At 54.2% G+C, this 90,315-nt stretch carries 93 protein-coding genes (1 of these 93 cut by a window edge); 33 read left to right on the top strand and 60 right to left on the bottom strand.

Going from position 1 to position 90,315, the window contains the following annotated elements; all coding sequences use genetic code 11:
• Window positions 1-61: 61 nt before the first annotated feature.
• The 4 genes from uvsE to MYS68_RS32470 all read right to left on the bottom strand — a co-directional run bounded on the left by uvsE (window position 62) and on the right by MYS68_RS32470 (window position 3,722).
• Window positions 62-1,039, bottom strand: a complete 978-nt coding sequence (gene uvsE / locus MYS68_RS32485) for a UV DNA damage repair endonuclease UvsE (protein ID WP_248929758.1) — start codon at window positions 1,037-1,039, stop codon at window positions 62-64.
• Between the two features lie 96 nt (window positions 1,040-1,135).
• Entirely contained in the window at window positions 1,136-1,456 is a 321-nt protein-coding gene (locus MYS68_RS32480) for a hypothetical protein (protein ID WP_248929757.1), read from the bottom strand.
• A gap of 34 nt (window positions 1,457-1,490) precedes the next feature.
• Window positions 1,491-2,612: a D-alanine--D-alanine ligase gene (locus MYS68_RS32475; RefSeq protein WP_248929756.1), complete on the bottom strand. Its 1,122-nt coding sequence runs from the start codon at window positions 2,610-2,612 to the stop codon at window positions 1,491-1,493.
• A 102-nt stretch (window positions 2,613-2,714) separates the two neighbouring features.
• A complete protein-coding gene (locus MYS68_RS32470) occupies window positions 2,715-3,722 on the bottom strand; it encodes an amidase domain-containing protein (RefSeq protein ID WP_248929755.1) in 1,008 nt (335 codons plus the stop codon).
• Window positions 3,723-3,955: 233 nt separating this feature from the next.
• On the opposite strand from MYS68_RS32470, the gene acnA reads away from it, so the two are divergent.
• The 4 genes from acnA to MYS68_RS38710 all read left to right on the top strand — a co-directional run bounded on the left by acnA (window position 3,956) and on the right by MYS68_RS38710 (window position 7,459).
• Window positions 3,956-6,664, top strand: a complete 2,709-nt coding sequence (acnA, locus tag MYS68_RS32465; protein WP_248929754.1) for an aconitate hydratase AcnA — start codon at window positions 3,956-3,958, stop codon at window positions 6,662-6,664.
• Window positions 6,665-6,811: 147 nt separating this feature from the next.
• Complete coding sequence (locus MYS68_RS32460; RefSeq protein ID WP_248929753.1) at window positions 6,812-7,027, top strand: hypothetical protein; 216 nt, start codon at window positions 6,812-6,814, stop codon at window positions 7,025-7,027.
• Between the two features lie 27 nt (window positions 7,028-7,054).
• Window positions 7,055-7,282, top strand: coding sequence for a hypothetical protein (locus MYS68_RS32455; RefSeq protein WP_248929752.1), 228 nt, complete (start codon window positions 7,055-7,057; stop codon window positions 7,280-7,282).
• A gap of 42 nt (window positions 7,283-7,324) precedes the next feature.
• Complete coding sequence (locus MYS68_RS38710) at window positions 7,325-7,459, top strand: hypothetical protein (RefSeq protein WP_275983587.1); 135 nt, start codon at window positions 7,325-7,327, stop codon at window positions 7,457-7,459.
• 114 nt (window positions 7,460-7,573) lie between these two features.
• Here MYS68_RS38710 and MYS68_RS32450 read toward each other — a convergent pair whose 3' ends face one another.
• Window positions 7,574-8,308 (bottom strand): IclR family transcriptional regulator, encoded by a 735-nt coding sequence (locus MYS68_RS32450; RefSeq protein WP_248929751.1) that lies wholly within the window; start codon window positions 8,306-8,308, stop codon window positions 7,574-7,576.
• 448 nt (window positions 8,309-8,756) lie between these two features.
• Between MYS68_RS32450 and MYS68_RS32445 the strand changes: the two genes are divergently transcribed.
• Both MYS68_RS32445 and MYS68_RS32440 read left to right on the top strand, forming a co-directional pair.
• Window positions 8,757-9,749, top strand: coding sequence for an alpha/beta hydrolase (locus MYS68_RS32445; protein WP_248931084.1), 993 nt, complete (start codon window positions 8,757-8,759; stop codon window positions 9,747-9,749).
• Between the two features lie 100 nt (window positions 9,750-9,849).
• Entirely contained in the window at window positions 9,850-11,091 is a 1,242-nt protein-coding gene (locus MYS68_RS32440) for a Fe-Mn family superoxide dismutase (RefSeq protein WP_248929750.1), read from the top strand.
• Between the two features lie 14 nt (window positions 11,092-11,105).
• On the opposite strand, the gene MYS68_RS32435 is transcribed toward MYS68_RS32440, so the two are convergent.
• The 10 genes from MYS68_RS32435 to MYS68_RS32390 all read right to left on the bottom strand — a co-directional run bounded on the left by MYS68_RS32435 (window position 11,106) and on the right by MYS68_RS32390 (window position 21,441).
• Window positions 11,106-13,631: a LamG domain-containing protein gene (locus tag MYS68_RS32435; protein ID WP_248929749.1), complete on the bottom strand. Its 2,526-nt coding sequence runs from the start codon at window positions 13,629-13,631 to the stop codon at window positions 11,106-11,108.
• Between the two features lie 27 nt (window positions 13,632-13,658).
• Window positions 13,659-15,350 (bottom strand): RNA polymerase sigma factor, encoded by a 1,692-nt coding sequence (locus tag MYS68_RS32430; RefSeq protein WP_248929748.1) that lies wholly within the window; start codon window positions 15,348-15,350, stop codon window positions 13,659-13,661.
• A gap of 618 nt (window positions 15,351-15,968) precedes the next feature.
• On the bottom strand, window positions 15,969-16,559 hold the full coding sequence (folE, locus tag MYS68_RS32425; protein ID WP_248929747.1) for a GTP cyclohydrolase I FolE: 591 nt from the start codon (window positions 16,557-16,559) through the stop codon (window positions 15,969-15,971).
• A gap of 14 nt (window positions 16,560-16,573) precedes the next feature.
• Window positions 16,574-16,786, bottom strand: a complete 213-nt coding sequence (locus MYS68_RS32420; protein ID WP_248929746.1) for a YneF family protein — start codon at window positions 16,784-16,786, stop codon at window positions 16,574-16,576.
• Window positions 16,787-16,875: 89 nt separating this feature from the next.
• Window positions 16,876-17,907: an HD-GYP domain-containing protein gene (locus MYS68_RS32415; RefSeq protein ID WP_248929745.1), complete on the bottom strand. Its 1,032-nt coding sequence runs from the start codon at window positions 17,905-17,907 to the stop codon at window positions 16,876-16,878.
• Between the two features lie 13 nt (window positions 17,908-17,920).
• A complete protein-coding gene (locus MYS68_RS32410) occupies window positions 17,921-18,469 on the bottom strand; it encodes a methylated-DNA--[protein]-cysteine S-methyltransferase (RefSeq protein ID WP_248929744.1) in 549 nt (182 codons plus the stop codon).
• On the bottom strand, window positions 18,444-19,613 hold the full coding sequence (gene queG, locus MYS68_RS32405; RefSeq protein WP_248931083.1) for a tRNA epoxyqueuosine(34) reductase QueG: 1,170 nt from the start codon (window positions 19,611-19,613) through the stop codon (window positions 18,444-18,446). Before queG ends, MYS68_RS32410 begins: the two co-directional genes overlap by 26 nt.
• A gap of 117 nt (window positions 19,614-19,730) precedes the next feature.
• Window positions 19,731-20,318: a signal peptidase I gene (gene lepB, locus MYS68_RS32400; RefSeq protein WP_248929743.1), complete on the bottom strand. Its 588-nt coding sequence runs from the start codon at window positions 20,316-20,318 to the stop codon at window positions 19,731-19,733.
• 3 nt (window positions 20,319-20,321) lie between these two features.
• Window positions 20,322-20,876, bottom strand: coding sequence for a DUF402 domain-containing protein (locus MYS68_RS32395; protein WP_248929742.1), 555 nt, complete (start codon window positions 20,874-20,876; stop codon window positions 20,322-20,324).
• A 142-nt stretch (window positions 20,877-21,018) separates the two neighbouring features.
• Window positions 21,019-21,441, bottom strand: coding sequence for a GNAT family N-acetyltransferase (locus tag MYS68_RS32390; protein WP_248929741.1), 423 nt, complete (start codon window positions 21,439-21,441; stop codon window positions 21,019-21,021).
• A gap of 376 nt (window positions 21,442-21,817) precedes the next feature.
• Here MYS68_RS32390 and MYS68_RS32385 point away from each other — a divergent pair, with 376 nt between their 5' ends.
• The 5 genes from MYS68_RS32385 to MYS68_RS32365 all read left to right on the top strand — a co-directional run bounded on the left by MYS68_RS32385 (window position 21,818) and on the right by MYS68_RS32365 (window position 25,389).
• Window positions 21,818-22,312 carry a hypothetical protein gene (locus MYS68_RS32385; RefSeq protein ID WP_248929740.1) on the top strand — a complete coding sequence of 165 codons (495 nt, stop codon included), beginning with the start codon at window positions 21,818-21,820 and terminating at the stop codon, window positions 22,310-22,312.
• Window positions 22,313-22,455: 143 nt separating this feature from the next.
• The gene (locus MYS68_RS32380) at window positions 22,456-22,629 is read left to right on the top strand and encodes a hypothetical protein (protein WP_248929739.1); all 174 of its coding nucleotides are present in this window, start codon (window positions 22,456-22,458) and stop codon (window positions 22,627-22,629) included.
• 102 nt (window positions 22,630-22,731) lie between these two features.
• Window positions 22,732-23,346: a superoxide dismutase gene (locus tag MYS68_RS32375; protein ID WP_248929738.1), complete on the top strand. Its 615-nt coding sequence runs from the start codon at window positions 22,732-22,734 to the stop codon at window positions 23,344-23,346.
• A gap of 202 nt (window positions 23,347-23,548) precedes the next feature.
• Window positions 23,549-24,670 carry an HD-GYP domain-containing protein gene (locus MYS68_RS32370; protein ID WP_248929737.1) on the top strand — a complete coding sequence of 374 codons (1,122 nt, stop codon included), beginning with the start codon at window positions 23,549-23,551 and terminating at the stop codon, window positions 24,668-24,670.
• A 32-nt stretch (window positions 24,671-24,702) separates the two neighbouring features.
• Window positions 24,703-25,389 carry a Crp/Fnr family transcriptional regulator gene (locus tag MYS68_RS32365; RefSeq protein WP_248929736.1) on the top strand — a complete coding sequence of 229 codons (687 nt, stop codon included), beginning with the start codon at window positions 24,703-24,705 and terminating at the stop codon, window positions 25,387-25,389.
• A gap of 113 nt (window positions 25,390-25,502) precedes the next feature.
• Here the strand turns inward: MYS68_RS32365 and MYS68_RS32360 are convergent, their stop codons facing one another.
• Both MYS68_RS32360 and mutY read right to left on the bottom strand, forming a co-directional pair.
• Window positions 25,503-26,234: a metallophosphoesterase family protein gene (locus tag MYS68_RS32360; RefSeq protein ID WP_248929735.1), complete on the bottom strand. Its 732-nt coding sequence runs from the start codon at window positions 26,232-26,234 to the stop codon at window positions 25,503-25,505.
• A 239-nt stretch (window positions 26,235-26,473) separates the two neighbouring features.
• Window positions 26,474-27,766 carry an A/G-specific adenine glycosylase gene (mutY, locus tag MYS68_RS32355; protein WP_248929734.1) on the bottom strand — a complete coding sequence of 431 codons (1,293 nt, stop codon included), beginning with the start codon at window positions 27,764-27,766 and terminating at the stop codon, window positions 26,474-26,476.
• Window positions 27,767-27,861: 95 nt separating this feature from the next.
• Between mutY and MYS68_RS32350 the strand changes: the two genes are divergently transcribed.
• The 3 genes from MYS68_RS32350 (at window position 27,862) to MYS68_RS32340 (ending at window position 29,797) form a co-directional block, all read left to right on the top strand.
• Window positions 27,862-28,719 carry an AraC family transcriptional regulator gene (locus tag MYS68_RS32350; protein ID WP_248929733.1) on the top strand — a complete coding sequence of 286 codons (858 nt, stop codon included), beginning with the start codon at window positions 27,862-27,864 and terminating at the stop codon, window positions 28,717-28,719.
• An 87-nt stretch (window positions 28,720-28,806) separates the two neighbouring features.
• Window positions 28,807-29,406 (top strand): hypothetical protein, encoded by a 600-nt coding sequence (locus MYS68_RS32345; RefSeq protein WP_248929732.1) that lies wholly within the window; start codon window positions 28,807-28,809, stop codon window positions 29,404-29,406.
• A gap of 28 nt (window positions 29,407-29,434) precedes the next feature.
• Entirely contained in the window at window positions 29,435-29,797 is a 363-nt protein-coding gene (locus tag MYS68_RS32340; protein ID WP_248929731.1) for a c-type cytochrome, read from the top strand.
• A gap of 78 nt (window positions 29,798-29,875) precedes the next feature.
• On the opposite strand, the gene csaA is transcribed toward MYS68_RS32340, so the two are convergent.
• The 3 genes from csaA to nadE form a co-directional block, all read right to left on the bottom strand.
• A complete protein-coding gene (csaA, locus tag MYS68_RS32335; RefSeq protein WP_248929730.1) occupies window positions 29,876-30,205 on the bottom strand; it encodes a chaperone CsaA in 330 nt (109 codons plus the stop codon).
• A gap of 398 nt (window positions 30,206-30,603) precedes the next feature.
• On the bottom strand, window positions 30,604-30,996 hold the full coding sequence (acpS, locus tag MYS68_RS32330) for a holo-ACP synthase (protein ID WP_248929729.1): 393 nt from the start codon (window positions 30,994-30,996) through the stop codon (window positions 30,604-30,606).
• A gap of 404 nt (window positions 30,997-31,400) precedes the next feature.
• A complete protein-coding gene (gene nadE / locus MYS68_RS32325) occupies window positions 31,401-32,210 on the bottom strand; it encodes an ammonia-dependent NAD(+) synthetase (RefSeq protein WP_248929728.1) in 810 nt (269 codons plus the stop codon).
• A 225-nt stretch (window positions 32,211-32,435) separates the two neighbouring features.
• Here nadE and MYS68_RS32320 point away from each other — a divergent pair, with 225 nt between their 5' ends.
• Together MYS68_RS32320 and MYS68_RS32315 are read left to right on the top strand one after the other, a co-directional pair.
• Entirely contained in the window at window positions 32,436-33,143 is a 708-nt protein-coding gene (locus MYS68_RS32320; RefSeq protein ID WP_248929727.1) for a tyrosine-protein phosphatase, read from the top strand.
• Between the two features lie 14 nt (window positions 33,144-33,157).
• Window positions 33,158-33,595, top strand: coding sequence for a hypothetical protein (locus tag MYS68_RS32315; protein ID WP_248929726.1), 438 nt, complete (start codon window positions 33,158-33,160; stop codon window positions 33,593-33,595).
• A gap of 69 nt (window positions 33,596-33,664) precedes the next feature.
• Here MYS68_RS32315 and MYS68_RS32310 read toward each other — a convergent pair whose 3' ends face one another.
• From MYS68_RS32310 to MYS68_RS32280, 8 genes are all read right to left on the bottom strand, one after another.
• The gene (locus MYS68_RS32310; RefSeq protein ID WP_248929725.1) at window positions 33,665-34,108 is read right to left on the bottom strand and encodes a BrxA/BrxB family bacilliredoxin; all 444 of its coding nucleotides are present in this window, start codon (window positions 34,106-34,108) and stop codon (window positions 33,665-33,667) included.
• A 97-nt stretch (window positions 34,109-34,205) separates the two neighbouring features.
• The gene (locus tag MYS68_RS32305) at window positions 34,206-34,610 is read right to left on the bottom strand and encodes a DUF3905 domain-containing protein (protein WP_248929724.1); all 405 of its coding nucleotides are present in this window, start codon (window positions 34,608-34,610) and stop codon (window positions 34,206-34,208) included.
• A 149-nt stretch (window positions 34,611-34,759) separates the two neighbouring features.
• Window positions 34,760-34,894, bottom strand: a complete 135-nt coding sequence (locus MYS68_RS38705; RefSeq protein WP_275983586.1) for a hypothetical protein — start codon at window positions 34,892-34,894, stop codon at window positions 34,760-34,762.
• A gap of 27 nt (window positions 34,895-34,921) precedes the next feature.
• Window positions 34,922-36,004, bottom strand: a complete 1,083-nt coding sequence (locus MYS68_RS32300) for a polysaccharide deacetylase family protein (RefSeq protein WP_248929723.1) — start codon at window positions 36,002-36,004, stop codon at window positions 34,922-34,924.
• Between the two features lie 165 nt (window positions 36,005-36,169).
• Complete coding sequence (locus MYS68_RS32295; RefSeq protein WP_248929722.1) at window positions 36,170-36,835, bottom strand: PspA/IM30 family protein; 666 nt, start codon at window positions 36,833-36,835, stop codon at window positions 36,170-36,172.
• 4 nt (window positions 36,836-36,839) lie between these two features.
• Window positions 36,840-37,334 carry a PspC domain-containing protein gene (locus MYS68_RS32290; protein WP_248929721.1) on the bottom strand — a complete coding sequence of 165 codons (495 nt, stop codon included), beginning with the start codon at window positions 37,332-37,334 and terminating at the stop codon, window positions 36,840-36,842.
• On the bottom strand, window positions 37,331-38,014 hold the full coding sequence (locus MYS68_RS32285; RefSeq protein ID WP_248929720.1) for a PspA/IM30 family protein: 684 nt from the start codon (window positions 38,012-38,014) through the stop codon (window positions 37,331-37,333). The genes MYS68_RS32290 and MYS68_RS32285 overlap by 4 nt, the downstream gene beginning before the upstream one ends.
• A gap of 39 nt (window positions 38,015-38,053) precedes the next feature.
• Entirely contained in the window at window positions 38,054-38,353 is a 300-nt protein-coding gene (locus tag MYS68_RS32280) for a LiaF transmembrane domain-containing protein (protein ID WP_248929719.1), read from the bottom strand.
• A 304-nt stretch (window positions 38,354-38,657) separates the two neighbouring features.
• Here MYS68_RS32280 and MYS68_RS32275 point away from each other — a divergent pair, with 304 nt between their 5' ends.
• Both MYS68_RS32275 and MYS68_RS32270 read left to right on the top strand, forming a co-directional pair.
• Window positions 38,658-39,134, top strand: a complete 477-nt coding sequence (locus tag MYS68_RS32275; protein ID WP_248929718.1) for a hypothetical protein — start codon at window positions 38,658-38,660, stop codon at window positions 39,132-39,134.
• The gene (locus tag MYS68_RS32270; protein WP_248929717.1) at window positions 39,131-39,652 is read left to right on the top strand and encodes a hypothetical protein; all 522 of its coding nucleotides are present in this window, start codon (window positions 39,131-39,133) and stop codon (window positions 39,650-39,652) included. The genes MYS68_RS32275 and MYS68_RS32270 overlap by 4 nt, the downstream gene beginning before the upstream one ends.
• 400 nt (window positions 39,653-40,052) lie before the next feature.
• Here MYS68_RS32270 and MYS68_RS32265 read toward each other — a convergent pair whose 3' ends face one another.
• The 3 genes from MYS68_RS32265 to MYS68_RS32255 form a co-directional block, all read right to left on the bottom strand.
• Window positions 40,053-40,766, bottom strand: a complete 714-nt coding sequence (locus MYS68_RS32265) for a class I SAM-dependent methyltransferase (protein ID WP_248929716.1) — start codon at window positions 40,764-40,766, stop codon at window positions 40,053-40,055.
• 82 nt (window positions 40,767-40,848) lie between these two features.
• Window positions 40,849-41,925 carry a MerR family transcriptional regulator gene (locus MYS68_RS32260; RefSeq protein ID WP_248929715.1) on the bottom strand — a complete coding sequence of 359 codons (1,077 nt, stop codon included), beginning with the start codon at window positions 41,923-41,925 and terminating at the stop codon, window positions 40,849-40,851.
• A gap of 42 nt (window positions 41,926-41,967) precedes the next feature.
• Window positions 41,968-43,050, bottom strand: coding sequence for a cation diffusion facilitator family transporter (locus MYS68_RS32255; RefSeq protein WP_248929714.1), 1,083 nt, complete (start codon window positions 43,048-43,050; stop codon window positions 41,968-41,970).
• Between the two features lie 315 nt (window positions 43,051-43,365).
• Between MYS68_RS32255 and MYS68_RS32250 the strand changes: the two genes are divergently transcribed.
• On the top strand, window positions 43,366-44,604 hold the full coding sequence (locus tag MYS68_RS32250; RefSeq protein ID WP_248929713.1) for an MFS transporter: 1,239 nt from the start codon (window positions 43,366-43,368) through the stop codon (window positions 44,602-44,604).
• 275 nt (window positions 44,605-44,879) lie between these two features.
• Entirely contained in the window at window positions 44,880-46,163 is a 1,284-nt protein-coding gene (locus MYS68_RS32245; protein ID WP_275983585.1) for a hemolysin family protein, read from the top strand.
• A gap of 59 nt (window positions 46,164-46,222) precedes the next feature.
• Here MYS68_RS32245 and MYS68_RS32240 read toward each other — a convergent pair whose 3' ends face one another.
• The 7 genes from MYS68_RS32240 to MYS68_RS32210 all read right to left on the bottom strand — a co-directional run bounded on the left by MYS68_RS32240 (window position 46,223) and on the right by MYS68_RS32210 (window position 54,960).
• Window positions 46,223-46,654: a DUF2243 domain-containing protein gene (locus tag MYS68_RS32240; RefSeq protein WP_248929712.1), complete on the bottom strand. Its 432-nt coding sequence runs from the start codon at window positions 46,652-46,654 to the stop codon at window positions 46,223-46,225.
• 42 nt (window positions 46,655-46,696) lie between these two features.
• Window positions 46,697-47,395 carry a response regulator transcription factor gene (locus tag MYS68_RS32235; RefSeq protein WP_248929711.1) on the bottom strand — a complete coding sequence of 233 codons (699 nt, stop codon included), beginning with the start codon at window positions 47,393-47,395 and terminating at the stop codon, window positions 46,697-46,699.
• 17 nt (window positions 47,396-47,412) lie between these two features.
• Window positions 47,413-48,846 carry a sensor histidine kinase gene (locus MYS68_RS32230; protein ID WP_248929710.1) on the bottom strand — a complete coding sequence of 478 codons (1,434 nt, stop codon included), beginning with the start codon at window positions 48,844-48,846 and terminating at the stop codon, window positions 47,413-47,415.
• A gap of 21 nt (window positions 48,847-48,867) precedes the next feature.
• Complete coding sequence (locus tag MYS68_RS32225; RefSeq protein WP_248929709.1) at window positions 48,868-49,620, bottom strand: ABC transporter permease; 753 nt, start codon at window positions 49,618-49,620, stop codon at window positions 48,868-48,870.
• On the bottom strand, window positions 49,607-50,344 hold the full coding sequence (locus tag MYS68_RS32220) for an ABC transporter ATP-binding protein (protein WP_248929708.1): 738 nt from the start codon (window positions 50,342-50,344) through the stop codon (window positions 49,607-49,609). The genes MYS68_RS32225 and MYS68_RS32220 overlap by 14 nt, the downstream gene beginning before the upstream one ends.
• Window positions 50,345-50,417: 73 nt before the next feature.
• Complete coding sequence (locus tag MYS68_RS32215; RefSeq protein ID WP_248929707.1) at window positions 50,418-51,689, bottom strand: hypothetical protein; 1,272 nt, start codon at window positions 51,687-51,689, stop codon at window positions 50,418-50,420.
• Between the two features lie 172 nt (window positions 51,690-51,861).
• Entirely contained in the window at window positions 51,862-54,960 is a 3,099-nt protein-coding gene (locus MYS68_RS32210) for an efflux RND transporter permease subunit (protein WP_248929706.1), read from the bottom strand.
• A gap of 328 nt (window positions 54,961-55,288) precedes the next feature.
• Here MYS68_RS32210 and MYS68_RS32205 point away from each other — a divergent pair, with 328 nt between their 5' ends.
• Window positions 55,289-56,569, top strand: a complete 1,281-nt coding sequence (locus MYS68_RS32205; RefSeq protein ID WP_248929705.1) for a BaiN/RdsA family NAD(P)/FAD-dependent oxidoreductase — start codon at window positions 55,289-55,291, stop codon at window positions 56,567-56,569.
• Window positions 56,570-56,606: 37 nt separating this feature from the next.
• Window positions 56,607-57,485 carry a TIM barrel protein gene (locus MYS68_RS32200; protein WP_248929704.1) on the top strand — a complete coding sequence of 293 codons (879 nt, stop codon included), beginning with the start codon at window positions 56,607-56,609 and terminating at the stop codon, window positions 57,483-57,485.
• A 64-nt stretch (window positions 57,486-57,549) separates the two neighbouring features.
• On the opposite strand, the gene MYS68_RS32195 is transcribed toward MYS68_RS32200, so the two are convergent.
• The gene (locus tag MYS68_RS32195) at window positions 57,550-58,785 is read right to left on the bottom strand and encodes an MFS transporter (protein WP_248929703.1); all 1,236 of its coding nucleotides are present in this window, start codon (window positions 58,783-58,785) and stop codon (window positions 57,550-57,552) included.
• Window positions 58,786-58,809: 24 nt separating this feature from the next.
• Window positions 58,810-59,265, bottom strand: coding sequence for a CBS domain-containing protein (locus MYS68_RS32190; RefSeq protein WP_248929702.1), 456 nt, complete (start codon window positions 59,263-59,265; stop codon window positions 58,810-58,812).
• 192 nt (window positions 59,266-59,457) lie between these two features.
• Between MYS68_RS32190 and MYS68_RS32185 the strand changes: the two genes are divergently transcribed.
• The gene (locus tag MYS68_RS32185; protein WP_248929701.1) at window positions 59,458-59,880 is read left to right on the top strand and encodes a MarR family winged helix-turn-helix transcriptional regulator; all 423 of its coding nucleotides are present in this window, start codon (window positions 59,458-59,460) and stop codon (window positions 59,878-59,880) included.
• A 653-nt stretch (window positions 59,881-60,533) separates the two neighbouring features.
• Here the strand turns inward: MYS68_RS32185 and MYS68_RS32180 are convergent.
• The 5 genes from MYS68_RS32180 to MYS68_RS32160 form a co-directional block, all read right to left on the bottom strand.
• Window positions 60,534-61,409, bottom strand: a complete 876-nt coding sequence (locus MYS68_RS32180) for a cation diffusion facilitator family transporter (RefSeq protein WP_248929700.1) — start codon at window positions 61,407-61,409, stop codon at window positions 60,534-60,536.
• A 193-nt stretch (window positions 61,410-61,602) separates the two neighbouring features.
• Window positions 61,603-62,022, bottom strand: coding sequence for a hypothetical protein (locus MYS68_RS32175; protein ID WP_248929699.1), 420 nt, complete (start codon window positions 62,020-62,022; stop codon window positions 61,603-61,605).
• A 740-nt stretch (window positions 62,023-62,762) separates the two neighbouring features.
• Window positions 62,763-63,524 (bottom strand): hypothetical protein, encoded by a 762-nt coding sequence (locus MYS68_RS32170; protein WP_248929698.1) that lies wholly within the window; start codon window positions 63,522-63,524, stop codon window positions 62,763-62,765.
• 16 nt (window positions 63,525-63,540) lie between these two features.
• Window positions 63,541-64,029: a golvesin C-terminal-like domain-containing protein gene (locus MYS68_RS32165; protein ID WP_248929697.1), complete on the bottom strand. Its 489-nt coding sequence runs from the start codon at window positions 64,027-64,029 to the stop codon at window positions 63,541-63,543.
• A gap of 402 nt (window positions 64,030-64,431) precedes the next feature.
• Window positions 64,432-64,896, bottom strand: coding sequence for an NUDIX hydrolase (locus MYS68_RS32160; protein WP_248929696.1), 465 nt, complete (start codon window positions 64,894-64,896; stop codon window positions 64,432-64,434).
• Between the two features lie 580 nt (window positions 64,897-65,476).
• On the opposite strand from MYS68_RS32160, the gene MYS68_RS32155 reads away from it, so the two are divergent.
• A complete protein-coding gene (locus MYS68_RS32155; protein WP_248929695.1) occupies window positions 65,477-66,442 on the top strand; it encodes an aldolase catalytic domain-containing protein in 966 nt (321 codons plus the stop codon).
• A 70-nt stretch (window positions 66,443-66,512) separates the two neighbouring features.
• Here the strand turns inward: MYS68_RS32155 and MYS68_RS32150 are convergent, their stop codons facing one another.
• Both MYS68_RS32150 and MYS68_RS32145 read right to left on the bottom strand, forming a co-directional pair.
• Window positions 66,513-66,833, bottom strand: coding sequence for a thioredoxin family protein (locus MYS68_RS32150; protein ID WP_248929694.1), 321 nt, complete (start codon window positions 66,831-66,833; stop codon window positions 66,513-66,515).
• Between the two features lie 13 nt (window positions 66,834-66,846).
• Entirely contained in the window at window positions 66,847-67,212 is a 366-nt protein-coding gene (locus MYS68_RS32145) for a MerR family transcriptional regulator (RefSeq protein WP_248929693.1), read from the bottom strand.
• Between the two features lie 173 nt (window positions 67,213-67,385).
• On the opposite strand from MYS68_RS32145, the gene MYS68_RS32140 reads away from it, so the two are divergent.
• The 3 genes from MYS68_RS32140 to MYS68_RS32130 are packed head-to-tail and all read left to right on the top strand — an operon-like array spanning window position 67,386 to window position 69,252.
• Window positions 67,386-67,841 carry an NUDIX hydrolase gene (locus tag MYS68_RS32140; RefSeq protein WP_248929692.1) on the top strand — a complete coding sequence of 152 codons (456 nt, stop codon included), beginning with the start codon at window positions 67,386-67,388 and terminating at the stop codon, window positions 67,839-67,841.
• 55 nt (window positions 67,842-67,896) lie between these two features.
• Window positions 67,897-68,388, top strand: coding sequence for a hypothetical protein (locus MYS68_RS32135; protein WP_248929691.1), 492 nt, complete (start codon window positions 67,897-67,899; stop codon window positions 68,386-68,388).
• A 48-nt stretch (window positions 68,389-68,436) separates the two neighbouring features.
• Entirely contained in the window at window positions 68,437-69,252 is an 816-nt protein-coding gene (locus MYS68_RS32130; protein WP_248929690.1) for an SPL family radical SAM protein, read from the top strand.
• A gap of 368 nt (window positions 69,253-69,620) precedes the next feature.
• Here MYS68_RS32130 and MYS68_RS32125 read toward each other — a convergent pair whose 3' ends face one another.
• From MYS68_RS32125 to coxB, 7 genes are all read right to left on the bottom strand, one after another.
• Window positions 69,621-70,130, bottom strand: a complete 510-nt coding sequence (locus MYS68_RS32125; RefSeq protein WP_248929689.1) for a Uma2 family endonuclease — start codon at window positions 70,128-70,130, stop codon at window positions 69,621-69,623.
• Between the two features lie 145 nt (window positions 70,131-70,275).
• Window positions 70,276-70,731, bottom strand: coding sequence for a DUF420 domain-containing protein (locus tag MYS68_RS32120; RefSeq protein WP_248929688.1), 456 nt, complete (start codon window positions 70,729-70,731; stop codon window positions 70,276-70,278).
• 24 nt (window positions 70,732-70,755) lie between these two features.
• Window positions 70,756-71,649 (bottom strand): cytochrome c oxidase assembly protein, encoded by an 894-nt coding sequence (locus MYS68_RS32115; protein ID WP_248929687.1) that lies wholly within the window; start codon window positions 71,647-71,649, stop codon window positions 70,756-70,758.
• A 184-nt stretch (window positions 71,650-71,833) separates the two neighbouring features.
• On the bottom strand, window positions 71,834-72,148 hold the full coding sequence (locus MYS68_RS32110; protein WP_248929686.1) for a cytochrome C oxidase subunit IV family protein: 315 nt from the start codon (window positions 72,146-72,148) through the stop codon (window positions 71,834-71,836).
• 1 nt (window position 72,149) lies between these two features.
• The gene (locus MYS68_RS32105; protein WP_248929685.1) at window positions 72,150-72,764 is read right to left on the bottom strand and encodes a cytochrome (ubi)quinol oxidase subunit III; all 615 of its coding nucleotides are present in this window, start codon (window positions 72,762-72,764) and stop codon (window positions 72,150-72,152) included.
• Window positions 72,764-74,575: a cytochrome c oxidase subunit I gene (ctaD, locus tag MYS68_RS32100; RefSeq protein ID WP_248931081.1), complete on the bottom strand. Its 1,812-nt coding sequence runs from the start codon at window positions 74,573-74,575 to the stop codon at window positions 72,764-72,766. The genes MYS68_RS32105 and ctaD overlap by 1 nt, the downstream gene beginning before the upstream one ends.
• Window positions 74,576-74,644: 69 nt before the next feature.
• Window positions 74,645-75,652: a cytochrome c oxidase subunit II gene (gene coxB, locus MYS68_RS32095; protein WP_248929684.1), complete on the bottom strand. Its 1,008-nt coding sequence runs from the start codon at window positions 75,650-75,652 to the stop codon at window positions 74,645-74,647.
• A gap of 325 nt (window positions 75,653-75,977) precedes the next feature.
• Between coxB and MYS68_RS32090 the strand changes: the two genes are divergently transcribed.
• From MYS68_RS32090 to MYS68_RS32075, 4 genes are all read left to right on the top strand, one after another.
• Complete coding sequence (locus MYS68_RS32090; protein WP_248929683.1) at window positions 75,978-76,712, top strand: YhcN/YlaJ family sporulation lipoprotein; 735 nt, start codon at window positions 75,978-75,980, stop codon at window positions 76,710-76,712.
• A gap of 148 nt (window positions 76,713-76,860) precedes the next feature.
• Window positions 76,861-78,375, top strand: coding sequence for a DEAD/DEAH box helicase (locus MYS68_RS32085; protein ID WP_248929682.1), 1,515 nt, complete (start codon window positions 76,861-76,863; stop codon window positions 78,373-78,375).
• Window positions 78,376-78,937: 562 nt separating this feature from the next.
• Window positions 78,938-79,525 (top strand): guanylate kinase, encoded by a 588-nt coding sequence (locus MYS68_RS32080; RefSeq protein WP_248929681.1) that lies wholly within the window; start codon window positions 78,938-78,940, stop codon window positions 79,523-79,525.
• A 224-nt stretch (window positions 79,526-79,749) separates the two neighbouring features.
• Window positions 79,750-80,904 carry a conserved virulence factor C family protein gene (locus MYS68_RS32075; RefSeq protein WP_248929680.1) on the top strand — a complete coding sequence of 385 codons (1,155 nt, stop codon included), beginning with the start codon at window positions 79,750-79,752 and terminating at the stop codon, window positions 80,902-80,904.
• A gap of 176 nt (window positions 80,905-81,080) precedes the next feature.
• Here the strand turns inward: MYS68_RS32075 and MYS68_RS32070 are convergent, their stop codons facing one another.
• From MYS68_RS32070 to MYS68_RS32060, 3 genes are all read right to left on the bottom strand, one after another.
• A complete protein-coding gene (locus MYS68_RS32070) occupies window positions 81,081-82,070 on the bottom strand; it encodes an MBL fold metallo-hydrolase (RefSeq protein WP_420852176.1) in 990 nt (329 codons plus the stop codon).
• Window positions 82,071-82,241: 171 nt separating this feature from the next.
• The gene (locus MYS68_RS32065) at window positions 82,242-84,320 is read right to left on the bottom strand and encodes an ABC transporter ATP-binding protein (RefSeq protein ID WP_248929678.1); all 2,079 of its coding nucleotides are present in this window, start codon (window positions 84,318-84,320) and stop codon (window positions 82,242-82,244) included.
• A gap of 39 nt (window positions 84,321-84,359) precedes the next feature.
• Window positions 84,360-86,102, bottom strand: coding sequence for an ABC transporter ATP-binding protein (locus tag MYS68_RS32060; RefSeq protein WP_248929677.1), 1,743 nt, complete (start codon window positions 86,100-86,102; stop codon window positions 84,360-84,362).
• 262 nt (window positions 86,103-86,364) lie between these two features.
• Here MYS68_RS32060 and MYS68_RS32055 point away from each other — a divergent pair, with 262 nt between their 5' ends.
• Complete coding sequence (locus MYS68_RS32055) at window positions 86,365-86,628, top strand: hypothetical protein (protein WP_248929676.1); 264 nt, start codon at window positions 86,365-86,367, stop codon at window positions 86,626-86,628.
• Window positions 86,629-86,795: 167 nt separating this feature from the next.
• Here the strand turns inward: MYS68_RS32055 and MYS68_RS32050 are convergent, their stop codons facing one another.
• Together MYS68_RS32050 and MYS68_RS32045 are read right to left on the bottom strand one after the other, a co-directional pair.
• Entirely contained in the window at window positions 86,796-87,626 is an 831-nt protein-coding gene (locus MYS68_RS32050) for a sugar phosphate isomerase/epimerase family protein (protein ID WP_248929675.1), read from the bottom strand.
• 31 nt (window positions 87,627-87,657) lie between these two features.
• The gene (locus MYS68_RS32045) at window positions 87,658-88,974 is read right to left on the bottom strand and encodes an anaerobic C4-dicarboxylate transporter family protein (RefSeq protein ID WP_248929674.1); all 1,317 of its coding nucleotides are present in this window, start codon (window positions 88,972-88,974) and stop codon (window positions 87,658-87,660) included.
• Window positions 88,975-89,347: 373 nt separating this feature from the next.
• On the opposite strand from MYS68_RS32045, the gene MYS68_RS32040 reads away from it, so the two are divergent.
• Window positions 89,348-90,058, top strand: a complete 711-nt coding sequence (locus MYS68_RS32040; RefSeq protein WP_248929673.1) for a GntR family transcriptional regulator — start codon at window positions 89,348-89,350, stop codon at window positions 90,056-90,058.
• A 120-nt stretch (window positions 90,059-90,178) separates the two neighbouring features.
• Here MYS68_RS32040 and MYS68_RS32035 read toward each other — a convergent pair whose 3' ends face one another.
• Window positions 90,179-90,315: the 3' end of a DUF3231 family protein gene (locus tag MYS68_RS32035; protein WP_248929672.1), read on the bottom strand. It continues 871 nt past the right edge of the window; only the last 137 of its 1,008 coding nucleotides appear in the window; its start codon lies off the right edge, out of view; it ends in the stop codon at window positions 90,179-90,181.

Raw genomic sequence — 90,315 nt, 5'->3', positions numbered from 1 at the left:
AAAAATGGTACCACGATCAGAGGTGGCTCCATTCTCAAGGTACCCGATTTCACCGCTTATTTCAAGTCGCCAGCTCAAATGTCGCCTGATCCAAAATGCGGACCCCGGGCTCGGACTCCATCTCCTTCATGAGGGCGAAAAGCGCTTCGTCTTTCATTTTGGCTTCGATCATGATATCCAGCTTCGGGGTAATTCCGGCAATCGACCGCAAAAACGCCAAAAACGGCGGAACATCGATATAATCGGCATGGCTGCGGACGTCCTTTTCATTTTTGGGGCTGGAGACGTGAATTTTCGGCGGCAGGTCCGGGAATCCGGCGAAAATCTCCCACGTTTTCAAAATGCGCGGCCACAGCTCGTGTGCCGGTTCTCCATTGTTGTTGACCTCGTGGTGGTGGATATCCAGCACCATCGGAGTCCGGGCTTCTTCGCAAATGGCGAGCGTTTCGGCGGCGGTAAACGTTTTGTCGTCGTTTTCGAGGGTAATTCGGCGGCGGATTCGCTCGGGAAGATCTCCGAACTGACGAATAAACCGTCGGCCCGCCGCTTCTTTGTTGCCATAGATCCCGCCCACGTGAATGTTGCATTTGGCGGTTTCGTCCAGTCCCATCGCTTCAAGCATTCGAACGTGCCGATCAAGATCGGCGGCGGAGCTGGCCAAAACCTCGGCGCGGGGAGTGCTGAGCACGGTGTAATGGTCGGGATGAAAGCTGACGCGCATGCCGTGCTGTTTGGCGTAATCGCCGATTTCGGCGAACTGCGGCGTCAAAGCGGGAATCGGGTCCCAATCCTGCAGCAGCTCATGTCCGATAAGCGGGATGAGCCGCGAGGAAAACCGGTATAAATGGATATCGTGGGCGCGGTTATGCCGCAGCAGGCGAAGCGTGTTTTGCAAATTTTCCCCCGCAATCCTCTCCAGCTTGCGTATGGCCGCTTCCCGGTCCTCCAGCTTCGCAAAGGCGGTGGCGGTCATCGTTTTGGAGGGGGAAGCGTTTTTTACGACGGTGGACATCGCCACGTAGCCGAGACGCACGATCAATGGGCTCACCTTCCGTTTCACGAAATGCTGCGGTTAGTGTCCCCCAAAACAGGAAAAAACCCTTCGCCGGATGGCAAAGGGCTCAACACCGATTTTTCATTTGTGAGGTTCGCCGAAAAACATCTCGTGCGCCAGCGCGGTCTGAACGGCCGCTTCCTGCTCGGTCAGCTTGCGGACGAGCTCCATCTCGACCTGCGTAACCTCTTCTCCCTGAAAGTTGATTTCAGCGATGGAGGCCAAGATTTTGACGATCGCCACCGCCTTGTTGTCCGGCGTGTAGGCAATCACCTTTTGCCCGGTGGGGTAGACACGGAAGCCGCTTTTGACCATCTTGCCCCGCCCGTATTCGAGCAATTCGTACAGTTCCTGCTCCGACTTGAATTTGCAGACGGAATTGAATTCGGTTTGAAAGCCCATGCTGAACACCTCCCGATAGAATGCAGAAGTTAGTTTACAGGTCAAACGTATATTGAATCGACTGCTTGGCCGCATGGCGTTCGACCGCGAGCCGGATCAAATCGTCGAGCAGCTCGGCATAAGATTTGCCGCTTTCCTTCCACAGCAGCGGATACATGCTGAAAGGAGTAAAGCCGGGCATCGTGTTGATTTCGTTAATGTAGATTTTACCGCTGTCCCGGGTCAAAAAGAAATCGACACGCGACAGGCCGGAGCCGTCAATCGCCTGAAAAGCGCGAACGGCCAGTTCACGAAATTGCGCGGCGAGCTCACTCGGGATATCCGCAGGGATGATCATGGCCGATTTGCCGTCGATATATTTTGCCTTATAATCGTAAAATTCATTGGAAGAAACGATTTCGCCCGGCACGGAAGCGATCGGATCGTCGTTGCCGAGCACGCTGACTTCGATCTCGCGGGCGTCGATGTTTTCCTCGACGATGACCTTCCGATCATATTGGAAGGCTACTTCGATCGCTTTTATCAGCTCGTCGCGGTTATGGGCTTTCGTGATGCCCACGCTGGAGCCGAGGTTGGCGGGCTTGACAAAGCATGGGTAACCGATCGCAACCTCGATTTCCATCAGGAAATACGGGTGGTCCTTCTCCCATTGGTTGCGGGTAAAATGACGGAACACGCACTGCGGAAGCCCTTCTTGGGCGAATATTTTCTTCATCATGACTTTATCCATACCGACGGCGGAAGCCAAGACGCCGGCGCCTACATAAGGGATGTTCGCCATCTCCAGCAAGCCCTGGATCGTGCCGTCTTCGCCGAACGTCCCGTGAAGAAGCGGCAGCACCACATCGATAGGACCGGCCGCGCTGCCTGAGGATCTGGAGCCGGATGCCGTCACAGCGGAGCCGAAAAATGGCTGCAGCGCAGCGGTGCCGCCTTCCTCGAGTGCCGGCTGAAACGTCAGCTGCTCCACCCTTTCAAGCGGTCCGGCGAGCTGCGGCCCGGAGCGCCATTCGCCTTGTTTGGTAATATAAAAAGGGAGAATGTCGTATTTGGAAAAATCAAACGCCTTGATGACGGCCAGCGCCGTCTGCAAAGAAACGTCGTGTTCTCCCGATCTCCCCCCGTAAATGAGACCTACGCGTATTTTTTCGCTCATGGTAACCCTCCAAGTAAGTAATGCATGCGGGCCTGCGGCAAGTATCCGCATATTCCGTGATGGTTGAAGCATCCTAATAATTAGGCATGCAAAAGCCTTCGTTTAACCGTCGACGATATGTAAAAAACGATAACGAGTGCGCGGTGTCCAGGCATGCGAATCCTGATACGACCAATAGCGGTGCTGGCTGCTGATGGTATGTGCGTTGACGAGCGGCATGCCGAGCGGGTCGAATGCGGTCACAATCGTATTGTGCCCGAAGCGGCCGGTTCCGTCCCAGTCATAGCAGAGCACATCTCCGAGCCGGAGCAAGTTCGGGGCTTCCACTTCGACAGCGCGTTTGCTTGAAGTCAAATACGATTGCAGGCTGTGGGCCACCGCCCAGCTGAAGCTCCACAGCTCCTGCCCTTGGCTTCTGCCCTTATACCACCAGCCCGAATCTCTTTTCCCAGTATAGTGCATCGGCGCCCCCCCTGCAAAGAGGCACTGGGATACAAAATTCGTGCAGTCAACCTCAATGGCGGCGTAGGCAGGGTTATAGCCGTTCCACCACGTATCCGCGTACTGCGCCGCTTTGCCCCGGTCGTAACGGAAGCGCCGGTGGGAAGGTTCGGGCTGGCCAAGCACCTCGTAGTTCAAATAAGGAACGGAGGGTATATATTCCGTCCTGATTTTGGAAGATTCCTGCACCGGAAGCAAGTCGGGAAAAACGCCGGCATCAGGCAAGAAGGATCGCTCGCCCGCCAAGTTCTGCACCTGAACGATATGCCAGCGTTCGCCCCGGCGGTGCAAAAGCAGCCTTTCATACTCGATCCGGCGTTCGGTTTGCTGCTCGTCACGAATCTGCGAGACGATCGTTCTTTTCAAGGCAACGTCGGCAATTACTTCTTCGGCTTGGACCTGAGTCCGGACGATCGAGAGCCGGGTCTCGTTTTGCACCGGCCGCAGTTGCCTTTGCCAGGCCAGTTCGCGCATGCGGGCGAGGCGGTCGATCTGGGCATGCAAAAAAGCGTCGTCCTCGACCAATGTCAGCAGCGGTTCAATTGAGTAATCGATATCCATTTGGTTTCGATGGTGGACGTAGTCGTAAACGAGCGTTTTCCAATTCATCCGATCATGACCTCCCCAAAAAGGCGCAAGAAGGCCACCCCGCCCTGGCGCTGCCGCAGACTGGCTGGCTCTTTCGTCAAAGTAAAATTCGTTATAATATATGAAATTCGGCGGGTAAAAATGATTGAAAATCTCTTTACGCCCCGTCGATCAACATGTATACTTAAGTTGCGGTGGAATTATGAAATCATGTTTCACTATATGAAACAAGAAAATGTTAGGAGGCATCAAGCATGTCCAAGAACGATCAGTACAAAGCTCGCAAAAGCTTGAGCGTGAGCGGCAAAACGTACGCGTACTACAGCTTGCAGGCGCTCGAGGAGCAGGGCTTCAGCGACGTTTCCCGGCTGCCTTTTTCGATCAAGGTGCTGCTCGAAGCGGCAGTTCGCCAATTCGACGGCCGTGCAATCACGCCGGAGCACGTAAAACAAATCGCTAACTGGGCGAAAGAGCGCGACGATAACAAGGAGATTCCGTTCATCCCTGCACGTATCGTGCTGCAGGACTTCACCGGCGTTCCCGTTGTCGTCGACCTTGCGGCCATGAGAGATACGATGAAAAAAGCCGGCGGAGATCCGAAGCGCATCAACCCGCTCGTTCCGGTCGACCTCGTTATCGACCACTCCGTCATGGTTGACGCGTTCGGTTCGAAGGACGCTTTGGATTACAACATCAACGTGGAATTCGAGCGCAACGAAGAGCGCTATCGCTTCCTGCGCTGGGCGCAAACGGCGTTCGACAACTTCCGTGCGGTTCCTCCGTCAACGGGTATCGTGCACCAGGTTAACCTGGAGTACCTCGCTTCCGTTGCGGCAACGAAGCAAGTGGACGGCGAAACCGTCGTTTATCCGGACTCCCTCGTCGGTACGGACTCCCATACCACGATGATCAACGGCCTCGGCGTCGTCGGTTGGGGCGTCGGCGGTATCGAAGCGGAAGCGGGCATGCTCGGCCAGCCGCTTTATTTCGTAGCTCCGGAAGTCATCGGCTTCAAGCTGACCGGCAACCTGCCGGAAGGCGCAACGGCTACCGACCTGGCGCTGACCGTTACGCAAATGCTGCGTAAAAAAGGCGTTGTCGGCAAGTTTGTGGAATTCTACGGCCCGGGCCTCAGCAACATCAGCCTCGCCGACCGGGCGACGGTGGCCAACATGGCTCCGGAATACGGCGCGACGATCGGTTTCTTCCCGGTCGACAGCGAAACGCTGAACTACCTGAGAAGCACCGGACGCGAAGAAGAGCAAATCGCGCTCGTCGAAGCTTACTACAAAGAGCAAGGCATGTTCCGTACGGACGCAACTCCGGATCCGATTTTCACCGATAAAATCGAGCTGGACCTGTCCACCGTCGTTCCGAGCTTGGCCGGACCTAAACGTCCGCAAGACCGCGTCGAGCTGACGAACATGAAGGAGTCGTTCAACTCCATCATCCGCACGCCGATCGACAAAGGCGGATACGGCTTGTCCGAAGACAAGATCAACGAAGTGGTAGATGTAAAGTATCCGAACGGCGAAACCGTGAAAATGGGTACCGGCGCCGTCGTTATCGCCGCGATCACTTCCTGTACGAACACTTCGAACCCGAGCGTTATGCTGGGTGCGGGTCTCGTTGCGAAAAAAGCGGTCGAGCGCGGTCTCGTGAAGCCGGCTTACGTGAAGAGCTCCCTGACTCCGGGTTCCCTGGTCGTTACCGAATACCTGAAAAAAGCAGGTCTGATCGAGCCGCTCGAAGCTCTTGGCTTCCACGTTGCCGGATATGGCTGCGCGACATGTATCGGTAACTCCGGTCCGCTGCCGGATGAAGTCAGCCAAGCGATCGCCGACAACGACATGACGGTCGCCGCCGTATTGTCCGGCAACCGGAACTTCGAAGGCCGCGTGCACGCGCAGGTTAAAGCGAATTACCTGGCTTCGCCGCCGCTCGTCGTCGCTTATGCTTTGGCCGGCACGGTGAATATCGACCTGACCAAAGATCCGATCGGCTACGACAAAAACAACCAGCCTGTATACCTGAAGGACATTTGGCCGTCCAACGCCGAAGTTCAAGCAGCCGTACAAACGGCCCTGACTCCGGATATGTTCCGCGCCAAGTATTCCAATGTGTTCCGCGCCAACGAGCGTTGGAATGCGATCGACGTTCCGGAAGGCGAGCTGTACGAATGGGATCCGAAGTCCACGTACATCGCAAACCCGCCGTTCTTCGAAAACATCCAAAACGGCATCGGCGACATCGCGGACATCCGCGGCGCCAAAACGCTGGCTCTCTTGGGCGACTCCGTTACGACGGACCATATCTCCCCTGCGGGCAACATCAAGGTTGACAGCCCTGCCGGCAAATATTTGATCGAGCATGGCGTGAAGAAGGAAGACTTCAACTCTTATGGCTCCCGCCGCGGCAACCACGACGTGATGATGCGCGGTACGTTCGCGAACATCCGCATCCGCAACCAAGTGGCTCCGGGCACCGAAGGCGGCGTAACGACTTACCTGCCGACCGGCGAAGTCGAGTCGATCTACGACGCTTCGATGAAATACCAAGCAAACGGCACGAACCTCGTCGTTATCGCAGGCAAAGAATACGGTACCGGTTCTTCCCGCGACTGGGCGGCTAAAGGTACGTTCCTGCTCGGCGTGAAAGCCGTTATCGCCGAGAGCTTCGAGCGGATCCACCGCTCCAACCTGGTAGGCATGGGCGTGCTGCCGCTGCAGTTCAAAGCGGGCGACAGCTGGAAATCGCTCGGCATTACCGGCCGCGAAACGTTCGACATCGTCGGCCTGAGCAACGATGTGCGTCCGGGCCAATCCGTCACGGTGAACGCTACGCGCGAAGACGGCTCCACGTTCTCGTTCGAAGCGATCGTCCGTCTGGACAGCCTGGTCGACGTCGACTACTACCGCAACGGCGGCATCCTGCAAACGGTGCTGCGTCAAATCATGAAATAAGTTCGTAATAAAAAGCGAGTGCTCCATAAGGGGCGCTCGCTTTTTTGTGCTTATTTTTAAATGGGATAGTTCCAGTCACTTGGGTTTAGCCGTTTGTATGCAGAACAGGCGGAATGAAGACACTATGTGCGAAAGGAGGGGACTTTTGTGCCATTCGACGTTTCTTTGGTACATCGCACGGCGGATGAAATCGAAGAGTGCGCCCGCCGGCTGCAGCAGCACGTTAATTCGCCCCAGGAGCTGCAAATGGAGCTGCTAAAAATCCAAAGCTGCATCGACAGCCTCGGGTCGCTTACCCGAAATGAGTCGGCCGGAGCAAACGCCAAAACGGCTCAGCTTACGCCGAACCAAAATCAAAGCTAGCTTCAGGAAGGGGGCAGGAAACCGCACATGGCAAGCGAAAACTCCAATGATGCCGTCGTAAGCGAGAAACGACAGGGCTTGAAAGCAAGCTGGGAGCTGCCGAACGACCGGGCTTCCGCCGACGCGACGACGCAGGACAAGCCACTTGGCGCCGATCAGGTCGGGGACATTCCGACGAATTACGAGAACAAGCATGTCAGCTATCCGGATGCGACCAGCTTCGAAGTTAAAAAATCGCCCGGACGTTTGGGGTAAACCGGGACAAAATTCGCCATACTATACAAGGAGGAGTCATCCATGGCTAAGACGACAGGCAAAGGACTGGAAAATACGGTCCAAATCAATAAAGAGGAAATTCAGGCAGGTAAGGTACAGGCGAAGGAAAATTATAAAATGGACAATTCTAAAGTCGACGCGGACCATATCAAGTAAACGGCAAGTCCCCACCGGGACACACGGTGGGGACTTGGTTTTGGTATGCCTGCCGGGAGGTGCCGGCCCGGCAAAAAGGCACGATGGCCCGGCGGGGGCGGGAGGTGCCGTCCCCTACTTCACCATCGTGCCCATGCGCCGCGCCGCTTCCATCAGCAGCGGCGCGTGCGCTTTCATCATGTCCGGCGTCAGGCGGTTCGCCGGACCCGATACGGCAAGCGCGGCCACGAGCCGATGCGCGCGGTTCAGGATCGGCGCGGCGACGGCGGCGGCGCCAGGCTCGCGCTCTTCGACGCTCGTCGCGTAGCCGAGCTCGCGCGCTTCGTCAAGCTGCGCCTGAAACGCAGCCCGGTCAAGACCCGGCGCCTCGCGGAACAGCTGCTGCTGCACCTCGGGCTCCGCGAAGGCGACCAAAATCTTGCTCGAGGCGCCGACGTACAGAGGCAGCCTCGCCCCGATCGGCGCAACCCGGCGGATCGCCTGGTTGCTCTGCACCGCCTGCACGCGCACGCGTTCCATGCCGTCGCGGACGTACAGGCTGACCGTCTCGCCCACCTGGTCGCGCAGCCGTTCCATTTCCGGCAGCAGGATGAGCGCCGGATCGTCGTTTTGCGTCAGGTTCGCCGACAGCTCCCAGACGCGGAAGCCGAGCCGGTATTTTTCCGAAGCCGGGTCCCGCAAAATAAACCCTTTGCCCTCGAGCGAGGCGAGCAAACGGTGGACCGTGCTCTTATGCAGGCCGACCCGCTGGGATATTTCCGTAAGGCTCAAATCCGAAGAATCCGTAAAGCAAAGCAATATGTCCAAAGCGCGTTCGACCGCGCGTACGGTAAGTTTGGAATCGTCCATGCCGATAAATCCTCCTGCCTGACCGGCCGACAGTTTCACTCAATGAAACCAAGTTTACATACAGTATAGCCCATCGGGAGGCTTCCGTAAAGAACCGATTGCGGCCAGGGAGCACGTTAAATCTCACCAATGCACGCCATTGCCGCCTTTGCGGCGACAATCGGCATTCCCAGGCTCGTTCCGGCCCATTTGACCCAGCAGGGGGACCGGTAAAGGTTCGTTAAATTCAGGTCCGATCGGTCCTCAGACAGCGGGAGGATCTCCGTTTATTACAGCCGGATTACAGCGAGTTTACAATTTCACAAAACCATTGACGCATGGAGGACCGCCATTTTACTATACATATACAAGAGAATTATCCGGAATATTCCGACAACTCGTTCGTCGGCCGCAGACTCTCTTTTTCCCAAGAAGTGACGCTCCAACTTACCAGCGAGGAGGGATCATGATGGACAGCACTTCTTATCAGCCTGCTTCCCTTTCCCCCGCCACAGCGGAAGTCGTCGTCGCCAGGCCCGCTTCGGCCAAGAGACGGTGGCTGCTTATCGTCATTATGTCCCTGCTTTTGCTCATGACGAGTCTGATCCTGGCGTTTCACGCCTATATCGCCTGGACGCTCGCGCGGCCTCACGTCGATCCGCTCAAATCGAATCCGCTGAAAGCGATCGGCACTCCTTACGAGGACGTCGTTTTCCCGAGCGCCAACGGCAAAACCGAGGTCAGCGGCTGGTACATCCCCGGCTCGACGCATAAAACCGTCATCTTTTCGCACGGATACGGCGCCAACCGCGAAGAAATTTGGGTGCCGATCTATGCGCTCGCCGGAGCGCTGAATAAGCAGGGCTACAACGTGCTTATGTTCGACTACGGGTTCGTCCATCCCGAGCTAACCGTCACTGGAGGCATTCAGGAATCCCAGGAGCTGCTCGGAGCGATCGATTTCGTCAAGCAGCGGGAAGCGAGCAAAATTTTCGTATGGGGCTTTTCCATGGGGGCCGGTACGGCGCTGCAGGCGGCTTTGCAGACCAAAGATATCGACGGGATGATCTTGGACAGCACGTTTATCCTCGATCCGGAAACGCTGTATCACAACATGAAGCAGTACGTGAATTTGCCGAAGTTCCCTTCCCTGCCGCTCGTCAAGTTGTTTTTCCCGATTCTGAACGGCGTCAGCCTGAAGCAGATCCCTTATCAAAAGGTGATGGAAACGAAATATACGATGCCGATTTATTTTATTCACGGGCAAAAGGATTTGAAGGCGCCTTATGAAATCGTGGAGGACATTTATAAAAATCAGGTGAATCCGGAATCGCAGCTGTGGCTGCTGCCGAACGGAGAGCATGAATGGATTTACCAGCCCAACAAGCGCACCTATTTGAACCGGACGCTGGGTTTTCTGAACGAGCTTGCCGCGGCACCGAATCTGAAGCTGACCCAATAAGGGGAATTCCCCGACACATAGCCTCCGGCCTCCTTGAATACAATGGAGTAGTAACCCGGCTCGCCCGGGCCACTTCCATTCAAGGAGGTTTTTTTGCCGTATGCTGCGAGTTTACGGAACGCTTATGCCGCTGCGCGTGCTGGAAGAAATTCGGTTTTGGAAAATGCAGGAGAAAGAACATACGCTCGTCATCCGGCAGATCGCTCCCGGGCTCGAGCCGGAATATGTCCGATTGATGGAACAGTGGGAGCAGGTGTTCGCTCAAGCAGAGATGGCGGCAACGCGTTGGATCGAAGCGGTGATCCGCATGCAGGCGCCTCTCGATCCGGCAATGCTGGCCCGGATTCAGGCACTGCTCGCAAGCGCGGCGGAGCAATCGAATGCGTTTATTGGCCAGCTGATATCGCTGATGCAGCTCAGCAAAGCTTTGCGGGAAAACGCATTCGCGGGCACGGTCGTTCAGCATATCATCCGCGAATCGGAATATTTTTTGGGCGTGCTTCAGGCGATAAGCTTTGACGATCCGGGAGGCTGGATGACGATGACCCCGATGCCCGCTCGCGCCGAAGCGCCGGGCCTCGATCCGACTGCGGACGCGGACAACATCAAGGAACGCGTTAAACTGCACATTATCGGCAAAACGGAGAAAGCTTCGGCCATGGAGCTCACCTCCACCAACGAAGGCGTCTGGACGCCGCCCGCAGCCGAGCCGCACAGCCCCGTCCCCATCGGCGGCCATAAGCTGCCTCCGCTCCCCTACCCTTATGACGCTCTGGAGCCGTATATCGATGCCGAAACGATGCGGCTGCATCACGACAAGCACCATCAAACCTATGTAGACGGGTTGAATAAAGCCGAAACGATGCTGTCCCGCGCGCGCAAATCCGGCGACTTCGCGCTCGTCAAGCATTGGGAAAGAGAGCTTGCCTTCCATGGCGCCGGGCATTACCTGCATTCGATTTTCTGGAACGCCATGAAGCCGGGAGGAAGCAAAATCGGCGGCCCCATATTGCCTGAGCTGTCCGCCTCCTTCGGCAGTACCTCCGCGTTTCAGCGGCAGTTTTCCGAAGCGGCGGACAAAGTGGAGGGCGGCGGATGGGCGATTCTCGTCTGGAGCCCGCGAAGCCGGCGGCTCGAGATTTTACAGGCGGAAAAACACCAAAACCTGTCGCAGTGGGACGTCGCCCCCCTTCTTCCGCTGGACGTCTGGGAGCACGCATATTATTTGAAATACCGGAATGAGCGCCGCAAATATATCGATGCCTGGTGGAACGTCGTGAATTGGGATTATATTAACGACCGCTTTACCGCCGCCCGGAGCGCTTCGTGGCATTCTTTCTGAGGGTGCTGCTCATTTTAGCCTTCCAGATGCTCCAGCAGCCGGGTGTACGATTCTATCGCGTCAAGTTCGGCCTGCCGGCCCTTGCGCAGCAGTTCGGCGCCCGCGTACCGCCGTTCCTTGTCCGGAATCGGCCCGAACGGCTGCATCCAGGGGAACATTTCATTCAGCTTCGTAAAAATTTCGTTCAGCTTCTGCGCCTGCCGGATAGCGTCGTCAAAGGCGGACGCGCTATGCGGCAGCATTGCGGCGAGGCGCTCTTTGGCTTCGCTAAGAAACTGCCCTGCATGGTATCTCAGCTCCCGCCAGGCGTTGGCATACAGCCCCAAATACCAACCGTCCACGATCCCCTTTTCCAACGCGCGAATCCACACATCGTACGCCTCCGCTCCGGTTCGCAAATCGGGCTGCACCCACGGCCCGTCCGGCGCTGCGAACTCCACGGCCAGACGCAGAGCACCCGATACGACGCTGTGGTCTTCGGCCGGCTTGCCCGGTTTCGCCCAGTAGAGCCGGATGTCTCCCGCTTCTTCGGGCGGAAGGAACGGTCCCGTCGCCTGTAAACGGCGGCAGGCCTGGCATCGGCAAGGCGTTTTGACGGGCCCTTCCCTTTTCCAATCATTACGCCGCCGCGTGCAGGGCTCGCACGGACATACTCCGCGGCCGAGCTGCGGCCAGGGGATAGCGCTGCCCGCGCGCCCGTGCCACGAATGCGAATAATATCCGTCTTGATCGTATCCGACGATGAGCGCATACTCTCCGCCGGGCTGGTCAACGGAGCGGCCGAAGACGGCCCATCCCGCGTCGATGGCGGCACGGGCCGCATCCCACGCCTCGCGGAGCAGCGCCAGGCGCGCTTCTCCGCGCACGTCGCCCTGAACCGAGCCGAGCTCGAGCCCCAGACCGGCAGCGAAAAGCTCGATCATTTTGTGCTCGGGCAGCGCAAGGCAGTGGTCGTGAACGTTCACTTCCGGGTGCACCGCCATCAGAAAAGGCCGCCCCGTCGCTCCCCGGATCCACGAATCCGAAGCATCGATGCCGTAATACCGGGCAACCCCTACCAGCGTATTGAAATGAGATATGCAGCTGTCGCCTTGATACACGAGGCCCGGAAGCAGCTTCCTGCCGGCCAGCGCTTCCGCGATGCGACCAAGCGTGCGGGCCGCTTCCAGCTCCGCCTGCCTCGCCGCTTCCATACAGCCCGCAGCGCGGCTTCGCCAGCCGCCGGCGTCCTTCCGCGAAGCTTCCGCCAGCTCCGCTGCTTCCCGCAGTTTATCCCGCGCGGCCTCATAAAGCCTGGCCGCCTCCTCATGCAAACCGGCCTGGTTTCCCCCTGTCTGCCCGACTTGTACGCTCCGAAGAAGCTGCACGATATCCTCGCGTTTTGCGCTCCAATTAAGCGCAGCGGATGCGAGCTCGGCCGGCTTCGCATCCGGCGCGGACGACGCCGCGATCCACTGCCCGAACGCGGAGGCCGCCGATGAGGCTCCTACATCCGCCGCATAGCGGAATACCGCAATGATCCGCTCCCGCTCCTCCGCCTCCTTCGCCGGCCGCACGGCGTACAGCTCCAGATCGGAAGCTCCCGCCGCCGCGCTCCATGCGGCGATTCCGGCTTCCGGCGCCTCGGATCTGAAGCCTTCCCGATTGCAGGAGCGGATCGCCCGATACTGCTTCTCGCCGGCCCATTTGCCGAAAAGCGGAAGCCCTTTTGCAAGCGCGCTGCGCACAAACTCCGCTGCATCCTCCTCACCGCTCCGCTTGGTCACATCGAGCCCGTAGCCGCGCACAAGATCAAGCTGCACTTCCGGGCCCGCGTCCTCCCCGAGTCGAAGATGAAACGAATGGCCGGTTCCGGCGGCGAATACCGCTTCGTCGACATAGCGATTATAAAATCTCAATGCTCCGAGCAAGCAGCCGACGAACGAAGAAGCATGCGGCAGCGCATGGTAACCCGGCACGGCCCTTATGGAGCCGTCCGCCTCCGGCTCTCCCTCGCGTACACCGCTAGCCGGAAGATGCTCCCTGATAGATACGGAGCCGACCGTCAAATTCGCTCTCCAGCCGGTATGCACTCCGACTTTCCCCTTGAGCCCGCGGTAATTGCCGGGCAGCGCGAACCGCTCCTCCCCGTTCACCAGCAGCCTCATCACATCCTCAGCGATAATCCACTCCACGTGATGCCAGCGTCCGGCAGGCACAAACCCGAGGCCCGGTACGTTAAAAGCCTGGCCTGTTGCCGGATGTTTGACGCGAAGCAAATCTTCGCGGCGGTCCCAGTTCAGGATGATTTGTCCTTTGGCGAAAATAAACCCGATATTCGTGCTGTCGGTCATCACCGTCGCTTCGATCGTCAGCGGCGTTGCGTATTCCCGCTCCGTCCGCGCAGGATGGATGCCGAACGAATCGGTAAACTGGATGCCGTCCGCCGTCCGTACCGGATGGCTTTCCGATGCGGCAACAAGCCGGTCAATCGCTTCATTGCCGCGGTATACCGCTATCCAAAGCGGCTCGCGTCCGTCTGCTTTCATTTCCATACTCATTCGCACGGTCCCTCCTTTTCCCCATAGTCAATTCAAAATGCGGCTCAGCCGCCCTAACGTTTCGATCCCCGCCGCCTCATGTTCCCTCGCCTCGGCAAGATGAGCGATCGCGAGACCCGCCAAGTCCGGATCGAGCGGCCTGCCGCCTCCGGGAAACGGAAACATGGCGGCCAGCCGGGCCAGGCAAGCCGCCGCTTCGTAATAATGCCCCTCGGCGTCGAACAGCAGCCTGGCTTTTTCACCCTGCCATCGCCCGGACAAGCCTCGCAGAAAACGAACCGCATGCTCCCGCGCATCGGCTGCGATTCGCAGCGTATAAGCGTTGCCCAGCGGATCCACCGCACGTTCGCGGAACGCCCGCTGCCATGCGTCATAGGCTGGCAGCCCGCACACGTAGCCGGGAAACGTCTTTTCCCCGTAGGCATGGGCTGTGATCATTCCGATCAATTGACTCACCGCCTGATCTGTTTCCGGCCGGCCAGCTCCTTTTTCCACGGTCATCACGAAAAGTCCGCCCGCGGCTCCTTGACCCAGCCTTTCATAAGCGAGCTTTTTGGCACCTTGACCGTCATCCCCGATCAGCAGCTGCCGGTCGTCGTCATAACCGTACAACAGACCGAATTCCGGCTGAAACAAGTCCCACGCGATAACGGGAGCCCCCGACGCAATCGCCCACCGAATCAAACCTAACGCCTCTCCGAGCATGTAGGAGGAAGGAGGCATTCCTCCGTCCCCGACATGCCGCACGACAAGCCCGAGATTCGCTAGCCCTTGTGCGAAAGCAGGCTCCCAAAAATACATATGCGGCCCCGACGCATCGATCCGCCGGCTTTCCACGCTAATCCGAAACGCCTGCCCGGTAAATCCCATCGTCTCGGACAAGCCGATGCCGCCGCAAATACCGGTATGCCGAAGCAGCAGGTACAGACACGCCGCCAGCGAAGACCGGCATTGTTCCCAAGTTTCCCGTGCGGCCCGAAGGGGCAGCGTTACCGCCTTGCAGTCACGCGCCCCCGCCTCCTCGCGGATCCGGTCGCGCAAATAATGGCGCAGCCGGTTTTCTTTCACCTTTTGCCGCGATCTGGAAATGAATTTGTAAACGCTGGTTTCCGGCATTGCAAGCAGGCGGGCGATTTCCTGCGGGGACAGCCGGTCAAAAAAATGGGCTTCGAAAACATCCCGCTCCTTGGCCGATAATCCATGCATCATCTCCTGTATGGCGGTAAAAAACTCCCGGCGCAGCAGCGCATGTTCCGGATCCGCTTCGGCATCCGGCGTCCCGCCGGACCTCGTCAGACGGTAAAGGAGGCTGTCCAGGTCCCGCGAACCGGAATCGTCTCCTGCTAACGCATGCCCTCTCCCGGTGACGCCGGTAAACGTCGTTTCCGGCGGCCTGGCACCCGCACGGCGGACATTCATCAGCGCCTGATTGCGGACGATCCGGCTCAGCCATGGCGCGAAGCGATCGACGTCCGCCAGCGTGCGGATATGCCGGTACGCCTGCAGCAGCGCCTCCTGCACGACGTCTTCGGCAATGTGCGGATCGCGGGCGATGCGGCGGGCGATGCCGAACGCTTTGGCCCGGTATCGGTGCACAAGCTCGCCGAAGGCGGCGGAATCCCCGGCCCTGGCCCGGCGGGCGAGCTCCGCTTCCAGCCCCCGCTCGCCGCTGAAGTCGGCGCCACCTTCATTGGGTTCGAACTCTTTCTCCGATCGCACCCGGCCACCCCCTCTTTTCTCCGTCTAATTGCTTTGATGCGGCAAAGCGAACTTTTTGGACATGGCTTGCGAAAAAAATATTTTTAACCAAATCATACCATATCTACTTCTCTGGTATGTGCTGTTTGTCGAATAATGACCGGGGGGAGTCATTACTGCGGACAGCAGATCCGCTATTTGCTCATTCCTCCGGATTTTGACATATATGCGGACACAAGGTACGTTATCGGCTGTAAAACCATACAAATTGGCCCATTCAGGCTTCAATAACGGAACGTATGTCCGGTTTCATTTAAAATTTGTTCTACGGGATGAAATAACGTATCCACGGTCCGCAAAATTTGGCCGGAACGCGAGACGGAAGCATGGTACGATGAGGCACAGTACGTTGGGACGGGAGCGAGCATGGGAAAGACACAATTGTTGCTGAAGAACGTACAAGAGTCGTACGGGGATTTGGAGTGGTATGGAGATATGGGGAGGGATGGGGATTTGGGGGTGCGGGGGCTGTATGCGGCGGAGGGCCCAGGCGACAAGACAAGAGCGTGTCAACGTCGGGCACCCTCGCCGCCAAACAAAAACAGCCCCTGCTCAAAAGGCAAAGGTTGTTTTTCGCAATTACTCTTTGATCAGTGCCAAAAACTCGGAACGCGCGGCCGCATCCGTACGGAACAGCCCGCGGACCGCGGAGCTGACCGTCTTGCTGCCCGGCTTCTTCACGCCTCGCGAGCACATGCACAAATGCTCTCCTTCGACGACCACCATGCAGCCGTGCGGCTTCAGCACTTCATCCATGATGTCGGCAATTTCCGACGTAATCCGCTCCTGCACCTGCAGGCGTCGCGTAATCGCCTCGACCAAGCGCGCAAACTTGCTGAGTCCGGCGATTTTGCCGCTCGGGATGTACCCGACGTGTATTTTACCGAAAAAAGGGGCCATGTGATGCTCGCATTGGCTGTAGTAGACAATATCCTTGATGATAACGAGCTCCTCGTGTTTTTCATCGAAGGTGACGCCCAATATTTCTCTCGGATCTGCATCGTACCCGGCGAAAATCTCCTCATACATCCGGGTAACCCGGGCCGGTGTGTCCAGCAGCCCTTCCCGATCGACGTCCTCTCCGATCAAACGCAAAATTTCTTTGACGTGATGCTCGATCAGCTCGCGGTTTTCGATAACCCTGTTGTTTCTGTATTCCTTTGCAGGCATCGCTTATCGCCCTCTTATTTTTTGAATTTTTGGCTTTTCATCATTTGCTGGGCCTTGGCCAGCTGCTGCTTGTTCAGGTTGTAGCCCATCTGCTTCGCCATCTGCTGCAGCATCTCCGGATTCGACTGCATCTTCTCCATCTGCTTGCGCAAATAAAATACGCCGACGAAAAAGCCGCCGATGCCTCCTACAATCAGCGTTACAATCGGGATGATGATACTCCACATAAAAGTCACTCCATCATTTATCTTTTTTCACAACATCATATCACGGAAGTCCGATTCAAAACAAATACCGGCAGCGGCCGGCGGAGGGGTCAGCTTAATACGGCATCGATAAAAATCGTGTTGTGCTTCGCCAAATCGATCTCTTTAACGTCAAGCTCACGCTCGTCACTCTGCTTGACGATGCGCACGATCGGCCGCCCGGGCAAACCGCGATGCTGGCCGACCACGACGCCGGTTTCCTTCGTCGATAAACGGACCGATGTCCCCGTCGGGTAAACCGAAACGGTGCGCAGAAATTGGATCACAATGTCGCGGTCCAGCTTTGTACCGGCCATCGCCATGATTCTTTCGCATGCTTCATGGGGCTTCAGCCGGCGGCCTAGCGACAGGTCGAACAGCAAATTATCGTAGGTGTTGGCTACGGCGGTAATTTTCGCATAAAGATGGATTTGATCTCCTGCAAGTTTGCGCGGAAGCCCTTCACCGTCGATCGTTTCGTGATGCTGGAAAGCGACGTGGGCAATGAGCAGGCTGAATTCGCGTTTGTTTTTCAGCAGTTCGAATCCGCGCCACGTATGATGAAGCTTGATGTCCTGCGATTGGTCATCGGTCGTAATCCCCACCTTGCCAATATCGTGGAGCAGCGCACCGATCGCCAGTTCCTTGAGCTGCGTGACGGAAAGCCCCAAATTGACGCCGATCAGGGTGGACATCATGCACACGTTAAGCGCATGCACGTACGATTCGTTATCCTGCGTGCGGATGTCCGAGAGCTGGACGAGCACCTCGCTGTTTTGCATGACCTCCTCCAGAAGGTCTTCGATGCTTCCGCTGAGCGAGCGGGTGTTCAGCTCCTTGCCGGAGCGGATCGACTCGAACGTCTCGCCCATCTGCTTCATCACCGCACGTTTCGTTTCTTCGGAGACGACATCAACCGGTTCCACGTCTTCGAAGTTCGGATCCTTGATCGAAATCATCGTCACGCCGATCCGGCGCAGGGTGGTGATCATGTATACGGTCAGCTGTACCCCTTCGGACAGCAAAACCGCCCCATTGCCGGAAAAAATCGTCTTGCCCAAAAGCTGTCCCGGTTCCACCGCATCGATATGGACATACCTCATCCTCGCTCCACCTCTATCCGTTATTCGCCGCTGCCCCGGCGACCTTAGCCGGCTGCTCGAGCTCCAGCAAAAAGGTCTTGATCGGCAGTCCGCCGCCATAGCCGACCATGTCGCCCCCGGCGCCGATCACACGGTGGCACGGAACAACGATGGCTACGGGGTTGTTATGGTTGGCTCCGCCGATGGCGCGCACCGCCTTTACATTGCCGATGCCTTCGGCAATTTGCTTGTAGGAGCGGGTTTCCCCGTATGGGATGCGACACAGCTCGGACCATACTTTAAGCTGAAAAGGGGTTCCGCGCATGTCGAGCTTCAGCTCGAAAGATCGCCTTTCCCCGGCAAAATATTGCTCCAGCTGCCGCACCGCATCGGCGAGAGCCGGCGGATTATGCTGCCAAAGCGCTTCATCGCCGAACCACCGCGCGGACCACGATTGCAGCCGGCTTTGCCGTTCTTTATAGGCGCCGAACTCAATATTGCAAAGTCCGCTGTCGGTCGCCGCGAGCACAAGCGGCCCTATCGGGGACTGCATTTCGTCATAATTCAGGACGGTTGCTTCCATGTTCATTCTCCTCCAATACGGCCAATGCTTTGGTCAGCTCGCGCTTCACCGCTTCGTCTTCTTCCCCGCGGAGCGCTTCCCGCACGGCGCTGAGCGCTTCGTCGCCGCCGATGCGCCCGAACGCCCAGGCCGCCGTGCCGCGGATTTCCGGCCGCGGATCGTCGCGCAGCAGCTGTGCCAGCACCGGCAGCGCGGAAGCGTCCCTGAAATTGCCGAGCGCAAGAATCGCATTGCGCTGAATCGGCTTCTTGCCGCGCCACGAAGCGGCACTGCGCCCGAACCGCTCCTTGAACTCGCGGTTCGTCATGGTGAGCAGCGGCACGAGCAGCGGCTTCACCGTTTCCGGGTCCGGCTGAAGCTCCGGATGGTGAGACCAATGTTTTCCTTTATTTTTCGGGCAGACGACCTGGCAGGTATCGCAGCCGTAAAGCCGGTTGCCGATTTTCCGCTTCAGCTCGTCGTCTTCGATCATACCCTTCGTCTGCGTCAAATAGGACACGCACCGCTGCGCATTCAGCTGCCCCGGACCGACGAGCGCTCCCGTCGGGCATGCATCGATGCAGGCGGTGCAGTCGCCGCAATCTTCCGTCACCGGCGTATCCGGCGGGAACGGAATGTTCGTGATCATCTCCCCGAGGTATACCCAGGAACCCCATTCCGGGGTGATGATCGCGCAGTTTTTGCCGGTCCAGCCGATGCCGGCGCGCTCCGCCACAGCCCGGTCGACCAATGCCCCGGTGTCGACCATGCTCTCGATGAGCGCATCCGGCACGCGCTCCTTGATATACGCCTCGAGCTTCGCGAGGCGGTCGCGAAGCACGGCGTGATAATCTTCTCCCCACGCCGATCTGGAAAGAATGCCGCGGTAGGCGCCTTTCTCCGAACGCGGCGGGTTGTCCATCCGCGACGGATAAGCAACCGCGATGGAAATGATCGAGCGCGGCTCCTTGTGGCTCAGCTCCGGATAGACGCGCTTGTCGATGTCCCGCTCCTCGAAGCCGGACTCGTGGCCTTTCTCCCGATGCCGCAGCAATATCTCTTTAAGCTCCAAAAAAGGATCGGCCGAGGCGAAGCCGATTTTATCGATGCCCAGCTTGCCTGCATCGCGCCGGATATCTGCCTTCAGCCGCTGCCAATCCGTCATCTCCCGCACGGCGGTATTTTCAGGCAAGGGAAATCACCTCGCTGCATAGTCTTTCCCTTACTATTTCCAAATTGAAACAAATACAGCAAATGCTACGCTTACCGAACTTTATTTCAACTACAAAGCTCTGATCTGCTTGAACGGCCATACGATCCATTCCGCGCGCCCTTCGATTTGCTTGCTCGGCACCGAGCCGAAGCTGCGGCTGTCAAAGCTGGCGTTACGGTGGCGATTATCGCCCATGACAAAATAGGAATCGGCTTCGACGATGTGAGGACTGAACCTGCCGTCTTCGATGGAGGAATCGACGTAGGATTCGGCTAAGGGCTCGTCGTTGATGTACAGCCGCCCCTGCTTGATCTCTACCTTATCGCCCGGAAGGCCGACAATGCGTTTCACCAAATAAGGATGATTGGAATGCTCTGCATCGTCCTCGCGAATGATAACGACATCGCCGCGGTGAAGCGATCCGATATAGCGGATCGTTTTGTTGATAAACAGCCATTCGTCCTCCTGAAGCGTCGGCTGCATGGACGAACCTTTAACCGTAGATAAATGAAAGCCGAATTGATGTACGAGTACAACGAGGAACAGCGCTACCAAAATCGACTTGAACCAGTCCCAAATTTCCCCAATCAGTCCGGGTGATGCGCCCTCGCCGAGCTCGCCCGTCGCTTTGTCAGGCAGGTTAGTTCCGCTTAACATTTTTCAAGCCCCCGTCCCGCTATCCTTCCACAAGCGGTAATACTGGACAACCAAGTCATCCCGGAAAGGGGCCGCCTTGCGCTCGATCCTCTCCAGCAGCGCAGCCAGACCCGCCTTCACCTTGGCGTCAACTATGGCGGAATAATGATAATTCAGCTTATGCCTCTCGTATTCTTCCTGGTCGACAACGGTCACCTGCCCGTTCGCCTGCCGGATCACATCCAAATCGTAATCGATATAAGTGATCACGCGGCCGCTGACATAAGGCGGAGACGCTATGTTACAATAATATCTTACTCCGTTCTCTTCGAGCAGCGCAACAACATTAAACCACATCTTGGGGATAAAAAAAGAGACCCCGGGAATGCGGCTGACCCATTCTTTACCGTCGGCCTCTACGATCTTCGTCTGGCAGTTGATCAGCACCATCATCGCCTCCGCGCGATGCTCTTCATGCAAAGCGTCTTCCGGAACGAGCCAGTTTTCCAGCCACATGCGATGAAGGTGACCGTCATGTTTGAAGCTTTTGATTATATAAGAAGAAAAAGGTTCCAACATAAAGTTCAAGCCCTTCCGTAGCGAGTAAACGACTCCTTCAAAAAATAGCGTTATTAATAGAAAAGCATATCTTAGCCCCAATTGCAACGGTTCAAAGATATGCTCGTATGAAAACGCGGAAATTTTATTGTTTTTCGGCAAATCAGCCGTTTACGATGCTTAGCCGGTGAGTCGTTCTGGAAAAATGCTCCGCCTTGTAGCCGGCCGATTCGTAAACCGGAAGAACGACTTCGTTGTGCGTATCTACGGTGACGAGAATTTTGCGGACTTTCCGCTGATTGAACCGCTGCCTGAGCGCTTCGATCATCGCTTTGCCGATGCCCCGGCGCTGGTGTTCAGGCGCTACGGCGATGCGGTAGTAGTAGCCGTTGTTGTTATCGATCGTTCCGATAATGACTCCGGCAATCTCTCCTTGAATGACGGCTACCAAAACAAGCTCGCTGTCCCAGGACAACTGGCGGGCAAACGCCCCCATCGTCTCTTCGTAACAGGCTTCGGAAAGTACGTCCTTTAAAAGCTGAGTGATCGAAATGTAATCCGACAATTGAAACGACCGAACCAACATATAAGCCTCTCCCCGCACTCTTTTTTCTATGACTATAAATATGAAAATACGACAAAAATCGCACAATTCCTGCTGAATTTCATAAAAAAATGTGATTTTCTTAACAAAATTTTTATTTTTCTCTTGAAAGCGCTTTTTAGTAAACGTTTTCAAGTATATTGAAATCATTTTGCCCCAAATATATGAATGACCGGGTCAAGGATAAAAACAATTCGCTTAGCCATAATACGTGTGTACCCGAGATGTGCGCTTGGCAGGGAGGTGAAACATCTTGGTCCTGTTTTCGCTCTTGCTGGTTATTGTCCTTCTCGGGCTTTTGGCGTCTTATTGGTTTATTCAGGATCGACCATTCATCATTCCAAGGGAGGCATTATCCGTGAACAAGCAGACCGAAAAAATCGTAGAGGCTATCGCAAAAAGCAAAGTGGAAGCAGAGCTCGGCGAAGAGCTTTATCCGCTTAAAAATCAGCTTGCACAAATGCAGTCCACTTTAAGCCAGCTGCAAAACCAGCAGCCGTCCTCCAGCTCCGCTTCGTGGAATCAATCGTCCGTCATGCAAAACGACCAAGCCAACCAGCTGCTGAACCAAATGCAGCAATTCCGCATCCAGGCCCAGCAGCAGCAGCAGCAAACGTTCCAGCAGCTGCAGCAAACGATCCAGCAGGTCAATCAAATGCTGAACAGCGTCAGCCAATCGATTCAATCGTTTAACGTTCTCAACCAAATGAGCCAGCAAATCGAAAAGTCCCAGCAGCAGCTGCAGCAAATGAGCTCACAGCAGCAATCCGGACAAATGATGGGCATGCAGCAGCAAAATATGCAAAACCAGCAGCAGCAAAATCAAACCCAGCCGTCGTGGCAAACTCATTGATCGAAGGAATTCAAATGCTAAATGCAGCCGGTTCTTAAGGGCCGGCTGCATGCAATTTTCAGACCGGACGTATAATTCAAATCGTTTATTTAAAAGCTAGTACATGGAAAACAATAATCTTTTCGACGGAAGGGGTTTCGTTTATGCAACAAATCCGCAGGATTCACGAATTGAACGACCGAAAAACAAGCGAATGGACAAGCGAAGAGCTGCATTATCATCAGAGGGTGATGAGCGATTTGTCGCCGTGGCTGAACGCGCAAGGGACAGCAATGCTGAATCAGATTATCGACGAGCTGGTGGAACGGGAAAAGTAGTTTTCTTCGTTAATACTTAATATACATAAGTGTTGATTTATTATGGAAAATAGGCGATAATAGAAAAGTAAAATTACATAAATTTAGGAGGTATTTTTCGTTATGGCACATCAGTTACCTGCTCTTCCTTATGCAGCAAACGCTTTGGAGCCGCACATCGATGAAACGACGATGAACATCCACCACGGCCGCCACCACAATACTTATGTAACGAACCTGAACGCCGCTCTTGAGAAGTATCCGGATCTGCAAAGCAAATCCGTTGAAGATTTGATCGGCGACCTGAACGCCGTACCGGAAGATATCCGTACCGCCGTTCGCAACAACGGAGGCGGCCACGCCAACCACTCGCTCTTCTGGGAGACGATCGGACCGAACGCCGGCGGCGCTCCTAGCGGCGCTATCGCGGATGCAATCAACAGCACTTTCGGCAGCTTCGATAAATTCAAAGAAGAATTCGCCAAAGCTGCAACGACCCGTTTCGGCAGCGGCTGGGCTTTCCTCGCCGTAGGCAAAGACGGCGGACTCAAAGTATACAGCTTGCCTAACCAGGACAGCCCGATCATGGAAGGCGAAACGCCGGTTCTCGGTCTGGACGTATGGGAGCACGCTTACTACCTGAAATATCAAAACAAGCGCCCGGATTACATCGCAGCGTTCTGGAACGTTGTGAACTGGGATGCGGTTAACAAGCGCTACGAAGCGGCAAAGAAGTAATTCTTTCAAAAAAAGAGGCCTTAATTCCTACTCGGAATTAGGCCTTTTTTCTTTTGCAAAATAAATATTTCATTTTGTTGCTTATGCCACAGTTTTTTTCTGATTCTTATGGCATAATTGCCCTTATGTTTGCGAGGATGTATTTTGAATCGATTCCTGAACAAAGAATATTTGGGACTTTTAGAGAAGGTGATGCACAAATATGAGACTGCTGCCCACATCCATGGTCAAACCGGGCATGAGACTGGGAAAAGCCATAACGGCCGAGGACGGGAAAGTGCTGCTCGGCTACAACGTAACGCTGACCGGCAATTTGATCGATAAATTAAAGAAAATGGGCTACTTCCAGCTGTATATCGAAGACGCGCGAACGAGCGACATTATCATCGAAGACGCTCTGCGGGACGATACGCGCGTCGCTTTGAGAAACTCGCTTCTCCGGTTGTTCAGCCAGCTCAGCTCGCCCGGTGCCGCGAACAATTTCAACGAATTGAAAGCTTTCTCCAAGGCGGCGGGACAATGCATGTCGCTGGTGATGGACGATCTGGATGCGAAGAGGACAACGCTGAACGATACGATTATGGTAACCCGAGCGCTGCGCACGAGCACGTCGCAAATCGAGCACTTTTTCCAGAATGCGCTCAATGTATGCGTTTACGCCGTCAAGCTAGGCATAATTTTGGGACTGACCCGGGACGAACAATACACGTTGGGCTTAGGCGCTCTTTTCCACGATATCGGCAACACGCAAATCCCGCTCCCCCTGCTGCAAAAAAACACGGCACTGACCTCCGCGGAATTTCAGAAAATCCAGAAGCATACCGAATACGGCTTTACGATTTTGAAAAATTCTCCGGGCATTCCGCTTGTGGCCGCCCACTGCGCGCTGCTGCATCATGAAAAAACCGACGGAAGCGGATATCCTTTCGGTCTTCCCGGAAATAAAGTGCATCCTTTCGCCAAATGGGTAGGACTTCTGGACGCATACGATGCGATGACGAACCCCCGACCCTATCGCGCCGCAATTCCGCCGGATCAAGCGCTGGAAATACTTTTCGCCGGAGCCGGAACGTTGTATGATAAAGACAAGGTCGAATTATTTAGGGACAAAGTCGCTATTTACCCTCTCGGTCAGGACGTTGCTTTAAGCACGGGTCAATCCGGCATTGTATCCAAAATCAATTCCTCCGTCAAACACAGACCAACGGTACGCGTCCTGCGAAACGAAAACGGTGAAGAACTTGGGATCCCTTACGAAATCGACTTGTCCCAGCACCTGCACATCATGATTCAGCGCGTAGGAGTAGACATGTTGGTGCCCTAGAATCGATGTACAGGAAAGAGATGAGTTATTCCATGCATAAAATTATTCCCCTATTGCAAAATGTCCCCTTGTTTCAGGACCTTTCTCCGGAAGAGCTGGAGCTGATCGCCCCTTTGTTCATCGAGCGGAAATTCAAGAAAGGCAGCATTTTGTTTTTCGAAGGCGATCTCGGGGACGAATTGTTTCTGATTCAAAGCGGCGCCGTCAAAATTTACCGCATCGATAACGCGAAGGAAATCATTCTCGCGCTGTTTCGGGACGGCGATTACTTCGGCGAAATGGCGCTGATCCAAAAAGGGCTTGCCCGCTCCGCCACGGCGGAAACCATGGAGCCGAGCGTCATTTATACGCTGGCCCGCTCGCAGCTGTTCAGCTTCATGGAACGCAGTCCGAAGCTGTGCCTGAAGCTGCTCGAGGATACGATGCAGCGACTCAGGCGCGCCAACGAGCTGATTTACGACCTGACGTTCCTCGACGTTCGCTCGCGAACGATGAAGACGATTTTGCGGCTCGCCGACGAGCACGGGGTCAAGAAAGCGTCCGGCACGATGATTTCGGTGAAACTCACGCATCAGCAGCTCGCCAATCTTGTCGGCACCGTGCGCGAATCCGTCACCAAAGTGCTGCAGGAGCTGCAGGAGGATAAGGTCATTTCCATCGAAAAGAAAATGATCATGATCCGCGATTTCGACGGGCTGCGGCAGCGGGTCCAGCTGTAGCCGATCAGTGCATGTCCGGCCTATGGGTATGTAAAGCAAATCGATGAAGCCGTCGAAAGAAAAAGACACCCGGGGGCAATCCACAATCCGGGTGTCTTTTTGGCGTTGGTGCATCAGGCCGGACGAGAGCCGGTTTTCAGAGCGGTTTGAACCGATTCGGCGTACGGATGGCCTGAGCCGGAAAAAGCCGCCAGCGCCGCGTCCAGATCGTAGCGGAGGCGGCGTATGGTGACGGCGTAATCGCCGCCGTCCGTGTCCAGCAGCGCATACGACGCGCGCGTGTCCCCATCGAACGGCAGGCCGACGCTGCCGGTGTTGAAGATGGCCCGCCCTGCCGTATACTTCACATACGGCAGGTGAATGTGCGCGTAAGCGACCGCATTTGCGCCGCTGTCGCCGAACATGGCGGCGACCTGGGCATCCCCCGCCGTCGGCAGCACGATGTCGAGCAGGCTGTGCGGCGTCGCATGCACGCACCGCAGCTTGAACTGCGGGGTCAGCTGCTCTTCGTGCAGCAGCGGCAGCCCCGCCAAATACGCGAGCTCGTCCGCGCTCAGCCGCTCGCGGTTCCACGCCAATTCGCGCTGCAAGGCGGCCTCGTGCTCGGGTGACTTGGCGAACCCGTCCTGGATGCGGCCTTTGCCGACAAGCTCGTCGATGTTGCCCTGCAGCACGACGGTGCCCAGGCTGCGCACCGCGCGGACGCATCGCTCCGGCAGCGGGCCTTTGAACACGATATCGCCGAGCACGAGCACCTTGTCCGCACGCTGCTTCCCGATGTCCTCCAGCACAGCTTCCAGCGCATGATAATTGCCGTGTATGTCGGCGAGTAATGCCAGTTTCATATCCATCATCCTCCCTGGACAATAATACCAAAAACTTGGCTTATATCGTGCAGAATCGGGCTAAAAGGAACGAATAAGCGCAACCGCTTGGTTTATTGCCTCTGAATAAACCGGCTTTCCGGATATGTCAGGGTAAATAATCCAACTTTTTGCGCTTACCAGTCCCGAAATGAACCATTCGGAGACGATAAGCCAAGAAATTGCGCTTACTTCTCTCCTGCAAGGCAGCAAATTAATGATTACTTCTCTCCTGCAAAGTAGCTTTTCATGATCCGCAAAAACACATTCGGAAACGCATACCGGTCCAGCTCGTCCGCGGCCATCCAGCGGTAATGGTACGGCGTCAGCTGCGGGAGATGGCCTCCCGCAGCCCAGTCCTGCTTCAAGCGGCAGCGGTACACCTTCATATCCCAGTGAATGTGGCTGAACGTATGCTCCGCGTCCATGAACCATTCGCCGGGCTCGATTGCGATGCCCTCCGCGCCGAGATGCCCGGCGAGGCCGGGAAGCGGCGCCGGCGCACCGGCGTCGCGCGCGGGCAAGCCCGCCCCGGCTGCGCTTGCCGCGGCAGCCTCTTGCGCAGAGGCGAGCTCGCTGTGCGCAGCGGCGCCTGCCGGCTCGCGCTCTGCCTCCGCCGGTTCAAGCGCGACCCGGCCGCGTGTTCGCCCGCGCCCGCGCGCCGCAGCTCCTGCGGCGGCGGCGTCATGCGCCGCCACCTCCACATGCGGCAGCTCCCACATCCGGGCCAGCAGCCCCTCCTGCGGGCGCTGGCGGATCAGGATGCGGCCGGCGAGCTCGCCCGCGCCTTCGACCAGCGCGACGACGCGCTTCTCCGGGCGCGGCGGCTTCGCCTTTTTCTTCACGGGCAGGCTTTCCTCCCTGCCCTCCGCATGGCCCGTGCAGCCGAGCCGCACCGGGCACGTGAGGCAGTACGGCGAGCGCGGCGTGCATACGGTCGCGCCGAGCTCCATGATCGCCTGGTTGAAATCCCCGGCGGCCCCTTCCGGGATCAGCTCCTTCGCGAGCTTTTCCATCAACGTGCGGGTTCCCGGCTTCATGATGTCTTCCTCGATCAGAAAATACCGCGAAAGCACCCGCATTACGTTGCCGTCCACCGCCGGCTCCGGCTTGTTGTAGGCGATGCTTAAGATAGCGCCCGACGTGTACGGGCCGACGCCTTTGAGCGAGGCGATCTCCGTTTTTTCGGAAGGAACGACCCCGCCGTAACGCTCGTGCACCTCCCTCACCGCCGCCTGCAAGTTGCGGGCCCGCGAATAATAGCCGAGCCCCTCCCACAGCTTGAGCACATCGTCCTCCGGCGCCAGCGCCAGCGCCTCTACGGTCGGAAAACGCTCGATAAACCGCTCGAAGTAAGGGATAACGGTCTCTACCCGTGTTTGCTGCAGCATAATTTCCGAAACCCATATGTGATAAGGATTCCGGCTTCTCCGCCAAGGCAGGTCGCGATGGTGGCGGCGGTACCAGGCGAGCAGCTCGTCCGAAAAATGCTTTTTTTGATCTATGGTGTCCATGATGGTCTCCTTTTTCCGTCTTTCATCGCATCGACAGCTTCTTGCCGCGCCATGTATAATGAAGATCAGCACATTCAATCTGGAGGGCTTATCCGATGCTCACTCCCGGCGAACTCGCGGCCCGGCTCAACAGGCTGATCATTTCGATCCTGCTGGTCGGCCATCAAAAAACAGCCCCAGGCTGGCAACAGACGACGCGAACGATCCAATATCATTCGTTTTGGCTGATCACCAAAGGGAAGGGCACCTTCACGATCAACGGTACCCAGCATCCCGCCGAACCGGGCAAAATTTTCTTTTTCACCCCGGGCATGGCCGTCGAACGGAAAACCGATCCCGAGCATCCGATTGAATATTATTTCTTACGTTTTCATTATACGGAAACTTACGAAGAGAAGGAACAGTGGATTCACCGCGCGGCGGCCGAGTCCCCTTTTCCGCTGGAGGGAATGTATACGCTGCACAATCCGCCGCAGCTCATTTATTTGATGGAGCAGCTTACCCTTCTGTGGAAACGGCGGGGCCATATGACCGCGATGCGGCGCAAAATTTTGCTGCATGAATTTTTATTGGCGTTAATTTCCGACTTTCGCGTGCAAAAAATGGCCGGGGATACGACCGCGGCGATCGAACTGACCCAGGATTACATGATCGGGCATTTCCAGGAGCCGCTTACCCTCGAAGGCTTGGCTGCCATGGCGGGCCTCAGCGTCAGCCATTATTCCCGCCTTTTCAAAAAGTACATCGGCTACAGCCCGATCGATTACTTGACCCATTTGCGCGTCGACCGCGCCAAAGAACTGCTTGTCATGTCCGACTACCGACTCAAATCGATCGCGACAAGCGTAGGGTATAACGACGAGTTTTATTTCAGCCGCATTTTTAAAAAAGTAACCGGCATGTCGCCGCGCGACTATGCTAAGCGGCACCGGTACGCTGCGCCTTCGGGCTGATCGGACCCGCCGCTCAAGGTTTGACTTCGCGCGGATAAAAGTGTACGCTGACGGTACTGTAAATTTTTAGATATAGGTGATTGGAGCATGGAACAGACTCAAGAATACGGCCTGCAGCGGAAATCGTATTACCGAAAGAAAGCCCGTCCGTACGCGGTGTTTTTATATATTTGGGGAGCCCAGTGGATGATTGCAGGGGTGCTTGGCTTTTTCAGCCAATGGCGGGATTTGGAGAGCGTGGAACGAATTTCGTTTTACGCCGCCGTCCTGCTCAGCTTGCTGTTCTCCCTCTTTGGCAAAAGGAGCCTGCTCCGCCGGACAAGCCTCGCGCTTCTCGGCACGGTTACATTATGCGTGCTGATGCTGATCGGTACGGTGATGATCCTGGACTACGTACAGGCGGTCGATCCGTTTTTCGTACCGCTCCTGCACGGATTTGTGCTAGCTATCGGATACGCATTCGTGAGCATGTATCTGGGGAGGCCGCTGCTCTATTTAAGCTTGTGGATGTTTGCGCTCACGGCAGTGATAGCGCTGCGTTACCTCGGCTATTCGACGATGCTGCTGGAAGGCTTCGGCGGGCTGAGCATGGTATTCTTCGCCTGGCTGATCGGTTTTTGGAACCGGGGCCGGCGGCGGAGAAAGAAAATCAGGGCGCAGCGGAAACCGCTGCATGCCGAATCTTGATTATTGTGGGAGAGGGGGCATAAAACCAATGAAAAAAGCGATGATCGGCGGCGCGCTCCTGCTTGTGGCGGCGCTTGCGGGAGGTTGCGGAAACGGCGACGCCGCCGGGAAAACGGACAAGTTCGCGCAAAGCGGGCCAGGGCCGTATTTGACGGATGCGCCCCAGCCCGTGCAGGAATTATTCAAGCAAAACTGCATGTCCTGCCACGGCACGAACCTCGAGGGAAAGGTCGGGCCGAAAACGAATCTGCAGCACGTAGCCGGAAAAATGAGCAAGGAGCAGATCGCGAAACAAATCTCAAACGGCGGAGGCGGCATGCCCTCTTTCGGCACGAAGCTGAAGCCTGAGGATGTGGCCGCTTTGGCGGACTGGCTGAGTACCAAGAAATAACCGGCCGGGCAAAGCCGAACCTGTAAACCTGTAAAATACCTGCCTTCGAACCGAAGCAATCTTCTCCGCGTCATCCTTTTACGCGACCGGGGTGCCGTTCGGAACGTCCGTATCCGGCCGGAGAAGCACAACGTCTCCGGAACCGGGGACACCTCCGAGCACGAGCACCTCCGACATAAAACCGGCGATCCGCTTCGGCGGGAAGTTGACTACGGCCGCCACCTGTCTGCCGATAAGTCCTTCCGGCTCATAGCGATGCGTTATTTGCGCGCTCGACTGCTTCACCCCAAGCTCGCCGAAGTCGATGCGCAGCTTGATGGCGGGAACGCGCGCTTCCGGAAACGGCTCGGCATGAATGATCGTGCCGATGCGAATATCGAGATTCATAAAGTCCTGTACTGTTGCCATTGTACGATTGCCTCCATAACCAGAAAGGTTTTTCATCGCCAACAGCATACCATACACGCGTTTAAAAAACAGCCTGCGCGCGAGCAGGCTGTTTTTTTATGCAGCACGTTATATTAATGTTACACCCCGGCTATTCAGAATAAAAAAGCCCGAACGACCGGCTTTGACGGCACCTGGGACACTCCATCAAGTGCCAATCTTCCGTGTCAAAACATTCAAACGTCTCTTTTCGCCGGATTAAAGGATATCCGCATTGTAGGCAGCGATGTTCCTCCGAATGTCTTTCCTGATGTTCGCCCATGCTGGCACCTCCTGCAGTTTTGCGGAGCGAATCCGTTCGCCGTCCGCTTCCTTTACTCGCCAAATATGGCTTAGTATGCCCAAGCACGGAAATCTTATTAGGGCCGCTCCTCAATTACGCAGTACGCCATCGCTACCGCAACGCTGTGGGAGATGCTCAAATGGACGGCAAGCCGCCGGTCGGATAACCCAAGCCTCTCCAAGGCGGCATCCGATATCCGGCAATGCGGTTTGCCCTGCTCGTCCGGCAGGACGGCGATATCCCGGAAGCCGACCTGCTTGCCGATGCCGCAGCCGAGCGCCTTGACGGCGGCTTCCTTCGCAGCGAAACGGCCGGCGACGAATTCGGCGAGCCTGCCTTTTCGCCGGGCGGCGAGCTCAAGCTCCTCCGGCGTGAGCACCCGCTGCATAAACCGGTCGCCGGCGGGCTGGGCCAGCAGCTTTTGCACCCGTTCGATTTCAAGAACATCCGTTCCTACCCCAAAGATCACGTTATAATACCCACTCTCTCATTCTTTTGATCCGGCTTCCCTTATTTCAAACCGCCAATACGAAAGGCGGGAAAACCGGGTCAGCCTCCATAGGCGCGCTCTCTTCCAGTAGGGCGTCCACTGCAGCAAACATAGCGGAACCCACGTTCGCTATTCTCGGATAAATGGGCACATTGGAAAAAATAGAGGAACTGAGGTGCGCTACATCGGTGAAAAGTGGCGTGAACATCGGACAAACAGGCAAATAGATCACCTGAGTTCCGCTAATTTCCAAACATATCCGAAATTGATCCACTTAGCGAACTATAGTTCCGCTATGGTCCCGCTTAACCCGGCAACATCCAGGAAGCCCTTATACAAAAGAGCGATTCCACCCGAATGGAACCGCCCTTCCCGCAGCGTGCTTAAATTCCCGGAATCGGGGCGCGCTTATGTTCGGTTTTCAAATATTGCTTCTCCAGCTTCTCTTTGACGGCAGGATCGATCTCCTTGCCTTCGAGATAGTCGCTGTTGTCCTCGTAGGTAATGCCGAGCTCGGACTCGTCCGTTTGCCCTTCCCAAAGGCCGGCCGTCGGCGCCTTGTCGAGCACGCTCTGCGGGACGCCGAGTGACTTCGCAAGCATCCGCACCTGCCGCTTGTTGAGCGTGCTGAGCGGCGTAATGTCGACCGCACCGTCGCCATATTTGGTGAAAAAGCCGGTGATCGCTTCCGACGCATGATCGGTGCCGACGACAAGCAGATTCAGCTCGAACGCCAACGCATACTGCACCACCATGCGAGTTCTTGCCTTCACGTTGCCCTTGCCTCCACGGCTTAAGTGCTTGTGAACTCCGATCGATTTCAAGCCGTATTCCGCTTCCAGCGCAATCTCGTTGACCGCCTCTTCGATATTCGTTTCGACCCGGTATTTCAGGTTGAACGCTTCCGCCACCGCATAGCTGTCGGAGATGTCGGCCTGCTCGCCGTAAGGTTGAAAGACGCCGACGGTCTTGAATTCCCGGCCACGTTCGGCGGTAAGCTCATCCGTAGCTTTTTTGCAAAGTCCCGTCGTCACCGCACTGTCGATTCCGCCGCTGATTGCGATAAGAAGTCCGTCCACTCCCGCCTTCAGCACATACTCCTTAAGGAAATCGACTCTTTTGCGAATTTCCTCATCCACGTCGATCTCCGGTTTTACGCCAAGCTTTGCGATGATTTCCTGCTGCAAGCTCATTATACCTCCACCCTTCCCGCTTATCCGCCGTTTTCTTCTAGTATAGTCCAGCCGCTAAAGATTGCAAGTCAGGGAACCGCTTTCCGGTGACCGCCTCGGTCTCAAGCACATCCGCTTGAACGTTTCGCCAGAAAAACCGTAGATTTTTCCGCGAAGCTTTGTTAGTATATACGATAAATTTCATAGAGATTATACAAGCTGTTCATACGGAGAGGAGACGGAAAGATGATCGACATTCACTGCCATATTTTGCACGGCATAGACGACGGTGCGCAAGATTTGAACGAAGCGCTGGCGATGGCGCGAATCGCCTACGACGACGGGGTGCGTCATATCGTGGCGACGCCTCATTACAAAACAGGCTACATCAGCCATAAGGCTCTGGTCGACGAACGCATTCGCGAGCTGCAGGCGGCGCTGGACGAAGCGGCCGTCGGCATCACGATTCGCCGCGGCAACGAGCTGTGTCTGGAAAGCGCGGACTTTTTCCATGAGCATTACCGATTGCAAAACTTTCACTACCTCGCAGGGGGATCGTCGTTCCTTCTGATCGAACAGCCGTGGAAAGGCTACTGTCCCGATTCGCTCGACATCGTCGAATATCTCGTGCGGCAGGGGGTTACCCCGATTATTCCTCATCCGGAGCGCCATGGATTTTTCCGGGACAATCCGGTGCTGCTCACCGCTTTGCTGGAAGCCGGCGCCTGGACGCAGGTCACGGTCGACAGCCTGCTCGGCAAAAACAACGAGGACGCCAAAACGTTCGCCTTCCGGCTGCTGGACCGCGGCGAGGTGCATACGATTGCGACGGACGCCCACAATGTCGGCCGCAAACCGAACTTGTCCGAAGGCTTCCGGATTATCGAGGCTCATCAAGGAAAAGCGGCAGCGGATGCGATACTCGGCCGGATGAAGCAAGTGATCGGTCTGTAGGAGCGGGGAAGATCATGAACGCTGGATTAGTCCGGAAAATGAAAGTCTCCGCATCTTTATCCGCGATATTCTCCATCGCCATCGCGTTTGGATACCGGCAAAACGTCTTTGACTTTTCCTTTTTGGGATCGGAAGCGGGTTCGGCGTCCGGGTACGTCGATTTGTGGTCCACAGCCAGTGTGGCGGCGGGAATATATCTGCTGGTCCTGCTGTTATTTGCAGCGGCGGAAAATAAAATAGTTCGCATCATCAAATATTTCATTTTGCTCGGCATTTTTGTTTTGGCCGCTTTTCAGCTTCCCCCTTTGTTCTGGTGGACGTTTGCCGGGATGGGCGATGTGAAATTGTTCGTCGGAGCAGCGGCTCATCTTCTTTTGCTCGGATTAACTTTTTGGGCGTGCTTTCCGATTTTTGACAGCTTGAGAAAAGAGAACATGGATACAAATGCGTAGTCATGCAAAAAACTCCCGCCGCAGGACCCTTACGTCCGGCTCACGGGAGTTTTTTTCATACATAACAGCTTATTTGCAGTACTGCTCGAATGCGCCGACCAAGTCGCTCGCGATCATTTCGGCGGAACGGTCTTCGATCTGGTGGCGCTGGATAAAGTGCACCAGCTGTCCGTCCTTAAACAATGCGATGGACGGGGAGGACGGCGGGTAAGGAGCCAAATATTCGCGCGCTTTCGCAGTCGCTTCCTTGTCTTGTCCGGCAAACACCGTGTACAGATGATCCGGCTTCACTTCGTTTTGCAGCGCTTTGGCTACGCCCGGACGGCATTGTCCGGCTGCACAGCCGCATACGGAATTGATGACGAGGAGGGAAGTGCCTTTGGAGCCTTCGCCTTCCACCAGGTGCTCCACCACTTCTTCCGGGGTGCGCAGTTCCTTGATTCCGATACGGGTCAAATCGTCGCGCATCGGCTGGACCATATCTCTCATATATGCTTCAAAAGACATTGACATCGGCTTTCACTCCTTAACCAACATGTTTGTTTACAAAATTGCTTAAGTAATATTATACATCGGCTTGGAATGAAAGCAAAGCGTTTTTGCCGCAAAGTTATTTGCCGCTTTCACCGTCCGGTTCGTTATTGTTGTCCCCGGTTTTCGGCTGCTTGTACTCGTATGCTACGTCTTTGTCAGGATGCATGAAAATGTCGGATTGCGGCGGAATGCCCTTCTCGAAGTAGTCGCGGTTCTCCGCCGAATGAAAGCCGATATCCTTAAAAGGATGCACCCACTCGTCGCCGGACATGATCGACGGGTCCGTGTTTTTGTCCCAATTTTCGAGCGGCGAATTTTCGGATTCATAGTCGTGATCGCCGATGACGACTCCGTATTTGTTCACGAAGGGCTCGCGAGGGCCTCTTCCTTTTTCAAACTGCGGCAAAAAGTTGATTTCAAACGGATCGAGGTCGCCCTCGCCCCGGAGCGGCCGGATTTCTTTCTCATCGTGCTCGTTCATGGGCTGTCCCTCCTAAAAGCTTTCCGAAGGAAAGCTGACTTCGTAAGCATAGGCTGAGCTTTCCGCAGGGTAGCTGTATTCGTAATGTGAGAATAACTGCAGACTATCGGTTCGGAATTCATCCGGATCGGGCTCGGATGAACCGCCGCTCAGTCCTGCGGCCGGCTCGGGCCGTCCAGTTTTTTATCGAAGTTGCCGTCGTTGTTCGTATCCATGCCTTTGAGCTGCTTGTTTTTTTGCTCCTGCTGTTCCTGGGCTTTGGAATTGATCGAACTTTGGGTCATTTCGGGCTCACTCCTTTCATGCTGTTATTATGGCTTAAGAAATTGAAACGTAAACGAATTCTTGGTCAGCACGTCAAAACTGTAGCCATCGGCCCGCAGCTTATCGATCACGCGAGGCAGAGCCTCTACAGTCGTCGTTTTCCGCGTGTTGTCGTGCATCAGCACGATGATCCGGTCCTTATTGCGGCTGTTCGCGGCAACGGAAGTGACAATCGCCTCCAAATCCTGCACGGGAGCTGCGGCATCTGTCGAACTGACATTCCAATCAAAGTATTGGAATCCTCGATTTGCCATTTCCCGGGTAATATTTTTCATCATGGTTCGACCTCCCGACCGACGGCTTAAATGAATGTTCGACCCGCCGGGAAATCGGATAATGTCGGGACGGATGCCGACCGTTTCGTACAGCAAATCGTCCAGCTTTTGAAGATCGGCCCGAAACGCCTCGACAGAGCTGTAAATTTTGCCGTAGTTGTGAGAAAACGTATGGTTGCCGAGCGCATGGCCTTCTTCGACAATTTTTTTGTACATCGCTTTGCCTTCCTCCGTCGTGTTGCCGATGACGAAAAAAGTCGCTTTTACGTTGTAGCGCCTCAAAATGTCCAATATTTTCGGAGTGCTTCCGGACGGTCCGTCGTCGAACGTCAGGTAAGCGATTTTCGGCTCCTTACGGGGCGGTACGGCAGGCCGGTCCGCTTCGCCGCCCGGCGCATCCTTCTCCTCCATGAGCGATTCGTGGGCAGAGCTGAAAGGTTGCGGAGCCGGCCGGCTTTCCGTCATCTGCCGAGCGGTCTCGCTTGCAGTATGATCGTCGGCAGGATGAGAACGCCGGACCGCTTCGCCAGGATCCGTTTCCGCAATTCCGGAATCCCGCCCGATCTGCTGAGGCCGGTTACCTTCGCGGCCGGTAGCCGGCGAAGATGAAAGACGTTCCCCGGTATCTGCAGACAAGGGGGCACCCTGCTGCGCATCCGCGGAGATCTGTTCGTTCGGCACTGGCTTTTGCGGCTGAGCCTGATGAGCACCGGGGGAAGCTGAGGCGAACAAAACGGCGATGATGATGCCTGCCGCTATGGAAGCCATCGCCAAAAAGTAGTTGATTCTGCTCATAGGCGTATGCCTCCGGTATCGACAGATCATACATGATGATGCTGTTTGATTTGTACCCTTATTATGGCTCCGCGGCCGACGCCGCTCCCTCTGATCTTTTTTCCACAAATGGCGCAAAAAGGCAGCCCTTTTCAGGACTGCCTTCCGCGTTTATGATTAAAACGGTTACCCGTTCAGTTTTTGTTTCAACAGCTCCATTTGCTCGTCGAGCTTTTGCTGCTTCGCGGCGTCAACCGGATTATATGAGCTGGTGCCGGCATATGGCGTACGCGCGATTTCCGCCTCCACTTCAAGCTGCATGATTTTCTCTTCCATCCGGCGGAAGCCGCGCACCGCATGGCCGCCTTCGATCACGTTGCTGGCCGTTACTTCAGCCATTTGCTTTTTCGCCTTGGCGAGCTGGGCGCGGGAAATCAGCTCGCTGCGCTTGTTGCGCATTTGGTAAAACGAATCTTTCATTTCATGGAGCTGGCGGACAAGCTCATCGGCTTGCTGCTTCGCCTGCTGGTGCATTTCCTGGTATTCGCCGGTTTTTTGCTCGTAATACAGCTTCTGTTCGAGAGCCTGGCGGGCTGCGGCCTCCTGGCCGTCCTTGAGCGCGCTTGTCGCTTGCTCTTCGAATTTCGCCGCGAGGCGCACCGCTTCCTCATAACGTTCTTTCAGCTTGCGCTCGTTTGCGATTTGGCGGGCCACCGTCACCTCAGCCTGGGCAATTTCTTCCTCCATGTCGCGGAGGTATTGGTTCAGCATTACGATCGGGTCCTCTACCTTATCCAGCAATTCGTGCATAGATGCTTTCGTCATATCGCTCAAACGTTTAAATACTCCCATGGTCTCACTTCTCCTCTTTATGGTTGATAGTTTCATTTTGGTTTTGCTGCTTTTCGAACTGGGCGACTTTGGCGCGCAGCTCCTCAATTTCTTTCCAAAGCGCTTTTTTCTCGATATCCTTCATCATTGCATCCAAATCGTTCGGGTTATGCGAGCTCTGGCCTGCATACGAAGCGCTTCCCGCTTGCGTATAATGGCCTTCCTGATACTGGCGTTCATGACGGTGACCGAACCGGTGATCCCGGTGTCCATGGTGATGGCAGCCGGCAAATCCGAAGCTCGGACCGCCGTATCCGTATGGCTCTCCGCCTGGGTAAGGCTCCTTCGGAATGACGAGGCTCGCCAGGAAATACAGCGGAATGACCACGCCTCCGGAGAAAAATGCCGTTATGACGACGATGACCCTCAGCAAGGTTGCGTCAAAATTCAACCATTCCGCCAGTCCGCCGCAAAGCCCGGTCACTTTCCGGTCCGTACGCGAACGATACAGTTTACTCATCGATTCATCCAACCTTCCTGTTCAAGTTTGCGGCGCAAGCTCGCAAGTTCGAGCTCGACCGCTTGGCTCGCAGCGGCGCCGGCGTAACGCAGCGCCTCGCGGGCTTGACCGCGCACTTCGCGAAGCGTGCGGGCGTTCAGCTCAAGATCGGCGACGCGCTCATCGAGCCGATCGAACATGCGCGGCGTTCCCATGCCGCCGCCTGCGCCGCGCAGCCGCTCGTTCATGCGCTGCTGCAGCCGCACCGCCTCGAGGCGGGCGAGGTAGTAGCTGCGCTTCGCGGCGACCTCATCGAGGTCGGCCTTCAGCTGCCGCAGCTGCTCCTCCAGCTCGACGATGGCGAGCTTGCTTTCTTCATACAGCGCCTTGTAATTCGCGCTGAGCTCTTCCTGCTGCAGCTTTTCCTGCAGCGCCAGCCGGGCGATTTCATTTTCGCCGGCCTTCAGGGCCAGCATCGCTTGCTGCTCGCGTTTTTGCTTCAGTTGCTCCGCCGCCAGGTGCTGCTGGCGAACGGACTGCGAATGCGCCAGGCACTGGGACAGCAGCCGCTCGGAGGAGCGAATCTGCTCGGCCTGCGCGGCCAAATATTTGTCGATCAAGCGAACCGGATCTTCCGACGATTCGAGCATTTCGTTCAGCGTCGCTACGCTGATGTCGCGCAATCTTTTGCCTAGACTCATGGATCATTCACCCTGCCTTTTCTATCGAATTAATAATGGTTAATAACTTTGCGAATTTCTCTTCAGCAGCGACACTCCGTAGGCGATCAATCCGATCGCTATGGCGATGCCGATCAGCCAGCTCAGCTTGCCAAGGAGAATCAGAGCGCCCAGTCCGCCGATGATGAGGCCGATCACCTTTTTCCCGTTAACGAATCCCAAATAACCAAGACCCATCATCGCGATCGGAATGAGATATCCCATCAAGTGGCCCATGTGAATCCCCGTTTTGTGCAGCAGGATCAGAGATCCGAAAAAAATGAGCAGTGCCGCGAGTCCGACGTTTCGATTCAATTTCATTTATGTACTCACCGCCTTTCAAAGTAGGTTGTTTGTAGTTGATTGCTTATCGCTTGCTTATGTCTTTATTCTAGGGAATTTACCTGCCTTCCAAAACGGACCTGCGGCGGTTTTTGGCCCTAGACCAAAGACGGGGGACAAGTCCGACCCGAGGACCGGAATCTCCTTTATCCGCGTATCCGCGCCTGCGATTCACATATTTCGCTACAAGAAGGAGATACTTGAAACTAACAAGCCATACTACTTTACCGATCGTGTAAAAAAAGCTTTTTGGAACAAGCTGCTTCGTGAAGGAGGGAGCAAAATGGCCGTATATTATGCAATCGTGGCCAATGCGGCGATAGCAGCATCGGTTCCGCTGACCAAGCGATATTTTCACCCTTTGGAGATAGGTGCGGTGTTGTTGTTTTCCTGTATTTTTACGCAGATCATATTCACCTTATCTACGCTTAACCTGAAATGGATCGAACTAACGGATAGTCTTGTCAGCTTTTGGTTTCTCGAGCTGTTCCGGATTGTCGGGGTTCCCTGCCTGATGGTCTGGTTCACCGTTTTGCTGAAGCGAATTCGTTTTCATTGGGGGATTTATGCGCCGGCGGTTGTGCTCGGTTCCATTGGGATCGCTTGTTTTGACGAGCTGTGCCGAAAATGGGGCTTCTTCACGTACACGTATTGGAATTTCTGGTTTTCTGTGATCAAATGGGGGATTTCGATTATCGGAGTATCGCTCTTCTATCAGTGGTTCCGGCACGATATCGCCAAAAAGGGGGGACTGGCTTGAATAAGCTGCTTCCGCTGCCGAACGATTACGACATCAACGAATGGTTCGTTTTGGGAAGCCTCGCCTTGGTGATGACGCTGACCTTGGCGCTGCCGAAGCGTTTTGCAAAAATCGAAATATATTACATCTGGCTGTTTAACGCTTTCCTGTCACTCACGGTGGATTTGATCATAGCGGTCCCTCCTTACGACATGTATGATATCAGCGACAATCCTTCAATGGAGTTGATCGATTTGCTCACTTACTTTCTCCTTTACCCTCCGGCGGGATATTTGGCGATGTATGCCTATGATTTGTGGAAGCCGCACGGCTACAGGGTGCTTGGATTCGTCATATTGTGCGCGCTCGTTTCGTGGGGATTGGAATTTCTCGCCTGGAAAACGGGCGTGTTCCGGTACAAAACGTGGAGAATCGAATATTCCGTTCTCGTCTACATCGCCGTATACGCACTCAACGTCCGGGTGCTGCAGTTTGCAAGACGCCACAGCAAAAAGGAAGCGTTGCGGGTTGAAACCTGACCGCCAGCCGTTAAGTGCAGTGCTCGAGCAGAGTGGACTGATAGCACCTCAGTAAGAGGTGACCCACTCATAGCGAGAATCCCAGTCGCGCGTTTCGGCGCTCCACGGCGGTCGGTCGAACCCCACGCGGGCTTATGCAAACGGCAACGGCTTATGGAGCATAAGCACAAAAACTTGGTTTATCGCCGCCGCCAAACCCTCTTTTTGGCACATAAGCGTAAAAAATGGGATTAAATTCCCCTCAGTCCCCTCGGAAAAAGGTTCGGCGCACGAATAAACCAAGTGATTGCGCTTATTTGCCCCGACCGGAGCAATCGGACTCGAAATAAACCAAGATTTTGGTACTATCTATCTTCTGTTTAATCATTCGAAGACCTGCTCGGCAAGAGCTCTCGTGCCATTACGGCGTCATCTGCCGCCACCAAATGCCCGCGCACCCGGGCACCGCAGTAAGCCGCTCCGCTTTGACGCGATCCGCAAGCTCGCTGCCGAAGAAAAAGCGCACCAGCCGCTCCGCCTCCTCGGCGGACGCAAACTTGAAGCCGGCGCGCACCCAGCGGTGCCGAAACCCGTACGTCCGCTCCAGCTCGCGGTAATACGGCTGCAAAAACGACGGCGGCTGAGGGGTCTCGTTCCCCGTGCCGAGCGTCTCAATAATGACGGCGGTGCCGCCCGGCCGCAGCACCCGCCGGATTTCGCCCATCGCCCGGCGCAGCCGCGCCTGCCATTCGGGCTTGTCCGAGCTGGCCGCGTAGCACAGCGTCCAGCCGGCGAGCACGATGTCGGCGCTCGCGGAATCCAGCGGCAGCGCCAGGTGATCCGCCTCCGCGTATCGCGCGTGGCGGATGCCCGCTTCGGCTAGCCTGCGCCCGGCCAGCTCCAGCATATGCGGCGACGCATCGAGCAGCGTGAGCGAACGGGCGGACGCACCGATACGCACGCTAAGGCTGCCGGTACCGGCGCCGAGCTCGACGACGACTTTGCCGCGCCAATCGGCGATTTCGTCCATCGCGCGAAACACCTCTTCCCTCATCTCGCGGGCGACCAGCAGGTCGTACCGCTCCGCCTCTTCGGCATAAATTTGACTGTGATCGGGTTCATTCTGTTTTACCATAGCAAAAAGCCTCCATTCCGAAGTTCGCTGCAGGACGCCTTCGTCCCGCCACTTCATCATAGAGGCTCACGTAACGTGAAGCTCAAGAGGTTGTTTTCACCGCATAAATAATATGCGTATCGCCGGCCACCCGCTGCCGGATCGCGACAAAACCTTTCGCCTGCAGCAAACGGACGAGCCGGTCCCGGTCGGCCGGCTGCTCCCCGTCGATGCCGATCTTCTTCGGCGCAGGCGCAGCTTCGCCTCTGTCGGCGGCGGTCATCGTATGCGCCGTCCCGCCCTCGTCCCCGGCGATCATCGCATCGACAATGCACAGCCGGCCCCGGTCTTTGAGCACGCGGTCCATTTCCTCAAGCGCCAGCGGATGCTGCTCCTCGCTCAAATGATGCAGCGCGAAGCTGCTGACCACAAAGTCAAACTGCGCGTCAAAACACGGCAGCGTCAAAAAGTTGCCGAGCCGGGTCGTCAGCCCCGGCAGCCTGCTCTTGCAGTGGCGGAGCATGCGGCGGGATTGATCGACGCCGACCATACGCGCGCCATGCCGCATCAGCCGCTCGGCGAGGGCACCCGTGCCGGTGCCGATATCGAGGCCGGCTTCGCCCGGACGCGGCGCCACCCACTGCACGGCCATATCGAGCGCCTGCCCGTATTCGGCCGGCGGAGGCACGTGGCCGGTCAAATCCGGCTGCCCGCTGCCCGCCAAAGCCGGCAGCGCATCGAAGTTCCAGCGGTCGATCCATTCGCTCCGCCGCTCTTTAAGCCGCCTGAGCCGATCCGACAGCTCGTATAGACGGGAGCCCGCAAGCCCCCCGCCGCCCGCATCCCCGGCGCTCTCTTCGATCATTCGGTCGAGCGTGCCGATCATCTCCCGCAGCTCCAGCCACTGCGCGAACATCGCCGAGCGCTGAAGCTCCAACAAATAGCCGGCCTCATCGGCGTTATCCTTCTCCAGTTCGCCGATCAGCCGGCGAATATCTTCCAGCCGCATGCCGACCTCACGCAGCGCGGCCGCCGTTGCAAGCCGCCATACATCGGCTTCGCTGAACCGGCGGTATCCGTTATCCGGCTGCTTGGCCGGAGCAAGCAGCCCCTTCTCTTCGTAGAACCGAATGGTCCGCGGCGTCAGTCCGAGCCTTTGCGCCACCTCATGGATTTTCAAACGACCAATACTCCCTTCAAAACTTTCACGTTACGGTATAGTTTACATTTTACAGTCGGCATGCTGCAATGTGGAGTTTTCCACCTGGATCGTCGCATGATGGATATGAAACCGCTCTTCGATCAGCCGCACCGCCCGCTGAAGAACGGCCTGACTGTCCGCAGCATCTTCGATCCGCACATGGCAGCTGAGCGAGTCGAGTCCGGAAGATATGGTCCAAATGTGCAAATCGTGCACATCCGTCACCCCGTCGATCGTCATCAGCACCCGCTTCACTTCGCCGGTATCGACCGAGGACGGGGTCCCCTCCATCAATATGTGCATAGCGTGACGGATGACGCCCCACGCGCTTTTCAGCACAAGCAGCGCAACGATGACGCTGATCACCGGATCCGCCCAATTCCACGAAAACAGCATCACCAAGCCGCCGGCGATAAGCACGCCGACCGAACCGAGCGCATCGCCCAATATGTGCAAATAGGCGCTGCGCACGTTGATGTTGTCCTTCACGTCGCTTTCCCGCATTAAAAACCAGGCGCTGAGCAGGTTGGCCAGCAGCCCCACCGCGGCGATAGCCATCATGATCCCGCTTTGCACTTCGCTTGGCGCAAGCAGGCGATGATAGGCTTCCTTGACGATGAAGCCGGCAATAACGAACAGCGTGACTCCGTTAAAAAGAGCGGCGATAATTTCAAAACGATGAAAGCCGAACGTTTTGCTTGCCGATGCCGGCCGTGCGGAAAACCACATCGCGAACAAACTGAGACCGATGGCTACCACGTCGCTCAGCATATGGGACGAATCGGCAAGCAGCGCGAGCGAACCGCTCCACAGCCCCCCGAAAAATTCGAGCAGCATGATCCCTCCGGTGACTATTAAAGCCAAGGTCAGCCCCTTGCGGTTATTCGGCATATGCGCATGATGATGCCCATGATGATCGTGATGCCCGTGATGGTGGTGATGCGAATGATGGTTATGATGCGAATGATTTCCGTCGTGACGATTCCCCGGATGATCGCTATGCTCGCCGGAATGATGCGGGTGATCGTCGTGGTCATGACCGTGTCCGCAGGTATGATTGTGATCTTTGCCGCCATGCGGCAGCTCGTGTTGCCGATCTTTCATGCTGAACCTCCTGTAAGAATGGGATAATACGGCTTAGCTCCGCCGTTATGAACGATCTACGCGATCGATCGTCATACATATGAATATTTGCTCATATATAGTATATGACTAATCAGACATTTTGACAATCTTCTTTTACAAAAAATTGAAACATTTCCGGGCACATTTTCGTTAAATATTTGTTGTCCCGAATATTTTTCGGCCGGAAGGTTGGATTAGGTGCAGCGACCTTGGGAACAGCCGGTCCCATTCGGGGAACACTATGTAAGGATGTGCAGGTAAGTATCTTTATTGTCAAGGAGAGAGGTTAAATATATGTCAACGACTGCCGCTACGCCCGGTTTGCTGAGCAACCGGTTTATTCGCATCATTTTATTGTCCGGTCTGCTTCTGCAAATCGGCATCTGGGTTCGCAATTTCGCGATATTGCTTTATGTGACGGAACAAACGAATGCCAATGAGATTGCCATTTCGATGATCTCGGTCGCCGAGTTTGCGCCTATTTTTATTTTTTCCTTTATCGGCGGCACGTTCGCCGACCGCTGGCGTCCGAAACGGACGATGGTATGGTGCGATCTGCTGAGCGCCGTCTCGGTTTTGGCCGTCCTTCTGTTGATGGAGTTTGCCGGGTGGGGAGCGGTCTTTTTCGCGACGCTGGTTTCCTCGATTCTTTCGCAGTTTTCTCAGCCGTCCGGAATGAAGCTGTTCAAGCTTCATGTGCCGGAATCGCTGATGCAGGCCGGCATGTCGCTGTACCAAACGATGTTTGCGCTGTTTATGGTGCTCGGGCCGGTGCTTGGCACTTTTGTTTACCAGCACTTCGGCATTATCCTATCGATTGGCGTCATGGGCGTCGCTTTTCTGCTGTCCGCCACCGTACTTTTGTTCCTTCCTCCGGACCGGGTAACGGAAAAGGCGGCGGGAGAAACGACGCTGCGGCAAGAGATGGTGCTCGGCTTCCGTTACGTGTTGTCGCGCAAAACGCTTACGACGCTCGGCGGCTGCTTCGTAATGGCCGGACTGGCGCTCGGCCTTATTCAGCCGCTCGGCATTTTTCTCGTGACCGAACGTCTCGGTCTGCCGAAAGAATATTTGCAATGGCTGATGTTGGTGAGCGGGGTCGCGATGATCGCCGGCGGCGGGTTATCCATGGGGATTGCCAAACGGATGTCTCCACAGCTTATGCTGGCGGGCGGCATGGTCATCAGCGTCATCGGTCTCCTGATTTCCGGGCTGTCCACCTGGCTTCCGCTTACCCTTGTCGGGCAGTTCATCAGCGGACTCGTCATGCCGGCGATTCAAATTTCCATCAATACGATGATCCTGAAAAATACCGAATCGGAGTTCGTAGGCCGGGTCAACGGCATTTTAACGCCGCTTTTTATGGGGGCGATGGTTATTACGATGGGCACGGCCGGCTGGCTCAAAAAGCATATTCCGCTCGTCTCCATTTACATCATTGCCACTGTATTATTCTTCATCGGCGCGCTGATCATGCTGCCGCTGCTTAGAAATGCCAAAACCGGGAACAGGGAATCTTTGGCAGAGAAATAACCCCGGATTCCCGGATATTCGCACGAAAATGCACAAATCAGGGGAAAATCGTCTGAAAACTTCATGGCGGACAGCGAATTGTCAGCGGGAGTCGCGGATACGGAACGGGGAAAGGCGGCTCTTCGTTGGAGGAATCGCCGAATTTGTTATATAATTTCTTGTATATCGTTTTATATACTCTTTATCATAAGGGAGGTGTACCTGTTCACTCTGCGAATGGGGGGACAGGGAATATTATTAGTAGTGACCCGTTACCGATATGGTTGAGCCTGATTTTGATCGTTTTGCTTGTGCTGATCAACGGATTTTTCGTCGCGGCGGAATTTGCAATGGTGAAGGTTCGCGGAAGCCGACTCGATACGCTTGCGGAAAACGGCAATTTAAGCGCCAAATGGGCCCGCCGGATGACAGCCAACCTTGACGCTTACTTATCCGCTTGCCAGCTCGGCATTACCCTGGCTTCTCTGGCCCTCGGTTGGATCGGAGAGCCGACGATTGCCCGGATGCTCGAGCCTTTGCTTAAAGATCGATTGGGATTAAACGATGTCTTGGTACACAGTATTTCATTTATCATTTCTTTTGCCGTAATCACCTTTTTCCATATTACACTCGGAGAGCAGTTTCCGAAAACGTACGCGATCCGTAAATCCGAAGAAGTGACGATGCGTTCGGCGCTTCTGCTGATGGCCTTTTATAAGGTGATGTACCCGTTTAACTGGTGCCTGAACGGGGTCTCCAATTGGATGCTGCGCAGAGCGGGCATCGAACCGACAGGCGAACATGAATCCGCGCATACGGAGGAAGAAATCCGTGTGCTCATGAAAGAAAGCCACAAGAGCGGCCTCATCGACAATACCGAGCTTACGCTGGTTGACAATATATTTGAATTTGCCGAAACTAACGCGCGGGAAATCATGATTCCCCGCACCGAGATGGAGTGCCTGTACACGAACCTCTCGTTCGAGGAAAACATGGACATCGCGCTCCGCGAGATGCGGACCCGCTACCCGGTGGCGGACCGCGACAAAGATAACGTGATCGGCTTCGTGCACATCAAAGATTTGCTCAAGCCGAACCCGGGCCTTTCGGACATTCGCGCCATCATGCGCCCGATCATGAGCGTGCCCGAATCGATGCCGATCAGCAACCTGCTGAAGCAGATGCAGAAGAAGAAAGTGCAAATCGCGCTGCTGATCGACGAGTACGGAGGCACGTCCGGCATGGTGACGCTGGAAGATATTATCGAGGAGATCGTCGGCGAAATCCAGGACGAATTCGACCAGGAGCGTCCGGCGATCGAGAAGAAGGACGATATGACTTATTCCATCGACGGCCGCATGCTTATCGATGAGGTCAACGACCATTTCGGGCTGGAGATCGAGGAAGAGAACGTCGATACAATCGGCGGCTGGATCTATTCCCAGGTGGAAATTCCGCCGAAGAAAAACCAGAAGGTGACTTACAACGAAGAGGTCGATTTTATCGTCGAGGAAACCGATCATCTGCGGATTTCCAGGGTGACGGTCATCTTGCGGCAGCGCCAATCGCAGCCGGCATAAACGGCTCAAAGCCGGGGAACAGTGATGTTCTCCGGCTTTTTTAAATAAGCTTCAAAGGATCATTTCATGTTTAGGGGACTCCGTTCGCGTTCGCCGAAGCTTGTCCCACCCAAGCCTGCCTGCTTTTTGCCGCTTCGCTCGCTCCGTACCCCCCAAACAACGAAAATGAGCCCGCCCAGCACGAAGAGCGGCTCCAGCACATTCGCTTCCGGACCGCTTGTAATGCGGTGCAGCTGAAAAATCCAGTGAAAGGTCACGATATCGAAGCTTAAAAACAACCCTGCGGCTACGATAAACCCGTTGTAAAACGAACGGTTGAACCATTTGCGGATCACGATCATAAACAAACCTAAAACAGCGATTCCGAAAAATACGGCGCTTATTCTTTGCCAGGCGGTCTCCGCCTTTAATCCAAAAGCCAGCGCCTCCTGAATATGGTTCAATTGATAGCAGAATATTCCGCCTGCGATGATACCGAGCAATCTGTACATATGAGCCCCTTTGCCATAACCCGAATGAACGTTATTTCTCCATTATCCCATGATAAACCTGTAACCCGATCCCCACACCGTGCCGATATACTGAGGTTTGGACGGATTCTCCTCGATTTTCTCCCGGATCCGCGCCACGTGCACCGTCACCGTAGACGCATCGCCAAGCGCATCCATGCCCCAGATCCGTTCGAACAGCTCTTCCTTGCCGAACACCCGGTTGGCATTTTGCAGAAGGAACAAGAGCAGGTCGAATTCCTTTTGAGCCATCATCACTTCATTCCCGTTTACAAACACCCTTCGGGCATCCTTGTGGACCTCGAGCCCCCGGACCCGGATCGTGCTGCCCTCCTCCAGCTTGCCGAACCTTTCCTTCATCCGCTCAAATTTGTTCAGATGGGCGTTCACCCGGGCTACCAGCTCGGCGGAGCTGAACGGCTTCGTAATATAGTCGTCCGCTCCGAGGCCGAGACCGTTGATTTTATAAATTTCCTCCGACCTGGCCGAGACGAGAAGCACTGGAATGTCCTCCTTCTCGCGGATTTTTTTCAGCACCTCGAAGCCATCCACACCGGGCAGCATAATGTCCAAAATGACCAGATCGAACGCCGTCATCTTGAGGGCGGCGAGCCCGTCGGTGCCGCTGTTTACGATTTGTACCGAGAAGCCGCTCAGCTCCAAATAATCCTTCTGCAGATTGGCAATGCTCGCATCGTCTTCGACAATCAATACCTTTTTCATTGCAACCTCCATACATGCTAATACTTCTTCAAAGATATCATCATGCGGGTTCCTTCGCCAAGCGTGCTTCTGACCCAAATCTGCCCTTCGTGCCCCTCCACGATCTGTTTGGCGATGGCCAGCCCGAGGCCGCTGCCGTCCGCGCTTTTACGGGACGGATCGGCACGATAAAATCGCTCGAAAATATGAGGAAGATCGTCCTCCGGTATCCCTTTTCCGTTGTCCCTGATTTCTATGATCGCGGACGGCCGGGTTTCCCTTAATACGATCTCGACCCGGCCGTCGGGCCTGTCCATGTACTTTTGGGCATTGTCCAAAATATTTTGAACAACCCGCTTTAACCTCTCTCTATCGATCAAAACGGTCACTTTTTCCTTCAGTTCGCTGACGAGGACCAGCTTTATATTCGCCTTTTCGTATTCGTAGAAATGGTCGGCCACGCAATCCTCGAAGTACATCTGCAGATCGGTTTTTTCGAAATGATACGGAATCTGGTTCAGGTCCAGCTTCGAGTAAAGAAGCAGATCGTCGATCATCGCGTTCACCTGATCCGCCTTGGACCGTGCCGTCTCCAGGTATTCCTCCATTTTTTCCGGCGTTTTGGCGACCCCGTCGATAATGCCCTCAATATATCCTTTAATCGACGTCACCGGAGTTTTCAAATCGTGCGATATGCTCGAGACGAGAAACTTCCTGTTTTCGTCGTATTTTTGCTGCAAATAAATGGACTCCTTCAGCTTGATCCTCATTAGCTCCAGTGTTCTGCAGAGCTCTTTGACCTCCCCTTCGCCTTCCTCGGCAATTCCGAAGCTCAAGTCGCCTTCGCTGATCCTCACGGCAGCCTTCCTCAGCCTGGAAACCGGGGTGATGATTCCGTGCGAAAACCGGTAAGATACCCAATAATTGACGGCCAGAAAGGATACGATGAAAAAGCCGGCCGCAAATACGCCGAGAACGAGATAAAAATTCGATTTCAGCTTAACCTGCGCCAGCAGCAGCATAACGCCTTTTTCGCCCGAATGCAGGGTGTAATCCGCCCTGGCGAACATGTAGGTTTTGCCGTCCAGCTCCAAAGTGTCGAGATTCGGCGTATTATCGGACAACATCAGGCTTCTTTCCAGGTCGATCCGGTTAAATTTATTGGTAGAGTAGACAACCTCTCTGTTTTTCAAAATCACGACGCTGGCGCCGAGCGCCTTCACCCGGCCGGACAGCTCCTGCTGATACGGTTTTTCGAGCAGTCGCTCGAATTCGAGACCGGCCGCCTCCCGCTTGATATCGGCGATTCCCGAACGGACCTCGAACACCCGCTTCAAATCGTTCAAATCGGCCTGCGGTCCGAACAGCTTCGCATAAGCGGCGACAAATATGATGACGGCCAACACGGTTCCTGCCACGGAACCGAGCACCGCCAGCGCATTGAATACGAAAAAACGTTTGGTTAATTGCATGCGGAATATTCCGTTACCTTTCTATATCTCCTTGCGGTCGAATAAATAATAACCCGCTGTAAATAACATCATACCACAGCCTACCATGATTAAAAGCTGGCGGAAAATTTTGAATCCGTTGATCGTTTCGGAAATCCACAGCGTATACCAATCGAACATCGATGTGATCAAAAAGCTCGACACATTCGAATACACGACCCCAAGCACGTTAAATCCGGCAAAAACGATAATCGACAAGAAAAATACAGCCAGTCCGCCGCGAAGTATATTCGACAGCAATACTACGAGAAGCGAGAAAACAAACACGGGCAAAAAAGTGGCCGCATACGATAAAATGACTCTGACGACGCCCATCGCGTTTACGGATGACGGATTAAATATAAGTCCGGCCAACATCGACAGCACCATTACCAGGAACAAATTCATGGCGATAAACAGCGCTATGTTCAATACTTTGGCGCTAAAGACACCGAGCCTGGATACGGGCCGGGCCAGCGTGATTTTCATCGTATTCGACGAAAATTCGCCGTTAAACATATCGATCGCGACAAAGACGGCAAACAGAGGCAAAATCGTATAACTGAATACGGATAATACGACCAGAGGAAACTCCGTGCTGCCGACCACCCTTAAACCAAAGCCGTGTTTAATCGCCGTAACGGCAACTTGTCCGATGAGCACGGCCAAAATGGACAAAACGGCGGCCACGATTATTTTTTTCTTTTTCACCAGCTTGACGGTTTCGTTCATAAACGCGGCCTTAAACCCTGGCATTCCGGTCCACCTCGCTTACAAAATAATTTTCCAATGACGAATAGTTGGAAAGAATGTCCTGGGTGTAGTCCACGCTGACCAGCTTTCCTCCGTATACGACAGCCACCCGGGTGCAAGTCAGCTCCACATCGTGAATCAAATGGCTGGAAATAAAGAAAGTCGTGCCTTCTTCCTGGGACAGCCGTTTGATCAGCTTGCGCATTTCCAGCATGCCCTCGACATCGAGCCCGTTTAAAGGCTCGTCCAAAATAAGCAGCTTCGGCCTCGACAAAATCGCCGCGGCGATCCCCAGCCTTTGCTTCATGCCGAGGGAAAATCTTCTGGATTTCTCATGTTTGTATTTCAGCATGCCGGTAATTTCGAGGCATTCGTCGATCCTCGTTTGATCCACGTCCGGGTAAAAACGCGCGAACAACTTCAGGTTTTCGTTCGCCGTCAAATAGGGATACGATTCGGCAGTCTCTATGATGCAGCCGACGTGTTTCATCGCATTCACGTAATCGTCCTGAACGCTCGCGCCGAAAATTTTCACATCGCCCCGGTCCGGCTTCATCAGCCCGGCCATCACTTTCATTGCCGTCGTCTTTCCCGCGCCGTTCGGCCCCAAAAAGGCGTATATATCCCCCTCATCCACCTGCAGGTTCAGATTGCTGATCCCCCGGCCGTTGTCGTACATCTTCGTTAAATTCGTAATTTCGATCGCTTTCGTCGTCAAAGTGCACATCCCCCAAAAAATATGACATGGCTGTCCCCCAAGCGATCGTTCGCTTGAGGGCAGCCTCTTGTTTGGCATGGCCTTATTCTTCAAATACCCGGTAAAGCTCTCCGTCGAAATTCCGGTCGCCATTCGAGTGGTACGTACTGTTGTCGATAACTTGAATGCCTAATTCCAGGAACACCTTGCCGGAACCGCTCGGATGAATCTGTCCTTGCTCCTGCTCGCCTTTGGCGTTCGTATACGTGAACGTGGGTATAGACTGCGAGCCGTTCGGGTTGTATTCGAATGTAAAGTTGTAAGTATCCGGATGCTGCGCCTGGAATCCCGGTTTTACGGTTTCGGAATATTTGCCCGTCACTTTATCCTGCGTTACGTTAGTAATTTCAAGGGTTCTTTCGCCGATCTTCACGAATTTGCCGTCTTTCTCAGCGACGATGTCATTTTTGTATTTGCCGACGAACTTGCTGGAGAAGCCGCCGGTATTGCTGACCTTCTCCACATTGGCGCCGGTCAGATCAGGCAGGACGATTTTGGTTTTGCCGACGTCGGAAAGCTTGAGAACTACGTTCAACGTCAGGTCGTGCTGGTTGCCTTTCTTGTCCTTGCCGGACAGGACGATATCGCCCGTCATGTTTTCCAGCAGTCCGTTTTTGTTTTCAACGGCGGAACCCGTCATTTTTTTGACGAAAATATCGCTGTCGATTTCAGGCATATCCACATTTTTATCCGAACGGCTTTGTTCGCTGATCATCTTCTTGACGACAAAGGAGGAGACGGCGTTCACGACGGCAGGCACCTGCGCCTCGGATAGGCTTCCCGAGTACATTTTACCTCCGTCCTGCTTCTCTTCAACCTGTACATAGTCCTTCAAGCCGCCGACAAACGCGTCCACGATCTTCTCGACCTCCGGCGCTCCCTTCTCGTTGAAAGGATTTCGGAAATCCATTCCACTTTCTCTTCCCTTGCCGTCCGGATATTCCGTCACATAATATTTGTCTTCCAACTGGACTTTCCAGACCGACATCTTCGGGTCGGAATACGAGTAATCGGTGGAAGTCTCGCCGTTGGTATATTGCGTAGAGGTCGAGTTTTCCCTAGCTTTCGCCACTGTATCGACCTTGCTGTACGTGGAGCCCTGAAGCAGCGTCTTGTTGTTGTCCTTCAGCGTGAACAGCGCCTCCATCGTATAGCTGTCAAGCCCTTTCTCCATCTGCGCGGCCGTCGTTTTGACGGAACTTTTCAACCGGTCGTAACCGGTGCCCAGCGCCATATCGGCAAACGCGGTAGAAATAAACACGCAAGCGCCGATCGTAAATGTAAGTGCGGTAACGGTTTTTTTGCTCAGTTTCATTATGGCTCTCCTTTATATTTATTTGGGGAAACGTCTCCTTACTTTTCAGTATAAAGGAGGGGTATTGAATCTCTCTAAATTAACTATTAACAATATATTAACTCCGGTCAAGATATCGAATGCTGTTAAGAAGCGGAAAAACAGGATGCAGCGGCAAAGTTTTCAATACCGATCAAGACGCCGCCGACGGTGCTTCCTTCGCTTTTTTGCGATGGAACAGGCGTCCCGCGCCGGCCTTCGTATTTTCGATCATTTCATAAACGATCGGCACGATCAGCAGCGTAAGAATCGTCGATGTCGTCAATCCGCCGATCACGACGACCGCCAGCCCTTTGGAAATGATCGTTCCTTTGGAAAGTCCGAGCGCCAAAGGCATAAGAGCGAATACCGTCGCCCCCGCCGTCATAATGATCGGGCGAAGCCGCGTCTGTCCCGCTTCCATCAGCGCCTCGCGTACGGAGCTGCCCGCTTCGCGCAGCTGCTGCACGCGGTCGATAAGTACGATCGCGTTAGTCACGACGACACCGATCAGCATGAGGAAGCCGATCAGGGACGTCAGGTTCAGCGATTCGCCGGTGACGAGCAAGCCGAGCAGCCCGCCTATCGCCGCAAGCGGCAGCGAGAACAGGATGGCGAACGGCGCACTTGCGTTGCCGAACGCAAGGACCATGATCAGATATACAATGAAGATGGAGGCCGCCATGGCAAAATACATGTTTTTGAACTCATTGTCGATATCTGCCGCAGCACCCTTTAGTTCCGTATGAACGCCCGGAGGCAGTTCGATCTGTCTCAATATTTGGGACGCTTGGGCGCTGACGCCGCCTTTATCCTTGGAATCGATTTTGGCGGTAATGCTGACGTATTGCTCCTGATTGTCGCGAGGAATCGAGGCCGGTCCTTCGACTTTGCGGATTTTCGTAATATCGCTGAGCTTGACCGTTTGTCCCGTCGGAGTCGTAATCAGAAAGTTTCCGAGTTTTTCCACCGAGTTTTTGAAGCTGTTGTCCATCATGACTTTCGTGTTATAGGTGACGTTGTCGAACTTCAAATCGCCGATTTTCTGCTCGCCCAGCCATGCATACATCGCTTCGATGATTTGTCCGGAGGAGAGTCCGTACATGCGCGCTTTGTTCTGATCGACGGCAACTTCCACTTCCTTGTTCGTCACGCTTAAGCTGTCTTCCACATCTAAAAAACCGGGAATTTCTTTCATTTTCGCTTTTACTTCTTTGGCCGCTTGAATGAGCGCATCCACATCGTCGCCCCGCAGCATGTAGGAGAAGTCGACGCCGCTTCCTCCGCCTCCTCCGCCAAGGCTGGTGATGCCGCCGCGAACTTCACTCTCTTTCGGAATCATTGCGGCGATTTTGGCTTTCATATCGTCGACGAGCGCTCTCGCATTTGTCCCGTCGGTAGCCGCCGCATTAAGCGAGAAGCGATAACTGACCCCTTCGTTTCTGCCCTCTCCGATGAGCGACTGCACATATTCGAACGCCGGCTTGCCGGCGCCGTTCTTCGTCTCCCGCATCATCGCCTCGATGTTTTTGACGATCCGGTCGGTCGTATCCAGTGAGGTTTCCCTTGGCAAAACGACTCTGAAGCTCATTTGCTTATCGGAATCGCTGCTCGGCATAAATTCGAAGGCAAGAAACGGCACCGTGCCGGCAATCGACACAACCAGCGCCAAAAACGCCAATGCCATGCTTTTCTTGCGGTTGTTCAGCGACCACAGCAGCGCCTTTAAATAGCCCGCCTCTACCTTCCCGACGTGATGCTCATCGTGATGCTTGATGTTTTTCGAGCGAAGCACAAGCAGCTTGGCCAGCATCGGAATCACCGTAACGGCGACGATCAAGGACGACAGCAAAGCCGCCGAAAGCGTGATCGCGAACGGACGGAACATATCCCCGAGCTGTCCTCCGACGAAGGCGATCGGAGCGAACACCCCTACCGTAGTCAGCGTCGAGGACGTAATGGCGGAAGCGACCTGAACCGTAGCCTTAATAATGACCGAGTCGCCCCGCTCATGCGTCTTGACCAGCTCGCTGTATATATTTTCGATAACGACGATACTGTCGTCCACGACGCGGCCGACGGCGATGGCCATTCCGCCGAGAGTCATGATGTTGAGCGTAATGTTCAGCGGCGCCATGATCATCAGTGTGATCAGGATGGACAACGGAATCGACACAAGGACAATCAGCGTCATTCGGAAGTTTCTGAGAAACACGAGAATCATAATCGAGGCGAGCAGCGCCCCAAGCGCCCCTTCCTTGACCATCCCGTTGATCGACTCCTGAACGACCTCGGAGTTTTTCTCGATCGACATGAATTCGACGTTCGGATATTGCTTTTGCCAGCCGGCGATCATCGCGTCCGCTTTACCCGCAAATTCGACCGAGTTCGTTCCGCTCGTTTTGTACAAAATGACCCCGATGGACGGTTGTCCGTTCAAACGGGAGATGAGCTTGGATTCGTTGATCGCCTGGATTTTGGCGATTTGCTTAAGCAGCAGCACGTCTCCGGCCGCCGTATTGATCTTGACGTTTTCCAGAGCGTAAATGCTGTTAATGTCGCTTTTTACGCGAACCATTTGGTCGATTCCGTCCTCGTTCATAGCTCCGACGGGACTTGTGCGAAGAGCCGTCTGGATGGCCCGGGTCACATCGGCGGGCATCAGCCCGTAGCTGATCATCGCGTTGCCGTCCAGCTTGATCGTCAATATCGCTTCATCATTGCCGATGGACTCGACGTGATCCAGCCCTTTAATCGTGGTAAAACCGGGCTGAAACACATCTTTATACAGCTTATCCAGCTGCTGCTGATTCATGTTGTCTTTGCCGAACACCGCCAGCGTATACTCCGGAATGGCAGCCATGCCGAACGTCATCACTTTGGGACGCTCCGCCGACTGGGGCAGGTTCACGCCCGCGATCAGCGCTTCGACGTCGTTTTTCGCTTTATCCGTATCCTGTCCGTGCTCCAGCGTAATCGTAATCTGCGAGAAATTGTCGCTGGACACCGATTGCAAATTTTTAATCCCGTTCAGCCCTGCGACCGCCTTCTCGAGCGGCTTCGTGATTTGCTCCAAAATATCTTTGGGAGGGGCTTGATATTGGGTTTGTATAAAGACATACGGAATCGATATTTCGGGAAACAATTCCGCCTTCAGCAGCGTCGCCGCATAAGCTCCCCCGCCGAACAACAGCAGGATGATGATCAGTACGGCCGCTATGTTTTTCATGGAAAATCGCGTTAATGCATTCATCTCTCTACTCCTATATTTAATATTATTTTGTATTTAGACGAAGTTGTGGCCAATTTTACTTCACTTTCCGTGTAAATTAATGTAAAAATATTTCAACCTCCCGGGTGCAGCGCACAAAAACCGTCCGGAATGTGTCCGCACGGTCCGATTTGTTGGGAAACGCCTCCTTACCTTCCAGCATAAAGGAAGGATATTGAATCTATCTAAATGAACCATTAACAAAATATTAACTCCGGTCAATTATCGAATGTTGTTATAAAGCGGAAAAACCGGATACAATGGCAATAACAGTATGTGCAGTTTTCGCATAAGAAAAGGAGTTGCTCTCTTGCAATACGATGTGATTGTAATCGGCGGCGGGCCGTCCGGCCTGATGGCGTGTATTGCCGCAAGCGCCCACGGCGCCAAGGTGCTGCTCGTCGACAAGGGCGACAAGCTCGGCCGCAAGCTCGGCATTTCCGGCGGAGGCCGGTGCAACGTGACAAACGCCAAGGAGCTGGACGAGCTCGTCAGGCACATCCCCGGCAACGGCCGGTTTCTGTACAGCGCGCTTGCTGCGTTCAGCAACCGCGACATCATCGACTTCTTCGAGGGAATGGGCATACCCTTGAAGGAGGAAGACCGCGGCCGGATGTTCCCGGTCAGCGACAAGGCGAAAACGGTCGTCGACGCGCTCGTCGGACGCGTTCGCGCCCAAGGCGTCGCGATCCGCGTGAACAGTCCGGTCCGGCGCGTGCTGTTTGGCAGCGGCCGCACCGCGGGCGTCGAGCTGGCCGGAGGCGAGCGGGTGCACAGCCGCTGCGTCATCGTCGCGAGCGGAGGCAAAAGCGTGCCGCATACCGGCTCGACCGGCGACGGCTACGCCTGGGCGGAAGCGGCCGGGCATACGATCACCGAGCTGTATCCGACGGAGGTGCCGGTTACCTCGAACGAGCCGTTCATCCGCAGCAAGGAGCTGCAAGGACTCAGCCTGCGCGATATCGAGCTGTCGGTGTGGGACCCGAAAGGCAAGCGGGTGATCACCCACGAGGGAGACATGCTGTTTACGCATTTCGGCATCTCCGGCCCGGCGGTGCTGCGCTGCAGCCAATTCGTCGTCAAGACGATGAAAAAATTCGATGTGAAACGGGTCCGCATGACGGTCGATCTCTTCCCCGGCAAAGGCGCGGACGAGATCTTCAAGGAAACGTTGAAGCTTGCCGAAAGCGAGCCGAAGAAGCATATCCGCAACGTGCTGAAGAGCTATGTACCCGACCGGCTGCTGCCGCTTTTGCTGCAAAAGGCCGGTTTGCGCGATGACATTACCTTCGCCAACATTCCGAAGCAGCCGTGGCTTGAGATGGTCAAGCTGCTGAAGGAGTTCCCTATCGAGGCGAACGGGACGCTGTCGATTGAAGAAGCGTTTGTGACCGGCGGCGGCGTCAATTTGAAAGAAATCGATCCGAAGACGATGCAGTCGAAACTGACCGGCGGGCTGTTCTTTTGCGGGGAAATTCTCGACGTGCACGGCTATACGGGCGGATACAACATTACCGCCGCGTTTACGACCGGGTATACGGCGGGGAAAAACGCGGCGGAAGCTGCGCTCGAAATTGAGGGGCAAATGTAGCTTTTCTTTTACGCTGAATACAGGAGGGGGCTTCCACGTGGGCAGGCTGCAGATGGGAATGTGGAACGGCTTTCAGCCGGAGTTTTGGCAAAAGTACGAAAGCCCGCTGCTTGGCGGCATTGAGGCGTCGCAGTTTCCATGTGAGGACAACCTGCCGGAAATCTCGCGTTTTTGTCAAATGCGGGGGCTCCGTTTCGGCGTTCATACGCCGATATTGGCGCAAAGCTTCTACTCGCTGCCGAGGGTGAGTGCCAAGGACCGCGGAGAGCGGAAGGAAGCGTTGGAACGCATCGGGCGGGAAGCGCAGCTCGCCGCCCGGTACGGTGCGGATTATATTTTGTTTCATTTTCCGTTTCCGTCCGTGTTCCCTTCCGTTCAGGAACCGGCGTATCTCGCCGGGATGCCTGCGTTCGAGAGGTATGAAAGCCGCGAGATCGAACCGGGCTTTTTACGGGATTGCGGCGAGCGGCTGCTGGACGCAATCGCGGAGATTCAGCTTCGTACCGGGCAGCGGATCGTGCTGGAATACGACTTTTTCGGGGACGAATGGGAGCTGTTCGACGAACTGTTCGGACGTTACCCCGATGTCGGGCTTGTTGCCGATTTGCAAAGACTGGACGTGCACCGGCGGGTGTTTCCGGAATTCGACCCTTACCGCTGGCTCGAGCAGACACTCCCGCATCTGTACGTGGTGCACCACAGCAATACCCGGTTTGAAGACGGCAAATGGCACCGCCATCTCCCGGTGCTGCCGGAGCATGACGCTGCACCGGATTACGGCGATGCTTTCGCATATATGCGGTTTATCGCGGAAAGCCGTCCGGAGGTGCATGTGACGTTCGAGCACAATCCGGCGCTTGTGAGCCGCGAAGAGCTGCAGCGCTGCTACGAGAGCGTTCATGCGCTGTGTGGCTAGTGTTACGCCAAAAGGGCTGCCCCTCGGCAGCCCTTCTTATGTTTCGCTTATATATTTTTGCGCATCAATGTCCCGCTCCGGCATCGTCAACGTGTTTCACATGACTGTGATTAAATGCGATAAACAACACGGACACGAGCACGAACGCAGCTCCGACAATAAACGGCACATGCGGGTTATACCACTCGGCCAGCTTGCCTGCCAAATAAGGAGCCACGGCGCCTCCGATGAAACGCAAAAAGCTGTAGGCGGCGGAAGCCGTCGAGCGCTCCACCGGGGCGGCGTTCATCACCGCGGTAGTAATGAGCGTGTTATTGTTGCCGAGCAAAGCGCCTGCGAAAATCACCGCAGCGATGACGACCCACTGCGTGGACGTCCAAATGCCCATCGCCGCGAGCACGAGCGCAAACAATACGAGCATGATGCACATCGATTTCACCGTGCCGAACTTTTGTTGAAGCTTCGGCGCCATAAAGACCGACGTCACGGCGAGCAGTATACCCCAGCCCAAAAAGACGAACCCTAATCCGTGCTCGTCCAAATCCATCACAAACGGCGAGTAGGCGAGCAGTGTAAAAAATCCGAAGTTGTACAGACAAGCGGTCAACCCGAAGACGACGAGCGAACGATGTTTCATCGCGCGGAACGGTTCGAGCAAAGACGTTTTCGCTCGCGCGCTCTGCGGGCTGCTTGAAGCCGGCATCGATATTATAAGCCCGATAAAGGCGATCACCATGAGCACCGCAACGCCGAGAAACGGGCCTCTCCACGATATGGCTCCGAGCCAGCCGCCGAGCAGCGGACCTACCGAAATCCCGAGCCCGATCGCCGCTTCATATAAAATGATCGCCCGCGCCGTGCCGCTCTTCGACAAAGATACGATCGCGGTTAAAGCCGTTGCGACAAACAGTGCGTTTCCGAGCCCCCACCCGCCCCGAAGGCCGACGAGCGCGGTGATATTGTTCGAAAATCCCCCGAGAGCCGAAAATACGGCAATGATCACGATGCCGGCAAGCAGCGTACGTTTGATCCCGAGCCGGGAGGAAATCGCACCGGTGATCAGCATGGCGACAGCCATGACGGCGTTATAACTGGTGAACAGCAAGGTTACCTGGCTTTGCGACGCATTTAATTTTTTGGCGATGGCCGGCAGGATCGGATCCACCAGCCCGAGCCCCATAAATGCGATGATGCACGCGAAAAAAACAGCCCACACCGCGCGGGGCTGTTTAAGCAGGCCGGCTTCCCCTTCTTTCGGGTAAGCAGCCTTTGATGCTGCAGATTGCGAAATGGATGACATGTACGGTTCTCCTTTGCATTTGATTTATAACAGCGATTTAAAAGAATGCCTGATGATATCCCCGCGGCTAATAACGCCAACGAGCACCCCGTTTCGCTCAACAGGCAATTTTTTGATCTGTTTTTTTCCCAGGATGGCGGCAATATCCTCGACTTCATCGTCCCATGCGGCGGTAATCACTTTTTTCACCGCTACTTCCATTACGTTCAGGTCGAGCAGCTTCCTCGTTCTTTCTTCGAAATCGTCCTCATCGCCTTTGAAAACCACGACGAAGTAAAGCGAATCGACAATCAAATCCTTATGCTTCCCGATATAACGCATAATATCCCCGTCGCTGATATAAGCGACGATTTCATTCCGCTCGTTGATCACGGGAAGACCGCTGATCCGATGACGGATAAATTTCTCAATGACGGTGCGCACCGTATCGCTTTCCTTCACTTTGTGTACCTGGCTGATCATGATTTCATGTGCTTTCATCGAAAAACACCTCCAGCCCGATTTTCCAAACATCACAACAAGTTGTATAATGAAACTATCTAATTGCATTATACAACTATCTGCGACGGCGCACAATACGTTTTGCCGGCAGCTGTGCCTATAATTTCAAATAGACCGGGCATATGTTACCATAATCGTAGAAAATCAGGCTGCACCCGAGGTGATCGACATATGAAAGAACCTTCGCTGGAAACGATCGAGCTGGAGATGGCGATTTTGTTTCGCCGGATCACATCGATTACGGATAATAAGCGGTACGGGAATTTGGACCGCTCCGCCTATTTGCTTCTGCATCAAATCTCATCCCACGGCTCCGCCGGGGTCAAAACGTTAGCGGACGAATTCCATCTGGACATCTCCACCGTCAGCCGGCAAGCCGCGGCTCTCGAGGCTAAAGGTTACGTGTACCGAATCCCCGATCCGACCGACGGGAGAGCTTATTCCCTGCAAATTACCGAGCTTGGCGCCCGGGAGCTGCGCGAGTGCAAGGAGGCGCGTTTGGCGCGGTTTGCGGAGCTGCTGAAAAACTGGTCCGAAGATGAATGCCGCACTTTCGGGCAGCTCCTGGAGAAGTTTAATCGGACATTTCTGTGATAAGATCCCCCTAAACAAGATGACCGAGCGTCACAATGGGGAATGAAAATGGGCGCCACCGTCTATTTTCCCATCAAATCCCCCCGACGGGGGGACCCCAAGCTTCCGTAGCCGGCTCTGCTCCGCAAAGCCCTTAAGCTGCCCCAAACGCCCTGAACCCGCCCGGTTTAAGGGACTGCTCGCTTCTAGTTCGCGTCTGCCCAAGCATAGGATTTTGGCGCTGCCCGCCAAAATCCTATGCTTGGGCACGCTGTACGTTTGGTGCGATGGCATGGGAGCTGATGAGTGCCTCGGGCTCGCGGCTATCTGCCATGGTTTTGCTGGCGTAAAACCTATGGCAGACACGCTCTGCTTTAGACGGATCGGAAATAAACTTCATAGGGTACATGCGTAACGGTTGCTGATGAGCTTATTGGAGCCATATTGGTGATTTCAGAACGGTAACGGTCGCCAGAGTGCTTATTTGTGAACTTTCCTCGTTTTGAGGGATACAAGATGGGTGATAAGCTCTGCCACAACCGTTACAATTTAAAAACGACGTTTTTGAGCCAAGTAAGCTCAGCAGCAACCGTTACCTGCCCGTATACATGACGCTCATGCCATGAAGCAAATAAACTTTTAAAAGCAAAAAAGACTGCCCCGCGGCAGCCGTTTCAAGTCGATTCCGTATACGGTTCGATATGCACATGCACGTTGGCGATCCGGTGAGCTTCGCCCATGCGCCGCTCGATCGCGTCGCTGATGTCGTGGCTTTGCTCCACGTTCAGCTCGGGGCTGACCTCGACCACAACGTCGATGAGCACGACGCTGCCGTGAGCGCGCGCCCGCAGATCCTTGATGCGCCTCACGCCGGGCACGGCGCCGATCGTCTTGCGGTACACGGCCAGCTTGTCTTCGTCGAAGCCGTCGGTCAGCGTATGCGAAGCTTCGTAGAAAATATCCCACGCCGTCTTGCATATGACGAGGCCGACCGCAAAGGCGGCCACCGGATCGAGCCACGGCCAGCCGAATTGCGCCCCGGCGATGCCGACGGCTGCTCCGACGCTGACGAAGGCGTCGGAGCGATTGTCCGCAGCGGCGGCAAGCAACGCGTGGTTGTTGATCTTCTCGGCGAGCCGCCGATTGTACATATAGATGCCGTACATGAAGACGGCACTCATGAGCGCAACCAAAGCCGCGAGCGGATTCGGCGCCGGAGCTTCACCGCCCAGCACGCCCCGCGCCGCTTGCAGCAGCACCTGCAGACCGGCCGCCATCATCAGGAACGAAGCGATCATCGACGCGATTGTTTCCGCGCGCATATGCCCGTACGGATGGTTGCGGTCGGGCGGCTTGCGCGATATTTTCAGGCCGATCAGCACGGCCAATGAAACGACGATATCGGACGTATTGTTGATTCCGTCCGCCGTTAAAGCTTCGGATTTCGTCCAGTAGCCGATGCCGATTTTGAGAACCGAGAGCAGTAAATATGCGCCGATGCTGACCCATGCTCCGCGTTCTCCTTGCTTGATATTGTCGTAAAGCTCCACAGGCGCCCCTCCTTCGGCAGGTCTCCCAAAATCTCATTCATCATACCAGACGGTCCGAGGGTGGGTCTAGAGAAACAGTTTTTTCCCCGCCAACAAAAATAAGCTCAGGGCAACATTGTTTGTTCCGGTTAAATCCGGATGCAGCAAAAAGGCGCTTCCCCGGCAAGCGACAAGGAAAAGCGCCATCTTCAATTTACATGCGGATTCCGGCGGAAAAATGGTCGTAATCGTCGTTCGACGGATCCATGCGGCCGTCTTCTTCCTGATACGGCGTCGTTTGCGCCGCTGCGTTGTAGACCTCGGAGTCCGCATACCCTTCCGGCCAATCCTCGTTCACCACATGCGCCGGAATCGCGATGCCTCCCAGGCCGTACGCCATGTCGTAGGTCGCCGCTTCGCTCGGCGCATCCTCGTGTTCGATCAGCTTGCCGCCATACGCCTGCGCGATTTCAAGCGCGGAAGTCAGATCGCATTCGTCCAAAATCAGATGCACTATCGGCTTGCCGCCGCCTTCGTGCAGATCGGCCCGGTAGCCAAGCTCTTCCAGCGTATCGAGCGCGAGCTGCGCCTGCTTCGCCTGATCGAATTGAAAATGAATAGGAGCCGCGTTCATGCCAGTCCGTCCTTTCTGAAGTCCAAAGGGATACATGGGATCTGGTTTAGCTTTTTCCAAATCGGCGAAGGTTATTCGGGGCGTTTAAGCCCCTGCGTGCACAATGACGCTTTCGCCCAGCGGAAATGTATCGTATAAAAATTACATACAAGCGCTCTGTCGTTCTAATTGCAGAATTGGAGATTGCACAAGCACTATCGTCATCCCCTGTAAGATTAGCTCATCAAATGTAGCAAATATTTTAGGAACAGCCAAAGGGAATACGGAAACAGTATAACTTAATACAGTTTCCGAATGTTTGTCTCACGCCTTAACACGTTGCCATGTTCGAAACGCTTGTAAGTTCAATCACATTCCGGGGAAAAACAAACTATACATGATGCCGGATACTCTTTCAGGGGCGATGAAGTTTCCTGCTAGCGTACTCATTGATCCGCATTATGCCGAAAGTGGATGGAGCACAATCTGAAACATTTATGCCGTATGATTGAACAGCAGAAATGGGAAGATTACCTTTAAAAAGAAATCCCCCCTCTAACGACAAAAAGAAGCTCGGAATGGGTGAAATACATTCTTTGGAAGTAAGCCAAAACAAACTTATCTCGAAAGATTTTTCACCGGTTAACTACGCTTAACTTGGTTAGGCTCGCATAAAAAACGAAACCCGTACGGTGGGCGTTTTTTTCAAAAAGTCCACTTTCCGGGTTAAGGTTCAATCCTCTTTTAGAAGGTATACTACTCTATTTTTCTAAGAGTTCAAAAGAGTTAGTTTCGAATTTACTTGGAAATTCAATAGAAATAAATTCTAGAGTATCAATTACCTCTTTTTTATCGTAAAGTGTTGATTTAAGAACAACCCCCGTTTCATTATCAACCAAGAATTCTTGGGTCGTTCCCAATTTTGATCCCTTAAGATCAACTTTTATTTGTGTAACACTACGATCTAAATAACTAAGTTTATCTGAAATGGATATATCCCCTGACCTGAATACACTCTGAACAAGTAATTCGGGATGGATAAGTTCATTAATATTGCCAATGGGTAGAAATGTCCCATTATAATCTGGTACTATTGCATTTTCATTTTCAAGCTTATTTTTTGGTTTCATCTCTTTCATTGGTTTGGATTTTTTTATTGTATTATCTTTTTCTTTTGTTTGAACATCTTGACCATCATTAACAGATGTAATTATTTCATTCGGTACATTGATATTTGGAGTGTATATTACTTTAAAGTTATTTGGTTGAGAAATCCATACTTCTGTTTTCGACTTTTTTCCATTTTGAGTTCTAAGAACAGTCCCATGAAGGTTTTTATAATTGGCATTTGCCTTTAGGATTTTGTTTTTTACAATAGGGATTTCGTTGATCGTTTCTTTAGAATTAACAAAGTTTGGAACACTTGAATTGTTTGCTTTTGATATGTTTATAAAATAACCTGAATATGCACCCGCAACTCCTACACATAGGCCAAGACTTGCTATTAAAATAATTTTTTTCATTACAAATAGCCTCCTATTAATTAACGAATTTCACTTCGTCGAAACCAACTATACCCGAGTTTACCTCAGATGTTCCAAGGGCAATACTTTGTCCTCCACCTGGCTTAACATAGTGGCTACCCAAGAAGTACCAGATATTTATATACGATCTCTGATTTACATTAAACGCGAAGTTATTACCATCACCATCCCAAACATAATATACAACACTTGCTGAGGAGTTACAGCTAGGTATGTAAACATAGAAGTCATCTACTCCCGACCCCGTCGGATTCAGATACCATAAACCTGAACTTGAATAATGAACAGATCCATCTTGATCAACATATTGCATTTTGCCATCGTACCCGCAACTACTACTAGTCCTTAAAATACCTTTACTCGACCAGCCTGTTCCACCATCATACACAATGACTGTGCTAGCTGCATATGCTGCAATAGAGCTTCCCAGAAAAATACAAATCATCATAAAAGCAGTTAAAATTTTTCTACCTAATGATTTCATTTGCCGTAACCTCCTAAAAAATAATAGACAATGCAATCGCGCGCGATAAAGCAATTATATCCCAATATTGTAATACACACAATAATTTTTCCATTTTTTAATATAATAGGATGTTAATTCAGTTAATTCCAAGAAAGCAAGTGTGCGTAATGCTAGCGTGCTGCACCATGACGGTCCGGCTGCTTACGTCGTCGATGCGCGACCTAGACAGGACGCCGCCTCTGTTCTGCATCCAGTCTTTTCGCCATGGCCGTTGTCGCTACTTCTCCTTCTCCCGTATGCTCCACGAAAAGCGTCTGACCTATTGCGTAACTACTTGCACCGTAGCTACGCTGACCCTCCGCGTGCAGCTGAACGCTATGATGAGTGAAGCTGGCACAGATCGCAAAATTAATGTAGTATTTAGTATAGACTTGAATAATCTTTAACCAGGCTAAAGAATTTGGGAATTGAATCTTGAAAAAGACAGGCCTCATTCTCCAGCATCTGCACTAAACATCGCTTAACATGAGGGCTGACCCCATCTCGGGGCGTGTCCATCGCATACTCCATGGGCAATCGGGCGACATAGGCATACATCCCGTTTCTGGGCCGATCGTCAACCTCCCAGGTTACCGTGCCGGCAAATCGGACTTGAACCGCCTCCGGAGCCAAGCCCGTTTCCTCCGCAATTTCGCGCAAAACACCTTCCATCGGGCTTTCGTCGGCCTCCAGCTTGCCGCCTACTCCGCTCCACATACCCATCTGCGGCGCATTGCTGCGGTTCAGCATAAGCACCTGTTCGCCCCGGCAAATAAAACAGATCGTATAAGTTAACAGAGCCATCTCCTCTTTCCGCGTCCAAATCTGCAGCTTGCGCCAAGTCATCAGACGCCACCGACCGAAAAAAGTTTCTCCCGGCCGACAATCCGCAAATGAAAATTTTCAGCTATTTTTAAGCTTATATTCAAGTACAATTCATCCTAATGAATTACAATTAAGAAAAGCATTTGCTGGAAACAGCACATTTCGTTTGCTGACTCCCGGATTCAGGAACGGGCACATTCTCCTGTGCGACCGGCCGAATCCATTTTCGATATACTCCCCTCCTCCCCGGAGATGGCCCATTCAGCATGACTCTTTTGCGGGGCAAAGCAAAAAGAGTGGCCGCTCTCTTTCTCATCGCGATCCCGGCGATTAAGGAGTGGATCGGGACGGAGCGCCGGCGCGCCGCACAGACAGCCGGCTTTTCCATGCCGTCCGCCAGCCCCCATTCAGTCCTCCGCTGTAATTTGACTCGCCCTATTTTTTCCTTTAAGATTTGATTAATGTGGTGAATTAATCATTGACACTTGAGGCATGATATGCCATTATAGAAAAAAGACACTTTACCGCTTAAAAGCTTAAAAGCCACAAAGTCAAAAAAGGCATATCGAACAAATGGAGCCTGAAGGGAGCAAGCGCAATTATGGTAAGGGAACATCACAGCATTTTGGATTGTACGATTCGCGACGGGGGTTTGGTGAACAACTGGGATTTTAGCGTCCAATTCGTAAAGGACATGTATGATGGCCTAAGCGGAGCCGGCGTTGAATATATGGAGATCGGGTATAAAAATTCGGCTAAACTGCTGAAAGGAGCCGAGGCCGGCCCTTGGCGCTTCCTTAACGAAGACTTCCTGAAGGAAGTCATTCCGAAGAAGACGGATACGAAGCTGTCTGCGCTCGTTGACATCGGCCGCGTGGATGAGAACGACATCCTGCCCCGTGAAAACAGCCTGCTCGATCTGATCCGCGTCGCCTGCTACATTAAAGACGTAGACAAGGCGCTCGAGCTCGTGCAAAAGTTCCACGGATACGGCTACGAAACTTCCATCAACATCATGGCTTTGTCCCATGTGATGGAGAACGAACTGTCCGAGGCTCTCGAGGAAATCAACAAAAGCCCGGTGGACGTCGTTTACATCGTCGACTCCTACGGCAGCATGGATTACCGGGATATCGACTACCTCGTGTCCAAGTTCCAGCGTCTCGTGCCGGACAAACAGCTTGGCCTCCACATGCACAACAACATGCAGCAGGCTTTCTCAAACACGCTGATCGGCGCGCACAAAGGCGTGAAGTTCCTTGACTCTTCCGTTTACGGCATGGGCCGCGCAGCCGGCAACTGCCCGACCGAGCTGCTCGTCAGCAACCTGAAGAATCCGAGATACGATATTCGTCCGGTTCTGGGCATTATCGAAAACCATATGATCGCGATGAGAGAAAAATGGGAATGGGGTTACATCATTCCTTACATGATCGCCGGTGCCTTAAACGAGCATCCGCGTGCGGCCATGGCGCTTCGCAGCGGCGCGGATAAAGACAAATTCGTCGAGTTTTACGACAAGCTGACTTCTCCGGAAGCGATGCCGACCAATCATCACTCCGATTAATGAATTGCCGAAAGAGCCATTCCCGAAGGGCTGATTTCAGTCCGGGGAATGGCTCTTTTTTACGTCGGCCTCAGCTTAAATATTTGGCGATCCCGCTTTTGTAGGCGTCCTTCGGCCGGAGGCCGACCCATTTTTCCATTGGCTGCCCGTCCTTGAACAAAATGACCGTCGGCATCGACATAACGCCGAATTGTCCTGCCATTTGCGGCGAATCGTCGCAGTCGACCTGCATAATCGTCACTTTATCGCCGATCTCACGCTCCAGATCGCTCAAGATCGGAAGCAGCACCTTGCACGGCGGACACCATTTGGCCCCAAAATCGACCAAGGCAACCCCTTCGGAAGGGATGCTTGCACTAAAATTTTCATCGGAAATTTGTTTGATGCTCATGGCCTGTTCCTCCTTATTCCGCGATTTGCGGATTTTCTTCATAAATGGAACGCATCCGTTCCTCCAAATTGCTCTTGATTTCCGTCAGCTGATGGATTTGACGCTCAAGCTCCTCCAGCTTTTTCTTGTAAACGGGAACGATTTCCCGGCAAAACGCCTCCTTGTTCATCAGCACACAGTGCAGGAAGCTCGAAATTTGCTCTGTGGTGAGCCCCAGGCCGAGATAAAACCGGATCATATGGACCTGCTCTTCAGCCAGATTGTGATATTCGCGATAACCGTTTTCCTGCCGGACCGACGTTAACAGCCCCTGCTCCTCGTAATAACGCAGCATGCGGATGCTGACCCCGGTTCGTTTGGACAATTCCCCAATTTTCAAGCGGTGCACCCCTTTGGTTATTGTCTTATCGTCATTATAAACCCTTACATTAATGTGAGGGTCAAATCTTTTTTTTCATTTTGCCCGAGAAAAATGTATCGAAAATATGGTACGATGTAATTGTAACTCTTTTTTGGGGATTTGAGGAAATTGGATGGAAGGCGGTTAAGAGGATGGGATACATTGAGGAATTGAGGGAAATCGTCGGTCACAGGCCGCTTATTTTTGTAGGGTCGGTCGTTATCATCAAGGATTCGCAAGGCCGCATATTAATGCAGCAAAGGAGGCATCCTTACGGAACGTGGGGATTGCCGGGCGGACTTATGGAGCTTGGGGAATCGACCGAAGATACAGCTCGCAGGGAGGTGCTGGAGGAAACCGGCCTCTCGATCGGCGAGCTTCATTTGATCGATGTCTTTTCGGGAAAAGACAATTTTGTCGTAGCGGAGAACGGCGATGAATTTTATGCTGTGGTGATCGCTTATTGGACTGATGACGTAAGGGGCAAGCTCATCAACGACGAGAAGGAGTCGCTCGGGTGCGCCTTCATGCAGGTGAACAAGCTTCCCGATACGGTCGTCAAAAGCCACAAGCGTATTATTGAGCGATACCTCGCAAAGCAAACTTAAGTTCTTTTTTGGAGAACGGGTTCTGATTATGTTAAAATCGGACCGAGGTGACCCTATGGACGAGCACAATTTGGAAAAACGCACCTTGGAGAGGGCCGCGATTCGGCTGTTCGTCAATCTTTACAATTTGCGCAGCCGTCCGAAACTTCGCCTCTTGTACCAGCAGGAAAAACCGGATGCCGTTCTCGAGGATGAAAAGCGGCGCAAGCTCGGCATGGAAATTACGCATCTGTTTTATGACCAGCAGGAAGCGATGATGCTGATGGGGCGATTTTCGGGACAACACGCGCCGGAGTCGATGGAGCATCTCGTCGGCCGGTTGAACGAGCTTATACGCCGCAAGGAAGAGAAGAAGAAGTCGTATATGCCGGATTTTCCGATTTCGCTGCTGATCCGCAATACTTCGCCGGTGTTCGGTTTGACGGAATTCATGAAATCCCGGGAGCTGATTTACGAGCCGAAGGGCGTATTTCAGGATATATGGTTTTTGACTCATGACGGATCGGCCGACTGGTTTCTGCTTCATTTGAACGAATTGAAGGGGTAACCCGCAGAAGGCGAATATGGCGTTTATTCCGGGAAAGGGGGCCTGCGGATGGCGGTATTATCTTACACGGAGCCGAAGCGGCTGCTTAATCCGGCCGGCGGTTATTTGACCGGCTACAGCCATACGCTGAATCCGTATGCAGGCTGCGCTTTCGCCTGCGCCTACTGCTATGTGCGGGAAATGCCGATCGGCAAGTTTCGCCGCGAGCCTTGGGGCGCGTGGGTCGATGTGAAACGAGGCGCGGCGGAGCTGCTGCGCAAGGAACTGCGCCGCGAAGGGCGCAAAGGTCCGCTCACCATCTTCATGTCGTCGAGCACGGACCCATACCAGCCGGCGGAATATAAGGAGCAGGTGACCCGGACGCTGCTTGAGGTCATGGCGGACGAGCCACCCGCCTTCCTGTTCGTGCAGACGCGCAGTCCGCTCGTGACGCGCGATATCGATCTGCTGCAGCGGCTGGAAGGCCGCGTCCGCGTCAGCATGACCGTCGAAACCGACCTTGAGTCGGTTAGACGCGTCTTTGCGCCGGCGGCGCCGCCGATTGCGGCTCGCCTGCGGGCGCTGCGGCAGCTCGCCGCTGCCGGCATCGACGTGCAGGCGGCTGTTTCGCCGCTTCTGCCATGCACCGCCGGCTTCGCGGAGCTGCTCGCCGGCATCGTGCCGCGCGTATGCATCGACGATTATTTCCGCGGCGACGGCAGCCTCGGCAAGCGCACGGGCCGGCTCGGGCTTGCCGCGCTCTACGAGCGGCTCGGGCAGGCCGATTGGTACGGCCCGGACGCGTTTGATCGCGTCGTAGAGCAGTTCCGGCTGCATTTTCCGGAGGAGCGCATCGGGCTGAGTCAAGAGGGGTTTATGCCGTGAGGCCCCCCCTAATTCGTACGGAGTGCCCCCCTAAATCCCCCCACTGGGGGGACCCCAGGCGCTCGGGCGCCCTGGACCCGCCCGAAGGAGCGAATGCTCGCTGCTAGTTCGCGTTTGTCCGGCATCGATTTTTTGCTATTCAGGCAAAAAATTGGATGCCGGACACGCTTTACTGGGGAGCGGTGCCTTTGGAGGGGTTACGTGCCCCTTGCCCGCGTTTGTTCGGCACGATTCGGCTATCGCCGAATTGGTGCCGAACACGCTTAACTACGGATTCGGCGCATGTGGAAGCTTTCAAGCGTCTAAAATTTCCCCCGACACCAAAAACACTCCCGCGGCGGCCTTTTGTCCGCACGGGAGTGTTTTGGTTAGTAGAAGATTTCTTCGTGCACAAGCTCAATGCCTGCAAGGACAACCGATTGCTCAACGCGCTCGTAGCGGCCGTTTTTCAGGCTGTATATGTCGATTGTTTCGTTGTAGGGGTGGACGATCCAATATTCAGGTACGCCGTATTGCTCGTACAGGTTATATTTTTTTACCAAATCGCGTTCGACGTTTTTCTTGCCCGGTGAAACGATCTCCACGACGAGATCGGGGGCGCCATAAATGCCTTTGGTGGGAACGACGATATGAAGATTCTTCTGCCTAATAAAAGTGATATCCGGCATGACAAAATCTTTGTTGGAAAGATCGGCATGGAGGTATACCGCGGCGTTGGAGCCATAGGTTTTACCTAATTTACGATCGTAAACAAAGTTGGATACAATTCGACCCAAATTCATTCCGAGCGATTCATGCTCCGGGCTCCCCGGCGTCATCATGACAACTTCACCGTCCCATACCTCGAATATCTCATCTGTTTCCAATTCGTAGGCCATCGCTATCACCTCTTTCACTATTATATCATAAATTAAGCAGCACCCTCCCATTACTTCCCTACCCCTACTCCACCGAACAAAAAAAAAGACCTGCCCGCTGAGCTTGTCCGCCCTCGTACAGATCTTTTGATCGCCTATTTCGGTTTTACCAACCCATAATGGCATCAATCATCGGCTTGGTCACGCCGCCGGGATACATCACGTACAGCAGCACGTAAACAACGACACCCGTTGGAGCGGTCAGCAGCCAAATGACGGCGGTCCAGCGACCGATCCGCTTATGTTTGGCGAAGCGCTTATTAAACGCATGAAGCAATGTGACGATGCCGAACACCGCGGCCACCGTGGCCAGCACGATGTGGAAAAACAGGAAAATATGATACGCCAGCTTAATATTTTCAGGGCCTCCAAAGGAAGTATTCCCGACAAAAATCGTTCTGGACATATAAATGATGAAAAAGATCAGCGCAAACGCGGCTCCCCACAACATCAGCTTCTGATGAGTCTCCCTGTTGCCTTTAACGATATGGTACCAGCCGAAGCCGACCAGCACGGCGCTGATCACAATAAACGTCGTACTCAGAAAAGGTAGCACCTGCATTCGTATCCCACCTACGCTTTTAGTTTAAGCCTGGTTTAGCTTGCCGGAAGAAGAAACGAATGCCTCGCCCTGCTGTTCGAACAACTCTTCCTCTTCATCCTGTTTGCGCTCAAGCCGGTACCACCGGAAGAAGCAGTGAGCCAATGCCGCGACGTAGACAAACTCTTGAACGATTTTCATGATGACGCCGCCAAGCTGCTGATCGTCAATTGCCGACATGATCATCATGTCGCTCGGAACGTTGGCATACATCTCGTACATCACTTCGTCGGCAAAAATAATGAGCGCACACGCAGGCGTAAGCAAAATTCCGTTCAGGAAAATATATCCCATTTTTTTTAACCCGGACATGTTCGTGTACTCGGGCAGCGTTCCGAAGATCGGGAACCACATCTGAAAAGCAGAAATCAAAAACAGCGTATTATAGGCCAAAAGATAACCTTCGTTTTCCATCAAATAATTCATCACAACCGGGATGTGATAAAACGAAAAGACCAGGTTAAACACAAACAGCGACAGCAGCGGGTGGGTCCATACTTTCATCAGCCAATCCGCCACACGGTGACGGAATAACGGACGAAGCAGCCAGCCGGGAGTACCCATCAGCAATAAAGGCGGAGCGATCAAGTAAAGCAGCGACTGTTGAAGCATATGTGCACTGAAGCTGTAATGGTGCCCGTAATAGCTGAGAGGGCTCCCTACTGCCGCATAGATGCACAACAAACCGGTCAAAAAATAAAACTTGTGCGTCGCCGGTACCTCTGCGGACTCCGTAATGCTGTGACGCCACGAACCGACCGCCATCAAGTATAAAATAGCAATGATGACAAGAAGCAGGATCATGCCCGGACTCCATAAATCGGCCCAGGAAGCTCCGCCCGTATGATTCAGGTGCTCTGCGTGAGCCAGCTGCAACATGATATATTCCCCTTTCCTTTATAAAAATGTGACCCCGGCGAAAATCGGACTCCTGCCGTCAAATTGTGATGACTTTGTGAAAATTGGCTCATACCGATGCAAAAAGGAGGAGCTTTTCGCTGAACAAAAAGCCCCTTCCTCCAAGCCTTTTAACCAAGCCATCCGGCCTTAAAGCATTTTGACATTACCACCATAACCACCAAACGGCCATAGCCACAGCAGTGAGCGCGATAAAAAATCCTGCTGCGATGCCAATGATGGCATACCCATGCCCTTTATCCTTCATGTGCATCCAGTAGAACAATTGGAACAAAGCCTGGATGATCGCAAGACCGGTCATAAACCAGTAGATGAACGCTTTGTCCAAACCGCCGTACAATACGGCGGCAAAAGCGAGCATCGTCAGCACGATCGATACGATGTACGTTAAATAATGGTTGCGCGGGCCTTCTTCATGATGTCTCTGCCCGTCAACGCTTGTATGCTGCTGGCTCGCCATCTCAGTGCCCCACCTTCCCCATAAGATAAACAACCGTAAAGATGAACACCCATACTACGTCGATAAAGTGCCAGTACAGCCCGGCAACATAGTATTTGGGAGCGGTAACGAGAGTCAAACCTTTTTTGAAGCTTTGAATAATGAGCAGCGAAATCCATAAAACCCCGAACAAGACGTGGCCTCCGTGGAAGCCGACCAACGTATAAAAAGAAGTAGCGAAAGCGCTGCTTGTAAACTTATGTCCTTCATGCACGTACGTGATAAACTCTTCAACTTCGAGTACCAAGAAAGCGAGGCCCAGAAGCACCGTGATGATCATCCACATATTCAAGGACTTCAGATTTCCTTTGTGCAGCGCCATTGTTCCAAACACGCTGGTCAAGGAACTCGTGAGCAAAATGAATGTCGACCATGCGACCGTACCGATTTCAAACAGCTCTTGAGCTGTCGGGCCTTCCGGCACCTGATTGCGAAGTGCGATAAACGAAGCGAACAAACATCCGAACAAAACGCATTCGCCGCCAAGGAACAACCAGAAGCCGGTTACTTTGTTTTTTCCTTCAAGTGTTGCCGTCTCCGGATGATGCGGGAGCGCACCGTGATGTGCTTGTGCCATTAGGATTTAACCCCCTTGTCTTCGAGCTCCTCCGGTTCGATATGGAAACCGTGGTCGTCGTACACCGATCTCAGGAACATGGACAGGAACAATAGGGCCATGCCGCCGATCGCAACGACGTAGTGGTGATACATGAAACCGTAACCCGCGATAAAGAATCCGACCGAGAACACAAACGGCAAAATCGATGGCGACGGCATATGAATCGGGCCGATCGGCTCAGCCGGCGTCATCTCTTTGTTGCCGGCCATTTTTTCCTTGAAGAATGCATCCAGTCCGCGAACAAGCGGAGTTTGCTTAAAGTTGTATTCCGGCGGCGGCGACGGAATCGTCCACTCCAGAGTACGCGCATCCCACGGGTCGGCCGGAGCGTTTTGCGGCTTCGCCGATGTGGCGATGATGTTGATCAAGAACACGATCGTACCGAGTCCCATTCCGAAGGCGCCGATCGTACTGATAAAGTTGCCTACGTCCAGATCTTGACCCGGCAGGTAAGTAAATACCCTTCTCGGCATCCCCATAAGTCCGAGGAAGTGCTGAGGAAAGAAAGTCAGGTGGAAGCCGATAAAGAACAACCAGAAATGCCATTTGCCCAAAGTTTCGCTCAGCATGCGGCCGAACATTTTCGGCCACCAGTAGTACATACCGGCGAACAAGCCGAATACGAGACCGCCGACGATAACGTAGTGGAAGTGAGCGACAACGAAATAGGAATCGTGATATTGGAAGTCCGCTGCCGGAACCGCAAGCATTACACCTGTCGTACCGCCCATAACGAACGTCGGGATGAAGGCGCTGCCCCACAGATTCGCAGTAACGAACCGAATTTGTCCGCCCCACATCGTAAACAGCCAGTTAAAGATTTTAACCCCTGTCGGTACGGCGATCGCCATCGTGGCGATACCGAAAATCGAGTTGGCGACAGGACCGATACCGTCCGTAAACATATGGTGAACCCAAACCATGAAGCCAAGGAACCCGATCAGCGCCGTTGCAAATACCATCGAGCTGTAGCCGAACAGACGCTTGCTCGAGAACGTGCTCACCACGTCGGAGATAATGCCGAACGCCGGCAAAATCAGGATGTATACTTCGGGGTGACCGAAGATCCAGAACAAATGCTGCCAAAGCATCGGGTTACCGCCGCGGCTTACATCGAAGAACGCTCCGCCGAAGATGCGGTCGAACGTCAACTCGACAAGACCGACGGTAATGACCGGGAACGCGAACAAGATAAGTCCGGATGTGATAAAAGAAGCCCAGGTGAACATCGGCATTCTCATATATGTCATGCCCGGAGCGCGCATGTTGATGATCGTAACCAGGAAGTTGATACCGCCGATCAGCGTACCGAGACCGGCAATCTGCAGACCGATTACATAGAAGTCAACGCCATGGAACGTGCTGTTCGGATCCTGCAGCGACGCCAGCGGGGAATAAGCCGTCCAGCCCGCCGCAGGTGCGCCTCCGAGAAACCAGCTTGTATTCAGCAGCACGCCGCCGAAGAAAAAGAGCCAAAATCCCAGTGCGTTTACAAAAGGAAACGCAACGTCGCGCGCACCGATCTGAAGCGGAACAACCGCATTCATAAAAGCGAAGATCAGCGGCATCGCGGCCAGAAAAATCATCGTAGTACCGTGCATCGTTGTAAGCTGGTTAAACGTATCGCCGACGAAAATGTGCTGGTCGGGATACATCAATTGAATCCGGATCAGAATCGCTTCCAGACCGCCAAACAGGAAGAAAATCCCCCCTGCCACCAAGTACAGGATGGCGATTTTCTTATGGTCTACGGTGGTCAACCAATCCATGAGCCCGGTGTATCGTTTTACAGTGTGTGAGTGTGCCAACGTGTTTACCTCCTTTTTCCGAAATGGCCGTTACTTGAGCGTATCCAGGTATTTGATAATGGAATTGATTTGATCGTCCTTAAGCGTAGCGCCGAAAGAAGGCATTTTATTGCCCGGCTTTTGCGATTGCGGATCCTTAATCCATTTTTGCAGGCTTTCGTCCGTATGCGGCAAGATGCCGGCCACCATCGTGCGGGAAGCGAATCCGTTCAAGTTAGGTCCTGCGCCGAGCCCTGTCGGAGTTACAGCGTGACAAGCCATGCAGTTGTCCTTGAACAGCTGCTCGCCTTGCTTCGCTTCGGCAGGCACCGTGATTGGCGTTTTCATTTTGTTGACCCATTTGTCAAAGTCGGATTGTTCCATCGAGATCACTTTAAAATCCATCAAGGCGTGAGAAGCGCCGCAAAGCTCGGCACACTTGCCTTTAAACACGTCCACTTCGTCCGCTTGCAGGTAAAGCACGTTCGTGTTGCTTCCCGGGTTCGTGTCGATCTTGCCGCCCAGGGAGGGCACCCAGAACGAGTGAAGCACGTCGGCGGAAGTAAGCTCAAACGCAATTTTTTTGCCTTTCGGGATAACCAGATCCTGAGCGGTTGCGATGCCGAGATCCGGGTACTCGAATTGCCACCAGAACGCATGTGCCGTTACTTTGACATGAACGGCATCCTTGTCGTTTTTCGGGTTTTCAGACAGCTTGAATGTATAAGCAACCGTTGGAACGGCCAGCACGACAAGCAGCACGATCGGAATAACCGTCCATATAATTTCCAGTACATGACTGCCTTCGACCTGCTTCGGGACCGTGTTGTCGCCTTTCTTTTTGCGATACCGGAGCAAGACGTATATGTAGATCACGAACACGACGAGTACCACAAGAATCATGATACCCAAGGAAAGCTTCATCAAAAACAGCTGATCCCGAGCGACGGGTCCTCTCGGCTTCAAGGTGGATAGCGTATCGTCTCCACACCCTGTCAAAAGGAACATCATCACCGAAAACAGCGGGATGAAACGCCATAATTTTTGCCAACGACTCATTCTCATACCCCACCTTACAGACCTGATATTTTTCGAACAAAAAGGTCATATCTTGTCAATGAACCTAATCACCATATTAACTATAAATTCGGTCATTCCGTTTGTCAATGAATCTGGGAAAGTTCACAAATTGTTCTCAATCCCGCATTTCTGCGTGATTTTTCTCATTGCAGCGGAAAGAACCTATCAAGGTTATTTCCATATAAATGCCTTTTTATGCACCGTTTGGACAACCCCGGGCATGCATAATCCCTCTCTGAAAAAACAATCCTAACGAATAACGCGGAAAAGTTCACGTCAGCGCCTGTCTAAAAGGAGGGTCCTTATGCGTTTCACTCAAAGCGGATTGCGCTTAGCGACTGCCGGATTATGTCTCGCCATGCTCGCCGCATTGTCTGGCTGCTTCCCGACCAAAGACGGTCTGAGCGCCGATAATTACGGCAGCAAAAAAGACGATACCGTCCAAAATTCCTCCCGGGCTTACCAAACCCAGCAGCAATATTCCCCGGTCATTCATAACTACAGCAAGCTGGAGATGAGCCAGTTTTTGTCCGATCAGGTTCAAGCCTTAAACGGCGTCAATTCCAGCATCGTCATGCTGGCGGACAACATTGCCTTCGTCGCGCTGATGATCGACGATACGGCCAGCGGAACTTACGGCTACACCCCCAAAAACCCCGCATCAGGGAAGCAGGGCGGATACTCGGGTGAAACGAACAACGCCGGTATCGTCAGAGGGCTGTACAATGCAAACGATCCGCTAAGGGACAGCTACGATCCGAACCAGATCAATCCCGGCGCGAACAGCTACGAAACGGTGCAGCACCACGAATTTTTGACACATAACTTCAAGCAAAAAATAGCCGAGAAAATCCGCTCGGCACAGCCGACCGTCCATGACGTGTATATTTCGGCCAACCGCGATTTCCTTAACCAGATGACGAGATATGCGCAGGAAGCATGGAAAGGCAATTCACTGCAGGGTTATTTGCCGGAGTTTAATGCGACGGTGACGAAAATTTTCGGAACGGCGCCGACCATACCGGAAAACGAGCACTAGGTTTTGCGGCTTGGCCTAACGGCTTAAGCCGAACGACGCAGGCGTACGGAGATCGGACCCGGTCCCTCGCGCCTGTCTTTTTTTCGCGCGATCCTGTAAAATGAAAGTTACCTTCAGTCAGAAAGATCAAACATGGGAGCTATATAATATGAAGCAAAAATTTTTATCGCTCGGCATTCGCACCGCTTTCGCGCAGACGCTGCAGGCCGAAGGCATCACGGAGCCGACGCCTGTTCAAGAGCAGGCTATTCCGGTCATCATGGGCAATCATGACGTTATCGTTCAAGCGCAGACGGGCACTGGCAAAACGCTTGCGTTTTTGCTGCCGATTCTTGAACGAATCGACGTTGCGCGTCCGGACGTGCAAGCGCTGATTTTGACACCGACAAGGGAGCTTGCCATTCAAATTACGGACGAATTGAAAAAGCTGGCCCCTGTCGCGGGTGCCGGGGTGCTTGCCGCGTACGGAGGCCAGGATGTCGAGCGGCAAATCCGCAAGCTGGCCGGCGCCATACATATCGTGGTCGGCACGCCCGGGAGAGTGCTTGACCATCTGAAAAGAGGCTCCGTCCATTTCGGCAAGCTGTCGGCCCTTGTGCTCGACGAGGCGGATCAAATGCTGCACATGGGTTTTATGGCCGAAGTCGAACAAATCATCGGAACAACGTCCGGACGCAGGCAGACGATGCTGTTCTCCGCCACAATGCCGGCCGGGGTACGCAATCTGGCCAAGCGGTACATGAAGCAGCCGCGGGAGATTTTGATTCCCGGGACACGCGTCACGCTGGAGGAAATCGAGCAGATGGTCGTGCGCACGCCCGAGGCGGCCAAAACCGAAGCGCTCTGCGGGCTTATCGAGCGGCACAATCCGTTTTTGGCTCTGGTGTTTTGCCGCACCCGTGCGGAAGCGGCCGCTTTAACCGGCACCTTGATCCGTCGCGGCTTCGAAGCGGATGAACTGCACGGCGACCTGACGCAGGCGAAACGCGAGCAGGTGATGAAGCGGTTCCGCGACGCGAAAATCCAACTGCTCGTCGCCACCGATATCGCGGCGCGCGGGCTCGACGTGGAAGGCATTACCCACGTGTACAGCTACGACATTCCGCACGATGCGGAAACTTACATTCATCGGATCGGGCGTACCGGCAGGGCCGGCGAGACCGGCGTTGCCGTCACTTTGATGTCGGACCGCGAACAGCGGTATTTGGACTTGATTGAAAAAGGCATCAAAATGAAGCTGAACAAAGTCCGCTGGAACGGGGAGGACGCTCCGGCGGAGCCGGATCGGGAGCGCGGCAGGCAGCCGGGCGGAGGTGTCCGGACGGGCGCCCGCGACGCGGCTGGCGCGCGCGGGCGCAATGGGCACGGCCGGCGCGGAGCAGCGCGGTTCGATGGCGCGGGACGCGGGGCCGGCGCAGCAGCGCGGGATGCGCGCGCAGGACGCGGAGGCGGCGCGGCAGCGCGGGATGCACGCGCAGGACGCGGCAACGGCGCGGCAGCGCGGGATGCACGCGCAGGACGCGGCAACGGCGCAGCAGCGCGGGATGCACGCGCGGGACGCGACAACGGCGCAGCAGCGCGGGATGCACGCGCGGGACGCGGCAACGGCGCAGGCCGGGGCGGAGCAGCCAAACCCGAGCGGGGCCGGGGACGGAGAAGGTAAGTTTGCCGCCGAAGGGCGCAATTGCCGCTTGCGATCGCTGCGGTACGGGGCGATCCTTCGGCTTCTTTTGGAAGCAAAAACGCTGTAAGCCCAGTTGCTTGTATTATCCGAGGCTTTTCATCCGCAATAAGTAAAAATAAGCGTAAAAAATGGCATTATCGCAGCCGATTCTTTGAGAAATGATGTTTTCCCGCGGTAATTAAACAAGCAATTGGGATTATGCCGCCGCTCAAAGTAGAAACGGTAAAAAATAATCCCATTTTTTACGATTATTATCGTTATAATGACGGGTGTTAGCTGCGCGAAGGGTTCGTCCCTTTTTATACAAAAGCTTATCTTTACCTCTTCCGGCAAACCATGTAAAATACTTCATATAGGCTCCGGACACAGCACGCCTGTTCGATTTTTTCACTTTTGGTTACGCTTACCTCTTTTCCGGACCTATGTGAACTTTCCCGCTCCGCCGCCCCTTGATTTTTCTCGTCATCCAACCGCTGTTTCGGTCACAGGTCGCATGTTATCCGGCATTCCAAAATCCTTATTCAACCATAGGAGGGATTCGATGTACGAGCTGAAGGACAAAGAGACTATATTTGTTTTTACCGGTCCGAACGGGGCCGGCCGCAGAACTGTCGCCGATATGGCAGGAAATACGTTAGGCGTTAAACAGGTACTCTCGTATACGACCAGACCTCCCCGTCCGGCTGAAGTGAATGGGCAGGATTATCATTTCATCTCCGGCGAACAGTTCGTGGAAGCAGTGCGCCGGAACGAATTTTTGGAAGTGATCGAAATCGACGGCTACATGTACGGCATCAAGGACAAAGACGTGGAAGACATGCTTAGGGAAAACGGCGCGGTTTACCTTGTGCTCAATCGGCACGGCGCCGATATTTTGAAACGCCTGTATGGCGACAACGTCGTGCGCATCTGCGTATACGCCGATCGCGAAACGATCCTGGAAAGGCAGAAGGAACGCGGAGACTCTGCGCTGATGATCGAGAGGTACATGTCTCATTTTGACGAGGAGATGGCTTATCGTGCCGAATGCGAGCATGCCTTTGAAAATATCGATCTTGCGCATACGATTTTTGATTTGACGAAAACGTTGGACAGCTATTTGAACCGCAATCTGCTTGATCTGGATTAAAACGCTTGTAGCTGCCGTAGGACACATATTGGACATACAAATCAAACAACCAGCGGAGGAAGAGGCTGGTTGTTTTTCATTTATAGAGCCAAAGGCTTCGCTCCTTTGTTAAGCGATGCCGGGAAATGGTAAAATGAAATAATAACCGCTGATCCGCCTGCCGATTGTATGCGGTTCGCGGTTTTCAGGCAATCCCAGAAGCAATCGCCGAGGAGGGTACCACCATGCACATCCTTTCGATAGAACCGACGCCCAGTCCGAATACGATGAAAGTCAACGTCGACGAAAAGCTGCCGGACGGCATGCGGGCCACCTATACGCCGGAGACGGCGGCAGCCGCGCCGGAGTCGATCCGGCGGCTGCTGGCTATTTCCGGCGTGAAGAGCATTTACCGCGCCGCCGATTTCATCGCCGTAGACCGGGAGCCGAAGGGCGACTGGCAGGCGATTCTTGCCCAGGTGCGCGAAGCGCTGGGCGGAGATGCTGCGGCGGACGGGGAGGCCGCCCCGCCTGCCGCAGCGTCTGAAGCAGCGCCTTACGGCGAAGTAAAGGTGCTGCTTCAGACGTTCCGCGGCATCCCGCTTCAGGTGCGGGTGAACGCGGGCACCGAGCAGCTCCGCGCGGCGCTGCCGGAGCGCTTCAACGAGGCGGCGGTCCGGGCTGCAGCGGCCGCGCCGAATTTGATCAAGGAGCGCCAGCTCGAGGAGCTCGGCGTCCGCTATGGAGAGCTGCGCGACGTGCTGGACGCCGTCGTGCAGGAAATCGACGCCGCGTACGACGAGCCGCGGCTGGAAGAGCTCGTCCGGGCGGCCATGGCAATGGCGCCCGGGGAGCCGGCGGCTGCGCCGCCCGAGCGGCGCGAGCTGTCCGCGGACGAAGTCGCGGCCCGCTTCGCGAGCGGCGATTGGAAGGTGCGCTATGCGGCACTGCAGCAAATGCGGCCGAGCGCGGATAAACTGCCGCTGCTGGCCAAAGCTGTCGCCGACGAGAACGTGTCCGTTCGGCGGCTGGCGACGGTGTACCTCGGGGACTTAAAGTCCCCCGAGGCGCTGCCCTACCTGTACCGCGCCCTCGAGGACGAGTCGGTAGCGGTACGGCGAACCGCCGGCGATACGTTGTCCGATCTCGGCGACCCGGCGGCCATCCCCGCGATGATCCGCGCGCTCGCCGACCGCAGCAAAATTGTGCGCTGGCGCGCCGCACGCTTCTTGTACGAGGTCGGCGACGAAAGCGCCGTCCCCGCCCTGCGGGCCGCCGAGGACGATCCGGAATTTGAAGTGCGCATGCAGGTGAAAATGGCGCTGGAACGCATCGAAGGCGGCCATGAAGCCGAAGGTTCGGTATGGCAGCAAATGACCCGGCGCGACCGCTCGAAGTGAAGGCGCGTGTGTGGCGTTAAAGGCAAAACGAAAAATCGGTCTTTCCGGGACGCGCCCAGCCAAGCTGGGCGCGTCCTCGCTTCACGGCCGTTATTTAAACAAATTTTCCTTTTTTCGAATAAAGGTACTGGCGTTCGCTAAACTCGGAAAAACGAGCAGTTCGGCCCGACTTCCCTCTACCTGCCCGGCGATCCGATCCGCGCCTCCCGTTCCGGAAGCGCCGGCTTGTCATGTGCATCCCGCAGCGTCTCCCCCACTGCGAGCACCTTCAAGCACTCACCGGCTAGTCCGCGGCGGTTCCATTCGGCGTAAAGCCGGTCGAGCGCTTCCTTCGGCGTATCGTCCGCCAGCCGAAAAGCGCCGTAATGCATCGGAATCATGACGCCGCCGCGGACATCGATAAACGCCTGTACCGCTTCTTCCGGATTTACGTGCTGCTTCGACATAAACCACTCCGGCTCATAAGCCCCTATCGGCATCAGTACATAGCGGGGAGAGAATTTTTCGCCGATCAGCCCGAAGCCCCGAAAATAACCGCTGTCTCCGGCAAAATAAATCGAATCGTCGCTTTCCGCGTTTATGATCATCCACCCGCCCCAATGGGAGCGGTTCGTATCCCAAAGCGTCCTCCGCGTCCAGTGCTGGGCCGGAACAAAATGAAACTCCACCGCCCCTATCCGCATGGAGGCCCACCACTCCAACTCGGCGATCCGGCCGAAGCCCTTCTTCCGCAGCACCTCCGCCAGCCCCGATGGGACAAGCAGCATCGGCTCCGAAATCGATCTCTTACGCAGCTTATGCAAAGTGGGCAAGTCCATGTGGTCGTAATGCCCATGCGATAGCAAGATGATATCGATCTCCGGAAGCTCTTCCAAAGCAAGTCCCGGCGGGGCCAACCTTCCGGCAAATCCCATCCGCTGCGCCCATACCGGATCGGTCAATATATTGAGCCCACCGATTTGCAGCAAAAAGCTGGAATGTCCGATCCACGTCAGCGACGTTTCGGTACGGTTGCTTTGCAGCCACCCGGTCTGCTTATGTTCGCAAAGAGGCACTTGAAAGGAAAGATCCTTCTGTTTGGCCCTTCTTTCCTTTTGCCAAGCGATCAACTCGCTGAAAGACTTTAAAGTCGATACATCATCCAAATTGCTGTACGTACGCCGCAACCTGACCCTCTCCTTCCGATGCGCCATGCTCTTTATATCTGTTATGTCCCTACGCATCCGCGCTGAAAACGTTCCAACTATTTTAGAGAGGTAAGCGAAGAACAAAAAGGAGCAGGAGTTTTCACACGACGATTCCCCGTCCCGCGCCCCCTGCTCCTAAACTCCACACACTCACTGCGCCATTCCGATGCCCGTATCGGCGCTGCTTGTCTGCAGCTGATACATCCGGTAATAGCGGCCCTGCAGTTTCATCAGCTCGTCGTGGCTGCCCCGCTCGACTTCTCCGCGGTGCAGCACGAGGATTTGATCCGCCTCGCGGATCGTCGACAGCCGGTGGGCGATCATAAACGTCGTGCGGCCTCGGCTTACGACGCGCAGCGCCTGCTGAATCAGCCCCTCGGTCTCGCTGTCGATGCTGGCGGTCGCTTCGTCGAGGATGAGAATCGCCGGATCGTAGGCGAGCGCCCGCGCGAAAGAAATGAGCTGGCGCTGGCCGGCCGACAAAGTGCTGCCGCGCTCCACCACCGGCTCGTCATAGCCGCCGGGAAGCTGCTCGATAAAGCCGGCCGCTCCGACATCCTTCAAGGCTCGCTTCACCCGATCCAGATCGATCCTCTTGTCGTACAGGCTGACGTTGAATTTGATGTCCCCCGCAAACAGAAACGGGTCCTGCAGCACGATCCCCATATGCTTGCGCAGCGCCTGCTTCGACATCCCCGCTATGCTTTGCCCGTCGATCGAGATCGTCCCCCGCGTCGGTTCGTAAAAGCCGAGCAGCAGGTTCATGATCGAGCTCTTCCCGGAGCCCGTGTGGCCGACGAGTGCGACCGTTTCGCCCGGCTTCGCCTCGAACGAAATGTTTTTCAGCACGTAATCGTCATCTTTATAAGCGAACGAGACATTGTCGAATTTAACGTATCCTTTCGGTCTTGCCGTCCCGTCCGCACATTCGACCTCGGCTCCTTCCATGTCGAGGATGCCGAATACTTTTTCTGCGGAAACGAAAGCGCGCTGCGCGTTGGTCAACTGGTCGAAGATCCCGATAATCGGCTGGAAGAAACGGCCCAAATAATCGATAAACGCATAAAAGACCCCGAACGAAATGGCCGAATGCAGCGATTGATTGCCGAAATACCAGATGACCGAAGCGACGAACAGCGCGCTGACGAGTCCCGAAAAATTTCGCGAAGACAAGGAAAATACCCGAAACTGCTTGACGTTGTTCACATAGCGGTCTTCGTTGAGCGCTTCGAACTCCTTGATGCGGTCGTTCTCGCGGCGAAACGCCTGAATCATCGGCATGACGCCGATCGACTCGTTCAGCATCGCATTCATATCGCTGAGCCTCGCCCGCATGACCGAAATGTATTTTTTCGAAAACTTCAAATGAACCCACATCACCGCCGCGAACAGCGGAATCATCACGAGCGTGACAAGCGCAAGCCGCATGTCCAGCAGGAACAACGCGATGTAAATGCCGGCAATATTGATCGAGCTGACGACAAACGTCGCCATGAAGCTGATGAACAAATCGCGGATCGCTTCCGTATCGTTGGCGATACGCGAGACGACCTGACCGATCGGTGTATTATCGAAATATCTGACCGGAATACGCTGAATATGCCGCATAAGGTCCATTCTCATCCGCTGGATGATGCGGTGCGCCGTCGACTGCAGCAAAAATCCCTGCACGAAATGCAGACAGCCCGCAACCAACAGCAGCCCGACAAACAAAGCGAGCCAGCGTATAACCGGCATCACATCGTGGCGGTAAAAGTTCGCTACGTCCGCAGGCGCCAGCTGTACCGCCGAATATACCGCGTTTTCCTTGCCGTTTGAAATTTGCAGCCGGGCTTTGGAAGCGTCCGGCCCGGCCGGAAGCAGCGACCAGTTCCCCTCGATGCGAACCGCTTCGCCGATCAAATACATATGCCGCTCCACCTGCATGATGCGCACTTCCTTGCCGCCGGACGCGGCCAAATCCCGCCCATCCGCCCAGTCGCGGCGGACATAGGATTTGCCCGCGTAATCGACGCGCTGCAAATCGGACGGTACCTTCGCCGGCTCCCATTCATACCAGGGCAGCTGAATGCTGCCGATATGCCGGTCGATGATCAGCTTGCCGATGTACGGTCCGGCAAGTTCCGCGCTCACCGCGCAGACGAGCACCAGCAGCGCGAAAACGATGCGGTACTTGTACAGCAGCGCGTATTCGGCGAGCCTGCGCAGCACGTTCTTTTGACCTTCCATAGTTTCCCTCCTCTTCCCTAAAACTGAACGTACATCCGGCTATTCGAGCAAGCTCGCTTCCATCTGCTGGCGCTCAAATTGCTCCTTGTACCAGCCGCCTTTCATCATGAGCTGCTCATGAGTCCCCTCTTCGACCACCCGCCCTTCGCCCAACACCAATATCCAATTGGCATGCTGCACGGCGGACAATCGGTGCGTGGCGATGAACGTCGTTCTGCCGGCACGTTCTTTGCGGATATTGTGCAAAATGAAGCTTTCCGTTTTCGCATCGACCGCAGACAGCGAATCGTCGAGAATGAGAACCTCCGGATCAGCCAGCAGCGCCCGCGCGATGCCGACGCGCTGCTTTTGCCCGCCGGACAGCATGACGCCGTTTTCGCCGATCAGCGTATCCCAGCCGTCCGGCATCTGCTCCACATCTCCGGCGAAACATGCCATTTCCAACACATGGCGGATTTCCGCGTCCGTCGCATCCGGCTTGCCGACAGCGATGTTTTCACGGATCGTCTTGGAGAGCAGCAAATGCTCCTGCGGCACATAGCCGATCCAGCCGCGCACGCGGCCAAGCTCAATCCGCTCAATCGGCACGTTCGCAATCCACAGGCGGTTCGGGTCGATCGGATATTGGCGGAGAAGCTGCTTCAGCAGCGTGCTTTTGCCGCTCCCGGTGCGGCCCACAAGCCCGAGCGTCTCCCCGCGCTCGAGGCGGAACGAGACGTCCTTCAGACTGTCGGCCGCGGCTCCCGGATAACGGAACGAAAGGCCGGTCGCTTCGATACGGTAAGGCTTCTCCACGTGCACCGTCTCCTCCGCATCCGTCACATCCGGCTGCTGCGAGAAGCTTTTCATCAGCCGATCCGCCGAGGCGCTCCCCCGCTGCAGCACATTGATGAACTCGCCGAACGCGATCATCGGCCAAATGAGCATGCCCAAATAAATGTTAAACGACACGAGCTGCCCGAGCGTAATTTGATCATGGAAAACGAGATAAGCGCCGTAGCCGTTGCCGATCGCCATGCTCAACCCTACAATCGATGAAATGAGCGGATGGAACATCGCGTTGATCGCCGCGACGCGGATGTTTTTTTCCATCACATCCTTCGTCACCCGGTCGAACGCTTCGATATCGTGCTCCTCCTGCACGTACGAACGAACGACGCGCAGCCCGGAAATCGACTCGAGCGCCTGGTCGTTCATTTTGCCGAAAGCGGTTTGCGCCGCGACAAACCGCGTCCGCATCCGCTTGCCGAGCACGCTGATCGACAAGGCGACAAAGGGCATCGGCACGAGCGCCGCCAGCATCAGCTTGAAGCTGATCGTCGATACCATCGTGACGATGACGACGGAAGCGCCGACGACCGTGTTCACGAGCGTCATCACGCCGTAGCCTGCCGTTTGTCCGACGGCCAGCACATCGTTCGTCGCCAGCGCCATCAGCTCTCCCGTGCTGTTGCGCTGGAAAAAGGTCGGCGTCATCCGCGTCCAGTGGCGCAGCAGGCGGCTGCGCATCATTTTTTCCAGCAATATGGCGTTGCCGAACAAGGTGGTGATCCAGATGTAAATCATCGCGTACAAAAACAGGGCCAACACGACGAGCAGCAGCACCGTACCGCGCAGGCCGTCTGCCGTGAGCGTCCCGGTCCGGATCTGGTCGATGGTGGAGCCGATCATTTTCGGCGGGACGATGCTGAGCAGACTTACTATCGTCATCAGCACGATCGCAACCGCATACTGCCGCCACCTCTGCGCGAAAAACCAGCGCATTTGCAGAACAAACGACATACCTTCACTTCCTTTATCCTTTTTTCCAAAAAAGATGAATCCATTATACGCATGCCGGACGAATACGATGTAGAGAAAAATCAATTATAGACTTTTTATAAGGCAAGGTATATTTTACCATCGGTCCATGCTGTTGGCAAACAAATGTTCGTTTGTTTTTCAAAAAAATATCCGCTCGGCATAAAACTCTCTCACTTCGCATGTAAAAAGCGCGTTCCAGGGAATAATAACGTCCGATCTCATATAAAGGAGGCCACCATCCATGTCCAACAATAAAAATATGAACCCGTTCTCCGGAGAGGAAGTCGAAACGGACGGGGTTTACGCGAACGAAGTCGGGCGCGAGGAAACGCTCAAGCGCGGCGATGTGTTCCCTTCCGATCTGACGCTCGGTAAAACCGAATGGGAGCTCGTCAGCCTGCCGCTCGAAAGCCAGGAGGCCGAGCTTTACCAGAACGAAGCCGCCGAAAACAAGCAGCTCCGCAAGCATCTCGACATCGGCACCCGCTCCCCGCGGAACCGGTAAAAAACAGACTATTGCCGGCATAAACAAAAAGCGGTATCCTCCGCTCGTGAGGAGGATGCCGTTTGCCTGAATACGGCGTGCCATCCGGCCTGAAGATAACCCAGCATGCCAAAAAAGAGACGTTCGTTGCTGAACGTCTCTTTGATTTCCATCTTATTTATTCAATATTAGGATAAGTGCTTTTCAAACCATGCGAGCGAATCCCGCATCGCTTTTTCCGGGTCCAAAATATACCTTCTATCCAGCAACTCCAAGCCCAGATATCCCTTATAATCGATATCGTTCAGCGCCTTTAACGCCCCGGCCATATCGAGTTTGCCTTCTCCGGGAACCAAATGCCCACCGGGATTACCGTCTACAAAATGGACATGATTTAAATCGTTTCCGAGTTCCCTGATGAAGTCATGGATCGTATCCTTTCCTGTCGTGGCCATGACATCCGTATCCGCCAAACCTTTCAAATACGGACTCCCGACCTCTTTGATCATCCTGGAAATGTGCTCGGCCCGGTTAAATACATGCGTCGTAAAGCTGGTAAACGCCTCTACGGGAAGGTAAACCCCTTCTTTCTCCGCCGTTTTGCAAATTTCTCCCAAAGATTCCCGGCACCATTTCCACGTTTCCATCTCATCGGCGTCCAAATAGGCGATTCCCGTGGTCACCAGCATTCTGTCGCATTCCAAAAGCGACGCGGCTTTAATATGCCGGCAAAAAAACTCGACGCTTTGCTTGCGGTATTCCGGATCGGGATGGCTGATGCTGATCGGATACACATACTGCTCGGGTGTCAGGCAGATGACCTTTAAGCCTCGTTCTTTGATTTTTTTATTTAACTGCTTGATATCTTCCATCGTAAAGTAGTCCAAATGAAAATGCGGTCCCGAAGCCCACAATTCAATATTTTGGAACCCCAACCTAGCAACGGAATCCAAAAAATAATCCAGGGAATACCTTTTGTAATGATAGTTCGCGGCGGCCACTTGCGAGAGTTGCAGCATAGTCCGAATTCCTCCTAATTTATATTGTTCTCTAAATCAAAAAACTTCCAATTAACGTAGCAACAATGACGGAGATCACGCTATTTATGAGTCCCGGTATCAAAAAGCTGTGATTGAGCACAAACCTGCCGATTTTGGTCGTACCGGCGGTATCAAAAGAGATGGCGGCAAGGCACTGCGACGCGACCGGCAAAAAGTAGTTGGCATTGACGGCCATCCACGCTCCGATGATGATGTACGGCGGCAAATGAAGAGCGATGGCAATCGGGACCATAATCAACGTCGTGGCTCCTTGGCTTGTCGTTAAAGCGGCTACGATAAACATGATTACGGCAAGCGTCCATGGGTGACTATTGACGATCGTGGCGACATGTCCTTGAATAAAAGCGGTTTGTCCGTTGATAAAGGTACCGCTCATCCACGCGAGCCCGAAAGCGCAAACCATCGCCAGCGCCCCCGCCCTGAATATCGGACCGTTAAGAATCGTTTCGATCGCCGGTCGGCCAAAGATAATGATGAGCGTGGCGCAAACCAGCATAATAATCTCAATCGTATACGGCATGGATAACATGGCAGCCTGACCTCCCTGCATCCAGGTCGGTCGCAGGTTCGTAAACATGCCCATAATGACGATCGACAACACGCCAAGCAAAAAGAGCGCAACCGAAGCTTTCGCTCCTTTGGAAACCGCTTGTTTCTCCGCCTTCTGTTCCGGCTTAACGATCAATCCTTCCGCCAGCCTCCGCAAATATTCCGGATCTTCCTCCAACTCCTTCCCCTTGCGTATCGTCAACACCGCACTTATAATAACGCCAACAAGCGTAGCGGGTATTGCAATGGTCAAAATGGATCCCAAACCCACTCCAAGGGGGGCCATAAATCCGATCATAGCTGCGGTAGCCGCCGATACCGGCGAGCAGGTAATCGCCTGCTGGGAGGCGATAATACTGTTTGAAATGGGTCTTTCCGGCCTGATTTTATTATCGAGGGCAAGTTCATTAATAATCGGCAATAAACTATAGACGACATGTCCCGTCCCCGACAAAAAAGTAAACAACCAGGAGATGATCGGAGCTATGATCGTAATATTTTTAGGCGACTTACTTAGCATTTTTTCCGCAAGATGGACTAGAAAGTTGAGTCCGCCCGAAGACTGCAGAGCGGAAGCCGCCAAAACGACCGCTAAAATAATCAACATAACATCGATGGGGGGAGCCGCCGGTTGGACGCGAAAGATAAAAACAAAGATCGCCACACCGACGCCGCCGAGCAACCCCATAAAAACATCGCCTTTTCTGGCTCCAAAAAATATAAGCAAGATGATGATGAACAGCTGAAACCAAAACATGAAGGCTCACCCTCCTTATATGATTTTACCGGCTTGCTTAATCTGAGACTATTTGAATACGCTTACAAAACGCCGATTTCAGGTTTCTCTTTTTGAGTCGGAGGGTGGCTTTGTATGATTGCCGTTTCATGGCCAAAAGCGCCGTTGATTCGGCATATATCCATTTCCTTCCCATTGTATGATACATTTGGTTTAGCTTCATTCCCCACCATCGTCTTATATCGGAATGTCTTGATGTGATAATAACACATAATAATACATTATACAACAATACTTTACAGACTTATTTATGTTCACAGCCCGTACATCTTGTTATATTATAGAGGTACGGAAATAAAACAATATAATACAAGGATTTTTTGGAGGTGAAACCATGGTCGATCATACGGAATCCGCGCCATTATATAAACAGCTGCAAGATAAAATTTTGGACTCCATCCATAACGGCACACTGAAGCCAGGAGACAAGCTCCCTACGGAATTGGAGTTAAGCGAAAGCAACAATGTCAGCCGGGTCACGGTCCGCTCCGCTCTTGATTCGCTTACCTCTGAAGGATATTTGGTCCGGGTCCCGGGAAAAGGCACTTTTATTAAGAAAGATAAGATCAGGAAAAATGTTACGGAGACGATTGGGTTCAGCGACACTTGCAAACTGCAAAACAAGGTCCCTGGCGCCAAGGTCATCAAATGCGTGATTGAAGAGGCCACCGCTTCAGACCAGGAGCATCTGGGTTTACAACCCGGGGATAAAATCATTAACATCGAAAGAATCAGATATGCCGACAATGTCCCGGTATCTGTGGAATATACCCGTCTTCCTTCTTCCTTTTCTTTTTTGCTGCAGGAAGATTTAAATCATAAATCGCTTTACGAAATTTTAAAAAACAAACACAAAATCACATTTGGCATATCCAGAAAATATATCGTGATGGAATACGCTTCTTTCGATGTGGCCACCTATTTAAATATCGAGGAAGGTCATCCTCTGCTGTGTATCCGAAGTACCGTCAGCAGCCCGGACGGTAAAAAAATCCACCGCTCCAAGCAGTTGATATTAGGGGACAGGTTTGAGCTGATTGTTTAATAAGAAAAGCTCCTTGGCTGGTTAACAACAAAAACAGCATCCTTCCGGCCAGGGAGGATGCTGTTCGCCGTTTCATACCCTATTGCGGAAGCCTTCGCCGCAGCATACTATTGCCGCATGTCACACTCCGGCCAGCGCCTCTCTGTCAGCCGCTTGCGGTGGCTGCTCCAGCCAACCGTTAGCGATCATGATGTTCGCCCCGTCTTCTGCATAACTCAGCACATCCGCCAAAAAACGGGCATAAGAGGCGGACAAAT

The sequence above is a fragment of the Paenibacillus hamazuiensis genome (assembly GCF_023276405.1).
GTDB classification, from domain to species: Bacteria; Bacillota; Bacilli; order Paenibacillales; family NBRC-103111; genus Paenibacillus_AF; species Paenibacillus_AF hamazuiensis.
This window is presented reverse-complemented; position numbering and strand designations above follow the sequence as displayed.

Excerpts from the sequence above, each read along its gene's own strand:
- MYS68_RS32285 (WP_248929720.1), bottom strand. The coding sequence starts at position 38,014 with ATGAGTCTAGGCAAAAGATTGCGCGACATCAGCGTAGCGACGCTGAAC.
- ctaD (WP_248931081.1), bottom strand. The coding sequence starts at position 74,575 with ATGGATTGGTTGACCACCGTAGACCATAAGAAAATCGCCATCCTGTAC.
- MYS68_RS32435 (WP_248929749.1), bottom strand. The coding sequence starts at position 13,631 with ATGAGTATGGAAATGAAAGCAGACGGACGCGAGCCGCTTTGGATAGCG.
- MYS68_RS38710 (WP_275983587.1), top strand. The coding sequence starts at position 7,325 with ATGGCTAAGACGACAGGCAAAGGACTGGAAAATACGGTCCAAATCAAT.
- MYS68_RS32140 (WP_248929692.1), top strand. The coding sequence starts at position 67,386 with ATGGGATACATTGAGGAATTGAGGGAAATCGTCGGTCACAGGCCGCTT.
- lepB (WP_248929743.1), bottom strand. The coding sequence starts at position 20,318 with ATGTTAAGCGGAACTAACCTGCCTGACAAAGCGACGGGCGAGCTCGGC.
- MYS68_RS32380 (WP_248929739.1), top strand. The coding sequence starts at position 22,456 with ATGCAACAAATCCGCAGGATTCACGAATTGAACGACCGAAAAACAAGC.
- MYS68_RS32315 (WP_248929726.1), top strand. The coding sequence starts at position 33,158 with ATGAACGCTGGATTAGTCCGGAAAATGAAAGTCTCCGCATCTTTATCC.
- MYS68_RS32345 (WP_248929732.1), top strand. The coding sequence starts at position 28,807 with ATGGAACAGACTCAAGAATACGGCCTGCAGCGGAAATCGTATTACCGA.
- MYS68_RS32360 (WP_248929735.1), bottom strand. The coding sequence starts at position 26,234 with ATGAAACTGGCATTACTCGCCGACATACACGGCAATTATCATGCGCTG.
- MYS68_RS32370 (WP_248929737.1), top strand. The coding sequence starts at position 23,549 with ATGAGACTGCTGCCCACATCCATGGTCAAACCGGGCATGAGACTGGGA.
- MYS68_RS32280 (WP_248929719.1), bottom strand. The coding sequence starts at position 38,353 with ATGAAATTGAATCGAAACGTCGGACTCGCGGCACTGCTCATTTTTTTC.
- folE (WP_248929747.1), bottom strand. The coding sequence starts at position 16,559 with ATGCCTGCAAAGGAATACAGAAACAACAGGGTTATCGAAAACCGCGAG.
- MYS68_RS32230 (WP_248929710.1), bottom strand. The coding sequence starts at position 48,846 with ATGCAATTAACCAAACGTTTTTTCGTATTCAATGCGCTGGCGGTGCTC.
- nadE (WP_248929728.1), bottom strand. The coding sequence starts at position 32,210 with ATGAGCTTGCAGCAGGAAATCATCGCAAAGCTTGGCGTAAAACCGGAG.
- MYS68_RS32160 (WP_248929696.1), bottom strand. The coding sequence starts at position 64,896 with ATGACTTGGCGCAAGCTGCAGATTTGGACGCGGAAAGAGGAGATGGCT.
- MYS68_RS32190 (WP_248929702.1), bottom strand. The coding sequence starts at position 59,265 with ATGAAAGCACATGAAATCATGATCAGCCAGGTACACAAAGTGAAGGAA.
- MYS68_RS32045 (WP_248929674.1), bottom strand. The coding sequence starts at position 88,974 with ATGTTTTGGTTTCAGCTGTTCATCATCATCTTGCTTATATTTTTTGGA.
- MYS68_RS32170 (WP_248929698.1), bottom strand. The coding sequence starts at position 63,524 with ATGAAAAAAATTATTTTAATAGCAAGTCTTGGCCTATGTGTAGGAGTT.
- MYS68_RS32305 (WP_248929724.1), bottom strand. The coding sequence starts at position 34,610 with ATGAACGAGCACGATGAGAAAGAAATCCGGCCGCTCCGGGGCGAGGGC.
- MYS68_RS32155 (WP_248929695.1), top strand. The coding sequence starts at position 65,477 with ATGGTAAGGGAACATCACAGCATTTTGGATTGTACGATTCGCGACGGG.
- MYS68_RS32110 (WP_248929686.1), bottom strand. The coding sequence starts at position 72,148 with ATGGCGAGCCAGCAGCATACAAGCGTTGACGGGCAGAGACATCATGAA.
- MYS68_RS32415 (WP_248929745.1), bottom strand. The coding sequence starts at position 17,907 with ATGAGGTATGTCCATATCGATGCGGTGGAACCGGGACAGCTTTTGGGC.
- MYS68_RS32085 (WP_248929682.1), top strand. The coding sequence starts at position 76,861 with ATGAAGCAAAAATTTTTATCGCTCGGCATTCGCACCGCTTTCGCGCAG.
- MYS68_RS32210 (WP_248929706.1), bottom strand. The coding sequence starts at position 54,960 with ATGAATGCATTAACGCGATTTTCCATGAAAAACATAGCGGCCGTACTG.
- MYS68_RS32220 (WP_248929708.1), bottom strand. The coding sequence starts at position 50,344 with ATGTGCACTTTGACGACGAAAGCGATCGAAATTACGAATTTAACGAAG.
- MYS68_RS32050 (WP_248929675.1), bottom strand. The coding sequence starts at position 87,626 with ATGCTGCAACTCTCGCAAGTGGCCGCCGCGAACTATCATTACAAAAGG.
- MYS68_RS32135 (WP_248929691.1), top strand. The coding sequence starts at position 67,897 with ATGGACGAGCACAATTTGGAAAAACGCACCTTGGAGAGGGCCGCGATT.
- MYS68_RS32185 (WP_248929701.1), top strand. The coding sequence starts at position 59,458 with ATGAAAGAACCTTCGCTGGAAACGATCGAGCTGGAGATGGCGATTTTG.
- MYS68_RS32075 (WP_248929680.1), top strand. The coding sequence starts at position 79,750 with ATGCACATCCTTTCGATAGAACCGACGCCCAGTCCGAATACGATGAAA.
- MYS68_RS32195 (WP_248929703.1), bottom strand. The coding sequence starts at position 58,785 with ATGTCATCCATTTCGCAATCTGCAGCATCAAAGGCTGCTTACCCGAAA.
- MYS68_RS32175 (WP_248929699.1), bottom strand. The coding sequence starts at position 62,022 with ATGAACGCGGCTCCTATTCATTTTCAATTCGATCAGGCGAAGCAGGCG.
- MYS68_RS32310 (WP_248929725.1), bottom strand. The coding sequence starts at position 34,108 with ATGTCAATGTCTTTTGAAGCATATATGAGAGATATGGTCCAGCCGATG.
- MYS68_RS32470 (WP_248929755.1), bottom strand. The coding sequence starts at position 3,722 with ATGAATTGGAAAACGCTCGTTTACGACTACGTCCACCATCGAAACCAA.
- mutY (WP_248929734.1), bottom strand. The coding sequence starts at position 27,766 with ATGGACACCATAGATCAAAAAAAGCATTTTTCGGACGAGCTGCTCGCC.
- MYS68_RS32040 (WP_248929673.1), top strand. The coding sequence starts at position 89,348 with ATGGTCGATCATACGGAATCCGCGCCATTATATAAACAGCTGCAAGAT.
- MYS68_RS32295 (WP_248929722.1), bottom strand. The coding sequence starts at position 36,835 with ATGGGAGTATTTAAACGTTTGAGCGATATGACGAAAGCATCTATGCAC.
- csaA (WP_248929730.1), bottom strand. The coding sequence starts at position 30,205 with ATGGCAACAGTACAGGACTTTATGAATCTCGATATTCGCATCGGCACG.
- MYS68_RS32225 (WP_248929709.1), bottom strand. The coding sequence starts at position 49,620 with ATGCCAGGGTTTAAGGCCGCGTTTATGAACGAAACCGTCAAGCTGGTG.
- MYS68_RS32475 (WP_248929756.1), bottom strand. The coding sequence starts at position 2,612 with ATGAGCGAAAAAATACGCGTAGGTCTCATTTACGGGGGGAGATCGGGA.
- MYS68_RS32420 (WP_248929746.1), bottom strand. The coding sequence starts at position 16,786 with ATGTGGAGTATCATCATCCCGATTGTAACGCTGATTGTAGGAGGCATC.
- MYS68_RS32300 (WP_248929723.1), bottom strand. The coding sequence starts at position 36,004 with ATGAGCAGAATCAACTACTTTTTGGCGATGGCTTCCATAGCGGCAGGC.
- MYS68_RS32340 (WP_248929731.1), top strand. The coding sequence starts at position 29,435 with ATGAAAAAAGCGATGATCGGCGGCGCGCTCCTGCTTGTGGCGGCGCTT.
- MYS68_RS32350 (WP_248929733.1), top strand. The coding sequence starts at position 27,862 with ATGCTCACTCCCGGCGAACTCGCGGCCCGGCTCAACAGGCTGATCATT.
- MYS68_RS32065 (WP_248929678.1), bottom strand. The coding sequence starts at position 84,320 with ATGGAAGGTCAAAAGAACGTGCTGCGCAGGCTCGCCGAATACGCGCTG.
- MYS68_RS32150 (WP_248929694.1), bottom strand. The coding sequence starts at position 66,833 with ATGAGCATCAAACAAATTTCCGATGAAAATTTTAGTGCAAGCATCCCT.
- MYS68_RS32455 (WP_248929752.1), top strand. The coding sequence starts at position 7,055 with ATGGCAAGCGAAAACTCCAATGATGCCGTCGTAAGCGAGAAACGACAG.
- MYS68_RS32265 (WP_248929716.1), bottom strand. The coding sequence starts at position 40,766 with ATGGTAAAACAGAATGAACCCGATCACAGTCAAATTTATGCCGAAGAG.
- MYS68_RS38705 (WP_275983586.1), bottom strand. The coding sequence starts at position 34,894 with ATGACCCAAAGTTCGATCAATTCCAAAGCCCAGGAACAGCAGGAGCAA.
- MYS68_RS32115 (WP_248929687.1), bottom strand. The coding sequence starts at position 71,649 with ATGTTGCAGCTGGCTCACGCAGAGCACCTGAATCATACGGGCGGAGCT.
- MYS68_RS32165 (WP_248929697.1), bottom strand. The coding sequence starts at position 64,029 with ATGAAATCATTAGGTAGAAAAATTTTAACTGCTTTTATGATGATTTGT.
- MYS68_RS32410 (WP_248929744.1), bottom strand. The coding sequence starts at position 18,469 with ATGGAAGCAACCGTCCTGAATTATGACGAAATGCAGTCCCCGATAGGG.
- MYS68_RS32440 (WP_248929750.1), top strand. The coding sequence starts at position 9,850 with ATGCTGCGAGTTTACGGAACGCTTATGCCGCTGCGCGTGCTGGAAGAA.
- MYS68_RS32390 (WP_248929741.1), bottom strand. The coding sequence starts at position 21,441 with ATGTTGGTTCGGTCGTTTCAATTGTCGGATTACATTTCGATCACTCAG.
- MYS68_RS32120 (WP_248929688.1), bottom strand. The coding sequence starts at position 70,731 with ATGCAGGTGCTACCTTTTCTGAGTACGACGTTTATTGTGATCAGCGCC.
- MYS68_RS32215 (WP_248929707.1), bottom strand. The coding sequence starts at position 51,689 with ATGAAACTGAGCAAAAAAACCGTTACCGCACTTACATTTACGATCGGC.
- MYS68_RS32125 (WP_248929689.1), bottom strand. The coding sequence starts at position 70,130 with ATGGCCTACGAATTGGAAACAGATGAGATATTCGAGGTATGGGACGGT.
- MYS68_RS32060 (WP_248929677.1), bottom strand. The coding sequence starts at position 86,102 with ATGTCGTTTGTTCTGCAAATGCGCTGGTTTTTCGCGCAGAGGTGGCGG.
- MYS68_RS32480 (WP_248929757.1), bottom strand. The coding sequence starts at position 1,456 with ATGGGCTTTCAAACCGAATTCAATTCCGTCTGCAAATTCAAGTCGGAG.
- MYS68_RS32365 (WP_248929736.1), top strand. The coding sequence starts at position 24,703 with ATGCATAAAATTATTCCCCTATTGCAAAATGTCCCCTTGTTTCAGGAC.
- MYS68_RS32105 (WP_248929685.1), bottom strand. The coding sequence starts at position 72,764 with ATGGCACAAGCACATCACGGTGCGCTCCCGCATCATCCGGAGACGGCA.
- MYS68_RS32235 (WP_248929711.1), bottom strand. The coding sequence starts at position 47,395 with ATGAAAAAGGTATTGATTGTCGAAGACGATGCGAGCATTGCCAATCTG.
- MYS68_RS32375 (WP_248929738.1), top strand. The coding sequence starts at position 22,732 with ATGGCACATCAGTTACCTGCTCTTCCTTATGCAGCAAACGCTTTGGAG.
- acnA (WP_248929754.1), top strand. The coding sequence starts at position 3,956 with ATGTCCAAGAACGATCAGTACAAAGCTCGCAAAAGCTTGAGCGTGAGC.
- MYS68_RS32090 (WP_248929683.1), top strand. The coding sequence starts at position 75,978 with ATGCGTTTCACTCAAAGCGGATTGCGCTTAGCGACTGCCGGATTATGT.
- MYS68_RS32080 (WP_248929681.1), top strand. The coding sequence starts at position 78,938 with ATGTACGAGCTGAAGGACAAAGAGACTATATTTGTTTTTACCGGTCCG.
- MYS68_RS32290 (WP_248929721.1), bottom strand. The coding sequence starts at position 37,334 with ATGAGTAAACTGTATCGTTCGCGTACGGACCGGAAAGTGACCGGGCTT.
- queG (WP_248931083.1), bottom strand. The coding sequence starts at position 19,613 with ATGACGGATTGGCAGCGGCTGAAGGCAGATATCCGGCGCGATGCAGGC.
- MYS68_RS32130 (WP_248929690.1), top strand. The coding sequence starts at position 68,437 with ATGGCGGTATTATCTTACACGGAGCCGAAGCGGCTGCTTAATCCGGCC.
- MYS68_RS32275 (WP_248929718.1), top strand. The coding sequence starts at position 38,658 with ATGGCCGTATATTATGCAATCGTGGCCAATGCGGCGATAGCAGCATCG.
- MYS68_RS32250 (WP_248929713.1), top strand. The coding sequence starts at position 43,366 with ATGTCAACGACTGCCGCTACGCCCGGTTTGCTGAGCAACCGGTTTATT.
- MYS68_RS32255 (WP_248929714.1), bottom strand. The coding sequence starts at position 43,050 with ATGAAAGATCGGCAACACGAGCTGCCGCATGGCGGCAAAGATCACAAT.
- MYS68_RS32445 (WP_248931084.1), top strand. The coding sequence starts at position 8,757 with ATGGACAGCACTTCTTATCAGCCTGCTTCCCTTTCCCCCGCCACAGCG.
- MYS68_RS32450 (WP_248929751.1), bottom strand. The coding sequence starts at position 8,308 with ATGGACGATTCCAAACTTACCGTACGCGCGGTCGAACGCGCTTTGGAC.
- coxB (WP_248929684.1), bottom strand. The coding sequence starts at position 75,652 with ATGAGTCGTTGGCAAAAATTATGGCGTTTCATCCCGCTGTTTTCGGTG.
- MYS68_RS32240 (WP_248929712.1), bottom strand. The coding sequence starts at position 46,654 with ATGTACAGATTGCTCGGTATCATCGCAGGCGGAATATTCTGCTATCAA.
- MYS68_RS32055 (WP_248929676.1), top strand. The coding sequence starts at position 86,365 with ATGTCCAACAATAAAAATATGAACCCGTTCTCCGGAGAGGAAGTCGAA.
- MYS68_RS32395 (WP_248929742.1), bottom strand. The coding sequence starts at position 20,876 with ATGTTGGAACCTTTTTCTTCTTATATAATCAAAAGCTTCAAACATGAC.
- MYS68_RS32320 (WP_248929727.1), top strand. The coding sequence starts at position 32,436 with ATGATCGACATTCACTGCCATATTTTGCACGGCATAGACGACGGTGCG.